This is a genomic window from Halorientalis persicus (assembly GCF_900110215.1).
In the GTDB taxonomy this organism is placed as follows: domain Archaea; phylum Halobacteriota; class Halobacteria; order Halobacteriales; family Haloarculaceae; genus Halorientalis; species Halorientalis persica.
In genome coordinates, this window is sequence record NZ_FOCX01000003.1 from 1 (window position 1) to 109,595 (window position 109,595).

Below are 109,595 nucleotides of genomic sequence, written 5' to 3' on the forward strand. Positions count from 1 at the left end.
TCTCAAACTGTTTCAGCAACGCCGAGCGAGAAACAGCCGACGACTGGCTCCAATCGTTCGCCTTCGCATGGAATCAGCTAATCTGAACACTACCCCCTAGACGTGCTGAATGGGCGAAAATTCGTATCGCGAGGCGATCTACGATGTCTTCGCCGATACGACACGTGCGACGGACGAGAAGGTCGACCGCGCGCTCGACCTCGGCACCGAGTACCTCGGGCTCTCCATCGGCTTTCTCACGCGGATCGACGACGGAGCCCAGGAGATCGTCCAGGCGACGGGCGACCACGAGTTGCTCCAGCCGGGCGAGACGTGTCCGCTCGACGAGGCCTACTGCCGCCGGACGATCGAAACCGACAGCCCGCTGGCCGTGGGTGACGCGGCAGCCTCGCCGGCGATCACGGACACCGCCGTCCGGACCTTCGGGCTCGGAACCTACCTCGGCGCGAAAGTCGTCGTCGACGACGCCGTCTACGGCACGATCTGTTTCGCCGACCGGGACGAACGCGACGTACCGTTTTCCGAGGCCGAGGAGTTGTTCATCGAACTGGTCGCGAAGCTGATCGGCCAGGCCATCGAACGCCGACGCCACGAGCGGGAACTGCGCGAGGAGAAACGCCGGTTCGAGGGCATCGCGGAGACGAGTTTCGACGTCCTCTTTCGGATCGACCGCGACGGCATCTTCACCTACGTCTCGGCCGCCGTCCAACGAGTGCTGGGGTACGAGCCGGCGACGCTGGTCGGCACCGCCTTCGCCGAGTTTCTCGCCCCGTCGGCGGTCGAACCGGCGATGGAGGCCTACTCGCAGGTGCTCGGCGGCGAGACGGTCGAGGCACTCGAAGTGGAGTTTCTGGACACCGACGACGCGGTCGTAGTCCTCGAGATCAACGGCACACCGATCACCGAGGACGGCGCGGTCGTCGGCGTGCAGGGCGTGGGCCGTGACGTGACCGCACGCCGGGAGCGCGAGCGGGAACTCCGGATCAAAAACCGGGCGATGGACGAGGCCGACATCGGCATCTCCATCGCCGACGCCCGCGAGGGCGACAACTCGCTGGTCTACGTCAACGACGGGTTCCAGCGGCTGACCGGCTACGACGAGGCCGAACTGCTGGGGCAGAACTGCCGCTTTCTCCAGGGCGAGGCGACCGATCCCGACACCGTCGCGACGCTGGCCGAGCGGATCGACGCCCGGGAGCCCGTGACCGTCGAGATCCTCAACTACCGGGCCGACGGCTCCCCCTTCTGGAACCGGGTCCGTGTCAGCCCCATCGAGAACGGCCGCGGCGAGGTGACGCACTACCTGGGATTTCAGGACGACGTGACCGAGCGCAAACGCACCGAGCGACTCATCGAGTTGCTCAACCGGGTCCTCCGGCACAACCTGCGCAACGACATGAACGCCCTCCTCCTGTTCGGTGATCAGCTGCAGGAGGGTACCGTCCCGGACACGGAAGCCATGGGCGGCCGCATCCGGGCGACCGCCGAGCGACTCACCGAGTTGAGCGAGCAGGCCCGCCGCCTCGAACAGTACGCCCGCCAGGAGCGTCTCCCGCGCCGGCTCGATCCATCGACGGTGCTGGACGACGTGGCCTCAGCCGTCCGCTCGGGGCATCCGGACGCGACCGTCGAGGAGTCCGTCCGGACCGACCGCGGGATCTGTGCCGGGGCGGAACTCGAACGGGCGATCACGGAACTCGTCGAGAACGCCCTGAAACACGATCCCGCACCCGAACCGCGGGTCGCGGTCGACGCCGTCGACGACGACGAGTGGATCGAAATCACCGTCACCGACGACGGCGCGGGCATCAGCGAACAGGAGACCGCCATGATCACACAGGGCGAGGAGACGGCCCTCGAACACGGGTCCGGGCTCGGACTCTGGCTCGTCAACTGGATCGTGACGCGCTACGGTGGGTCCTTTCAGGTCCGGCCCCGCGAGGCGGACGACGGCACCGTCGCGACCGTTCGCGTCCCCGCGATCGCGGACGACCAGTCGATCGAGGACGTGGCTCGCCCTCCGACCGTCCTGTTTCGGTGAGGGCCGGTCCTCCCGGTTCGCCGATACACCGTCGACCCACAGGTACAACCGGCTCAAGCCCCTAGCCGTACCGTGACTGACCCGCAGGCCTACCGCTGTCTGAACTGCCTCGACAACGACGTTACACGTCCGTTCAACGTGTCCCACCTCTCGCGGACCTGCGACGCCTGTGGCGAGTTCGGGCGGTTCGCCAACGCGGCCGTCCTCGACCAGTTCGACCGATTCGAGACTGACCCGCCCGCGGAGCTGGAGTGGGACCGCCTCGACCGCCCGAAGAAACTGTTCGTCGCCGAGCGCCTCGTCCGTCACGGGTACACGCTGGCCGATTTCGAGATCGAACCCACCGACGAGGCCGAGTGAACTGCTCGGCCGCCCGAACGCCTGTCCCGCCACGCGGCCGCTCACCTCGACTCGCGGCCCCGCTCGACCGCCGCGCCGAGTTCACGAGTCGCCGCCGCTGGATCGTCGGCCGCCGTGATCGCCGAGATGACCGCCACGCCGTCGGCTCCAGCCCCGATCACCGCCGCGGCGTTGTCCGGTTTCACGCCACCGATCCCGACGATCGGAATCTCGACCGCCTCGGCCACCGCCTCGATCCGGTCGAGACCGATCTCCGTCCCCTCTGGATTCGTGTCTTTCGAGTCCGTGGGATACACCGCACCGACGCCGAGGTAGTCCGCCCCCGCCCGCTCGGCCTCGCGGGCGGCCTCGGCCGTCGAGACCGACCGGCCGACGATGGCCGCCTCGCCCAACTGTTCGCGTGCGACCGCGATCGGCAGGTCCTCGTCGCCCAGGTGGACGCCGTCGGCGTCGATGGCCGCCGCGAGGCCGATCCGGTCGTTGACGATCAGCGGGACGCCCGCCGCCCGGGTCAGTTCGCGGAGTTCCTGCCCGAGGTCGTAGCGGTCCCGTGCAGGCATTTCTTTCTCGCGCAACTGCACCAGATCGATCCCCCCGTCGATGGCCGACTCGACGATCTCGACCGTGGAGCGGTCTTCCGAGAGCCGCTCGGCCGTCACGAGGTACGTGTCGAGGTTCATGGCTGTATCCTCGGTGCGCCGGTGCCATGTGGATTGGGTTCGGTGGCGGCCACACGCTGAAATACGGTGCCGGGACCAGCGCGGGACGGATGGTCACCGAAGACGACTGTATTCGAGCGCTCAAGGAGGCCGCCCAGTTGCTCGGTGACTCGCCGACGAAGGCACAGTACGAGGCACTCGACCTGACGCCGGCGGCGTCGACGATTCTCCGGCAGTGCGGCGGGTGGACCGACGCCAAGCGACTGGCCGGACTGGAGACGAACCACTCGCGAGGGTCGCGGGTCGCACCGAAACCCGACGGCGTCGACCTGCCCGAGGGGCTGGTGTGGGACGAGTTGAGCCAGGACCAGCGCTGGCACTACCGGAACCGGAAGTGGAACACCGAGCGGTCACTGGAGCGACGGCGGCGGTTACGTCTGTGGGTGAACGAACGGAAGGAAGAACGTGGCTGTAAGAACTGCGAGGAGAGCGACCCCGCGTGTCTGGACTACCACCATCGCGATGCCGAACAAAAGGTCATGAAGGTCTCCAAAGTGGTCACCTGGGGATACAGCCGGGAGAATCTCCAGGCGGAGATGAACAAGTGCGATGTACTCTGCGCGAATTGTCACCGATTAAAACACCATACCGTACCGGACGGTATTACGGCTGACACGGAAAGCTCGCCCGAAACATACTGCGAACCGGCAAGTCACCTTACGGCCCGCCAGCGAGCTACCGTTCATCGATTCAATTGATAGGAGGGATGTAGCCGCTGTTCCGAATCCAGGCCGGGCTGTCTCGATCTCCACCACGACGATGGGACAACCAAAGTCGAATCGATCTCTCACCTCATCTCGAACAGCTGCTCAGTCACCGAACTCCGGGGCGAACTTCGAAAATGTATCGTCCTCTGCGCGAACTGCCATCGGCGTGAACACTATCAGGGGCCGCTGCCCGAGTGAGCCCGCTGTGTTCTCGCCTCTCCCGCCCAAGCACCTGTCCGGAACCCGACTTTGCTCTGTCCGGTGTCTTTCGTCCCGCTCATTCCGGAATGTCGTGGTTTGGTAACAATGCTGTTTGTTGCCTCACTCCGCAACACATATTAGCAGCAGTGGCCAACCATCAGGTAGCCCGTTGACGTAACCCCCGTCTCGGGGGTTTGACGGGAGCAAAACAGTCCATTGGGGTAGTGGCCAATCCTGAAGCCTTCTGGGGGCTTCGACCCTGGTTCGAATCCAGGATGGACTATTCTCGTCGTGATCGCCTCGTGAGCGACGGCATCGTCACTGGCTCGAACCCTGGGAGATGAACGCAGCGAGTCTGGCTCCGGTTCGAATCCTGTGGGGACTACTTCTTCGCAACCAACCGCCGAGCAGCACAGCGTGGCGGCCATCCAGGAACGACCGGAGCCCGACTGTGCCCGTGCTGTGGCCTGTCGTCCCATCGCAATATCGGTGTGAACCGACGGGTTTTGAAGCGGGAATCGACTCGGGACAGACATGAGCGCGTTCGTCTGGGTCGCCGTGGCGACGCTCGCACTCGCCCCGTACTACCTCTACCGGGGGTGGAAACACGGCGACCCGCTGCTGTCGGAGACCAGCGCCTACGGGATCGCTCGCGCCGAGTCCCGTGCGGGATCACACCTCGACCTGGATTTCGGCGGGACCGACGACGAGGTGCAGTGTCTGAACTGCGGAACCGAAAACCGGCCGGCCTTCTCCTTCTGTCGGCAGTGCGAGACGCCGCTCTGTTGAGATCAGTCGTCGGCCGGCTGTTCGTTGGCCGGCGGGTCCTCGGCTGACGGGTCTCGCGCCGCTGGCCCGTCCTCGCCGGCCCGTCGCCAGGTCGTCGGGTCGTAGAGGCGCTGAACCTCGCCGCCCTGCTGGCGGATGGCGACGGCGGTGGTAAACAGGAACGCGCCGGCCAGGACGGTGCTGACGAGCCCGAGGCCGTCGCCGAGCGGTGCGCCGGGGAGCGAGAGCGCGACAGTGTGGTCGGCGACGGCGACGACGGCGAACGCGAGCAACGCCGGCGTGAACTGCCGGGTAAACGCGGCGATGCTGGTCCCCTCCTCGGCGCGGACGGTGCCGACGGCGTGGTAGAGAGTGTAGACGGTGGCCAGCAGGAGGCCGACGACTTCGAGGCCGGCGACGGCGGTGGCGCTGGCGAAGAGGTAGGTCAGCCACCAGGCGGCGACGAAACCGGCGACGAACGTCGGGCCGACCCACTGGAGGGTCTCGTCGCTGAGCAGTGCCGGGCCGCCGACCGAGCGGTGGATGGCCCGGACGCCGATGGCGGCAAAGAGGAACACGAACAGCGTCGCGCCGCGACGGAAGGAGTCGGCGGGGGCGACGCCGGCGGTTTCGGCGATGCCTGCGAGGCCGTAGACGGCGGCCGCGCCGATGCCGACGGCGAGGTAGCGCCACCGCTCGCGGTAGGGGCCAGCCAGAATCTGCCGCGCGTACTGCCTGAGATACCAGAGCAAACAGCCGGCGGCGGCCACGACGGTCAGATAGCCGAGATAGCGTGCGACCGAAAGCGTCGCCGCCGGATCGGTCTGTGCGGGGGGCATACCCTGACTGACGGGTCGGACGGGCATCAACGAGTCGTGTGTTCCCAGTTTCCGACAACCAGCCGCGAAAGAAAGGGGTCGGTGGGGAGCTGTGGGTGGCTGCCCGGACCGTTACAGCGAGACGGTCGCGAGGTCGGATTCGAGGTCGGCGACGTGCTCGTTGTAGGCCTCGACGAACCCGGAGAACTGTGGCGCGTACTCCCGGAGGTCGGGCGCGGCGGGTGGAGCGTACTGCGAGAGCAGGTAGATGCCGCCCTCGCCGCCGACGCGGAGATACGAGGTCCCGTCCTCGTCCCACTTGAGTTCCCAGCGGGTGCCGTCGACGCGGACGCTGAAGGTGCCGTAATCGCCGCCCTCGTACCGCTGCAGGGCGCGGGCGATGGCGTCGCAGGTGTCACGGATCGCGCTCACGATGCGGTCACGCTCGGCGACGACGCCGTCCACGGGTGCGGGGGCTGGGAACTCGGTGGGCGCGTCGTCGAGGATCCCTTCCAGACTCGTCACGTGCTCGTCGAACGCGGCGACGAAGGCGTCGTAGTCGGCCAGCGCGGTCGCCAGCGGTTCGGGTTCGGGCGGCTGTTTCGTCGAGACGACGTAGATTTCGCTCCCCGATTTCGGGTCGAACCGGAGGTACTGCAGGTCGCCGGCCTCGTACTTGACCGTCCACGCACCGCCGTCGGTGTCGAAGGTGCGCTGGCCGTAGTCGCCGCCCTGGAGGCGTGCGAGGGCGTAGGCGATCTGCCCCGCGTGGTCGCGAACCGCGGCCATCACGTCGTCGCGGCGGTCGGCCACTGCCTCGGCGTCCGTCGGGTCGATGTCGGGCCAGCCGGTCATCACCGACGGGAGGGGGCCGGCGGGCATAACGGCTGTGTTCGCGGCGGTCGGCGACGCGGGTCACAGGTCGCTTTTCTTGCGGTACCACACTCGTTCGCCCACGGGGGATGCGCCCGGGGAGATATCGAGGCGGGAGACGAACAGGTCCCGGACGGCGACCGTGACGAGCAGGTCGATGTCGGTGCCGTCGTCGTCGACGGTGACCACGCAGTGGCCGTCCCGCTCGTCGAGGGCGGTGATCCGGCCTGCTCGCGGGCCGCTGGCCCGCTCGCTCTTTCGGCGACGCTCCCGTCGGTCACGTCGCCCACCGGTCGCCCACCGGTCGTGGGTCGGCTCGCGGGCGTGGATCCGGTCGTGGTTCACACCGGTCCATTGGGGTCGCTGGCTCAAGAGTCTCTCTCAGTAGTCGCCCAGCACCCCGAGCCGTCGCGCCCGGCGGGTCGCGCGCTGGAAAATCAAATAACCCAGGCCGAGGTAGCCGACTGCGGTCCCGACCAGCACGGCGACGTCAACGAGCGGGAACTCCCAGAGGCGGGTGCCGTCGATCATGGCGCGCTGGAGGAGCGCGCTCCCCTGGGCCAGCGGCAGGAAGCGGGTCCAGCCGAGATCGAACGCGGGGGCCGAGATCAGGACGATGAAGCCGAACTGGAGCAGGTTGAGCCAGTTGCCGATGCGTTTGTACAGCACCGAGACGCCGCCGGCGGCGAAGCCCAGCCCCAGCACGGAGGTGATGCTCAGGACGGCGACGAGGACGGTCGTCAGGAGGTGCAACTGGAGAGTCGTCCCCGTGATCGCGAGCATGACCGCGAGGATCACCGTCGAGATCAGGAAGGTGCGGACGACCTTCGCGACGCCTTTCAGCAGGGCGACGGGGGCGAACCCGAAGGGGGTCATGATGTGTCGTTCGAGGGTGCCCCACTGGACCTCGCTGCCGATGTCGTTCGAGATCGAGGAGTACGCGCCGACCGACAGGGTCCACAGGAAGTAGCCGACGACGATGCCCTCGATGGAGTCGGTGAGCGCCTGCCCGGCGAGCATCCGCCCGCCGTAGAACAGCAAGGCGAAAAAGACGAGCGAGAAGACGAGGCCGCCGGCCGCGTTGGCGGGATAGCGGACGAAGATCAGATACTCGCGGTAGAGGACCGCCTTCGCCAGATCGAGGTAGCCGGCGGGGCGGCTCCCGGCGGGTGCGTCGCTCATCGGGAGCCACCGCCAGTGCGCCCGGTTTTGCCCTCGCCGGTCAACTCGACGAACACGTCCTCCAGGTCCGGTTCGACCGTCGCGACGCTGGTGAGGGTCACGCTCCGCTCCCGGAGCAGGGCGGCCAGTTCGTAGAACCCGTCGCTGTCGGTCGCGACTTCGACGGTGGTGGTTCCGTCCCGGGAGGTCACGTCGGTCACGTCGAAGCGGTCGCGGACGGCCGCCAGCGTGTCGGCGTCGAGGTCGGGACTCGTGAGTCGGAACGCGCTGGTCTCGAAGCCCTGCCGGAGGTTCGCCACGGTGTCGTCGGCGACGATTCGGCCGTCGTTCATGATGATTACGCGGTCACAGACGGCCTCGATCACGTCCATGTCGTGGCTGCTGATGACGGCTGTCAGCCCGCGTTCCTCGACGATCCGTCGGAGTTCCCGGCGCAGGGTCAGCGAACTCTCCACGTCTAGCCCTAGCGTGGGCTCGTCGAGAAAGACCACGTCGGCGTCGCTGGCGAGGACGCTGGCCAGCGACACCTTCTGTTTCATGCCCCGCGAGAGGTTCCGGACGGGCACGTCGGCCTTCTCTGCGAGGTCGAACTGGTCGAGCAGGCGGTCGTGGCGGTCGGCCACGGAGTCGGGGGCGACGCCGCCGATGGTGGCGAAGTAGCGCAGGTTCTCCCGGACGGTGAGCCGCCAGTAATCGTTGCGCGCGCCCTCCAGCATCGCGTCGACGTGGGCGTAGGCCTGCCGGGGGTCCTCGGCCACGTCGATCCCCTGGATCCGGACACGGCCCGCGTCGGGCACCACCATTCCCAGGATCGATTTGATCGTCGTCGTCTTCCCGGCCCCGTTCGGGCCGAGCAGGCCGACGACCGAGCCCGGTTCGATCCGGACCGACACGTCGTCGACCGCCGTGACGGCGTCGTCACCGCTTCCGAACCGCTTGGTGAGCCCCTCGACGGCGATGGCCGCGGGCGCGTCGCCGTCCCGTACTTCCTCGCCATCGCTCGCTGTCTCCGGCCGAGCGCTCACCCCGGCCGTTCCCTGTCGGCTGGTCACTGCGCGCCCGTACGTGTGGCACGGAGAAAAGAAGCCCGCTGTGTGGTAGGGATTCACTAACGTAATGAAAGACCATGAGGTTTATTATCCCGGATGTCTCACGTTGGTGTACGGACGGAAGTCCGTGAGTACCACAATGACAGATCGACAGCGGACAGACGCCGACGGTCGACCAGCCCCGATGGTTCCGGAGACGCCCACGCGACGCGTCCAGCCCGACGGCGGGCGCGCGGAGACGGCATCGAACGGCAAAGTGGTACTCGCGGAACGCGACGCACCCATCGTCCCGGAGCTCTCCTGAGGCGTCTCGCACCGACTTTCACTCCCGATCACCAAGTCCCGGCAGCGCCGCCAGCGGGTTCCCGACCCCGAGGAGAACACAGGCTAACAGGACGAGATAGGTCATCAGTCCCCACGTCAGCGCGCCGAGGAGCCACGGCACGCGCCACAGCGCCAGCACGCCGAGGCCGGCCACCGCACCGACGCCGACGAGCGCGACCGCCGGCCGCGCCCACAGTGCGAGCAGTCGGTCGGGATAGCGGAGGAAGGCCGCCTCGATGGCGAGCGCCCCGCCGACGCCGACGACGGGGGCTCGCGGATCGAGGAACGGGTCGCCGCCGATCAGCGTGCCGGCGGCGATGAGGGCCACCAGCGCACCGCCGGCCAGCACGCCGTCGCGCCGGAGCGTGGCACCCGCCGCGGCGGGCGGGTCGGTCACCGTTCGGCCATCGGCGTCGAACACCGCAGACAGAGGGTCTGGCCGGCGACCCAGTTCACGTCCGTCGCCGCACAGGCCGGACAGCGGTAAGTCGCGTTGCCGTACTCGGTGGTGCCCCGGGGTGCGGCCAGATGGCCGTCGGCGACGACGCGCTCGACGAGTTCGGGGAACCGCTGGCGCTTGTACCGCGCCCGGTGGGCGAGGAACCGGCCGGGATCGGACGGGTCCGGACCGTGGAGGTCTTCCCAGGCGATGGCGATCTCGCCGTCGGCCACGCTCCGGGCCGTCTGCTGGAGCGGCGCGGCGGCGGCCTCGAACAGCGGCGTCGTCCCCTAGCGCTGGGGACTGTCGACCGTCTCGGCGGCCGCCTCGTAGGCCTCGGCGGCCTCGTCGTAGGCCGTGGCGGCGTCGTCCAGCCCGCCGGCGACCCGACAGTCCGCGACGAGCTCGTCGAGACAGGCCCGCTGGACCGGGTGATCGAGCGCCCGGTCGAGATCGCGGGCGACTGCGACCCCCTCCACGCCGCGGTGGGTGGCTGGCGAGGGCCGGTCCGCGACGCGGTAGGCGACCGCGGCGATCACGAACGACGCGAGGCCGTTCCCGACCCAGCCGTTCTCGTCGGCCTCGAACGGGTCCTGTCCCTCCCGTGGCTCCGCCAGGCACGCCCACGCGGCTCGCGTGAACGCGTCACCGGCCCGTTCGTACTCCCGTTCGGCGAGCGCGGCGACGGCCCGTGCCCGGTGGTCGTCGGCAGTCGACATACCCCATCCAGGGGCCGGGCCGGCACAAACGTTGCGTGCCCGGCGAGCGGTCCCAGTCTTCAAGTCGGGACTCGCCGAAGGTTGGCCATGGCAACCGCGGCGCTGACGGAACCGCACGTCCTCGCGGGCGCGAAAGCGCGCCTGTTCCCCGAGGACGGCACCGATGCCTACGCCGTCGTCGACACCCAGTTCGCCCAGAATCGCTGGATCGACGACCAGCCGATCGACCCCGACGTGCAGGCCCTGCTCGCCCCGTTCAACCACGTACGGGTGGGGTCGGGCTACCCCGATCTGGTGGGGGTCCCCGCGGTCGAAAACGATCTGCTGGCGGTCGACCGCGTGGGCGACCGCCCGCCCCTGCTGGCCGTCGAGGCGAAGGGACGGACGACGACGGGGACCGCCGACGTGGAGCGGGGGATCGTCCAGGCGTACGACCGACTGCACGAGGCCAACGTCGCGATGGTCGCCGCGCCCGCGGGCTCGATCCCACAGTCGGCGCGGACGCTGGCCCGCGAGCTGAACGTCGGGATTCTGGCCGTCGCCGAGGACGGGGCGGTGACGCCGGAAGTCCGGCCCCGCGTCGTGGGCGCGCGGCCGACCGGTGAGGCCGACGCCATCCGCTTCCAGGCCAGCGCACAGGGCGTCGCCGACCGGAACTTCGGGCTGAACCACCCGAAGAACTACCTCGCCTACCCGCTGGCGCTGGTCCACGAGGGCGACACCGAGGCCCTGATCGAGGAGCGGGTCGTCGGCGCGACCGACGCGGCCCGGGCCGGCGCGACCTTCCTCGACCTGATCGAGGACCGACCCACCGACACGCGGCTGACCGCGCTGGGTGAGGAAGTCGTCCGGTTCGCCCTCCGGGAGTACGGGAGCGTCGACGCGGCGCTCGAACAGTTCCGCGAGTGGAAACGCTCGCGCACGCGGTTCTGTGACCTCGCGCCGCGCTGGGGCCAGCTCACTCGTCGCGTCGTCTACCAGTACCCCGCCACGCAGTTGCTGGTCGAGCGGCTCCAGCGGCTGGCCGACGACGGCCAGCCCGAGCCGTCGCTGGTGCAACTGGTCGAGTACTGCCACGGGACGCACCCGACGTTCACCGTCGAGTTGTTCCTCCGGGGGACCGACGACGTGCGCCAGCGGGTCCTCACCGCCGAGGGCGATCTCCGGCGGGACGCGCTGACCGAGGGCGGCGTGTACCACTCGCCGACCGTGTTCCAGTTGAAGACGATGCTGTACCACGCCGGGCTCGTCACGACGACGGGTGTGGAGCCCGCGACCCTCGATCCCGAGACCGACGAGTGGGCGCTCCGGGAGCCGCTCGCCCGGTTCCGATAACGGTCGGGCAACTAATGTGGCCACGAGCCGACTCGACCGTATGTCCAGTTCCTACTCGGGCGATCTCGACCCGGCCGTCTTCGAGGAGATGGTGGAGGCGGTCGGTGTCGGCGTCGCGATTTACGACGCTGAAGGGGTGTTTCGGTACGTCAACGCCGCGTACGCGGATCTGCTGGAGACCACTCGCGACGACCTCGTCGGCCGGCCCGTCTGGTCGGTCGCGACCGAACTCGAAGCCGACCGATTCGACGACTACTGGGACTCGTTCTCGGAGGGTGAGACCCGGGCCGCAGACACCGAACACGCGGTGGGGGAGCGGACGGTCCCGGTCTCGACGGTGACGACCCGCCGCCGGATCGACGGCACGCCGTACAACTTCGGGACGATCCGCGATCGGTCGGAGCTTCGGGCCCGCGAGCGCGAACTCGAAGCACAGAACGAGCGGCTCGACACCTTCGCCGGCATCGTCGCCCACGACCTCCGCAATCCGCTGAACGTCGCCCACTCCTACCTCGAACTCCTGCGTGCCGACGGCGACAGCGACGAACTGGAGATGATCGACAGCGCCCTCTCGCGAATGGAAATCCTCATCGATGACCTCCTGACGCTAGCCCGGGAGGGGGAGATGGTCGGTGAACCCGAACCCGCCTCGCTCGCCACCGTCGCTCACGACGCCTGGTCGACTGTCGAGACCGGCGACGCCGACCTCACCGTCGCGGCCGACGCGGCCGTCGTCGCCGATCCGCGTCGGCTCCGGCAACTCTTCGAGAACCTCTTTCGCAACGCTGTCGAACACGGGTCCACGAGTCCCCGGACGCAAGCTCCCGATGACGCGGTCGAACACGGCGACCGGTCGGTCTCGGTCCGGGTCGACACCATCGACCACGGCTTCGTCGTCGCGGACGACGGGCCTGGATTGCCGGAGGGTGACCGTGACTGGCTGTTCGAGCCGGGCGAGTCCGGTGACCCCGACGGCTCCGGGATCGGACTGGCCATCGTCGCCGAGATCGCGAAGGCACACGGCTGGTCTGTCACCGCGGCCGACCGCGAGGGGGACGACACGGGTGCGCGGTTCGTCTTCGAGGGCGTCGAGTTCGCGGACTGAGATCACCGCGGGAGCGTAATCGCGACCGTCGTGCCGCCCTCGTTCTCTTCGAGCGTCAGCTCGCCGCTGTGTTTGTCGACGACCCAGCGCACGAGCCACAGTCCCAGTCCCTGGGTGTGCTGGAGCTGGGTGATCTCCTGGTCGCCGGCCACCACGTCCCACTCGGACTCGGGGAGGCCGGGGCCGTCGTCGCTGACCCGGATGGTGACGGTGTCCGGGCTCGGCCCGTCCGCGAGCTCGACCTCGACGCTCGTCCGGTCGCCGTGCTCGACGGCGTTCTCGACGAGTTCCTCGATCCCGACCAGCAGGTGGTGGCTAAAGGCGACGGTGCCGTCGGTCGCGGTCGTGAGGCCGGCCTCGGGGTAGCCCGCAACGACCTCCTCTCGGATTTGCTCGCCGGCCTCCGTGACGGGGATCGAGGTCACTTCGTCACCGTCCATCCGGAGGACGCGCTGGATCGTCCGGGCGGTGTCGGAGGCGTCGACCAGCGACGAACTCGCCTCGAAGATCCGCTGGGCGAACTCGTCGATCCGGTCGCTGGTGTCGCTCTGCAGGAGCGTCTCGGCGTACCCCTGGATGACGGTCGTCTCGTTGCGGAGGTTGTGCCGGAGCAGGCGGTGGAGCACCTGCAGGTGGGTCTCGCGCTGGGCCAGATCGGTCACGTCGGTCAGGACGACGAACGCTCGCTGGCCGTCGGCACTCTCGTAGGGCACCGTCTTGAGGATGTACTGCTTGCGCTCGGTGCCGGTCTGGGTGGTCACTTCGCGCTCGATACTCGCGCCCGGCGTCGTGACGGGTGCCATGGCCTCGGCGACGCCGTCGGGCACGGCCGACCGCACGTCCGCGAGGGGCCGGTCGGTGAGGTAGCGGTCGGTCTCGTCACAGAGGGCGGCGAAGGCGGCGTTGGCCCGGCTGACGACCGCGCCGTCGTCGGTGTACTCCACGTCGGCGACCGGATCGGACAGCGTCTCGAACAGTTCGGTGAACCGCTGGCGGTTGCGCGAGGCGGCCTGCTGGGCCGACCGCAACGCCGAGAGATCCCGCACCGTGCCGACGACGCCGTCCCCGTAGGCACTGGAGAACGGGGCCGTCCGAATCCGACTGGGGACGCGGTCGCCGTCACGGCTCCGGAGGTCGGTCTCCACGTCGGTCGGGCGGTCCAGATCGGCGATTTCGGCGGCGATCGCCTCCGGGACGAACTTCCCGATGTCGTGGCCGGTTAGCGCCTCGCGGTCGTACCCGACGGCGGTCGCGAACTGGTCGGTCGCGAGCGTGATCGTCCCGTCGGCATCGAGCGTGAACAGCTTGTCCTCGGCGGCCTCGACGACGGCCTCGTAGCGGCGGAGTTCCTCCTCGCGGGTGACCATCTCGAAGGCCGCGGCGGCGGTCTCGGCGAGCAGTTCCACCAGCCGGAGTTCGTCGTCGGTGAACGCCTCGTCGTCGCGGGTGCCGAAGCTGAGCGTGCGTCGCTCGCCGAGCGGGCAGTAGCCGCCGATATCGATCCCGCCGCGGTCGTAGTCGTCGGTCTGCTCGCCGAGATCATCGCGGACGACGAGTCGCTGTTCGGTGTAGGCGGTCCCGACCGGTCCCTCGTCGGGGTCGTAGTCGGGGCGCTCGCCCATCACGCCCGCCACCGCCTCGGAGGTGGCGATGGGCACGAGCTGGTCGGTCTCGGAGTCGTGTTCGCGGACGGCGGCCAGATCGAACTCGAAGACCTCGCGGATGGTCTCGACGACGAGTTTGGCCACCTCGTCGGTCGTGGTCGCGGCCATCATGTCCTGCGTACTTTCGAGGATCCCGCTGAGGATGTTCTGGCGGCGGCGCTGGCGGCTGATATCCCGGAGGGTCCCGACGGTCCCGGTGAACTCGCCGTCCTCCGAGAGGGGGCGGAGGGTCATCCGATCGGTCGCCGGAAGGCGCTTGCCGTCCTTGGTGATCAGTTCCACGTCGAGTTTGGCGATGGGCATCCCCTCGTGGTCGGCCTGTTTCCGGAGCAGGTCACGGAGCGCGTCCTCGGCTTCGGCGACGGTCTGGTCGTCTTTGATGATGTGGACCGACGAGCCGAGCAGTTCCTCGCGGTCGTACCCCGTCATCTCACAGAGGGCGTCGTTGACGAAGGTGAACCGGCCCGCCGGGTCGAGGATGTAGACGGCGTCACCGACGGTCTCGACCAGGTGTTCGTAGCGGGCCTGCTGGGCCTCGCGCTCTTTGCGCTCGGTGACTTCCCGGCCGTACAGCGACAGCCCCTCGGCCGAGGGGTAGGCGGTCACCTCGAACCACTGTTCGGTCGCCGCCGTCTGGACCTCCGTCGTGACGGTCGCACCCTCCGCCATCGCCCCTTCGAGCGCCGGCCGGAGCTGCTCGGCCATGGTCGGCGAGAGGTGCTCCCAGAACGGATCGCCGCGAACGTCGCCGTCCACGTCCTGCAGGACCGACGCCATCGCGTTGTTCAGGTAGGTGATCCGGAACTCGTCGTCCAGTGCCAGCACCCCGTCACTGATCCGCTGGAGTGCCTGTTCGGGCACCGCTCGCTCGTCGGCCGACCGTGGGCGCTCGTCCAGCCGATGCTGGAGCTTCACCTCGAGCATCTCCCAGCCGTCCGCGGGTTCCCAGTTGAACACGTCCGTGACGCCGCGTTCGATCCCGGCCGTCACCACGTCCGCCGTCGTCGTCACCCAGATCGCGGGCCGATCGGTCAGCCCGCCGTGATCCGGCACGGTATCGGTGAACACGAGCGTCAACCGCCCGTCCTCGGGTGTGGGGCCCCGCTCGTCGAGTGGCCCGAACTGCTCGACCGACAGCGACGACAACGACCGGAGTCCGCGCCGCAACGCCTCGGCCGCCACCGGATACCGCTCGTCGTAGTAGACGACCGCTTCCGGGAGTATTTCGCGTGATACCGACTCCGGTACCGTCATTACTGGACACAGGACCCCGACGTACATCAGCGTTCGCCGCCGTTACCACAATTGATACCGAATCGGGGGGACGGCGCTGGACGCCGCCCCGGACCGTGGAAGATACCTTTTTGTATTCGCCCGGTAATCCTGTGGTATGACCGATACCGTCGCAGGGGAGCGACGCGACGCCGACGCTCTCACGGACGCGGGCGAGCGGACGCTACACGTCGGCCGGGATCGGCCGATTCGCATCAGTACGGGCCATCGAATCCGGCATCACGACGGGAAGTGTGCGCGGCCACACGGTCACAACTACGAGATCAGCGTGGCCGTGACCGGCGACCTGACCGAAGAAGGGTGGGTCGTCGACAAGGGCGATATTACTCAGATAATCTCCGAGTGGGATCACCGCTTCCTCGTCGAGCGGGACGATCCGCTGGTCGAGGCCTTCGAGGAAAGCGGCGACGGCGACGCACTGGTCGTCCTCGATCACCCGCCGACCGCCGAGGTGATGAGCGTCGTCCTCGAACGCCGACTCGCCGAACGCCTCCCCGACACGGTCTCGGACGTGGCCGTCGAGGTGGCCGAGACCGGCGAACTCTGTGCGGGGTACTGATGCCGGTCGACGCCGACCCCGCGGACCCGGCCAGCGAGGACGACGCCGGGTCCGACGGAGCCGACCCGTCCGCCGACGATGCCCTCCCGATCAACGAACTGTTCCACTCCCTGCAGGGCGAGGGCCGACTCGCGGGCGTCCCGAGCGTGTTCGTCCGTACCAGCGGCTGTAACCTCCGGTGCTGGTTCTGTGACTCCTATCACACCTCCTGGGAGCCGTCCCACGCCTGGCTCGGTCTGGACGAGATCGTCGCCGAGGTCGAGAACTACGGGGCCGACCACGTCGTCCTCACGGGCGGCGAACCCCTCATGCACGACGAATCGGTAACCCTGCTGGACCGCCTCGACGCCGCGGGCTATCACACCACCGTCGAGACCAACGGGACGATCTACCGGGACGCCCCCATCGACCTCGCCAGCGTCAGCCCGAAACTGGCGAGCAGTACGCCCTCGGCCGATCTGGTCGCAGAGGGGACGCCCCGCCCCGACGGCGAACCGGTCGACGCCGCGGCCGCAGAGCGCCACGAGGCCGACCGGCTCGATCTGGACGCGCTGGCCCGACTCGTCGAGACCTACGACACCCAGCTGAAGTTCGTCGTCACTGGTCCCGACGATATGGCCGAGATCGACCAGCTGGTCGACCGCGTCCGCGACGCCGCCAGCGCCACCGTCGCCGACACCGACGTGCTGTTGATGCCCGAGGGGACGACCCGGGACGCACTCGACGGGACCCGCGGGACCGTCGCCGAACTGGCCCTCGAACGGGGCTACCGCTACACCCCTCGGCTCCACGTCGACCTCTGGAACGACGCGCCCGGGACCTGACCGATCGCCACACCGACCCATGACCGAAGACACACCACCCGACGACTCGACCGCCGACGCATCGACCACCGACCGTGACCGCCGCGCCGTGATCCTCGTCTCCGGCGGGATGGACAGCGCGACCGCCGTCTACGAGGCCATCGACCGCGGCTACGACCCCTACCTCCTGCACACCTCCTACGGGCAGGAGACCGAAGACAGGGAACGCGAGTGCGCCGAGGCGCTGGCCGCCGAGATCGCGGCCCCGAACTTTCTCCACGTCGAGACGGGCCACCTCGCGGCCATCGGTGCCTCCAGCCTCACCGACGACGAGATCGAGGTCGACGACGCCGATCCCGACAGCGACGAGATCCCGAGTTCCTACGTCCCGTTCCGCAACGCGAACCTGCTCGCGATGGCCGTCTCCTACGCCGAAGCCAACGACTGCGAGGCCGTGTTCATCGGCGCGCACAGCGAGGACTTCTCGGGGTACCCCGACTGCCGGCCCGCCTTCTTCGACGCGTTCCAGACCGTGATCGACGCCGGGACGAAACCCGACACGGAGATCGCCCTCGTCGCGCCGTTCGTCGAGTGGTCGAAAACCGACATCGCCGAGCGCGGCCTGGAACTGGGCGTGCCCTACGACCTGACCTGGAGCTGTTACCGCGACGACGCGCCGGCCTGTGGCACCTGTGACGCCTGTGCCTTCCGGCTAGAGGCCTTCCAGAACTGCGGCGTCGAAGACCCGATCGACTACGCCGAGCGTCCCGACTACGCCGACTGAGCGGGCGACGCCACACGCCCTTCTCGCAAGCACTCGGTAACTACAACGCCTGTTTGTCAATCGAGGAGATTTATGAGACCATCCGTGGATAGTTCTGGTGATGCCGTCGACCCTCCGCCCCGCTCTGCGTGCCCTCCCCCTGTCCGCGGTCGATCTCATCGCGGCCGCCGCCCTCTACGAGTTCGTCAGTCCCGCGATCGGCGTTCTGCTCGCCGTCGTCGGCGCGCTCGTCCTCGGCGTCGTCCTCGTGCGGCTCTACCGCGTCGCCTCCCAGCGCGTCCCCGCGCGGCACTAGCCCGCGCCGGCCGTCGCGTTCCCACCCGGCCCGGTCTGTGAGACGACGTACCGCCGTCCGGCCATCGGCTCCAGCAGCGCGTCCACCGGCGCCCTGTCGTCGGTGAGGACCGGCACGTCGCCGGTCTCGACCTCGGCCTGGTAGTCGGCCAACTCCGTCGAGAGTCCGATCCCGATGTCCCGACGCTCGTCGCGGGCTTCCAGTTGGGCCTGACTGACCCGCTCGTCGGATTTCGTCGCGACCACCTCGATGTTCTGGACGACCGACCCGCCGGTCGTCGGGAAGCTGTACACCTGGGGGTACACCTGATTTATCGTCTTGTACTCCGCGCGGTAGAACTGCGAGGCCGGCCCCGTCGGCGCGGAGATCAGGTTCGCCAGCAGGATGCCGTCCTCGTCGAGTCGGTTGGCGGTCAACTGCATGAACTCCCGCGTGGTGAGCTGGAAGGGTACCTTGTCTTTCTTGTAGGCGTCCAGTACGATCAGGTCGTAGGTCTCGTCCGTGTTCCGGAGGAACTCCCGGCCCTCGGCGTTGTAGATGTTCGTGTTCGGCCCTTCCTCGACGCCGAAGTGCGCTTTCGCCACGCGGATCACCTCGGGGTCGATCTCCACCACGTCGACGGTCACGTCGTAGTCGTTCACGAACCGCTTGGGGCCGGTGAACCCGCCCCCGCCGATAAAGAGGACGCGGTCGATGTCGCCCGAGCGGTGGGGCGCGTTCGTGGTCGTCTCGTTGGGCCAGTCGGCCAGCAGGAAGGGGACGTGGAAGTAGCGAGTGTACTCGAAGACGTGGCGGTTCCGATACTCCAGGTCCATCGCGCTGTGGGGCTGGCCGTCCAGATACAGCGTCCGGGTGTCGCCCAGGTCCGCGACGACGAGTTCCTGATACGGCGTCTGGGTCTGGTAGACGGTCTCGCCGCGAACCGAATAGCCCGCCGAGGGCACCGCGACCGCGCCGACCAGCAACACGCCGACGAACGCCGTCGCCAGCACCGTCCGCCGCGGGAACGTCGGTGCGAGGATCACCAGCGACGTGCCCACGAGCAGGAGGCCGAACACCAGCCCGATCAGCGACACCGAAAGTGATGGAATCAACAGGAAGGTCGCGCCGAACGCGCCGACGATGCTCCCGATGGTCCCGACCGCGTAGACGTGCCCCGAGGCCGCGCCTTTGCTCTCCTTTCTGGACAGTTCCGCGCCGTAGGGACTGATGAACCCCAGCAGGTAGGTCGGCGGGCCGAAAAGCACCGTCACCGCGGGGAGAGAGGCAAACCGCGGCGGCAGGGGGAATCCCGAGAGGCCCGCCAGCAGGAGGTCGCCGGCCAGGATGAGGACGGCGACGAACGCACCCGTCGCCAGCAGGATCCGGACGAGTCGCTCCTCGGTGGCCCGCCGGCTCGCTCGCTTCCCACCCTGATAGTAGCCCAGGCTCAGCGCGGCCAGGAAGACGCCGATGATCGACCCCCAGGTGTAGATGCTGCTCCCGAACTGCGGGGCGACCATCCGGCCCGCCAGGATCTCGAGGCCCATGCTGACGACGCCGGAGACGAACACCGCCAGTTCCGGACTCGACACCCGCCCCGAGACCCGCTGGGACAGCGCACTCATTCTCAGTTGCTATGGCGAGCAGCGTCTAAAGTTCGGCGGACGGCTCGGTGGGTCGCCGGTACCACTCGCTCCGATCGTCACGCTCGGACCAGCCCACGAGCCAGCAATCCGGCGCTCGCCAGCAGGCAGACCGCGAGGCCGGTGAGGGCGACGGTGTAGTCGGCCACGGCCGCGACCGACCCCATGTAGACGGGACCGAACGCCCCGGCGCCCTGAAACAGCGCCCGGGCGGCGCCGAGGTCGCCGCCGGTGTTGTCGTCGGGTGCGGCGTCGAGCAACACGGCGTCGGTGACCGGGAACAGCGACTTGTAGCCCAGGGCGAACAGGACGATGGCACCGGTCACGGCCCACAGCGCCGACGCGAGGACGAGGCCGGAAAGCGCCACCACGGCCAGCGAGAGGCCGGCAACACCGACCGCCCGGCGGGGGAACCGGTCCGAGACGAGACCGGCCAGCGGCTTCGCACCGATGCCGACGACGAACATGACCGCGAACAGCCCCGCCGCCAGCGCCTCGCTCGTGCCCTTCCCCTGTGCGAGGTAGGTCGGCAGGAAGTTGACCCACGCGCCGACGACGAAGAAGAAAATCGAGAAGGCCACGAGCCCTTCCCGCTGGCCACGGGTCGCCCCGAGCCGCCGCACGGTCGCGCCGAGCCCGAGGTCCATCCGGCCGAGCCGGTAGGGATCGCGGTTCCAGCGGACGTAGACCACGCCGAGGACGAAGAGCGCCACGGCCACGGGGAGGAACGGGGCCCGCCAGCTGAGACCCGGAACGGTCGGAACGAGCGTGCCCACGGGGCCGAGCCCGGCCGCGCCGGCGCCCGTAACCACCAGCGCCGCGAGCGAGGCGAGGACACCGCCCACGTCGGTCCCGGCGGCGTACAGCCCGAGCGCCTGCCCGCGGCGCTCGACGAACAGGTCCGACAGCAGGGCCCGGGACGGGATGGCGTACAGCCCCTTCCCGAGTCCGAGCGCGAGCGCGCCGCCGGCGAACAGGAGCGGTGAGACGGCACTCGCGAGCAGCAGACAGGCGGCGGTCAGCGCCGCGAGACCGGGGACGATCAGCGCCGCCCGGGAGAATCGGTCCGAGAGCCGACCGCTGGGGTACTGGACGACCGCGTAGACCGCCTGAAACCCGCCGAGGACGAACCCGGCGGTCACGGTGGTGATGCCCAGGTCGTCGATGATGGCGGGTAAAAGCGGCGAGAGCAGGAAGCGGCCGAGCTGGAGGACCGCCCAGGCGAGGGCGAGACTGCCGAGCATCCGACCGCCGTAGCCGGCGAACAGCGACTCGTCGCGTGTCGTCACGACTCGGCTCAGCCTCCGGAAAAACTTGGGTGACTCGTTCTAGAGCCGGTCGGCGATGATGTTCTTCTGGATCTCGCTGGTGCCCTCGTAGATCTTGGTAATCCGGGCGTCGCGGTAGTAGCGCTCGACCGGGTGGTCGGTGACGTAGCCCGCACCGCCGTGGACCTGGATGGCCTCGTCGGCCACGTCGACGGCGTGTTCGGAGGCGAACAGCTTCGCCATACTGGCGAACTTCGCGGCGGTCTGGTCACGGCCGGCCTCGACCGTACTCGCGGCGCGGTAGGTCAGCGAGCGGGCGGCCTCGACGTTGGTCGCCATCTCGGCGAGCTTGTGCTGGATGGCCTGGAACCCGTCGATTGTCTGGCCGAACTGCTCGCGCTCGCTGGCGTACTCGATGGCGGCGTCGAGGGCTCCCTCTGCCGCACCGACGGCCTGGGCGGCCACGCTGGTCCGGCCGGAGGCGAAGAAGTCCATCAGCTGGTAGAAGCCCTTGTCGACCTCGCCGATCACGTTGTCCTCCGGGACGCGCACGTCGTCCAGCACGACCTCCGCCAGATCCGAGGCGCGGATGCCGAGCTTGTTGTCGATCTTCTCGGTCTGGACGCCGTCGGTGTCCATCGGCACGAGGAAGGCGGTGATGCCGCCGTGACCCTCGCCGGGTGTCGTCTTGGTCATGCAGACGCCCACGTCGGCGACGGTGCCGTTGGTGATCCACATCTTGTTGCCGTTGATGACCCACTCGTCACCGTCTTTCTCGGCTTTCGTCTCGATGCCGGCGACGTTGCTCCCGTGGGCCGGCTCGGAGATCATCGAACAGGACGCCGAATCACCGTTGGCGATCGGCGGCAGGTACTCCTCTTTCATCCACTCGTCGCCGTACTCGACGATCATGTCCGTCCCGAAGCCGGCCGAGCCGACGGCGCTCCCGATGCCGGGGTCGGCCCGCCAGAGTTCCTCCGTGACGATGGTCGAGGACAGCTTGTCCATCCCCGCACCGCCGTACTCCAGAGGGATGTTCGGCGCGACGAAGTCGGCCTCGGCGGCCTTCCGCCGGATCTCCTCGGGATACTCCTTGTTCTGGTCGTGCTCTTTGGCGACCGGCTGCATCTCCTCCTCGCCGAACTCGCGAACGGCCTTCCTGATCGCGCGGTGTTCGTCCGATAGCTGGAACGACATACGCCACCCTAATGCCTGTCCTGTAAAATATATTCCGGCATCAGGTTACGGTGTTAAGAATACACTCGGCTTCGAAGCTGTCTGTAAATAAACCTCTTTTCAGGCCATCGAAATTTCCGGGTAGGACTGGCGCTGTCCGGTCGAGTTGCGGGCCAGCACGCGGGCGGTCGCGCCCCGCCGGCCGTCGCGGCGTTCGGTGCGCTCGTCGTAGTGGACCACTGTGAGATCCAGACAGGCCCGCAGGAGTTCGTTGGCGGCGAAGCGGTAGCGGTCCGTGCTGGGGCCGAGCGCGACCGGATCCGCGGTTCGGAGGTGGTGCTGGACGAACAGGTAGCCGCCGGGCTCTAACGCAGATTTGATGTCCGAGAGGCGGTCGATGGCCCGGTAGAAGCTGATGGTGATCACGGCGTACGCCGATGCCGGGAACCCGTGGCTCGGTACGTCGGTCTGGATCGGTTCGATCCGGTCGGCGACACCTCGCTCGCGGGCGTTCTCGCGGGTAATCTCTAGCCCCGCCCGTGACTGGTCGAGGGCGTCGACGCGGTAGCCTTTCTCGGCGAGGAAGACGGCGTTGCGGCCGGTCCCCGTCGCCACGTCCAGCGCCCGGCCCTCGGGGAAGGCGTCGACGGCACGTTCGAGTAACGGATCGGGCTCGGGGTCCTGCGGGTACTCGCCCGCGCGGAACCGCTCGTCCCAGTTCGACATACCAGAACCGAGGGCCGCCGGCACCGTCAAGGCCGGGGTCGGCGGTTCCGGAACCGGCCCGTCTCGCCGCGAGCGTCGGCGCTTTCCCCGGCAGACACGTCCAGTTCGTGATGACCGACGACCTCTTTACGCCGCTGCCGCTCTCGGAAACGACACTCTCCAATCGCGTGATGGTCTCGCCGATGTGCCAGTACTCCTGTGACGCCCGCGACGGCCTCGCGACGGACTGGCACTTCCAGCATCTGGCCAGCCGTGCCGTCGGCGGCGCGGGCGTCGTGATGACCGAAGCCACCGCCGTCGAACTCCGGGGTCGCATCTCTCCCGAGGACCTGGGGATCTGGAGCGACGACCACGCCGACGCCCTCGCCGACATCACCGACTTCGTCCGCGAGCAGGGGAGCCGGCCCGGGATCCAGCTCGCCCACGCCGGCCGGAAGGCCGCCACGTCCCGCCCGTGGGAGGGCCACGACCCCCTCCAGCCCGAGGAGGGCGGCTGGGAGACCCTCGCGCCGACCGACGAGCCCTACCCCTACGACGACGACGCGCCGCCGACCCGTGCGATGACCGAGGCCGACCTCGCGGACGTGCGCGATGCCTTCGCCGACGCCGCCCGCCGCGCGCTCGACGCGGGCTTCGAGATCGCCGAGGTCCACGCCGCCCACGGCTACCTCCTCCACGAGTTCCTCTCGCCGGTGACGAACACCCGCGAGGACGCCTATGGCGGCGATTTCGAGTCCCGCATCCGGTTCCCCCTCGAAGTCATCGAGGCCGTCCGCGAGGTCTGGCCCGACGAGAAACCCGTCTTCGTCCGTATCTCCGCGACTGACTGGCTCCCCGACCGGGAGTCCTGGACTGTCGACGACTCGATCCGCTTCGCCGACCGGGCCAGCGAGGCCGGCGTCGACCTGATCGACGTTTCGGCGGGTGGCATCCACCCCGACCAGCAGATCCCGTCCGGTGGCCCCGGCTACCAGATCCGGTACGGTCGCCGGGTCCGGGAGGGCGTCGACACCGACCTGAAGGTCGGAGCCGTCGGCGGGATCACGACGCCCGAACAGGCCGATTCCCTCGTGCGAAACGGACGGGCCGACCTCGCTATCGTCGGCCGCGAACACCTGCGCGATCCGTACTTCACGCTCCACGCCGCACAGAAACTGGGGCGGGACGACGAGGTGGACGTGCCGCCGCAGTACCACCGGGCGTTCTGAATCGGTCGCTTATTTTGGGCGGGCACACGTTCCGCCATGATCGCATCCCCAAAACAGGGTGCTAATCCAAACGAATGACTATTTAAAAATATTATGGATTTTATAATAAAATAGAATTTATAAAATTGGCTTTCGGAGCTATAGTGTAGGATGTCTGCTACCGATATTGATGCACATGATGCGGTGAAGAGAGCGGTTGAACGTGCAGTAGACGAATACACGGAAGCAATCAGTGCAGTTGACACCGGGTTTTTGAACCCGAACACGATGGGCATTGGTGAATCAGAAATTGCAGAGTATTATTCAAAGAACCACAATGAGCGAACTCATCAAGCGAAAATTGAGTTAACAAAGACAGAAGATGCGAAGTTCCAGGCAGAAGTACTAGGTGTGAAGGAACTACAGTGAGACTGTCTTACGTGGATCGTTCGCCAAAGACACGCTCTAAGTCTCGCACGTCGTTCCTGGCGGGAGTCGGATAGATCCGTGATTCAGCGCGCCACGTCGCTCACATTTTCGACTGGGCGTCTCTGTCTTGCTTCAGAACTTCGACCCGCTCGGCGCGTCCGGCAGTTCCACCTTGTCGTACTCGATGCCGAGTTCGTTGAGGGCCGCTTCCACGTCCTCTTCGCGGGCGAAGTCAGCGCCGGCTTCCTCGCGGATGCGCTGGGCGGTCGCGAGCACCTCGCCCTTGCGCTCGTCGGGGATCGAGAACTTGTCGGTCGAGAGTTCCAGGAGGAAGCCGTTGTGGTCGCGGGTGTACAGCGAGTGGAAGATGCCCCGATCGAACTCGTTGTAGTGGCGGTCGGCGTCGTCGAGGGCCTCGCGAATCTCGACGAACCGCTCGGGGTCGATCGACAGGGCGAGGTGGTGGACGCCGCCGACGCCGCCCCGTGGCGGTTGCTGGTTCGAGGGCCGGTCGCCGACGAAGAAGGTGATGATACGACCGTCGCCGGTGTCGAAAAACAGGTGGGTCGAGGAGGGGTCGTCGAGGTTGGGCTGGCGCAGGACCAGCGGCATCCCCAGGAGATCGCGGTAGAATTCGATGGTGTCCTCCTCGTTGCTGCCGACCAGCGTGATGTGGTCGGTGCCGGTGGTGTGGATGGGGCTGTCCGGGAGGTCCGCGGTCACGTCGGGGGTGTCGTCTGCCATGGTCCCCTGTACGGGCGGGATTCGCTTGGGCCTGTCGGCGATCCGGCCCCTGTCGGCCCGGGGGTCACTCCGAGAGGACGCCTTGTATGTGACCCTCTGGCTGTGTGTCGTCGGTGACGGTGAACGCGTCGAGCAGGTCACGCAGGTCCCGGGCGCGCTCGGACAGGCCGGTCACGTCGTCACGCACACCGCTGACGGCGGTGGTCTGTTCGCGGGTCACGTCGGCGGCCTCGTCGGCCCGTGTCGCGGTTTCCTCGCTGATTCCCCCCACGTCGTCGACCATCGCGACGACCTCCTCGGCGGAGGCCGCCTGATCGTCGGTCGTCGTCGCGATCGACTGGACGCCGTCGTTGGTCTCCTCGACGTGGGTGACGATGTCGCCCAGCGTCTCGGCGGTCTCTTCGACGGCCTCGACGCCCTCGTCGATGCGGTCGTCGGCCCGGCGGATGTCCGTCACCGCCGTCTCCGTCGCGGTCTGGACGTCCGTGATGAGTCCCTCGATCTCCTCGGTCGCCTCGGCGGTCTCGGTCGCCAGTTGCTTGACTTCGTCGGCGACGACGGCGAACCCCTCCCCCGCTTCGCCGGCGCGGGCGGCCTCGATGGAGGCGTTCAGCGCGAGGATGTTCGTCTGCTCGGCGATGTCGTCGATCAGGTCCACGATCGACTCGATCTCGTCCATCTCGGCCCGGAGCGCTTCGATCTCCTCGACGGCCGTCCGGGCCGCCTCCCCGACGGCAGTGATCTTCTCGACGGCGTCTGTCGCACGCTCGCGGCCCTCCTCGCCGAGGGCGGCAGCCGCCTCGGACTGGTCGGCGATCTCGTCGGTCGAGGACGCCACCTCCTCGATGGTCGCCGACAGGTTCGTCAGCTCGTCGGCGGCCTGCTGGACGCTCTCGCGCTGTCGTTCGGCGTCCTCCGCGATCCGTTCGACCGTCTGGCTCACCGACTGGCTGGTGTCGGTCACGCGGTCGCTTTCCTCGGCGATGGTGCCGCTCTCCTCGTCGACAGTGACGGCGAACTCCCGGATTCGGACGACCGTCGATTCCAGTTCGTCGACCATCTCGTTGAACGCGGTCGCGATCTCGGCCATCGCCTCGCTGTCCTGGTCGGTGTCCAGTCGGCGGGTCAGGTCGCCGTCGGCGGCCGCCGCCATGACCTCGCCGAACTCGCGGGCCCGGGACTCCAGGTCGGCCGCGAGCGCCTGTGCCTCCTCGTGGGCCTGCTCGGCCTCCGCCTGTGCCTGTCGCGCCCTGGCGCTGGCGTCTTCTGCCTCCTCGCGTGCCCGTTCCGACTCGTCGATGGTCTCGCCCAGCGACTTGGCGGTCCGTTCGAGCGAGTCGAATACGCGCCCGATCTCGTCGTAGCGGTCCACGTCGAAGGTGATGTCGTAGGTTCCGTCGTCGACCTCGCCGACTTTCCGGTCGAGGACGACCAGCGAGTGGTACATCTCCGCGTAGGCGAGAAAGCCGGTGAGGATGGTCACTGCCGAGACGCCCAGCGCCGCGAGCAACGGGTCCTCGACTGTCAGCCCGAACACGAACGGACTGATCCCGAGCGACAGGACCGCCATCCCGAGCAACCGGGCCCCGAGGTTCCGCCGGACGACCGCCGGAAAGTACGGCTCGATCTGCACCGCGATCGACCCAAACCAGGTCATGATCCGCTCTGAAACGCTCGTCGAACGTGTGGCTGTCATAGATCGAGCAACTCCACTATACTATCCCCCTGTTCAGCCACAGTGGCTAAAACGCTCGGGCGTGGTTATCAGGGTTGATATCTTGGCACAGTAACACGTTCCCGGACAGGTGGTCACGGCGGACCCGAACACTCAACAGGGAGACGCCCGTCGCACTGGGACATGGCTGGCACCAACCGGCAGTGGATTCTCGAGAGCCGACCGACCGGCGAACCGACGATGGACAACTTCGAACTGCGCGAGAGTGAGGTTCCCGAACCGGACCACGGCGAGGTCCTCGTCGAGTCCCGCTATCTTTCGGTCGACCCGTATATGCGTGGCCGGATGCGCGACGCCGAGTCCTACGCGGAACCGTGGGACGTGGGCGACGTGATGCAGGCCGGGGTCGTCGGTGCGGTAGTCGAATCCAACCACCCGGACTTCGAGGAAGGCGACGTGGCAACGGGGAACCTCCGCTGGGCCGAGTACGCCGTCGCCGACGGCGACGAACTCCAGCCCGTCGACCCGGACCTCGCACCGGTTTCGACGGCGCTGGGCGTGCTGGGAATGCCCGGCCGGACGGCCTACTTCGGGACGCTGGAAGTCGCCGAACCCGAACCCGGCGACACCGTGCTGGTCTCGGGTGCGGCGGGTGCGGTCGGCTCGGTCGTCGGCCAGATCAGCAAGCTCGCGGGCGCTCGCGTCGTCGGCATCGCCGGGGCCGAGGAGAAGACCGACTGGCTCACCGAGGAGCTGGGCTTCGACGCGGCGATCAACTACAAGGAGGCAGACAACCTCTACGCCGCGGTCGGGGAGGCCTGCCCCGACGGCGTCGATGCTTACTTCGACAACGTGGGCGGCGAGATCACCGACGCCGCGTTCGCCCACCTGAACGTCCGGGCTCGCGTCGCCGTCTGTGGTCAGATCTCCCTCTATAACGCCACCGAACGCCCGATGGGCCCCCGGAAGCTGGCGGGGCTGATCGAGACCCGCGCCCGCGTGCAGGGCCTGCTCGTCCGGGACTGGGCGGGGCGGTTCGGCGAGGCGACCGAACAGCTGGCCGAGTGGGTCCAGAACGGCGACGTCCAGTACCGCGAGACCGTCACCGAGGGCTTCGAGAATATGCCCGAGGCCTTCTTGGGGCTGTTCGACGGCGTCAACATCGGCAAGCAACTCGTGAAAGTCGAAGACTGAGCCGGCGAAGGACCGGGCGTGACTACCCCGGTCGCTACCGGGCGAATTCGCCCGTTTGCAGGCGAACAGGTATTTAGTGCTCGCAGCCCTAGGCCCGCCGATGTCGACCCCTCCGTCGTCGAGGCCAGCGTCCCTGCCGTCGGAGCTTCCCGACCCCGAATCGCTGTCCGAAATCTTTCACGTCTACGATGTCGAGATGGCCGACGGGGACGCCCGGTACTACGGCGAACCGATGGCTGCGCAGGACGCCGTCGTGCAGAAACTCGCCCCGCGCTTCCGGGAACGGGGCTACCGCGTCCGACTGGCCCGCGAGACCGGCGAGCACGTCCTGGTGGTGACCGAGCGGTCTACGGGCGTCGAGGGGATCCCCTGGACCAACGTCGCGCTGTTCGGCCTCACCGTCGCGACGACGCTGTTCGCAGGTGCCCGATGGTACGGATTTTCCCTCGAAGGTAGCCCGGCCGCGTTGCTCGGGGCCTGGCCGTTCGCTCTCTCCGTCCTGTCTGTGCTGGCGGTCCACGAGTTCGGTCACTACGCCCTCTCGCGGTACCACGGCGTCGAGGTTTCCCTGCCGTACTTCATCCCGATTCCGAACGTCCTCGGGACGCTGGGCGCGGTGATCCGGATGCGCGATCACATCCCGAGTCGTCGCGCACTTTTCGACATCGGCGTCGCTGGCCCGCTGGCCGGGCTCGCCGCGACCGTCGTGGTCACCGCCGTCGGCGTCTCGCTTCCGCCGGTCGACGTCGGGGCCGCCGCCGGCACCTCCTTCGCCCAGCAGTACCAGCTGGGCTACCCGCCGCTGATCCAGGGGATCGCGCTGTTGCTGGGCGAACAGCTCTACTACAGCGATCCGTCGCTGATCGCCAACCCCGTCGTCATCGGCGGCTGGGTCGGCGCGTTCGTCACGTTCCTGAATCTGCTCCCGGTCGGGCAACTCGACGGCGCGCACGTCCTCCGGGCGCTGATCGGCGACCACCTCGACACCGCACAGTTGCTGGTGCCCGTCGGCCTGCTCGGGCTGGCGGCGTACGTCCACGTCGTCGAGGGTGCCACGATGGTCGCCGTCCTCTGGGGGTTCTGGGCGGTTCTGGCGTTGCTTTTCACCCGAATCGGCGGGGCCGAACCGCTCGACACGACGCCGGTCGACCCCCGTCGTCGAGCGGTCGCGGCCGTCACGCTCGCGCTGGCGGTCCTGACGTTCACGCCGATGCCTATCGTCTTCACCGGGCTCTGAGCGCTACTGGAGGTATCCCGAACCGATGGCGACGAGCGGCACCAGGATCGCGAGGTACGCCGCTGCGGAAAGTGCCCAGTCGAGACGGATTCGTTCGATCCGACTGCGTCCCAGGCCCCGCGCCTGGGGGAGGACGACGACGGTGAAAAAGCCGACCATGGCGAGGTACATGACTGCCGCCGTGAACAGGTACGTGCTCACGGAGACACCGAGCAACGCCTCGCCGAACAGCAAGAGAGTGACGTACAGCGGTCCGCTGGCTCCGCCGGCCAGGTAGTGAGCGACCGCGGCCAGTCGGGGGTGAGCGTCCCCGGGTCGACGGTCAGTGAGGACGCCGGCGGCGACCAGCGGTGGCGTCATCCCCTCCGGGAGACGCGTCATCACGCCGTCCATCGCGAACGTGGCGATCGTGCCGGCCACGACGCCGACCACGAGTCGAAGCGGTACCGCAAACGACGGTGTGGCGACCAGCGGCTCCATACCCATATTCGGGGGTGTGGCCACTTCGGCGTTCCCGTTCGGGTGGCAAAGTCCAAGCCGTCGCAGGCCCTGGCATGGGTATGCGTCTGTTCTGGCACCGCCGCGACCTGCGCACCCGTGACAACGTCGGCCTGGCCGCCGCCGCGACCGACACCGTCGTCCCCGTCTTCGTCGTCGACGAGGCCCTGTTCGATGCCGTCGGCGACCGCCAGCAGGCCTTCTTCCTGCGCGGCGTCGAGCGACTGCGCGAGCGCTACCGCGACCTGGGAAGCGACCTGGTCGTCCGGGCCGGCGACCCCGAGTCGGTCCTCCCGGCGCTCGCCGCCCAGTTCGACGCCGACGGCGTGACCTGGAACGAACACTATCGCCCCGAGCGCCGGGCCCGGACCCGACGGGTGCGCGAGGCGCTCGACATCGACACCGCCGAACACACGGACCACGTGCTGGTCGATCCCGGCCGTCTGGAACCGACCTATCCCAATCACAGTCAGTTCCACGACGACTGGCAGGCGGTGTCCAAACACGATCCCGTGGCGGAACCCGACCCGGCCGACCTGGCCGACGTGCGCGACGACGGCGAGATTCCGACGGCCGAGGCCGACATCGACCTGCCTGCGGCCGGCTACGACGCCGCCAGCGAGCGGTACGACGCGTTCCTCCAGGACGGCATCGACACGTACAGCGACACCCGCGACGACCTCGCCGCGGCCGTCGACCGGCCGACACAGGCGGTCTCGCGCGTATCGCCGTACCTCGCCGCCGGGATGATCGGGATCCGGGAGGTGTGGCGTGACGCGACCCGTATCTACGATGCCGTCGACGGCGACCGGCGTCGCAACGTCTCGAAGTACCGCTACGAACTCTCCTGGCGGGAGCAGAACTACCACCTGCTGTACTACAACCGAAACCTGGCGACGGAGAACTACGAGTCGATGCCCAACGGCATCGCGTGGCGCGACGACCCCGAGGCCGTCGCGGCCTGGAAAGCCGGCGAGACGGGCTATCCGCTGGTCGACGCCGGGATGCGCCAGCTGAACCGGGAGGGGTACGTCCACAACCGGCCCCGGCAGGTCGTGGCCTCGTTCCTGACGAAACACCTGCTGATCGACTGGCGCAAGGGGGCTCGCTACTTCACCGAACAACTGGTGGATCACGATCCAGCCTCGAACCACGGCAACTGGCAGTGGATCGCTGGCACCGGCACCGATTCCGTCGACGTGCGCATCTTCGATCCGGTGAGCCAGATGGCGAAGTACGACGACGGTGCCGACTTCGTGCAAGCCTACGTTCCCGAACTCCGGGACGTGCCCGCGGGAAAAATCGTCGACTGGCCGAATCTGTCGGCCGACGAGCGCGACGAACTGGCACCGGACTACCCCGACCCTATCGTCGGCCGCGACGAGGGGTACGAGCGCGCCCAGCGCACCTTCGAGCGGGCGCTTGGCAAGCGCTAGCGCATCGGGATCATCCTCGTGCGTGCTACCGCAGTGAAAAACGATCGTCAGTGCCGATGGTTCGGAGCCGAAATCGGCGGCTGGCGACGATGATCCCGCTCAGTCGTCGCCGGCGGGGACCGCCCGGTCGCTGGTGACCATGTCCGCGGCCTTCTCCGCGATGGCGATGGTCGGCGCGTTCGTGTTCCCGCTACTGATCGTCGGCATGACCGACGCGTCGACGACGCGGAGGCCGTCGACGCCGTGGACGCGCAGGCGCTCGTCGACGACGGCCATGTCGTCGTCGCCCATCTTGCAGGTGCCGACGGGGTGGTAGACGGTGTGGGCCGTCTCGCGGACGTGGGCCTCGATCTCGGCGTCGGTCTGGACGTCCTCGCCGGGCCAGACCTCCTCACCGCGGAACTCGTCGAGCGGGTCGGCCTGCGCGATCTCCCGCGACCGTTTGACGCCCTCGATCAGGACCTCCAGGTCACGGTCCTCGCTGAAGTACTGCGGGTCGATCACCGGGTCCTCGTGCGGGTCCGCCGAGGCCAGCTCGATCCGGCCGCGGCTCTCCGGGCGGACCTGTGTCGCACCGATGGAAAAGCCCATGCCTTCCTCGGGGTTGGCGAACCCGTGTTCCATGTAGTAGACGGGTGCGAAGTGGAACTGGAGGTTCGGCGCGTCCAGGTCCGGGTCCGTCCGGACGAAGCCGCCGCTCTCGGCGATGTTGGTCGTCGCCGCGGGCTCGGGCGGCCCATCGGTCCGCTCGTAGACGGTGAACGCGAACAGGTGATCCTGCAGGTTCCGACCGACGCCGGGCAGGTCGACCGCGACGTCGATGTCGTGGTCTGCCAGATGGTCGGCCGGCCCGATGCCCGAGCACATGAGCAACTGCGGGGAGTTGACCGCGCCGGCGCTCAGGATCACTTCGGCGTCGGCGGCGGCCTCGCGACGGTCGCCGTCCTGTTCGTAGACGACACCGGTCGCCCGGCCGTCCCCGACGGTGACCTCGGTGACCTGTGCACCCGTCTCGACGGTCAGGTTGTCACGCTCCATCGCCGGCTTGACGTAGGCTGCGGCCGCGCTACACCGGACGCCGTCTTTCTGCGTGACGTGGTAGTAGCCGACGCCCTCCTGCTCGGCCCCGTTGAAGTCGTCGTTGCGGGGGATGCCGACGGACTCGGCGGCCTCGATCATCGCCGCCGAGGTGGGGTGGGGATCGAGTTGGCCGGTCACGTTCAGCGGCCCACCCTCGCCGTGGAACTCGTCGGCGCCCGGCTCGAAGTTCTCGGCACGTTTGAAGTACTCCAGCATATCCTCGTATCCCCAGCCCTCGTTGCCCTGCTCGGCCCAGGTGTCGTAGTCGAGTTCGTTGCCCCGGATGTAGATCATCGCGTTGATCGAACTCGACCCGCCCAGTACCTTCCCGCGGGGCCAGTACAGCGCCCGGTCGTTCATCTCCGTCTGTGGCTCGGTGTAGTACTCCCAGTCCACGTCGCTCTTGAACAGCTCCCCGAACAGTGCAGGGACGTGAATCTCGTCTTTCTCGTCCGGTGTCCCCGCTTCCAGCAACAGGACATCGGCGTCGCCGTCGGCCGAGAGGCGGTGGGCCATCGCGCAACCGGCCGATCCGGCACCGACCACGATATAGTCGTGCGTGTGGGTGGTTCCCATGACACGCTACACGGGTGATTAACTATTAAAGATGAATGGTAACGAATCTCAACCCGGAAGCCGAGTGCTGGCATCGGTGTGAATACCGGCTGGGTCACGGCTGACCCCAAGGAGTAATGTGGCGACCCGCCGGTACTCCGGGTATGGCTGAGGCGAGACAGCGAGCGCTCGTGGTGGGTGCGTCTTCGGGGATCGGCGAGGCGCTGGCGCGCGAACTCGCGGACGCGGGCTACGACGTGGGCCTCACCGCCCGCCGACGGGAACTGCTGGAGGACCTGGGACGCGTCCTCCCGACGAAGGCGTACGTGACGCGGATGGACGTGACAGACCTCGACGCGGCCCGGGCGAGTTTCCACGAGGTCGTCGACGCGATGGGCGGGGTCGACGTGGTCGTGCTCAACGCCGGCGTCGCGTTCGAGAACCCCGACCTGGAATGGGAGCCCGAACGGGATACCATCGACACGAACGTCCGCGGGTTCACCGCGCTGGCGACCGCCGCGATGGACCGCTTCGAAGACCAGGGCCACGGCCACCTCGTGGGCCTCTCCTCGGTCGCGGCCCGCTTTGGCAACGGCGAAGCGCCGGCCTACGGGGCCTCCAAGGCCTTCGTCTCGAACTATCTGGAGGGTCTGCGCTACCGGGCGGGCCGGATCGACGCCGACGTGGACGTGACGACTATCGAACCCGGCTACGTCGACACCGACCTGGCCGGCGGCGACTTCTGGAAGGCCGACCGGGAGACGGCCGCCGAACAGATCCGCCGCGCCATCGAGAAGAACCGTCGGCACGCCTTCGTTACGCGCCGGTGGGTGCTGGTCGCGAAACTCATCGACTACCTGCCCGACGTGCTGAAACGCCGGCTGTTCCGCTGATCGGATTGCGCGCCGAGTTCGCTCAATCGAGTGCGTAGCCGATGTCCTCGGTCAACTCCACGTCGCTCTTCCGGAAGGTGCCCGTCCCGCGAGCCAGTTCGTTGCCCTCGTCGTCGGTGGCGACTGCACCCGCGATCAACTGGCTGGGGTTGTCGTTCAGTACCTGCCCCTCGGCGTGGATCGCGCCGGTCGAGACGGGGCGTTCGAGATAGAGGTTGAAGTCCGTCGTCAACACGAACACGTCCTCGACCAGCGAGTTGGCGGCGAAGAAGGCCGCGTCGTCGAGCGCCTTGAAGTACAGCGAGCCGTGGACCGCCCCGAGCGCGTGGTGGTACTCCTCGTCGACCGGGATTTCGAGGGTGGCCTCGCCCTCCCGGATGGACAGCTCGCCGGGGACGTGGTCGTTGACCTTCGCGCCGTGGTACATCGCCTCCAGTTTCCGGTAGTGGTCCGACATGGCCCGTCACAGACGCGGGTGGGGCAAAAACGGTCGGATCGGTCGCGCCGGCCGAACCGCGCTGGATCAGGGCAACGCCTCGCGCATCCGCGCTACGTCGTCGCTGTCGTGGCCACAGAAGACGGCGGCGTCGGTCCGCCGTTGCAGGTCGTTCAGGAACTGCAAACTGTCGAACCAGTCGCGTTTGCTCCACATGAGTGCCCCGCCCATCGGCTGCTCGTCGTCGAAGTTCGCGCGGGTGTAGGCCTCGTCCCCGATGAACAGGGCCGTGCCGAACCCGTCGAGGTCGAGTTTCGTCCCCAGCAGACCGGGCGTGTGCCCCGGGAGGTGGAGCAGTTCGAGGTCCGCAAACAGTTCCGTCCGGTCGCGGTGAACGACCGCCCAGTTCAGGTCGTGATCGAAGTCGCCGCGGACGTAGGCCGTCGAGCCCTCGTCGGTCTCGGTGCTGTAGTAGGCGTATTTCAACTCGTCCTCGTGGACGTAGATCGGCACGTCGGTGCCGGCGAAGTGCTGGAGGCCGCCGGCGTGGTCGAGGTGGAGGTGGGTCTGGACGACGGCGTCGATGTCGTCGAGGGCGTACCCGGCTTCCTCCAGCGCGTCCGGGAGGGCGTGCTCGGCGGCGTCGTAGTGCTCGAAGGCGTCGTACAGCGCCGACGGCCAGTGGCCGTCACCGGCCTCGGGGTGGGAGCCGGTGTCCCACAGCACGGTGGCCTCCGGGTGGTCGATCACCAGGTTGTACACCGGCCCCTCACCCATCATCGTGTCGGGGTTGGGCTCGGTGGCGGTGCCGACCGAGAAGTTCTCGACGATGTGGTTCACGTCCGTCCGGAGAGTCCCCCGGTCGACGACCGTCACGGTCGCGTCTACCATGGCCGAGAGTGCGAGCGGGAGGTGTTAAAATTTCGTCCAGTTCTCGTTCCGGTGTGGTACCGAGTTCCGGGGAAACGTGTATCACGGTGCCGTCTGAATCGAGACTGGTTACCAACCTATGTCACGTGGCAATCGTCTCGACGCCTACCACTTCTACGAGGACGACTGGGACAGCTACGAGCAGTTGCGCGAGGCCTTCGAGTGGGCGGTACCCGACCAGTTCAACATGGCGACCTACGTCTGTGACCGCTGGGCCACGGACAAGCGCCGGGTGGCCCTGTTCGGCGAACACGAGGCAGGCGACGGGTCGTCGACGCCGACCGACGCGACGGGCATCCCCGCGGGCCAGCGCGAGACCTACACCTTCTGGCAGTTTCAGACCATCACGAACCGGCTGGCGAACTACCTGCGCGACCAGGGGGTCGAGCGGGGCGACCGCGTCGGCGTGAACGCGCCCCAGCGCCCGGCGACGATGTTCGCCCACGTCGCGGCCTGGAAACTCGGGGCGGTCTCGGTGCCGCTGTCGACGCTGTTCGGCCCCGACGCCGTCGAGTACCGCCTCGACGACTGTGACGCCGTCGCCGCGGTGGTCGACGCGTCGAACCTCGACACCGTCCGGGAGGCCCGTGAGTCCCTGCCCGCGCTGGAGACGGTCGTGACCGTCGGCGACGCCGAGCCGCAGGCCGACGAAGTGGCCTTTCAGGACGCCGTGGCCGACCAGTCCCGGACCTTCGAGACCGTCGCCACCGACGCCGAGGACGACGCCATCATCATCTACACGTCGGGGACGACCGGCGATCCCAAGGGCGTCCGGCACGCCCACCGGATGTTGCTCGGTCACCTCCCCTTGTTCGTCACGACGATGCTGAACATGGACCTACAGGACGGCGACGTGTTCTGGACCCCGGCCGAGTGGGCCTGGATCGCCTCGCTGTTCGACGTGGTGGTCCCTGCGCTCTTCTACGGTCAGCCGGTCGTCGCCTACAACGGCGGGCAGTTCGACCCGGAGACGGCCTTCGAGATCGTCGAGCGCTACGGCGTCTCGAACTTCTTCGCGCCGCCGACGGCCCTGCGCATGATGATGCAGGTCGAAGACACCGACCGGTTCGACGTGGACACGCTCCGCACCATCGCCAGCGGTGGCGAGTCACTCGGCCAGAACATCGTCGACTGGGCGGCCGACACGTTCGGCGGGACGACCGTCCACGAGGGGTACGGCCAGACCGAGGCGAACCTGCTCGTCGGCGGCTGTACCGCCCTCACGGAGTTCCGGGAGGGATTCATGGGCCGGCCCGGCCCCGGGCACGAGGTGGCCATCGTCGACCCCGACACCGCCGAGCCGACCGTCGACCGCGGCGAGGTCGGCGAGATCGCCGTCCGGTACGAGGACGATCCGGTCTGTTTCGTGGAGTACTGGAACAAGCCCGAGAAGACCGCGGGCAAAGTCAAGAACGGCTGGCTGCTCACCGAGGACCTCGGGCTGATGGACGAGGACGGGTACGTCCAGTTCAAGAGCCGCAAAGACGACGTGATCATCTCGGCGGGCTATCGCATCGGGCCCGAAGAAGTCGAGGACAGCGTCGCCGGCCACCCGGCCGCCGCCGACGCCGCCGTCATCGGCGTCCCGGACGACGAGCGCGGGACGGTCCCGAAGGCCTTCGTCGTCCTCGCCGACGGGTACGACCCGACCGACGACACCCGCCAGGCCCTCCGCCAGCACGTCCGCGATCGACTGGCCAAGTACGAGTATCCCCGCGACATCGAGTTCGTCGACACCCTCCCAAAGACCGCGACGGGGAAGGTCAGGCGTGCGTCCCTGCGCGACCGGGAGGGGCTGGAGTGACGGTCAGCCGTCGTACCGCGTGAGCGCGTCGAGTTCCTCCGCGGGCACGTCCTCGAAGGCCTCGCGGGCGACGGTGCGCTTGTGGACCTCGTCGGCCCCGTCGACGATGCGGAACTGCCGGACGCTCTCGTAGAAGTCCGCGACGGGCAGATCCTTGGCGATGCCGTTGCCGCCGAGGAACTGGAGGGCGGTGTCGATGGCCTCCTGGGTGGCGTTGGCGGTGAACACCTTCGCCATCGAGACCTCGACGCGGGCCTCGTGGCCGGCGGAGATCCGGTCGGCGGCCTGGCGCACCAGCGACCGGGCGGCCGCCAGGTTGGTCTCCTGTTCGGCGATGACCATTCGGGGGTGCTGTTTCTCGGCCAACTTGGAGCCGAAAGCGTCGCGCTCGCTCATGTAGGCCTTGGTCACGTCCAGCGCTCGCTCGGCCATCCCCGAGTAGCGCATACAGTGGGTCAACCGGGCCGGACCGAGCCGCTCCTGAACGTGCTCGAAGCCCTTGCCTTCCTCACCGAGCAGGTGTTCCTCGGGGACGCGCACGTCGTTATATTTGATCTCGGCGTGGCCCATCCCGTGCACGTCGCTGCCGACGTGGGGGATGTTCCGGACGACCTCGACGCCGTCGGCGTCTTTGGGCACCAGAAAGACCGAACAGCCCTCGTAGGGGTGGGCCTCCTGGTCAGTCCGGGCGAACACGAGCAACACGTCGGCCTTGATGCCCTTGCTGGTCCACCACTTGTGCCCGTTGATGACCCACTCGTCGCCGTCTTTCTCCGCTGTCGTCTTGAGCATCTTCGGGTCCGAGCCGCCGCCCTGCATCGGTTCGGTCATCGAGAAGCCCGACGCGATCTCGCCCTCGACGAGCGGCTTCAGGTACTCCTCTTTCTGGAGCTCGGAGCCGTGCAGTTCCAGCAAGTGCATATTCCCCTCGTCGGGGGCGTCGACCCGCATCGCGATCTGGCCCAGCGTCGACCGTCCGGCCTCCTCGAAGGTCGGGAGTGTGTCACGGAAGTCGTAGCCCATTCCGCCGTACTCCTCGTCGATCTGGGGCGCGTAGACACCGTACTCGCGGGCCGCCTCGCGGAGTTCGTCGATCGTGCTGTCCGACACCGACATCCCGCCCGACAGTTCCCGCTCCTTGGGGAGGACGACTTCCTCCATCAGATCGTGTGCGCGGGACGCCAGTTCCTCGGCCGCCTCGGAGTCGTTGAACGTGAGCATATCCCGATGGTCCCGCGGAACCAACATAAATCCCGGGTCGGAATCTCACAATGTTAGAATATAGTCGGCAAGCGTCGCACGATGTTAGGTCTCCTGACCCCACGCGGGCGGAACCGCTTAGGGGATCGGCGTCGAGGCGTGGGGCGTGACCACGGCGGAGCCGACGACGCGCGAGGCCTTGCTGTCGCGGGCGGCCGACTACGCGGCGACCGTGCCGATCGACCTCGACGTGGCCGAACTGGCGTGGGCGATCTCCGAGCGGGCCCGCCGGCGGGCCGGCTGTTGCCGGTACGACCCCGAAACCGGCGAGATCACCGTCGTCCTCACCTGGGACGCCTACCGCGAGTTCGGCTGGGCGGAGTTCCGGGGGACGATCAGACACGAACTCGTCCACGCCTGGGAGTTCCAGCAGTTCGGCGAGTCGGGCCACGGCGAGCGGTTCTACCGGAAAGCCGACGAGATCGACGCGCCACGACACTGTCGGTCGTTCACCGACGGCCGGCTCGAACTGGTCTGTACTGACGAGCACTGCGACTGGCGGCCCGAGCGCCACCGCGCCTCGAAGCCCGTTCGCCAGCCCGACGCGGGCTACCAGTGTGGCGACTGTGGCAGCGAGTACGTCGTTCGCCACCGCGAGTCGGGCCGGACCTGGCGGACGACCGCCGGCTACGAGCGCGCCCGCGAGGCGCTGGGCGACGACTGGTAACCAGTACATAGCCCTCCCGAGTCTACGGGGGTCCGTTTCGCCTGCCGCTGGGGATGGTCTGGATGCGGTGTTGTCCGTCGGTTCTCGACCCGAAGCGAGCGGGTTCTGTCGGATGCGACCCCGGATCGCCCCGTTGTGCTTCCGGCGGCCGGCCGTCGCCGAAGGGGGACGACTTATCCGGCAGATACCCTTACACGCGACCATGGCAAGTGTTCGGATCGGTTCGGCGTTCGGTATCCCGATTCGCCTGGGCGGATCGTTTCTGCTCGTTCTCCCGGTCCTGGTCTTCCTGATCGGGTCGCAGGTCGGCACGACCGCGGAGGTCCTCGGCGAGGCGCTCGGCACGACGATCGACGCGGCGGCACTCAGTGCTGGCTCACTCCCGTGGGTGCTGGGGCTGGCGGCCGCGCTCGGGCTGTTCGGTGGTGTGTTGATCCACGAGTTCGGCCACGCGCTGGTCGCCCAGCGGTACGGCGTTCACGTCGACTCGATCACCCTCTGGTTTCTCGGCGGACTGGCCCAGCTGGAGGAGTTCCCCGAGGACTGGAAACAGGAGTTCACCATCGCCGTCGCCGGCCCCGTCGTCAGCGTCGGCGTCGGCGCGGTCTGTTACGCGGCCTTTCTGGCCTTCCCGGTCGGCCAGCCCGCGCCGCGGTTCGTCTTCGGCTATCTGGCCATCCTGAACGTCTTCCTGGCCGCGTTCAACCTCCTGCCAGGGTTCCCGATGGACGGCGGGCGCATCCTCCGGGCGATCCTCTCGCGCAACCGCTCGCGGCTGGACGCCACCCGCATCGCCGCCGGCGTCGGCAAAGGTTTCGCCGTCCTGCTCGGCCTCGGTGGCATCCTGCTCGGTCAGCTGTTCTGGATCGCCATCGCCTTCTTCATCTACATCGGGGCGACCGGCGAGACCCGCCAGCTGATCCTCGAAGCCGCCTTCGAGGGGCTGTCCGTCGCCGACGTGATGACGCCCGCGGGCGACCTCTCGACGGTCACGCCCGAAACCAGCGTCGCCGACCTCGTCGACCGGATGGTCAAAGAGCGCCACACCGGCTACCCCGTCGTCACCGAGTCCGGCGACCTTCGGGGCATCGTGACACTCTCGGACGTCCAGCAGGTCGATCCCGTCGAGCGCGACGCGATGCGTGTCGAGGACGTGATGTCGACCGATCTGCGGACGGTCACACCCGAGACGGAGGCCGAGGACGCCGTGTCGACGATTCTCGGCCAGAACGTCGGTCGCCTGCTGGTCGTCGACGAGACCGGCGATCTCGCGGGGCTGGTCTCCCGGACCGACCTGATGACCGTCTTCCAGATCCTCCAGGAGAGCCGGTCGGCGGCGCTTGGCAAGCCGACGGGCGAGCCGCCCCTCCAGCGGTAGGCGGCCACCTGTCCGTGAACGGACCGCGTTCGCCGCGTGCAACCGAACAGTGATGTGGCTCGCGGTGCCAGAGGGGACAACGGCGAATTTCGATGTCTCACCGCTACAACCCCTCGCAGGTCACGGAGTACTGGCAACACGTCTGGGAGGAGGAAGGGGTCTACGACTGTCCCGACGACGCCGAGGACCCCACCTACGTCCTCGGGATGTTTCCCTACACCTCCGGGGCGCTCCACATGGGTCACGTCCGCAACTACGCGATCACCGACGCCTACGCTCGCTACCGGCGGATGTGTGGCGACGACGTCCTCCACCCGATGGGCTGGGACGCGTTCGGCCTCCCCGCGGAGAACGCCGCCTTCGAGCGCGACACCGATCCCGAGTCCTGGACCCGCACCTGCATCGAGCGGATGCGCGACGAACTCGAACGGATGGGTTTCGGCTACGACTGGTCCCGGGAGATCACGACCTGTGACCCCGAGTACTACCGCTGGAACCAGTGGCTGTTCACCCAGTTCTACGACGAGGGACTGGTCGACTACCGCGGCGCGGCAGTCAACTGGTGTCCCGACTGCGAGACGGTGTTGGCCGACGCACAGGTGAACGAGGTCGAGACCGAGTCCGGAACGGCGGAGGTCTGCTGGCGCTGTGAGACGCCCGTCGGCCGCCGGGAACTCGACCAGTGGTTCTTCACGATCACCGACTACGCCGCGGAACTCCACGCCGGCCTCGACGATCTGGAGGGATGGCCCGAGGGCGTCCGGGACATCCAGCGCAACTGGATCGGCCGGCAGGAGGGCGCACGGGTCACGTTCGAGATCGACGCACCGGCGGTCGACGCCCTCGACGGAGGGACCGTCGACGTGTTCACCACCCGGCTCGACACGGTCTTCGGCGCGACGTATCTGGCCCTCTCGCCGGGCCACGACCTCGCCGACGCGATCGCCGCCGAGGACGAGGCCGTCGCCGAGTACGTCGATCAGGTACGGGCGGCAGACCCCGGCGAGGCCGGGATGTCCGGCGTCGACACCGGGCTGACTGCGACCCACCCGCTGACCGGCGAGGCGATTCCCGTCTACGTCGCCGCCTACGTGCTGGACGACGTGGGCACGGGCGCGGTCATGGGCGTGCCCGCACACAACGAGCGCGACCACGCGTTCGCCACCGAACAGGACCTCCCTGTAGAGCAGGTGATCGAACCCATCGGCGACGCGACGGCCGACCTGCCAGCCGAACCGTACACCGACGACGGGATGCTCACCGCGAGCGGCGAGTACGACGGGCTGGCCAGCGCCGCCGCCCACGAGCAGTTACAGGCTCACGAGGCCGTCGAGAGCGACGTGACCTACCGACTCCGGGACTGGCTCATCTCCCGCCAGCGCTACTGGGGGACGCCCATCCCTATCGTCCACTGCGACGAGTGTGGCCCCGTGCCGGTCCCCGAAGAGGACCTCCCCGTGGAACTGCCCGAGTACGTCCAGACGACGGGCAACCCCCTCGCCGAAAACGAGGCGTTCGTCGAGACGACCTGTCCGGAGTGTGGCGGTCCGGCCGAGCGCGAGACCGACACGATGGACACCTTCGTCGACTCCTCGTGGTACTTCCTGCGCTATCTCTCGCCCGATCTGGCGGATGCCCCCTTCGACACCGAGGTCGCCGACGAGTGGCTCCCGGTGGACGTGTACGTCGGCGGCGAGGAACACGCCATCCTCCACCTGCTGTACATCCGATTTTTCACGCGGGCGCTGGCCGATCTCGGCCTGCTCGACGCCCGCGAACCCGTCGAGCGGCTGGTCAACCAGGGGACGGTGTTGAAAGACGGCACGAAGATGTCCAAATCGAAGGGCAACGCCATCGCGCCCCACGAGTACGGCGCGGAGACGACCCGTCTGTTCGTCCTCTCGGCGGCCCACCCCCAGCAGGACTTCGAGTGGACCGTCAAGAATGTCAGGACCGCCTACGAGTTCCAGCAGGAGCTGTACGGGATGGTCGCCGAGTTCTCGAACGACGAGATCGAGACCCGGACCGAGAGCGAACCGCACGACGCCTACCTCGAACGCGAGATCGACCGGACGATCGCGGCGGTCTCCACCGAGTACGACCGCTTCCGGTTCCACCAGGTGGTGGGCGAACTCCGGCGGTTCGCTCGCCTGCTCCGGCGGTATCGGGACTACGAGTCGCCCTACAGATACGCCTACAGCCGAGCGCTTCGCACGCTCGCGGCGCTGGTCGCGCCCATCGCACCGTATCTGGGTGAGGAGCTGTGGCACCTGCTCGGCGAGGAGGGACTGGCCGCCAGCGCCGACTGGCCGACCGCGCTGCACGACGTGGATGACTTCCGGATCGAGCGGGAACTCGTCCGGAACACGCTCGACGACGTGCGCGATATCACGGACGTGGTCGACATCGCCGACCCCGAGCAAATCGAGATCGTCGTCGCCCAGGACTGGAAGTACCGGGCCTACCAGATCGCTCGCGAGGCCGACGATGACACCGCCGTCGTCGGGCAGATCATGGACGACGAGACCGTCCGCGACCACGGCGAGGCGGCCGCCGACTTCGCCGCCGCGCTGGGCGAGCGCAGCGCCGAGCTGGAGCCGACGATGGCCCCGGACCGCGAGCGGGAGATTCTGGAACAGGCGGCCTGGCTCTTCGAGGACGAGTTCGGAGCCGGGGTCACGGTTCGGCAGGCCGACGACGGCGACGACCTCGCGTCGAAGGCCGAACCCAATCGCCCGGCGATTCACATCAACTGAGCCGCCCGTCCCGCCGCCGGCCGTGTCTCGCGCGGCCGAGTCGACCGTTACGTATTTCTGACAGCTTCTCGACGCATCAGACAGGATGGCAGTTTCGGTCCGAAGTACGGTACGTGGCATGGGGACACGGGCGAATCCGGCGTTCGCGGTCGGGGCGGTGGCCGTCCCGCTCGCGCTACTGGTTTACGCGGTGACACTCGGGACACTCCAGCAACACACCTACGTTCACGTCATGGCGGGTGTGCTGTGGACGGGGACGGACCTGTTCATGGCGCTCGTGCTGGGGCCGGTACTGGGCGGGCTGGCGGTCGAGGAGCGGGCGAACGTCTTCCGGCGGCTCACGCCGAAGACTTCGTTCCTGCTGCCCTCGCTGGCGCTGGTGACCATCGTGGGCGGGATCACGCTCGTGCTTCGCAGTCCGGTCTGGCCGTTCCCGCACGCGCACGCCTGGCTGGCGCTGTTGACTGCCGCGACGCTGCTGCCCGCGCTCGCGCTGATCGGCTGGCAGTTCGACGCCTTCCGTGACTGGCGGTGGCTCGCGGCCTTCGGCGTCGCGCTCGTCGGCAGCGGGGCCTATCTCGCCGTCGCCCTGCCGAACTTCGGGATGACCCGGCCGGTGTTCGTGGTCATCCTGGCCATCGTCACCCTCCTCAGCGTGCTGGGATTCGGCGTGTTGATGCCCGGCGAGGTGCGGATGTACCTGGAGATGCAGTCGGCGAATCCGGACGCGGACCTCATCAGCGAGATCGGGATGCGAAACGCGAAACTCAGCGCGGTGCAGGGACTCGGCCAGCTCGCGATCATCGTCGCGATGGTCTACCTGCGCTGGGGCGGTTTCTAGGTTTTTTCACGTCTCGGCTCTTCTGCGGTGTCATGGATCGCGAACGAACCCGCCGCGCCGTCCTCGGGGCGGTGCTGGCGGGCGGCGTCGCCGGGGCCGTCGGGACGCCGATCCGGCGGTATCTCGACCGGTTCGCGCCGTTCAGCGGCGCCCTCTGGGACACCGTCGACGACGATCTCCCGGAGACCGTCGAGAGTCCCTACGGCGCGGCGACGCTGCGCTACGACGACCACGGCGTGCCCCACGTCTCGGCCGACGACGAGCGGGCGCTGTACTTCGCGGTCGGCTACGTGCAGGGGGCCGACCGCCTCTTCCAGATGGACCTCCAGCGCCGGCAGATGCGGGGCGAACTCTCGGCAGTCGTCGGCGAGGCGACCCTCGATTCCGACCGCTTTCACGTCGCCATGGACTTCGCCGGCGCGGCCGAGGCCACGTGGAACCGTCTGGAGGGGTCCGAGACCGGCGACCTCGTCGAGGCCTACACCGAGGGCGTCAACCGCCACGTCGGTGGCGACCACCCACTCCCCGCCGAGTACGACCTGCTCGGGTTCGAGCCCGAGCCCTGGGGGCCGGCCGACGCCATGCTCGCCGAGAAACAGATCGGCTGGACGCTGACGGGGAGTTTTCGAACACTTCGGCGCGAGACAGTCCGGGCCGCGGGCATCGAGGGGCTGTACCCGAGCCGGCTCGACCACGACGCGGCGATCCTGGGTCACGAGGCGGGCGACGGCGCGGAACCTGCAGTCCGGCAGACGACTGTCCCCTCCGGAACGGACAGCCAGCGTGAGACCCATCCCGACCTCGAGGGCTGGCTCTCGGGATTCGAGTCGCCACCCGGCGTCGGGTCGAACTCCTGGGTCGTGTCTGGCGAGCACACCGCCTCGGGCGCGCCCCTGCTGGCGAACGACCCGCACCTCTCGCTGATGGCCCCGCCCGTGTGGTACGAGATGGGACTGGACGGCCCGGAGACGACGGTTCGCGGGGTCACCTTCCCGGGCGTCCCCTTCGTCGTCATCGGCGAGAACGACGGCGGCGCGTGGGGGTTCACGAACGCCGGCGCGGACGTGATCGACTTCTACGAGTACGAGACCCGCGACGGGCAGTACCGCTACGGCGACGAGTGGCGCGAGTTCGAGACCGAGGAGCGGACGATCGCCGTCGCCGACGGCGAGGACCGAACCGTGACCGTCCGCAAGACCGTCCACGGCCCGATGCTCGGCGTCGAGGCCGACGGCGACGAATTTCGGACCGAGGTCGGCGTCGCCTGGACCGGGTTCTGCGCGACCCGGACGACCGAGGCTGTCCGCGACCTCAACCGGAGCGATGGGCTCGAGGACGCGCTCGCCGCCCTGGAGCGGTTCGACCTGCCGACCCAGAACTGCGTCTACGCCGACCGCGAGGGGAACACCCACTACCGGGTCGTCGGCAAGGTCCCGATCCGACGGACCGACGGCGAGCAGGTTCCCGGGGATCGGGTCTTCGACGGCTCGGCGAAGGAGGGCGAGTGGGCCGGCTACACCCCCTACGGCGAGACCGACTGGACGGGTGAGGGGTTCATCCCGTTCGCGGAGATGCCCCACGCCGACCAGCCCGGCTATCTCGGCACCGCCAACCAGCGCGTCGTCGACGACGCCGACTACCCCTACTACTTCGCGGAGGCCTACGGCGACCCCTACCGGGGCCTGCGGCTCTGGGACCGGCTGGACCGCCGGGTCGCGAGCGACGACCCCGCCGATCCCGCGTTCATACGAGACCTCCAGCGGGACACGTACGACGCCCGGGCCGCGCAGTTCGTCCCGGTTATGCAGGAAGCAGCGTCGGCCGTCGACGGCGACGCCGCGGCGTTGCTCGCCGACCTCGACGGCTGGGACTACCGGATGGACCGCGATTCCCGGGCGGCGCTGGTGTTCGCCCGCTTCGTCGATCACTACCGGGACGTGGTGTTCGAGCCACGCCTCGCCGACGCCCTGGGCGACCGCCGCGACGTGTCCGAGTACTACGGCGGCGACTGGGTGTTGTTCGGGCTCGACCCCGACGCTGCGTGGTTCCCCGACGGGCGGGCGGCGGCCATCGCCGAGGCCCTCGCCCGGACCGCGACGGAACTCGACGAGGAAGGCTGGGAGACCTACGGCGACTACAACACCACGGCGATCGACCACCCGTTCGACCGGTCGTGGCTGAACTACCCCCGCCATCCGACCGACGGCTCGGCGGCCTCGCTGAACAACTTCCGCCACGAGGAATCGGTTGGCAGTAGCTGGCGCATGATCTGCCCGATGGGCGAGTCGGCCCGGTCACAGGGTGCCTTCCCCGGCGGCAACGACGGCTCGGTCTTCTCCGAGCACTACCACGACCAGTTGCGCGCCTGGGCCGACGGCGAGTACAAGCCGATCCCGCTCGGAACGAACGGCGAGGTCGCCGTGCGGTTCGAGGAGGGCGAGCGATGAGCGAGCACCTAGCGACAGTCGGCGACCGCCTCGACGCGCTCCGGGCGGCCCCGCGTCACCGCCGACTGGCGGCCACGGGCGCGGTCGTCGTCGGGCTGGTTGTCGTCCCGTTCCACTGGTTCGGGTTCGTCCTCGGCGGGGCGCTGATCGCGCTCACCCAGCCCTCGCTCGGCCGGGGCCTGCTCGCCGGCCTCGCCTTCGGTGTCCTCTCGTGGCTCGTCTTCGCCCTCTGGCTCGCGGGCACTGGCAATCTCACGCTCTTTTTCGGGATGGGGCAGGTCTTCGCGGTCAGCACCGCCATCCCGCTGGCCGGGGGTCTGCTGGGTGCGCTGGCTCGCGGCATCCGCTAGCGGCCGGTTCCTCGACGGCGGTGCCGCGGCCGTGTCGGTGGGGCAGTGGAGCCACGGGCCACCCGCCGCCCGGTTCGTTTCACGGGTCAGTACGTTGCGAGTATTTTTATTCGCGGCTTCGCTATCCCGGACAGGTTCCCCGATGTCGGACGTGCGTTTCCGTCGAGCCAGGCCGGGCGACGCCGAGGAGATCCTCTCGATCAAGCGGGCCGCGATCGAGGATCTCGAACACTGGCAGTACAGTCCCGAACAGGTCGACGCCTGGAAACCGAAAGACAGCTACCTCGACACGTTCGAGGAGGCCATCGACGACGACCGGTTTATCGTCCACGTCGGGGAACGCGACGACCGGATCGTCGGGTACGGGGCGCTGAACGTCCCCGACGAGCGCATCGACGCCGTCTACGTCCACCCCGACCACCACGGCCACGGCGTCGCGACCGCGCTGGTCAAGCAACTCGAACTCTCCGCGCAGTTCCAGGGCATCGAGACGATCGACATCGTCGCGGCGCGCAACGCCGTCCCCTTCTACGAGTCGGTCGGCTACTGGCGACTCGACGACGAAGTGACCACCATCGAGGACGTGGACGTGGTGTTCGTCCGGATGCGGAAACACCTCGCCGACGACCCGGACCCGTTCGACGCCGACGATCACGAACTCGGCGACGCGGTGGCGTCCGACGCCGACCGCGACCCCGGTGACACGGCCAACGCTGGCGACGACACGCCCGCGGGATCGGCCGAGGGGCCGTCGACTCCGCGACTTGCCGACTCCGAAGCCCCCGAGTGGTTCCAGCTCGACGAGTGGCTCGACGACGACACCGGCGACGTGGACGAACTGTTCGAGTCAACCGAGGAATCCGACGGTTAACCTTCTTTTCGACTGGAACCGATCATCGCGTTCGTCCCACTCACAGTGACCGTTCGTGCAGTCGAAACGAAGGGGTGTTGTAGGACCGGTGACAGGTGCGTGGTTGGACAGTCTTCACCGCTGGGCGACCGGCGCGAACACGTCCTCGTGGAGGCGCTCGGCGACGGTGTCGGTGAGCGTCCGGAGGTTGACGGCGTCCTCACGGTTGTACGAGACGAGCGTTTCGAGTGCGCCGTCGCGGCCGCGCTGGTGTTCCGTCCAGAGGCGGACGGCGTCCTCCCCGGAGATGTCCGGGCGGTCGCGCTCGACGCCGATCTCCTGTTCGATCACTTTGAGTCCGCCCGTGAGCCCGAGTTGCTTGCAGGGGTACATCAGGTCGAGGTGGGGATGATCGAGCGAGAGGTCGAAGGACGTCTCGAGGAAGGGCACGTCGAAGCGTTTCCCGTTGAACGTCACGAGTATGGCGGCGTCCTCGAATTGCGCCCGCAGGGCGTCGGCGGTGAGGTCGTCGCCCCGGACGAGCGTGGTGGTCTCGCCACCCTGGTGGAAACTCACCGTCGTCACTTTGTCGCGTTCCTGGGAGAGCCCGGTGGTCTCGATGTCGAAAAAACAGGCCTCCTCGCGGAAGTTCTCGTACATCCGCCAGCGCTCGCCGCTGGGGAACTGCTCGCCGAAGTAGCGGGCGTCGCCGTTTTCCAGTCGGTCCCGTGCCGTGTCGATGAACGACTGGATGCGGTCGGCCGTGGTCTCCCCGACGACGGAGCCGTCGAACTCGTCCCAGTGGGTGACGCCGGCCTCCCAGAGCCGGCGCTCGGTCGTCTCGCCCACGCCCCGGACCGGGATGAAGCTGTTCTCGATTCGCACACCGACAGGGGTGGGCCGGGCGGACAAAACGCTGTCGCCTGCCGAGTCCCGTGACGATTTATGTCGCTCGCACCCGCAGTCGAACGCATGACCACCTTCCTCGTGGCCACCGCGTCGGTCCACACGACCGCGGCCGCCTGTGACTACCTCGGTGAGCGCGTCACCGCCGACGACACCGTGATCGCCGTCAGCGTCACCGAACCCGACGGCGACCCCCGTGATGCCGGTGATGCGACCAACGTCGCCCGCACGCGACTCGTGGACCCGACCGTCGAGACGATCACCGAGGACGGCCACCCGAGCGAGGTCGTCCAGTCGCTGGTCGCCGAGCGCGACATCGACGAGGTCCTGATCGGCGCACGCCGCGGCGACCCCGACGCCACGCCCGGACTGGGCGGGACCGCCGCCGACCTGCTGGTGAGTCTGGACGTGCCCGTCGTGGTCGTGCCGTTGCCGGAGCTGTCCTGAGACCCCCGCGCTTTTCACCGAGGCCGGCACAGGGGGGCGTATGTCCGGCTCCGAGCTCGCGGCACAGGTCAGGGAGGCGCTTACTGTCGACGCCGAGGCGTTCCAGGAGCGCGCCGAGGCCGAAGCCGAGGAACTGATCGAGGAGGTCTACGACGGGACCTTCGACAACTCCCAGGCCATCATCGGGCTGGAGCAGGAACTGTACGCCGTCGACGACCGCACTGACGCCCTCAGGCGGGTCCCCCGCCAGCTCCTGGACCGCATCGGCTTCGAGAAGGAACTCGGCCTGCACAACGCCGAACTCCAGACCTCGCCCGTCCCACTCTCCCGGTACGGCCTGGAACAACAGGAGGCGGAACTCCAGGCTCACATCGACGCCGCCGAGAAGGCCGTCGGCCGCGAGAACATCCAACTCGTCGCCGACGGGATGTGGACCGTCCCGCCCAACGGCGAGACCGCCACCGACTACCTCCGTGACAGCATCGAGGCCGACGGGGTCCTCGCGAGTGAGACGAGCGAGGGCTCGAAAGACGACCGGGGGGAGTCTTTCGGTGTGCGAGTGGCGACCAATATGTCCGACACCGTGCGGTACCACACGATGGCCAACACCGACTACCCCTCCGGCCTGCGGATCGACGCCCCCCACGTCACGCTGGAGGCCGACACGGTGATGCCCGAGAGCCTCATCACCTCCATCCAGCCCCACTACCAGGTCCCCCACGCCCCCGACCTGCCCGAACACTTCACCTACGCCCTGCGCGTGGCCGGCCCGCTCGCGGCCCTCGGTGCCAACTCCCCCTTTTTCCCGCCGGAGATGTACGACGACGTGCCCGCGGGACAGATCCTGGCCGACGCCTGGATGGAACACCGCATCACGGTCTTCGAGGACGTGCTCAACCCGCCGACCGGCGAGGGCGACCCCAAGGTCTGTTTCCCGCCCGACTTCGACACCGTCGAGGACGCTATCCACGACATCGCCCAGGACCGGACCATCGTCCCGATGGACGTGCCCGACGGCCAGCGGTTCGACGACCGGTTCCGGCACCTCCGGCACAAACACGGCTCCTACTGGCGGTGGGTCCGCCCCGTCTTCGACGGCGCCTCCCGCTCGGCGGCCAACGCCCGCATCGAGTTCCGCCCGCTCGCGGCCCAGCCGACCATCCGGGACGCCGTCGCCTTCCAGGCCCTCTTTGCCGGCCTCATGGAGAGCCTGCCCCGCCGGGAACACCCCGTCCGGAATCTCGACTGGCAGACCGCCAAGGCCAACTTCTACGCCGCCGTCTGTGACGGTCTCGACGCCGAGTTCACCTGGCTTACCGCCGACGCCGCCGAGACGGGTGCCGTCGACGAGATCTACGGTGAGATCTTCGAGTACGCCCGCGACGGCCTCGAACTGCGCGGCCTCTCCACCGAGGAAGCCCGCCGGTACATCCGCCCCCTGCGGGAACGGGTCGACCGCCGGACGACACCCGCCCGCTGGAAACACGGCCTCGTCGAACGGCAGGTCGAACGCGGCGTCCCACTGACCGAGGCCATCTGGGGGATGCAGGCCCGCTACGTCGAGCAACAGACCGAGACCCTTATCGAGGGCTCGTTCGCCGACTGGCTGGACGACTAAATTTTCACTTCGTCGGGTTGCGCGCCCCCGGCGCGCAACCACTCCTCGCAACAATTTAGTATAAAAACTATCTTCACGCTCGGCTCTCCGAGCCTCGCGTGAAGTGAACCGGCGCGCCGAGCGCGCCGGATGCTCGTGTCCTCCTACTGTCCGCCGGCCGCCGACTCGACGTGATCCACGGCGGCCACGGGCGTCTCGACCGCTTCGATACCCTCGATGTCGTGGGTTTCGATCCCCGCGACGGGGCGGCCGAAATCGAGGGCGTGGCCGATCTCCGACAGTGTCCCCGTCGACCCGTCGATGGCGATGGTCGCGTCGCCGTTGAGGACGACGAGGACGTTCCGGGCGTTGCCCAGGTCCGTCGCGATGGCGGTGTCGACGTACTCGTTGGCCGCTGCCCGGTCCGGACCGGGGACGATCCCGATGGTGTGGCCGCCCGTCTCCCGTGCGCCCTCACAGACGGCCTCCATCACGCCGCCGAGGCCGCCACAGACGACCGTGTGGCCCCGATTCGCGAGTTCACGGCCCACCGCTCGGGCGGTGTCGGCCGTCTCGCGGTCGATCACGCCGCCGCCGATCACGCTGACGCGCACCTCACCACTCCATACCGCCGTTGACGGCCAGCACCTGACCGGTCATGTAACTGGACTCCCGACTCGACAGGAAGCGCACGATCCCCGCGATGTCTTCGACCTCGGCGAACCGGTTGAGGGGAATCCGGTCGATGATCTTCTGCTGGACGCGCTCGGGCACGTCTTCGAGCATATCCGTCTTGACGAACCCGGGCGCGACGCAGTTGGCGGTCGACCCCGTCGAAGCGAGTTCGAGCGCGAGCGTCCGGGTGAAGCCAAAGAGCCCGGACTTGGTGGTCGCGTAGTTGGCCTGCCCGTAGTTGCCCTGCTGGCCGACGACCGAGGAGATGTTGATCAGTCGGCCCTGATCGGAGGCCTTGATGTCGTCGAACAGGCAGTGCGTGCAGTTGAACACGCCGCCGAGGTTCACGTCCATCACCGTCTCCCAGTCGTCTTTGGTCATGTTCTCGAACTTCTTGTCGATGGTGATCCCCGCGTTGTTGACCAGCACGTCTACCTGTCCGAACGCGTCGTGGATCCGATCACACATCGACTCCACGTCGTCGTAGTCGGCCACGTCGCCCTGGACGGCGATGGCCGTCCCGCCCTCGTCCTCGATGGCGTCGACGGCCTCGCCCGCCGCCGCCTCCGATGAGCGGTAGTTGACGACCACGTCGGCCCCGTGACGACCCAGTTCCTCCGCGATACCGCGGCCGATGCCGCGTGAACTCCCAGTGACCAGGCAGGTCTGTCCGTCGAGCATACGCGACGTTCGGCCCCGGGGACCAAAAAGGATGTTCGCCCGCCGTCGCAATAATTGCCGTCGTGTGAATCAGGCGACCTGGTCGATCCAGTCCTGGGCGCGTGACTCAGACACTTCGGCGGCCTCGGCGACCGTGGCGGCGTCGGCCGCGGCCAGATCGGCGACCGTCTCGATGCCGGCGGCCTGCAGGCGTTCGGCGTAGGTCGGGCCGATGCCGTTGACCGTGTCCACACCGTCGGCACCCTCCTCGCCGGTGAGGGTGGCCTGTTCGCCGTCCTCGTTCTCGGTCGTCTCGACCTCGATCTCGTCGTCCTCGGCCGGCGGTTCGTCTGCTTCGGGTTCTTCTTCGGTCTCGACGGCCTCGTCGGTTCCCTCGCCGATCTCGATCTCGGTGGCTTCCTCCTCGATTCCCACGTCTTCGCTTTGCTCGTGGAACCACTCGGCGGCGCGGGGCCAGACGTCCTCGTGGGAGGATCCCGAGACCGACAGGCCGATGTGGCCGGTCGGGTACTCGATGGTCTCGATATCGTCGGAGCCGACCACGTCGTTGAACGGCTTGCTCGCCGCCGCCGGGATGAGGTGGTCGTACTCGCCCATGAGCTGGAGGATGGGCATATCGATCTTGGAGACGTCGACGTGTTTCCCGTCCAGAGACAGCTCGTTCTTGTAGAGCTTGTTGTCCTGGTAGATGTCGCCCAGGAACTGCTCGTAGGCCGCGCCGGCGAGGTCGATCCCCTCGTCGAGCCAGCGCTCCATCCGGGCGAAGTTCTCGACGAAGGCCTCGTTCTCGAGGTTGTCGTACAGCCGGACGTACTTCGAGACGAAGTTGTCGACGGGGTCCATCAGGGCGAAGCCGACGTCCAACATCCCCGCGGGGACGTTCCCGAACGCGTCGGTCACGTCCTCGGGGTCGTAGTACTCGTCGCTGCCCCACTCTTCGAGGACGCCCCCGGTCTCGTCGAAGTAGAGACCGGCAGCCATCAGGGCCAGCGCGTTGACCTTCTCGGGGTGGAGTGCGGCGTACATCGCCGTCATGGTCCCGCCCATGCAGTAGCCCAGAATGTTGATCTGCTCCTGTCCGGACCGCTCGGCGACCTCCTCGACGCAGTTGTGGATGTACCGGTTGACGTAGTCGTCGAGCGTGAGGTACTGATCCATCCGGGACGGTTCGTTCCAGTCGATGAGGTACACGTCGTGGCCCGCCTCGAGCAGGCGGCGCACGACGGACCGCTCGGGCTGGAGGTCGAGGATGTACGGCTTGTTGATCAGCGCGTACACGATGAGGATCGGCACGTCACACTGCTCGTCCTCGGGCACCTCGATGCCGGCGTCCTCGGGCTTGTAGTGGAGCAGTTCCAGCTTGTTCTCGGTGTAGACGACCTCGCTGGGGGTCTCGCCGACCTCGATGTTCGCCAGCGGGCCGGCCCGTTCGGGGGCGACGCTGGCTTTCTCCAGACCGTCGGCCATCGCCTCGAACCCCTTGCGCTGGGCGTCCAGTGCGTTCGCGAACGGGTTGATCATAGTTCCTCGAGGATCTCGTCGAGCTTCTGCTCGACGGCGTGCTGGCGACGCTCCAGTTCGACGAGTCGCTCGCCGACCTCCATCACGTCGTCACGGGTGGGCAGGCCCAGCTGCTGGATCGTGTCCTGGGTGACCTCGTCGGCCTCTTCCTGCATATCCATCATCGCCTCGACCAGTTGGCCGTTGGCGGCGGCAAAGGCGGAGGTGCCCATGACTTCCTTGAAGGCCTCGTTGGCCGACTGGAGCCAGATGTCACGCATCTCGGAGGGCTCGACGTCCTCGCCCTGGGCCGCGTCGGTCGTGCGCTCGAACATCTTCTCGGAGGCGTCCATCCAGACCTCGTAGGCGCGGTTGTACCCCTCGAAGCCTTCGGCGACTTCGTCTTCCTCGGGCATCGAGCCCTCGACGGCCTCTGCCCAGGACTCCATGAAGGCCGCCTGGGCCTTCATGTTCTGCTCGACGGAGTCCGCGACCGCGTCGTTCATCTCCTCTACCATCTCGTTCCAGTCGTCCATCGGGTCGTTGGTTGTATCGCTCATGGTGTATCGTTTGTAGCCGACAACAAAAATCGGGTTGGTCGTTCGTGCCGGTCAGGCCTCGAGGGATTCCTGGGCCTGCTCCTGGACTTCCTGGACCTGGTCCTGGACCTGCTCGACCTGGTCCTGCATCTGCTCGAGCTGGTCTTCGACCTGCTCGGCGGCTTCGATGGACTGGCCTTCGAGGTCCTCGTGGGCCTCCAGGACCATCTCGATCTGCTCGTCCATCGCGTCGAGGTAGTCCGTGGTCAGGTCCTCGTAGGCGTCGAGCCCGTCACGGGTCTCGGCTTCGATGTTCTCGAACAGTTCGGCGTGGTTCTCGAGGAGGAACTCGAACTGCTCGTCGACGGCTTCGCGGATCTCCTCGACGGAGCCGGCCGCGCCGGGCATGGTGCTCTCGATCGCGTCGAGGTAGCTGTCGAAGGCGGTCTTGGACAGTTCGACGGTGCGGCGCTGGGCCGACTCCTGACTGTCGAGGCTGTCGACGAAGGCCTCGCTGACGGTCTGCTGGAACTCGACGCCCTGCTCGACCGCGTTCTGACTCTGCTTGATCGCCTGGCGCTGCATCTCGAACGTCGTCGTAATGGGGGTGGTGTACTCTGTCATAGTGGGTTCACTCCTGGGAACGCTTGCGCTTGACCGGAACCACGACAGTCTGGACGATGTCGCCCTCCTCGATGTCGAGCGCCTCGCGCTCGGCGTCGGGAATGCTGATGCGTCCGCCGCTCTGGACGCGGGTCTTGAACGTCGCCATCTGACTCATCGCGCCCAACTGGGGGACGCCAACGCCCGACGTGCTGGCACCGAGCAGCTGCTGGATAAATTCCTGTTGCTGCTCCATCGCCTGCTCGCTGGCCTGCTGGAATCCCTTCATCATCTGCGGGGGCCACATGACGCCGTCCTCGCTGTCGTGTTGCTCGGTCATCCCTTCACTACTCTCTACGCCACTCGACACCATAAGGGTTATGCTTCTGACCACTCATTACCATGTATTGGTAGCAAATGGTAGCAACTGAACCCGCGGGGGCCGATCGCCGACCCTCACCGGCCACGCCGAGCGCGCGCGATTCGTACAGAGCGGCCCGCAGATGCCGCTCTGGAGCCGACGGATCATGTGAACCACCACGCTTTAATACAGCCACTTCCAACAACTGGTGCCAATGAGCTCCAACCCGCACCGGAGCGCGTTGCTGGACACGTGGACGGAGACCTCGTCGCACGTTTTCAACAGCGTTCTCGCGGCGAACAGAGCGGCGTTCGCGGCCTTCGGTGTCAACTCCGACGACGACACCGACGAGGACCCGACGCTGCCGCCGCGAGAGCGGATCGAACCCGACGAAGACCTCCCCGAGTGGACCATCGAACGGACCGAAGACGACCGAACCGAACTCGGCGTCGGGGACCGCATCGAGTTCACCAAGACCATCTCCGAGGACGACGTTACCTCGTTCGCGGCTGCCAGCGGCGACACCAACCCGCTACACCTCGACGACGAGTACGCCTCCGAGACCCGGTTCCGGGGCCGGATCGCTCACGGGACGCTCGTCGGCGGCCTCATCAGCGCCGCCCTCGCCCGCGTGCCCGGACTGGTCGTCTATCTCTCGCAGGATCTGGAATTCCACAACCCGGTCCGTATCGGTGATCGCCTCACCGCCGAGATCGAGATCGTCGAGGACCTGGGCAACGACCAGTTCCGGCTGACCACGCAGGTCAAGCAGGACGAGGAAGTCGTCATCGACGGCGAAGCCGTCATCCTGGTCGACGAACAGCCCGAGTAAACTTCAGCACGCGCGCTCCGCTTTCTGCCTGCATCGCGGCAGGAACCTTCTCTCGCCATCACACTCGTCGGTTTAATGACATTTATCGCTGGCGGCCGACACGCTTCCAGTTGCTGGCGGCCATCGAATTTCGGTTACCAGTGTTCAGAATTCGCGCTTTTCGCTCCCGCTAGCTCGCCAGAAACTCCGCCAGCACGCGGTTGAACGTGGCTGGCCGTTCCCGGGGTGGCCAGTGGCCACAGTCTTCGAGGACGTGCAGGCGGCTGTCCGGCAGTCGGTCGTGGGCGCGCTCGGACCACGTCGTCGGCAGGAGGGTGTCGTCGTCGCCGTGGACGAGTAGCGTCGGGACGCCCAGCTCGGAGAGATCGTCGACGTAACAGGTCCGGAACCCGAAGGCACCGAACTCGCTGCGCTGCCAGCGCCGGAGGGTGCGACCGCAGGCGTCGTCCTGAAGAACCTCGTGGATCTCCGTGACGAACTCCTCGGAGGCCTGGGTCATGTACCCGCGGAGCGTGTCCCGGACGGTCCCTTCGTTGACGCCCATCGTGTTCCAGACGAACTGGTCGACGACGGGCATCCGCAGGGCGACCGACGCCATCGGTCGCCAACCGGCGTCGGCTCCCAGTCCGTAGCTGTCGACCAGCGCCAGCCGTTCGACCTCCGCTTCCAGCGCGTAGCCCAGCGCGATCGCGCCGCCCATCGAGATGCCGGCGACGCTGGGCCGGTCGAGATCCAGTTCCTCGACCAGCCCCGACAGCACGTCGACGTAGTAGTCGGTCGTGTACCGGATGTTCGGCTTGTCGCTGGCCCCGTGGCCCGGCAGGTCCGGCGCGATCACGCGGTGGTCCTCGGCCAGGTGTGGGATCGCGTGTTTCCAGGAGATGTGTTTCGCGTCGAGACCGACGCCGTGTAACAACACCAGCGGTCGCCCCTCGCCCGTGTTTCTGTACCGGACGGTCGTCGTCGTTTCCCGTCCCGACCCGTCTTCGGCCGTCACCTCGACCGCGCGTTGCCCGCCGGTTCCGGCGTCACTGCTCGAACTCGCCATTCACCATTACCTCGGGACGACAGACCTTGTGTCTTCGGAAACTCACGACGCGTCGACCCGCCGATCCCACGGCGACGAACCGGTGAGGTTCGTCTCCGCGAGGCCGACGACGAGCAGGCTCCCGCCGGCGAACGCCAGAGCCGCCACGTGCCCGGCCGGAGACAGGCCCAGCGTCCAAAGCCCGAGTGCGGTCACGCCCAGGCACCCGCCCAAGATAGAGACCGTGACGCCCGTCGCCCGTAGCCAGCCGTCGCCGCGCCCGACCGCCGCGTTGACCGTGACGTGTCCGGCCAGGACCGCCGCGCCGAGCAGGCCGACCAGCGATCCGGCGGCGTACCCGGCCGCCAGCGTCGCGCCGCCGACGCTCCGGCGTCCCAGCGCCGCCCGGTCGCTCCGGCCGGCGACACCGACGACGACCCACGCGAGGATCGTCCCGAACGCCGCCGCCACGCCCGCGACGCCAGGGTTCTCGCCGGCCGCCGTCAGCATCGCGACCGCCCCGAGACTCGACAGCAGGGGTCCGACCGCCACCGCCAGCCAGTCGGTTGCCACCCCCTCGTGGTCGTCCAGTCGCTGGGTCGCCGCGATCCAGGCGACGAGCAACCCCGCGCTGACGGCCATGCCTGCGATGATCGCGATGCCCAGCACCCCGTCGCCGGTCCCCGGCGTGGCCGCCGCGGCCCGGTCCACGGCCGCGTCGCTCCCGAGCACGGCGACACTCGACCCGACCGTCGCGACCCACCACGCGTCGCTCATGCGTGCGGTGTGTGTCCGGACGACTCGCGTTCACACCCGAGACCCCCCGTTCCGGCTCCGCCGAAACCCCTGTTATCGTATAGCATACCTGCTGGTAGTTACGCCGTGGTACCGGCACGAACCACCGACTCTCGGTCGGCGCTCGCCCCCGTCGTCCACTGCGCTCCCCCGAGCGGACCGAGCGAGGCCGGTCGTTTCAAGCTTCCGACCAGACAGCTCACTTCTCGACGGCGAGCAGGGCCACCCGCTCGCGGACTAGCGCCGGCAGGCCGGCGTCCGTGGCCGCGAGTTCCCGGTCGGCCACGTCGAAGAACTCCCGGACGCGCTCCTCGTCGAACGCGCCGAGCGTCTCGGCCGCGTCCAGCAGGTCCGCCACCGCCGCGGCCGCCTCGGCTTCGGCCGCTGTATCCGGCACACCGTGGACGACGACCGCGACCGGGCACTTCCCCTCGGTGACCCCCATCTCGAGTGCCCGCGAGATCTGCCGCCGACCGGCCGCGTACAGCAGGATCTCGACGGCGTGGTCGTCGGCGATGGCTTCGCCCCGTGCCCGGGCCCGGTCGGCACACGCGACCGCGCGTTCGAGGTGCTCGCGGTCGACGACGTACCGGGCGTCGAACGCCTGGACCGCACAGTCGTGTTCGTCACCGATCTCGCCCAGTTTCGCGACGAACGCGTCGACGTCCTCGACCGTCGCCGTGCCCTCGACCACCTGCATCAGAAATCACCCAGGCTGGACTGGTCTTCGGGGTCGTCGGCCGTTCCGTTCGTGCCGTCCCCGCCGCCCGTCGTGGTCGCGCCGACACCGTCGATGTCGGCCGGTTCGACGCCGTCCATCGACGGGTCCTCCCGGCCGGCGTTTTCCAGCACGTTCTCGGCGGTCTTCTCCCGGCCCCGGAGCGCCCCGAGGACGACTGCCTTCTCGGCCTCCCGCAAGTCCGCGCGGGTCCGGATGCCGGCGTCGTAGAGCCGGCGGGCACGTTTCCGTCCGACCCCGCGGACGCTCGCCAGATCGACGAGTTCGCTCTTCACGCCGTGTTCGACGCGGGTCCGTGCCTCCCGGATCGCCGGCACGCAGTCCATGCCGAGCTCGCCCGCCAGCGACTCCGCGGCTCCCAGCAACCACTGGGTAGTCTCGACCTTCCCGCGGATGTCACCCGGGCCGACGGCGTAGCGGTCGGTGATCTCGTTCTCGTCGATCTCGCTGGCCCAGTCTTCGAGCAGGCGGGCGGTCTTCAGCGCCGACAGCCAGTCCTCGAAGCGGTCCTCCTCGTACTCGCTGGGCATCGGGCCGAGAAACTCCGTCTCGCGCTCGTAGGCCAGTTGCGTGTACTCCTCTTCGTCGCCGCTCCGGAGGTAGAGTTCGTACATATCCGGCGTCCGCGCGACGAGATGGTAGAGCCCCAGCGCCGACGGCGGTTCTCGGGGCCCGTCGTCGCCGCCATCGTCGGCCGCGAGTTCGCTCGCCCGGGTGAAACCGGCGGATTCCGCGTCTTCGTCTGGCTCCCGCTCGCGCCCGGCGCTTTGCCCGCCCGCCCGCTCCCAGTCGCGCAGGCCGTCGATGATCTCGGCGGCACTCATCGGGTCGAGGTAGAGCCGCGAGACCGTGTGCCCGAGTCCGGTCGCCTGCAATTGATCTCCGTCCCGCTCCAGGAAGTCGTTGACGTCCAGATAGTCGAGCATCCGGTCGGTGACCCGCTCCAGTTCGTTCCGGTCGGCGTTCTGGGTGGCGTGGAGCGTCCGTTCGAGGAACTCCAGGATCCCCTCGCGGGAACTGGCGAAGCCGGACGCGACCGTCGCCAGCAGGTGGGTCCGGAGCGCGGGCTCGGCGGCGAGTTTCGACCGCACCGGCTCGGGGTCGGCCCAGACGTACCGCTCGAACAGTTCGTCGAGTTCGTCGTGGCTGTTGGCCAGCAGGACGGCCTCGCCGTAGGGATCGAGGCCGGGCCGCCCGGCCCGCCCCATCATCTGGTGGACCTCCAGTACCGAGAGCGGAGCCATCCCGCCGGTCGACCCGTCGTAGCGTCGCCAGTCCCGGACGACCACCCGCCGGGAGGGCGTGTTGACGCCCGCCGCCAGCGTCGGCGTCGCACAGACGACTTTCAGCAGGCGGTCGCGGAAGGCCTCCTCGATCAGCGATCGGTGGTCGTTGGCGAGGCCAGCGTGGTGGAAGGCCGCGCCCCCTTCGACGGCGTCGGCCAGATCGTCGCTGGTCTCGGTGTCGCTCACGTCCCGGATCTCGGCGGCGATCTCCGCCAGTGTCTCACGCTCGTCGGCGTCGAGGAAGTCACGCGTCGTCCCGGACAGGCGGCGGGCCGCGGCCTCGGCGTTCCGGCGGGAGTTGACGAACACCAGCGTCGAGCCGTCGTCGGCCAGCGTGTCCCGGACGATGGCGGCCGTCTCGCTCTCGCTGTTGCGGACTTCCAGCCGTTGCTGACTGCCGTCTTCGAGGTGGAGCGCCTGCCCGTAGTGGACCCCCTTCTGGAGTTCGATGGGCCGCCAGTTCGAGTCGACGAGTTCGGCGTCGAGCCAGTCGGCCAGCTCGTCGGCGTTGCCGATGGTGGCAGACAGCGCGACGGTCTGGAGACCGGCGTTCAACTGCCGGAGTTTCGCGAGGGTGACCTCCAGGGTGGGGCCGCGCTGGCCGTCGTCGACGAGGTGGACCTCGTCGGCGACGACGCAGGACAGCTCCGCGATCCAGTCGGCGTCGTTGCGGACCAGCGAGTCGACCTTCTCGCTGGTCGCGACGATGATGTCCTTGTCGGCGAGCCATCCGCCGTCGGAATCGTAGTTGCCCGTCGAGACGCCCACCTCGATTCCGTACTCCTCGAACTGTTCGAACTCCTCGGCCTTCTCGCTGGCCAGCGCCCGCAGGGGGACGATGTAGAGCGCCTTGCCACTCTCCTCGCCCGCCACCGCCGACAGCATCGCCAGCTCGGCGACCAGCGTCTTCCCGCTGGCGGTCGGCACGCTGGCGACGAGGTTCGCGCCCTCGGTGACGCCCGCCTCGACGGCCTCGGCCTGTGGCGGGTACAGCGCCTCGATACCCTCGTCCTGCAGGTGTCCGGACAGCCAGCCGGGAACCCCTGGAATCGCCGAAACGTCCATTACTGCCGTCTTTGCCCGTCACCGGGTTTAAATTGTCGTGTCCCGGGACCCGGCCGTTCGTCCGTTCGAAACCGGTGATACCTACAAGTGACAGTCAGCGAAAACGCCCCGTAACGCCCCCGCTTTCCCGACCCGTTCCCATGACTCGTCACGCTCGAAGCGACGACTGGCAACCCGGAGAGAACATCGTCGGGACGGTTGCTGCCCTCGACGACGAGGGTCGGGGCCGGATCGGTGGCCCCCGAAGCAGACTTCGGGTGACCGGCGCTGTCGACGAGGGTGATTACGTCACGGTACGGATCGCGTCGGTGACCGACGAGTACGTACTGGCCGAACGGGTCGACCGGGCCATGATCCAGGACGAACCCGTGTGGGTCCAGCAGACCGACGACGCGGACTCGGAGGTCTACTGGTCGCCGAAACATCCCCTCGGTACCTGGCCGCTCGTCTCCCACTACAACCTGTTCGAGGAGGTCCCGCCGGACTACATCTCGGCGGTGTCGACCGAGGAGGCGCCGCCGCTGTGGCGCTGGATCAACGGCACGGTGTCGGTCGTTCTCGCCGTGCTCGTGCTAGCTCTCGTCGCCTTGCCGCTGACGGGCGCGCTCGGCCCGAGTCCCCTCGCGGAATGGGGTGACGCGCTCCAGCGCTCGCCGATCGTACTCCCGCTTCTCGGCGTCGGCCTCGCCGTCACGTACGCTGGGTTCGCGACGTTCGAGTATCTGATCAAACTCGCCGGCGTCGTCCTCGGCGCTGTCATCGGGTTCGGCGTCGGTGGCTTTCTGGTCGCCACGCTCGGACTGGACGGACTCGCCAGCGTGTTCGTGTTCGTCACCGCCGTGAGCGTGTGCGCCAGTGTCGTCGGCGCACTCTTTCTCCTCTTGCACTGGCTCGGCATCGCAGTCGCTGGCTTCCTGTCGGTCGCCGGACCCACGTTCTACCTGCTGTCCGGCGGTGCGTTCCTCGCGGACGGCCTCCAGTCCCTGACGGTCTGGCTCGGCGTCGCGCTGGTGATCGCGACCGTGCTCGGCCTCGTCGCGGCCGTCGTCGCACTGCTCGCCTACCGGATCGCGGTCGTTCTGACGACGGCGTTTCTCGGGTCCGCCTTCCTCGTCTACCTCCCGATGATCGCGCGCTCGTCGACGACCGCCGCCGACGTGACGTTTCCGAGCGTCTCGTTGCTCATCGTGTTCGTCACGGGCGTGGTGGTGCAGTTCTTGCTCGGCGGGTGAGACACGCCAGTCCTTCGACTGGCTGATGTCTCCCGTGGTTTCATGCCGATGGACGCGAAGGATTCCCTATGGATTCCCTGAAGGTCGACGTGCGGAAGCTCCACCTGTTCAACGGGCTGGCCAAAGAGGGGGCCGAAACCGTCGCCGATCACCTCCAGCAGATGAGCGGTCTCGAGACCGCCGCCTCGGTCTCGAAGCTGAACTTCCTCGATTTCGACGACGTTGGCACCCACCTCCGCACCGAGACCCACACCGACTCCCACGTCGGTATCTACACCGAACTCGAAGATCCGCCCCACGGTTATCTGCTCTTTCTGGTCTCACGGACGGAGGCCAAGCGGCTGGCAAACGCCATGCTCGGCCAGGGGGCCGAGGCCGAAGCCGACGGCAGCGGCTTCTCGGATATGCAGAAGTCGGCCATCCAGGAGGTCGGCAACATCATGACCTCGGCGTTCATCGACGGCTGGGCCAACGTGCTGGGGACGACCATCGCCCACTCGCCGCCCCACTTCGCCTACGGCGACAGCCAGACGATGCTCGACGAGATCACCGAGTGGCCCGACACCGACATCGTGTTCGTCATCGACTCGCAGATCACCGCCGCCGACGTGGACTTCTCGCTGACCTGTTACACCTTCCCCGAACTCGAACCGCTCGTCGACCTCATCCACGACATCGACGTCGACTCCATCGCCGAGGCCGAGACCTCTCCCTCCGACTTCTCCGAACTCGTCTAGACTGTGGTCGCCGGTGGTTCCCGCGTCGTCCCGTCGCTGAGCCGCGCGACCCGCGCGTGCAGCGGCGGGTGTGCCGCGAAGGGCCCGGCGTGGGGCCCGGGCGTCGTCAGCAGAACCCGCTGGACCGCCAACTCCTCCAGCGCCGACGCCAGCGCCGGCCCGAGTCCCTGTCTGGCGGCGTAGGTGTCGGCCGCGTACTCCGTGTGCCGGACGACGGCGAACGCGCCGACCGCGCCCGCGGCGGCCAGTCCGACCCCCGCCAACAGCACCGCCGTCCCGCCGATCTCCAGCGCGACCAGCAGCGGGACGACCGCCGCCAGGAACGCCCCGAACCGGAGCGGGACGTGGCCCCCCTCGTGGTGCCCGACCTCGTGGGCGACGACGCCCGCCAGTTCCCGTTCGTCGAGGCTCGAAAACAGCGACTCGGCGACGAAGACGTACCGCTGGCCCGGCAGGACGCCCGCCGCCAGGGCCACCCCGAACCGCGTCCGGTCGTCGACGACCCGGAGCTGACAGTCCCCGGGCACCTGCGCGACCTCGCGCTCGCTGTCGGTCGCCGGCCGGTCCCGGACGGTGACACTGATCGCGTAGGGCGCGAGAACCGTCCCGAGCCCGCCGACGACGACGGCAACCGCGAACCGACCGACCGTCGACTCGGCGGCTGTGACGACCGTCGTCGCCGCCGCGAGCGCCAGCACCGTCGCGGCGTACCGGCTGGTGAACCACCCCGTCACGTCCCGGTAGGTCAGGTCGAGTCGACGGGACGCCCGGCGGTGCCGGAGCGTGCCGAGCCGCACCGCCAGCAATCCCAGCAGGACCGGGCCAAGCAGGAGCACGGCGGCGGCGAGGACACCGACGAGTCCGGCGGGCAGTCCCGGCGAGACTCGCTGGATCGCCGCCGCGGCCAGCGGCAGGGTCCCGACTCTCACCGCGAGCACGAGCGTGGCGAGGGTGGCGACGACGGAGCCGATTTCCCGGAGCGTGCGGAGCCGTTCGGCGGTCCGGGCGGGGCCGCCGGTGAGCCGGTGGACGTAGCCGGCCGCGGTCCGCACAGCCAGGAAGACGACCGCCGCCAGCCAGCAGTGGGCGACGACTGCGATGGACGGGGAGGGCATCGGTGTGGACTGCGATCCTGTCAGTGAAAAAAGTGTGGCTGGACCCGTCGTCACACTGAAGCCAGCGTCGGCCGAACGCTCGGCCATGCGAATCGAGTTCGACCGGGACACCTGTATCGGGATGTTCCAGTGTACCGCCGAGTGGGACGGGTTCGAGGAGGACAACGACGCCGGCAAGGCCATTCTCGTCGACGGCGAGGAAGTCGACGAGGACCTGTTCGCCCGCGAGATCCCCGAGGACGCCGAACTGGACGCGAAGTTCGCCGCCCGGTCCTGTCCCGTCGACGCCATCACGGTCTACGACGACGACGGGGAGCAGATCATCCCCTGAACTACCGTTCCGCGGTCGAAAACCACAGGGGGCTCCGGTCCGTGGTGGCCGTAGATGGGTGTCCGCGACGCCGTCCGTGCCGCGTTGTTGCGGTTCCCCGCGCTCCTGGCTCGGCTCGGACTGGTCGACCGCGAGAAGGGGACCGAGGCGTTCGACCTGGCCGTGCCGGTGATGGTCACCGGCGGGCTCCGGGTCCTGTTGCGAGTCGCGGACTTCCTGATGGTCGGGATCGCCGTCGGGGACACGGCCATCGCCGCCCTCGAACTGGGGTTTCAGTACTACTTTCTGGGATTCGGGCTGTCGCTGGCGCTGTCCTCGGGGACGATCAGCGTCGTCTCCCGGTTGCAGGGCAACGGCGAGTCCGGCCGGGCCGATCTGGCGGTCAAGCAGTCGCTGTGGCTCTCGCTGGCGATCTCGATCCCGCTCACGGTTCTAACGTGGGTGTACGCCGGCCCGATGCTGGACGTCCTGACCGACGACCCCCGGACGATCGAACTCGGGGCGGTCTACCTCCAGATCGTGATGCTGTCGCTCGCCTTCCGGTTCTGGAGCATGATCGCCGCACGGGCGCTGGCCGGCAGTGCCGACACGCGGACGCCGATGTACGTCCGGTTGCTGACCCTGCCGACGAACGTCGTCCTCAACGCCGTCCTCGTCTTCGGGTGGGGCCCGTTCCCGGAACTCGGCGTGGCGGGCGCGGCCTGGGGGACGGCCGCCGCCAACGCGCTCGCCGCGACGGTCTTTCTCGTCTTGCTGGCCTCGGGGCGGTACGTCGTCCGGCTCCCCCTCCGTGGTCCACAGATCGACCTCTCGCTGTGTCGGGAGATCGTCCGCGTCGGCCTGCCGCTGGCCGGGATGCGACTCCTCCAGACGTTCGGCCGGTTCCCCTTTCTGTTCGTGTTGGGTGTGCTTGGAACGCCCGTCGTGGCCGCGTACGCCATCGGGCGGCGGGTGATGTTGCTGGCGCTGATGCCGGCCTGGGGGTACGCGACGGCCGCCAGTACGCTCGTCGGCCAGGCCGTCGGCGCGGGCGAGGACGCCGACGCCACGGCCTACGGCTGGCAGACCATGCGGATCGCGCTGGTGACGCAACTGCTCTTCGGCGCGGTGCTGGTGGCCTTCGCTCGCCCGATCGCGCTGGCCTTCGGCACCGAGTACCCGGATCTGGCGGTGCAGTTCATCCGCGTGTTCGGCGTGATCGTCGCCGGGTTCTCGATCTCGCGGACGATGCGGGGGAGTCTCCGGGGCGCGGGCGACACGCGCTGGCCGCTCTACGGGACGTTCGCGGGCTCGTACCTCGTCCGGTTGCCCGTCGCGGCGCTGGCGCTGCCCGCGGGCTACGCGGTCACGGTCGCCGGGTTCTCGGTCGCGCCGGGGCTGGGCTGGGGCCTGCCCGCGATCTTCGTCGCGCTGATCGCCGACTTCTACGTGAAGGCGGCGGTCAACACCGCGCGCTTCTGGACGGGGAAGTGGCAGGGGGTCGCCCGGCGCGCCGGAGTTGGAACGACGGACGACTAGATACGTCGGATTTAAACCGTTGCTGGCGGTACTCGCGGGTATGAGTCAGGCAACCAAGATCGTCCTGCTGACGCTCGGCCTCACGGCCGTGCTCGCCGTCGCACAGATCCTCGGCGCCGCACTGGCGTAGATGTTCGAGACACGTGCGCTCTCCGGAGCCCTCGCGGCGGTCCGCGAGGCCCACGCCCCGGACGCGCTCGTATTGGATACCGAACGGGACTTCGAGACGCTCGACCCGGCCGTCGCCGAGGAACTCGGCCTGCTGGTCGACGGTCTCGATCCCGTCTCTTTCCCCGACGAGTGGCTCCCGACCGACGTGCCCGAGCAACTCGCCCAGTACGCCGGCAGTGACTTCACCGTCGGCCTGCCCGGCGACGGCGGCGTCACCTGGACCCGCCAGACCGAACCCCCGACAGTCTTCGTCAAACCGCGCCTGCGTACCTCGCCCGACCCCTTCGTGGACTTCCTGCTCGCGGAAGCGCTGGTCGAGGTCGGGCTCGATCTGCCCGAATCGTTTCTTCCGTTCTTCGGGGAGCGCTACAGCGAACTCGCGGCCGCGGTGCCGCTCGATCCCGCGGGTGTCTACCAGCTGGCCGCCGCCCTCTACACCGCCTACTGCGGCCTGCACACCCGCGCGGTTTTCGCCGACTGGGCGGGAACCCATCCCGACCTGTTCGACGCGTGGGTCGACGCCGGCGAGCGCCTCGAACCGCGACTGGGTGACCTCTCGACGGAGGTCGCGCGGGGTCAGACCGAGTTCCCGGCCGCCGCGGAACTGGCCTGTAGCGCGATCAAACACGCCGCGGACGACCGGATCGAGATTCCGACACCCTTCGCCGCGCTGGAGTCCAGCGCCTACGCACAGGCCGGCCCCGAGTACGCCGTCGAGTGGGCGCGGAAAACGTTCGAGAAGTTGGAAGACTGATTTTTGGGGGTGGCACGGACAGTGGCGGTATGGTCGCTGCTGTCCCTGCCCTCACGGGTCCACTCGAGCCCACACTAAGCCTGACGTTCACCCTCGCACTGGTGGTTCTGCTAGCTCTCGCTATCCTGGTCGCACTCCTATTCGACATTCGAAACAACACGCGCCGGACCGCCGAGGCGGTCGAACGGCTGGCCGACCAGCGCGAGACCGACGAGTCCGACCCCTGACCTAGAACTCGCTGGTCACGGTGCCGTCCGCCGAGAGTTCGACGACGCCGTCGAACAGGTCGCGATAGCCGTCGACGATGGCCTCGTCGTGGACCTCCGGTGAGAGATGGAAGAGGCCGACAGCGTCGTGCTCGGCGAGCAGGTCGAGTAAGTCCGCGACGGCCTCGCGGGTGCGGTCGTCGTCCGCGTAGTAGGCCATCTCGGTGATGGAGTCGACGGTGATGCGGAGTTTGCCGTCGTGGGACTCGATCCACTCGCGGGCGTCCTCGAGGATGCCGTCGAGGTCGTCCGGCGAGGAGACGTAGTGAACGTTCTCGGAGCGCCGGCGGGTGTACCCGCGTTCGATGGAGAGGGTGTCGAGGATGGTGGCGCGGGTCTCGTCGACCTCGTAGTACTCCAACTTCTGCTCGACCTCGCGGGCGGTGGTGCGGGTCGAGATGATGAGCATGTGGTCGGTGTCGGTCGCGAGAAAGTCGGTGTCGATTCGGTCGGTTTCGCCGGTACTCGGGTGCAAGAGGAGTACGCCCGTCCCCCCGGAGATGGTGTCCGGCGTGTTCTCGACGGCGAGTTCGTAGTCCATGCGGGCAACACGGAGAGGGCCGGCGTTAAATTTGCGGGTCGGGGAGCGTCAAAAGACGCTGTCGGCGGTGGCCGCGCCGACGACGCTGAAGATCGCGCCGACGGCGACGGCCCTGATCGTCGTCAGCACGACTGCGGTCCGTGTCGGGCCGGCAAGAATCCCGCCCTCGACGAGAAACGTCTGCGGTGCGGTCAGGGCCACGGCCAGCACCGCGACCGAACCGTAGGCCACGCCCATCAGCGAGACGAACCGGACGGGAATTCCGGCGACTTCGGCCTCGTGGTCGGGATCGCGGTCGTCGTCGGCCTTGTACAGCGCGCCGTAGCCGATGCCGAAGACGATGGCGACGACGGCGAGCGTGTGCCACCACGTCATCGCCGCGGCCAGCACCCACACCTCTTCGGTCACGACGAATGGCCCCGCCAGCAGGAATCCCCCCACCAGCTGCTGGGCGGTGTCCGCGACCTGATAGCGACGGCGTCCCATATTCCCGAGGGGACACCGAGCCCGAAAAGCGTCTCGACTCGTCGGGACCGAATCCGTTATGCCCGCGCCGCCGCTTCGCCCGGCAATGAGCGTCCGCGAGGAGTTCGACCAGTGGGCCGCCGAGGGCCGCGACAGGGGCATGGAGGAGCGCCACTGGCACACCGCAAAACACGCGCTGGCCCGGATGCCCGTAGCTGACGGCGACACGATCCTCGATCTGGGCTGTGGGAGCGGCTACGCCGGCCGCGCGCTCCGGGAGACCGCCGACGCCGGACGCGTGTACGGCCTCGACGCTTCGCCGGAGATGGCGCGCAACGCCCGTTCTTACACCGACGACCCCCGGGTGACCTACCTCGTCGGCGACTTCGAACACCTCCCGTTCGCCGACGATTCCATCGACCACTGTTTCTCCATGGAGGCGTTCTACTACGCGAGCGACCCCCACGCCGCACTCTCGGAACTGGCCCGCGTCCTCCGGCCCGGTGGCACGTTCTACTGCGCCGTGAACTTCTACGAGGAGAACGTTCACTCTCATCACTGGCCCGAGATGGTCGGCGTCGAGATGACCCGCTGGTCCGAACGCGAGTACCGGCGAGCGTTTCGTGATGCGGGCCTGTACGTCGCCGGCCAGGACCGTATTCCGGACCGGGAGATCACGATCCCATCGGCCGACGAATTTCCAACCGAAGACTGGGAGTCACGCGATGCCATGGTCGAGCGCTACCGCACCTACGGCACGCTCCTGACGGTCGGGGTCGCTCCCTAACCCACCCTCCAAACCCCCTCATTTCATCTGCAAGTGCCGACTATTGTTGTGTGATACCGTCTGCCGTATTCTGGTTCCGGCCGGTTGACGTGTTCGGTCACGAAACGTTTAGTCGGGGCGACCGGAAGTGAGTGCCATGGCGGTAGATCGGCGTCGGCGTCGCGTCTTGCTGGGGGCGTTCGTCGTCCTGGCGATCCTGGCGACGCTCGTCCTCTCGAAGGTCCTCGCGACGGTGTTTTTCGCGGTGACGGTGGCGTACGTCCTCTATCCCGTCCGCCAGTGGGTCCGTCACCGTGGGTGGGGGCGGCGGGTGTCGGCGGGCGTGGCGACGCTGGTGGGTTTTTTGGCGGTCGTGATTGCGGCGTTGCCGGTCATCGGTGCGCTGTACGCTCGTCGGCTCGAGTTCATCGCGTTCGTCAGCGAACTCCCTCCGGAGATTCCCGTCTCCGCGTTTGGCTTCGAGCTCGCCGTGGACGTGAGCGTGGTGCGCACGCGTGCCCAGTCGGTGCTGACGGAGGTGGCAGTCGATCTGGCCGCGGCCGCGCCCGTCCTCGCGCTGAAGGCGACGCTGTTCGTCCTGCTCGTGTACGCTCTGCTGTGGCGACCTCACGAGATCAGAGCGACGACTTTCGAACTCGTCCCCTCGGTCTACCACGACATCGTGGAGGGCTTTCACCGCCGGATCCGGGACACGCTGTACGCGATCTACGTCCTGCAGGCGGCGACGGCCTTTGGCACCTTCCTGATCGCCTACGGTGTCTTCGCGGTGCTTGGATACGAGTCGACGCTCGTCCTCTCCGTACTGGCCGGGATCCTCCAGTTTATCCCGATCATCGGCCCGAGTGTCCTGGTGATCGTGCTGGGGATCTACCAGGTGACGCTTGGCAACCCCAGCGGGGCGGTGCTGGTCGTCGCGTTCGGACTGGTGCTCGTCGGATTCCTCCCGGATGCGCTCATCCGTCCGCAGCTGGCGTCTTACACCGCCGGGATGCCCGGGAGCCTCTATTTCGTCGGGTTCGTCGGCGGCGTCCTCACCATCGGGATCGTCGGCTTCATCGCCGGGCCCCTGGCCGTCGCCGTCCTGCTGGAAGCCGGCCAGCAACTCTCGACGGAGATGGGCGTCGGACCCGCCAGACCGGACGATTAGCTACCGGTTTCGAGTGGCCGCCCCTCTCTCTCCCACTCGGTGAGGCTCCCCTCGTAGAACTGCAGGCTCGGGTAGCCGAGGTGCCGGAGGACGGTGTAGGTGTGGCTGATTCGCCGGGCGGTGTTGCAGTAGAGGACGATCCGCTTCTCGGGCGTGACGCCGCGCGATTCGAGGATCGTCTCCATCTCGTCGCGCGGTTTCAGCCCCCGGGTCTCGTCGTCGACGAGTTCCCGCCAGTCGAGCCGGACCGCGCCGGGGATGTGGCCCTCTTCGTACTCCCAGTCCTCGCGGGTGTCGACGACGACGGCGTCGGGGTCGTCGGCGGCGGCGGCCACCGCGTCGGCGTCGACCAGCGGCGTCTCGATCTCGGTGGGGTCTGCCACCTCGTAGGTCGTCGGTTCCACGTCGGTCGCGTCGCTCGTGGTCTCGCGCTCGCGCTGCCAGGCCGAGAAGTCCCCGTCGAGCAGGTGGAGCTTCGCGGGGTCGTGGCCGTACAGTTCGGCGGTCACGAGCAGGCGCGCGGCGAAGACGCCGTGGTGGTCGTCGTAGGCGACGATGCGGTCGTCCCGGCTGATCCCGGCCGCGCCCATCAGATCGGCGAAGGCCTCGCCGCCGGGGAGCATCCCGGTCTCGCCGTCGTCGCTGTCCCCGCCCTCGTCCGCCGCGGTGTGTTCGCCCGCCCGGAACGAGTCGAACGGAATGTTCACCGCGTTCGGGACGTGGCCGATGCCGTCGAACTCCCAGGCGTCGCGCACGTCGACCAGCGCGACCTCGTCGCGTCGGTCGGCCACCCACGCCGCTGGAACCACTACCTCGCTCATACCACCAGATACGCGAGCGGCCGTTTCAAGGCTTCTCTCTCGCTCTCTCTCAGATAGCGGCAACGCTGGCCGCAACTCGCACGCACCGACCGGTCGCCGACGCGGACGGTGGACTGTTGGCCGCGTCGCGCGTCCTGTGGCGTGTGGACAGTTCGCACTGTCTGTGGGGGGTCGAAGGGGAAAATACTGCCGGCAGGGGGGAGGAGGGGCCGAAAGTGCCGTGAGGTGCAGGACTATATGGGTCGTGGTCGTACAGGTGGACGCACATGAGCGATTACGCCAAGGACGTTCTCGTCTCTGCGGACTGGGTCGAGGACCATCTGGAGGAGTTCCAGAGCGACGATCCGGAGTATCGACTCGCGGAGGTCGACGTGGACACGGAACTGTACGAGGAGGAGGGTCACGCCCCCGGTGCCATCGGCTTCAACTGGGAGACGGACCTGCAGGACCAGCAGACCCGTGACATCCTCTCGAAGGAGGACTTCGAGAACCTGCTGGGCAGTCACGGCATCACCGAAGACTCGACGGTCGTCCTCTACGGTGACAACTCCAACTGGTTCGCGGCCTACACCTACTGGCAGTTCAAGTACTACGGCCACGACGACGTGCGCCTGATGGACGGCGGCCGCGACTACTGGGTCGAGAACGACTATCCCCTCTCCGAGGAGGAACCGGACTTCTCCGTGCAGGACTACGACGCGTCCGGCCCGCGCGAGTCCATCCGCGCCTACCGCGAGGACGTCGAGAACGCCATCGAGCGTGGCGTTCCTCTCGTCGACGTTCGCTCGCCCGAGGAGTTCTCCGGCGAGATCCTCGCGCCCCCGGGCCTGCAGGAGACCGCCCAGCGCGGCGGCCACATCCCCGGCGCGTCCAACATCTCGTGGGCTGCGGTGACCGACGACGACGGCACCTTCAAGGACGCAGACGAGATCGAGCAACTCTACGCCGAGGAAGGCATCGACGGTGAGGGGACGACCGTCGCCTACTGCCGGATCGGCGAACGTTCGTCCGTGGCGTGGTTCGCGCTCCACGAACTGCTCGGCTACGAGGACACCATCAACTACGACGGGTCCTGGACCGAGTGGGGCAACCTGGTCGGCGCGCCGATCGAGAAAGGCGACTGACGGGAGCGCTGCCGTCTCGTCCGACTGCAATCTCCGATTTTTGCGATCCGTCTCAGAGGACGACAGCGATGCCGAGGCCGACAGCGGCGACGACGCCGAGGACGGCGGTGACGAGCTTCCCGAGCTGTCGCGTCCCGATGACCCAGGCCAGGCCGGCCTTGACCAGCGTGTTCGCGGAGGCGGCGATGACGATGCCGGTCGTGGCGACGCCGGGTTCGACCGCCCCCTCGGCGGCGAGTTTGCTCAGCGTGAGCGTCATCGCGTCCACGTCGGCCAGCCCGGAGACGAACGCCGTCGCGTAGATGCCCGACGCGCCGAGCCAGGCGTTCGCGTAGTCAGAGAGGAGCAGGACGGCACCGAACAGCGCGCCGAAAAAGAGCGCGGTCCGCAACTGGAACGGGTTCTCGATCTCGGCGTCGACGGTCGTTTCGACGGCCGAGCGCCAGTAGACGACGACGGCGACGACCGCGCCGACGGCGGTCATCGCCCCCAGCGGGACGGCGACGTACGGCAGGAGCGCGGGGTTGACGACCGCGACCTCGACCAGCGCGCGCGGGAACATCACGACCGCGGCGACGACCGTCGAGAACGCACACAGCTGGTAGAGGCTGGGTGACTCCCGGGTCTGTTCGGCCATCGAGACCGTCGTCGCCGTCGAGGAGACGAACCCACCGAGGATGCCGGTGAGCGCGATGCCGCGCTCGGTCCCGACGATGCGGCTCAGCACGTACGCGACGAAGCTGAGGCCGGTGACGAACACGACCATCAGCCAGACGAAGCGCGGGTTGAGGCCGAACAGGGCGTCGAGTTCTCGATCCGGGAGGACCGGCAGGACGACGAACACGACGAGGACGAACTTCACCACGGCGCGCTGTTCGTCGTCGTCGATGCGGTCCGCGAACCGATGGAGCGACCCCTTCACCGAGAGCAAGGCGGTGACCGCCCCGCCGACGACGATAGTGACGACGGCACCCCGGCCGGAGTGGGTGGCCAGCGCGCCCAGCAGAACCGTCAGCAACGCTGCCGTCAGTGTAGTGAGGCCTGTATCCCGCTCGATCCACACCTTGGCCACGTAGGCGACGGTCAGCGGCACGACGATGGCGGCGATGGCGACCGGGAGTGCACCCGGATAGAACGCACCGACCAGTGCCCCGTAGAGCGCGAACAGGGGAAAGGTGCGACTCCCGGCGAAGATCCCACCGGACTCGCTTTGCTCGCGCTCCAGACCGATCAGCGCCCCGACACCGAATGCGATCCCCAGCCGGAGCACGAGCGTCGGCAGCGACTCGACGGGTGGCACGGCCATCTCACCGCCGACTATTCTCGACACCGAAGTGAAGCTTCTGGACGACGCATGACACGGACCCGGTCTGCCAGTGTCGATGCTTACAAGCGCCCGCCGGTCGAATCGAGGGCTATGAACGCGGCAGACTTCCTCGACGGCGTCCGCCAGGCACAGCAGACCGAACTCTCCAGACTCGGCTCCTCGAAGTCGCTGTACGCGGACACCGAGGGCGAGATGGAAGACGACGCAGTGCTCGCGGCCGTCGCCGACACCTTCCACCACGCGGCGGCCACCTTCGAGGACTGGGCCGACGAGGCGGACGGCCCCGCAGCCGACCGCTTGTCGGCCGCCGCCGACCTGGCCGGCGAGCAGTACGGCACCGTCGCCGGCGAACTGGGCGATCACGAGGCCGGCCCGCCGTCCCCGCTCGCCGAGTCCATGCAGGCCCTCGACACCACACCAGAGCGCGTCGCCGGCGTCCTCGGGTGGGCACTGGTCGTCGAGAACAAGATCTCCCAGGCCGTCGGCTTCTTCGTCGGGCAGGCCGCGCCACAGACTGCCAGCACCTTCCGCGACGTGCGCGACACCGTCGAATCGCTCGTCGACGACGCCGCCGACACCCTCGTCGACGTGTGTGACACCGACGCCGACAAAGACCTGGCCCACGAGGCCGCCGTCGACACCATCCAGGCCGCCTACGACGACTACTTCGACACCCTCGAAGAGTTGGGCGTGAACCCGAAACCCGTCTGCTAACCCATCTTCTTCCTTCGTCGGGTTGCGCGCCATCGGCGCGCAACCACTCACACCAGAAATCGAAGGTTTCTGGTTTGCTCACGGGACGCCCTGCGTCTCGTGAACCTCGCAAAAACGTGGGAAACAGGCCGAGCGCTCACTCCGCGCGCACTCGGCACAACCGCTTGCTCAAACCGCACTGCACCGCCTACAGGAAGGCGAGCGGCACCATCACGGCAAAGCCGACGACCAGCCCGGTCACCAGTTCGCGATGGCCGCGTCCCGGCAGTCCGCTCCCCTTCTCCAGCGCTTCGGGGACGAACTCCGAGAGGACCAGATAGATCATCGCGCCGGCCGCGAAGCCGAAACCGGCCGGCAGGAACTCCTTGGCGATCCGCACGAAATAGAAGGCCAGCACCGCCCCGATGGGCTGGGGAAGACTGGAGAACACCGCCCACCAGACCATCTTCCAGTTCGAGACGCCCATCGACCGCAGCGGGATCGAGATGGCCAGCCCCTCCGGAACGTTGTGGATCGAGATCGCGACGGTCATGAAGATCGCCAGCAGCGGCACGACGAAGGGACCGAAAGAGAGGCCACCCGCCAGGTTCAACTCGGCAAAGGAGACGCCGACGGCGACCCCCTCCGGAAAGCTGTGGACCGTCAGGATCCCCAGGATCAAGACGAGTTTCTGGAAGTCGGCCTCCTCGTACTCCCGGGGATCGAAGTGGTGATCGGAGATGATCCGGTTGGCGACGATCACGAGGACGACCCCTGCCGCGAGACCGGCGACCATCAGCAGGTAGTCGCCCCGCCCGTCGGCTTCGGCCATCCCCTCCAGGATCAACCCGAACGTCGACGCCGAGATCATGATCCCCGAGGCCAGCCCCCAGAGGCCAACCTGCAACCGGTCGCTCACCTCCGAAATGAAAAAGAACGGGAGCGCGCCGATCCCGGTCGCCAGGGCTGTAATAAATCCCGCGACGAACACCAGCGTCAGATTCGCGAGCGTTCCCATACCTGAACTTCGAACGTCGATGGCTTAAGAATTATCACTAACCTGATCGTTTTTTGGGCGGCCTAAAGGGGCGACGGAGTGTGTATCGGGTACTCCTTATATACTCGTAGGGGCTTTCGAGTGTTCGGGGGACATCCACGCACTTCTATCCCCTAGTACCAAACGTTTATCACTCAATTCCCCATTTTACTATTCGATGTCAACGACGAAGGCGACTGAGAGTGGAGAAACGGTCACTATCGTATCGGCGATGGACGAGCGCGGCATCTTGACGGTCACGAAGCCGACGACCGGCGAGACGGTCGAGGTGGTCGACTACGCGGACGAGTTGCTCCGGGAACGCGCGAAGACGCTCTCGCCGGGCGCGACGGCACGGCTGGAGCTGACGCCGGCCGAGGACGGGACGTACTCGCTCACCCGACTCCTGCCGGGTGGCCCAACCCTCGGGTTCGGCGCGGACTGATCGATACGCCGACACGGCGGCGTCACGGCGGCAGCCAGGGGTGGCACACTGGCGTTCCTGCACTGTCTCTCGTTCACAACTCGAACCGCTCGACCGTCTGGTACTCGGGCCCGGCATCGGTGAGGACGCTCTCGGTGAGCCGAATCTCTTCGACGCGGAGCCGGCCCGCCGTCGGCTCCTGCTCGCGGACGACCGCCTGTACCAGGTCTTTCCCGCCGGCGTGTTCCATCCGGGCGAGCGTGACGTGGGGCGTAAACTCGTGATCCGGCGGTTCGAAGCCCAGTTCGACCAGCCGCGGCGCGACCGCCTCGTGGAGCGCCGTCAACTGGTCGCCGCCGGCGTCGACGCCGAGCCAGACGACGCTGATGTACTCCAGTGAGGGGAACACGCCGAGACCACCGAACTCGGCGGTGAAGGGGTCGACGCCCGCCTCGGCGACAGCGGTGTCGAGCGCGGCCGTAATCTCGTCGATGCGATCGGGGTCGGTGTCGCCGAGAAAAAAGAGCGTGACGTGTGCCTGCGCCGGGTCGATGCGGTTCAGCCCAGATGCGTCCGCGAACAGGTCCTGGACGGCCGCGACGGCGTCGCCGAGACCGTCGAGATCGACGCTGACGAACAGTCGCTTGCCCATGTCGGATCCAGCGCCGCCGGCGAGTTGAACGTTCGGGCCGGGACTCGGCGTGTGACACGAACGAAATCGTCGTAAGTGATCCACACTAAATCGGTGCGAGGACGATCGCATGGGAGTACTCCTTCCCGTCGGGCGTGTGACAATTCCACGGCGAATCGTTCACGCCGTCGACGACAACATCGCGACCGAACATCCCCGGGAGGCCGGCGGCTTCCTGGCCTGTGAGCGGCGCGACGGACGACTCCACGCGACCGGCCACGTCCCCCTGCCGAACGAAGCGGCCGATCCCGAACGGCGGTTCGTCGCCACCGTCGACGAGCGCGCACCCTCGGAACCCCGGATCTGCTATCACTCCCACACCTCGGCGTCGACCCCCTCCGGCCTGACCGACATCGACCGCCGGATGATTCCCGAACGGTACGCCCTCGTCGTGTTCGCCCCCCGTGGCGACCCCCACAGCTACCGACTCTTCCGGCGTGGCTTGCTCCGCTGGCGGGAGCTCCCCGTCGGCCACACCAGGTCCGGCCCCGGCGAGTGGCATCCACTCCCGCGGCTATCCTAATATTCCTCATATTTACCCTGTCAGGACAGCGTTCACACTGTCTGTTCGTACGTCCAGCGATTCGCCATGGACGACGGGAGTCGTTGCATCAGTACGTGATTCGATATACAATCATATGGGAAGTCCTTTCAATAGTGATCGAAATCTGAATTTTGTGGCGAAAATGAGCCTGAACGTGGCGCATCTCGGCGATAGAACTGGAAAGATACGATTCCGAGCCCGGTTCGGTGACGAATCGGTCACCGGGAGGCGGGAGGTGGTCGTATGAGCGTCATCCTCTACGGGGTCGGCGGGGCCATCGTGGTGATGTTGGCGGTCGGGCTGTACGTCTCCCAAAAGATCGAGGGCGACAGCATCAACTACATCGTCGCGGGGCGGGGGTTGATCCTCCCGCTGGCGGCGGCGACGCTGATGGCCCAGTCGCTGGACGCGAACGCGACGCTTGGCAACACCGACCTGGTCGCCTCGGCCGGGTTCTGGGCCGGCGCGGCACTGCCGATCGGACTGGCGCTGTGTCTGTTCATCACCGGCCTCTTTTTCGCCAAGCCGATGAACCGGATGAACCTCACGACGTTACCGGACTTCTTCCGGCGCAAGTACGGCCGAACCGTCGAGATGATCGCGAGTTTCATCATGGTCATCAGTTACGCTTTCCTGCTGGCGGGGAACCTCGTGGCCGGTGGCTACCTGTTCCAGACGTTCGTCGGTACCAGCTACGCGGTCGGCGTCGTGTTGATCGCCGCCATCGTGTTCGCCTACACCATCGCGGGCGGCCTGTTCGCGGTCGCGTACACCGACGTGATCCAGGCGTTCGTGGCCTTTTTCGGCTCGATCGGTCTGATCGTCTTCGTGGCGACCCAGTACGGTATCACCATCCCCGACGGGATGGGGCCGATGGCGCTGGGCCAGCTCACCGACCCGAGCCAGGGCGCGTACATCAACCTCGCGACCATCGTCGCGCTGGGACTCGGTGACATCGTCGCCATCGACTTCATGGAGCGAGTGTTCGCCGCCGACAGCCCCGAGACGGCCCAGCGGGCCTGTTTCATCGGCGCGGCCGGCACGCTGATCATCGGTATCCCCTTCTCCATCGTCGCGCTGTCCTCGGGATCGATCCTGGCGAGTCTGGGGATCGAACCCGGGAGTCAGGCGGTGCTGTACGTGCTCCTGCAAAACGCCGTGCCGCCGTGGCTCGCGGCCGTCGTCATCGCAGGGATCGTCGCCGCCTCCTTCTCGACCAGTGACGGCGCGATCCTCGGAACGTCCTCGGTGATGGCCCGCAACATCGTCGGCATCCGGGTCGACGAGGAACACAGTTCCGGCGAGGCCGTGGCGGCCGACGGCGGTTCGAGCGGCTTCTTCAGCGGCGAGAGCGACAAACTGCTGAAGGTGACGCGGCTGATGGCCGTCCCGATCACGTTGCTGGGCATCTTCTTCGCGCTCCGGGTCTCGGCGACCGGGATGTTGCTCGTGCTGGCGTTCGACATCATGCTCGCCGGCGCGCTGGTGCCGCTCGTGTTCGGCCTCTACTGGCCGGACCTGGCGAACACGCCGGCCGCACTGACCTCGATGGTGGCGGGCTCGGTCACCAGGCTGGTCTTTTTCGTCCTGCTCCCGACGACCTACGCATACGAGAACACGCTGCTGTACATCCCCAACGACATCTTCACCGCGGCGTTCGACGGCCTGCCGACGTTCATCGCCGCCGCAGTGAGCCTCGTCGTGTTCGTCGTCGTCGGCTACGCCACCCGCGACAGCTACGGGAGCCGCCCGCTCGACGACGAGGGTCACCGGACCATCGTCGCCGGCGGTGACGACGGCGACGAATAAGACGTTCGTCGACTGATGTCCACTCTTGGTACTCTTTCCTGAATCAGTAAGCGCTTAAGCCGCCAACCAAAACCCAGGATAGAGAATAGATGGACGATCATCGAACGCGTGTTCGCAGCCGACGGAGTGAGTTGCCGTGAACCGGGACCCGATCCGGATGAAGCGGAAAGTCCAGCAGTTGGGCTCGTCGACGCTCGGTGTGACGGTGCCGGCGGACTGGGTCCGACACCACGGCATCGAGAAAGGCGACGAACTCATCATGCAACGCGACGAGAGCGGCGGGTCGCTGCTGCTCGTCCCCGAGGATCCGACGATCTCCGACGAGGAGGCGACCGTCGACGCGGACTCGTTGGACGCCGACGCCCTGGAGCGGGCGGTCGAGACACAGTACGTGCTGGGTCGACAGCTCATCCGTATCGCCGGAACGGAGCCGCTGACCGACGCCCAGCGTGACGCCGTCCTCAGCGCCGAGCGCCGGCTCATGGGTCTGGGTATCGTCGAGGAACGCGATACGGAGATCACGGTCCGGTGTTCGATCGCGCCGACGGACTTCGAACTCGGGACCCTGCTGGGCCGGCTCTACCGGACGGAGACCACGATGCGCCGGGACGCCCTGACCGCTCTCAAGGAGGGCGACGCCGACGCGGCCGAGCGCGCCATCGACCGGCAGTCACAGGTCCGGAAGCTGTTCTACCTGTTCCTCCGGATCGTCTTCGCGACCTACCGCAACCCCCGGCTGAACCGGGCGGTCGGCCTCGATACGGGCTTTCCCCTGATCGGCTATCGCTCTGCGGTCCAGGACATCGTGTTGATGGCCGACGCCGCCACCGAGATCGCCGCGCTGGTCCGCGACCACGACACGACGGCGCTGGACGAAGAGACCGCCGCCCACATCGACGCGCTCGCGGACACCCTCGATACGGCCGCGGAAGCCACTCGCACCGCGGTCGTCACCCCCGACTACGACACGACCTGTGAGTCCCGGACGGCGCTCGAACGCGTCGACGACCACGTGGCGGAGGTGAACGCCTACCTCCGTGACCGCCGACCGGAACCCCTCCTCGTCCTCCAGCGCGCCGTCGATATGCTCGAACGGAGCGCCCGCCACACTCGGGACACCCTCGCCGTCGCCACCCACCTCGCCTTCCGCGAGGACCCCGACCTGGTCACCGCCGAGTGACGGCAGCTTCCGTTCCCCCCACACCACCCCGTCGGCGACGGTTACCTCTAGGACCTTAATGACCCAGTGACAGTCACTGGACCCAGCCGTACATGGGGTACCGTATTACACATCTCAGGGAACGCTTTTGAATACTGATCGATCACACAGAAACGTCGACGAAAACGCGACGAACGATTCACGTTCGAGTTCGCAGATACACAAAACTATGACCGACGACAGATCAGGCCGCGACATCTACGGCGAGGCGTACGACGAGGCGAACGAACCCATCTTCTCGGGGATCCCCACCTTCCTGAAGCTTCCGGAGGTAGATCGCGGGGACCTCGACGAGGAGGACGTGGACGTAGGCATTCTGGGCGCACCGCTTGACACGGCGACGACGATCCGGCCGGGCACCCGGTACGGCCCCCGTGCGGTGCGGGCCGCCTCCACGGTTCCCTCGCCGCCGTACCGGCACTTCAACATCGAGACCGGCGTCGACCCATTCGATCACTTCAGCGTCGCCGACACGGGCGATGCGGCGGTTTCGCCCGGCGACACCCGCCAGAGCCAGCTCAACATCGAGGACGCCGTCGCCGAGATCAGCGAGCAGGCGACGCCCATCGTTATCGGCGGCGACCACTCGATCAGCTACCCGGACATCAAGGGCTGGGCCGAGGCCAACGGCTACGAAGACGTTGGCCTGATCCACTTCGACTGTCACGCCGACACCGGCGAGGACGGCCTCACCGGCTTCGAGTACGACCACGGCGCGTGGGTCGCACGCGTGTTCGACGACGACCTCGTGACCGGCGAGAACTACACGCTGATCGGCCCACGCGGGTTCTGGCCCGGCCCGGACATCTACGAGGAGATGCGCGAGGAGGGTATGAAGTGGTACACCGCGATGGAGGTCGGGAACATGGATCTCGACGACATCGTGACCGACGCCGTCCAGCGCGCCACCGAGGGGACCGACGCGGTGTGGGTCTCCTTCGACGTGGACGTGATGGAACCGGCCTTCGCGCCCGGTACCGGCGAACCCGAACCCGGCGGCCTGATGCCCCGCGAGGCCATCTACATGATCCGCGAGGTCGTCAAGGCCCTGGACCCCGAGGACTTCGGCTTCGACGTGGTCGAGGTTTCGCCGGCCTACGACACCAGCGACACCAACTCCTACAACGGCGGCGTCACCAGCGGCTTCGCCAACCGCCTCATCATCGAGGTGCTGGGGAGCATGGCGCTGGCCGACCAGGGTCTGGAGTCGGGCGACCCGATCAAGCCCAAGGAACCGCTGGGTCCGACCGGGGAGACGGAAGCGCCCGCGGACGACTAGACGAGACGAATGCCACGAGGGCGACCCAAGCGCCGTTTTTCCCGCCTGTCCCGTGGACGTAGCCCTTAACCGCCTGCCCGTCCAATCGGTCGGTATGACAGACAGAGAGCCCGACGACTACGAGTTCTCGGAGGGGCAGGGGTTCGAGGACCCCTACGACGAGTTCGATATGGACCCGCCGGAACTCGACGTGGACCCGGACAAGGTCGACCCCATCGACTCCCGGGCGCTCACGGATATGCTCGACGAGCGCAACCTCGCGAGCGAGGCGGTCGACGCCGAGGAGTTGCTCGACGTGGCGCTGTCGTATATGCAGATCAACCGCTTCGAGCAGGCCGCCGACGCCTTCGAGCGGGTCGCCCAGTTTTCCGAGGACGACCGGATCGAACAGGAGGCCTGGGTCAACAAGGGCGCGGCCCACGCCCAGCTCGAGGAGTACGACATGGCCATCGGCGCGTATCGGGAGGCCATCGACATCGACGACGCCAGCGAACACGCGGCCACCGCAGAGACCAACCTGGCGTACGCCCTCTGGGAGTTCGGCCGTACCGAGGAGGCCCTGGAGCACGCAGAACGCGCCGTCGAGATCGACGAACGGTTCGCCGAAGCCTGGTACAACCGCGGCTTCTTCCTGCTGGAACGGGGCCTCGCCGAGGACGCGCTGAACGCCTTCGACAACGCGATCCGACTGGGCGAGCGTAACACCCGCATCCTGGAGGAGAAAGCCCGTGCACTCGAAGAGATGGGCGAGTTCGACAGAGCCGAGGAGGTCGCCCAGGAGGCAGAAGAGATGCGCGAGGAAGCCGAAGCGGATCTGGTCGACGAGCAACAGCAACAGCAACTGGAATGATCCTCAACGAGCGCGACACGGACGAGGGACTGCTCGTCTCGGTCTGTGACCCCGACGTGCTCGGGGAGACCTTCGAGAACGGCCAGGTCTCGCTCACGGTCGACGCGGACTTCTACGACGGCGAGGAAGTCGACGAGGAGGCCGTCGTCGACAGCCTCGCCCGCTGTGCCGTCGCCAACATCGTCGGCACCCGCGCCGTCGAAGTCGCCATCGAACACGGCTTCGTCGAGGAGGGCAACGTCCTCGACATCGAGGACACGCGCCACGCCCAGCTGTTGCGGATGTGAGCACTACGCACGGCCATCCCGGATCGTAAGGGAAAGGGGTCGGGGTGGACTCGTGTCGACCGATGAGCGAATTCGCATTCACGACGTCGATCCCGATCCGCTATCGCGATCTGGACCCCTGGGATCACGTCAACAACGCCGTCTACGCGACGTATCTGGAGGAGGCCCGAACGGAGTACCTCGACACCGTCTTCGAGACGCCGATGGAGGCACGGGACTTCGTGCTGGCCAATCTGGAACTCGACTACCGCGCACCGATCACCTACGACAGCGGCGGGGTCGAGATCGCTGTCCGGGCCGCCGAGCTGGGATCGTCGAGTCTGACCCTCTCCTACGAGGTCCGTCGGAGCGATGGGGTCGTCTCGGCCACCGGCGAGACCACACAGGTCCACATGGGTGAAGACGGCACGCCGACGCCCCTGCCCGAGGAGTGGCGGACGGCCATCGCGGAGTTCGAGCCCGACCTCTCGTAACCGCTAACGGCTAGTTCTCGTCGGTCGGACCGAAGGAGTGTTGGGTCCGGAACCCCTCCATACTGACAATGGAGACCACCGAATCAGCGCCGCTTTCCGTCGAGGATATCCGGTCGGACTTCCCGATTCTGGAGCGGGAGTTCGACGGGACGCCCCTGGTTTATCTCGACAACGCGGCGACGAGTCAGACGCCCGAGCCGGTCGTCGACGCTATCGTGGAGTACTACCACACGTACAACTCGAACGTTCACCGCGGCCTCCACCAGCTCTCACAGGAGGCCTCGATCGCCTACGAGGACGCACACGACCGCGTTGCGGAGTTCATCGGTGCCTCCGGCGAGCGCGAGGAGATCGTCTTCACGAAAAACGCCACGGAGTCGATGAACACCGTCGCCTACGCGTGGGGGCTGGAAGAACTCGGGCCGGGCGACGAGATCGTCCTGACGGAGATGGAACACCACGCGGCGCTGGTCACCTGGCAACAGATCGCCAAGAAGACCGGTGCCACAGTCCGATTCATCGAGGTCGACGACGAAGGGTACCTCGACATGGACCACGCCCGCGAGCTGATCGGCCCCGACACCGCGATGGTCAGCGTCGTCCACGTCTCGAACACCCTCGGTACTGTGAACCCCGTCTCGGAACTGACCGATCTGGCCCACGAACAGGACGCGCTGATCTTCGTCGACGGGGCCCAGTCGGTCCCGCATATGCCCGTCGACGTGGAGGCGATCGACGCCGACTTCTTCGCCTTCTCCGGCCACAAGATGTGTGGCCCGACCGGCGTGGGCGTCCTCTACGGCAAAAAGCACCTGCTCGAGGAGATGCAGCCGTACCTCTACGGTGGCATGATGATCGAGAAGGTCACCTTCGAGGACTCGACGTGGCACGAACTCCCCTGGAAGTTCGAGGCCGGCACGCCAGTCATCGCGCAGGGCATCGCCCTCGCCGAGGCGTGTGACTACCTCGACGAGATCGGGATGGACAACGTGAAGCGCCACGGCGAGGCCCTGGCCGAGTACGCCCACGAGCGCCTCTCGGAGTTCGACGATATCGAGATCCTCGGCCCGCCGGCCGACGACCGCGGCGCGCTGGTCTCGTTCAACCTCGACACCGTCCACGCCCACGACGTGTCCGAGATTCTGAACGCTCACGGCGTGGCGGTCCGGGCTGGCGACCACTGCACCCAGCCCCTCCACGACAAACTCGGCGTCCCCGCCTCCGCCCGGGCATCCTTCTACATCTACAACACGCGGGAGGAAGTGGACAAACTGGTCGAGGGGCTCGAAGACGCGCGGGAGTTGTTCGCCTGAGCGTCCGCGCGAACGAAGTGAGCGCGGTTCCCGCGCCGCGGAGCGAGGGCGCGCCCTTTTTGCTCCAGCTTTTTGCGGCGAGTGGTGCGCTCCGTGCACCCGAGGCCGAAAAAGGTGGTCTCACAACCGCCGGAACTGGATCGCTGCGTGGGCGAACAACACGACGGCCACCGCGAAGTACGCGACGGCTGGCAGTTGCCAGTCGATAGCGCCGGTCGTGCGGCCGACACCGTAGGCCAACAGCCCGACACCGAGGACGAACACGACCGCCGCCATCGCCCAGCGAACGCCGGATTCGTCCGTGATGGCGGAGCGACCGAGCATCGTTCGGATAGATGACACCACCCCGAATAAATCGGTCGGTCAGAGTACTGGGAGGATCAGGAAACGAACGGCCCAGAGCGCACCCATCCCGGCGGCCATGGTGGCGAAGACGTTCTCCGTGCGCCAGGCGACGATCGCGGCGAGGCCGCCGGCGACGAGTTTGTCGACCGCGAGGCCGCTCGCGTCGAGCGTGACGAACGCCGGGAGGACCAGCGCCGCGAGAACGGCCGCTGGGACGTACCGGAGCGGGCGTTCGAGTCGCGGCGGAATCTCGTCGAGGTAGCCGAAGAGCCCGATAAACGAGAGGCGGATGGCGTAGGTCAGGACGCCGATAACGAGGATGACGCCCCACACCAGCGGGTCGGCGTAGCTAGTGGCCATCGGTCGCGTCCACCTCCAGGGGCCGCTCGGCGAGCAGTCCCGCGACGATGCCGACCGACGCGCCGACGAGCAGGCCGAGGTTGAGCGGGAGGCCGGCACCGACGACGGCGATGGTGCCGCCCGCGAGACCCGCGACCGTGGTCGGGCCGTCCTCCATCGCGGGAACGAGCAGGGCGAGGAAGACGAGCGGGACGGCGAACTCCAGGCCCCAGGCGTCGGGGACGCCGGTGCCCAGCAGGACGCCGGCGGCGGTCGTGAGTTGCCAGACGACCCACAGCGTGGCGGCGACGCCGAGGTAGTAGGCGACGCGGTCGACCGACTCTTCGGCCCGGTAGCTGGCGATGGACAGCGCGTAGGCCTGGTCGGTCAGCAGGTAGGCCAGGCCAGCCTTGACGCGGCCGGCGAACGTCCGGAAGTGGGGGGCAATCGAGGCCGAGTACATCAACATACGGAGGTTGATGACGACGGCGGTGAGGACGACGACCGAGAGCGGTGCGTCCCGGCCGACGAGGTCCAGCGCGGCCAGCTGGGAGGCACCGGCGAAGACGATCACCGACATCCCGACGGCCTGCGTGAGGTCGAGGCCGGCGTTCGCGGCCGCGATGCCCGCGACGAGACCGAAGGGGGCGACGCCGAGCAGGAGGGGAGCCACGTCGCGAACGCCGCGACGGAAGTCTGCGCGGTTCATGGCTGGGGATATATCTGGTCGTGTTTACGCGTGACTATCCTCGCTGGAACCCGAGCAGCGGGTCAGTCGTCCGCGTCGTCGCCGCGGCGTGAGAACACCCACAGGAGGATGAGGATGCCCTCGACGCGGGCGACGGTGTAGACCCAGGGACGGAGTTCGACCTCGCTGTCGTCGGTGACGGCGAGGTCCATCCAGAAGTCGACGACTTTGCGGGGGGCGAGCAGTTCGGCGATACCGAGCAGGGCCAGCGGGAGTTGGAGTGCCATGTGGTCGGCTACGAAGGGGACAATAAAAACAGTTGACCCAAAACCAGGTTTGGTGTGCGGTCGGCGGTGCGGTTCGCGGTGCGGAAGTTGTCGAGCATCCGCGCGAACGGAGTGAGTGCGGTTCTCCGCGAGCGGCTCCGCCGCTCGCGCCTTTTTCACCCACGTTTTTCAAGGGGCGGTTCGCGCCGCTGGCGCGAACCCGACGCAGAAAAAGGTGGCTCGGAAGCCTTTTGCGTCGCACTCGTCTATCAATCAGTAACAATGGTCGGCGGCTCCGATATGTACCGACAGCAGATCCTCGATCACTACAAGAGCCCGCGTAACTACGGGGAGATGGAGGATCCAACGTTCACACACGTCGGCGAGAACCCGATGTGTGGCGACACCATCGAGATGCAGGTCCGCCTCGACGACGACGAGGAAGAGATCGAGTACGTCGCCTTCCAGGGCGATGGCTGTGCGATCTCACAGGCCTCGGCGTCGATGCTTTCCGAGAAACTCCAGGGGATGACGATCGAGGAACTCCGGGAACTGGATCGGGACGACGTAGTCGAGATGCTCGGCGTCGATATCTCACCGATGCGAATCAAGTGCGCCGTGCTGGCCGAGAAGGTGGCACAGGACGGCGCGGACATCTACTTCGGCGAACTGGACGTGGACAAGACCACGACCGAAGACGACGAGTAGCGCGGCGAGCGCAGCATCTTCTCGCGAGGCGAGACTGCGAGCAAGCGAGCAGTCGAGCCGTTGCGAGAAGGGGTTTTATACTAAATTTTGCGACGAGCGGTTCCAGAGCGAGCGGAGCGAGCGACGGAACCCGAGGACGTAAAATTTAGGCGTGACATCTACTTCGGCGAACTGGACGTGGACAAGACCACGACCGAAGACGACGACTGAGCGGGTGAGGCTGCGAGCGACGGGACGGTTTTCACGGACCGGTCACTGTGACGGATAGCGGATCGTGACGGCGGTGCCGTCCTCGTCGTTCTCGACGACGGCGACGTGGCCGCCGACGCGTTCGACGGCCAGGCGGACCATCCACAGGCCCAGGCCGGTGCCGTGGACGAGCGGGGTGGTCTCGTCGTCGCGCAGCGCCAGCAGTTCGCTCTCGGGGATGGGCGGGCCGTCGTCGGTGACGGTGAGTTTGATCCAGGGTTCGTTCGGGGGGACGCCGACGGTGACGACGACCTCGGGGTCGTCGGCGTCGGCGTGCTGGATGGCGTTCTCACAGAGTTCCGTCAGGGCGAGTTCGACCTCCGGGCGGATCGTGGCCGCGCCCTCGGAGGGGCGCAACATATGCACGTGGGCGTCCGGGTAGCGGTCGTTGAGGTCGCCCTCGACGCGTTCGAGGACGGTCGCGAGGTCGGTGGGTCGCCAGTCGTCCTCGGGCGAGAGGACCTGCCGGATGCGCTGGACCTTCTCGACGAGGCGGTCCCAGCGCCGGGCGATGTCCCGGACCTTCCGTGCGGAATCCTGCTCGGTCTCGTCGAGCGCGTCAGCGAGCAGGCGGGCGTGACTCAACACGACGGTCATGTCGTTGCGCAGGTTGTGCCGGAGCAGGCGGTTGAGGACGGTCGCCTGCCGGCGGCGTTGCTCGCGCATCGTGATGTCGACGAACAGAAACCGGGTGCCGACGACGCCGTCGCCGTCCGTTCGCGGGACGGCTCGCACGAGTGTGTGGACGACGGTCCCGTCGGCACACACCAACTTGCGTCGCTCTGTGACCGGATCGTCGTCGGCCGCCGGTCGTGCGTCGTCGGCCTCCAGCGCCGCCGCCGACTCGGGCGTGAACAGGTCCGCGAGCGGGCGGTCCTCCAGTGACTCGCGGTCGTAACCCAGCGTCTCGACGAACCGCTCGTTGCACACGTCGATCACCGCCTGCCCGTCCTCGGTTCGTGTGTGGACGTACATCACCGGCAGGTCTTCCAGCAGACACTGCCACTCCCCCGCATCATCAGCCCCCTGAGACATCGTCACCGGTTGTTTTCGAGTACTATTATTTGAAACCACCGCGGATTACGAGCCGTGTGGCACCGGTTTCGGTTGCGCCGGGCCCCGCGAGTTCGGCGGTTCATGTCATCCTAACTGAAGCATCGTGAGTCGGTCTCTCCAAGCGCGGTAACGGGGCGTTTTTCCTCGATGGCGGGCTACTACGTCCATGATCGAACTGGACGGCGGGGACGCAGGCGGGGGATACCTCCGGACCGCCCTCGCGATGGCGGCCCTGACCGAGCGGCCCGTCCGCGTCGAGAACGTCCGCGGCGACCGGCCCGAGCCGGGGTTGAAGCCCCAGCACGCCGCGGCCGTCGAGGCGGTCGCGGCGCTCTGTGACGCGACCGTCACTGGTGTGGATCAGGGTTCCGAGACCGTCATCTTCGAGCCCGGCGGGCGGCCGAGTGGATCGGCGTCGGTCGCGGTCGGAACCGCCGGGAGCATCACGCTCGTGTTCGACACGGTGCTCCCGCTGGCGCTGGCGGCGGACGCGCCGATCCGACTGCGTGTGACCGGTGGCACGGACGTGGCGTGGTCGCCACCGCTCACGACGTACCGCCGCGTGAAGCTCCCGCTCTTGCGACGACTGGGCGTTCCGGTCGCCGTCGACGCCACCCGCCGTGGGTTCTACCCCGTCGGCGGTGGCGCGGCGACGCTCACGCTCGGCCCGGCCGAACCGGACCCGCTCGCACTCGACGAGCGGGGCGATCCCGAGAGGGTGCGGGTGTACTCGCTCGCGAGCGCGGGACTGGCCGACGCCGACGTGGCCAAGCGCCAGGCCGAGGCCGCAGTTGATCGGCTGGAAAGTACAGGGCGGACGATCCACGAACGGGTGGTCGGCTACGTCGAGAGCGACTCGCCGGGGTCGGTCTGTACCGTACGAGCCGACTACGAGAACGGTATCGCGGGGCTGGACGCGCTGGGCGAGAAGGGCAAGCCGGCCGAAAAAGTGGGACGGGAACCGGTCGACGCGCTCGGTACCTTCGAGGAAACCGGTGCCGCGGTGGACCGGTATCTGGCGGATCAGCTGTTGCCGTTCCTGGCGATGGTGGGCGGCGCGGTGACCGTGCCGGCGGTGACCGATCACGTCGCGTCGGGCGTCGACCTGCTCGCGCGGTTTGGCTGTGACGTGACGGTCGCGGACGAAGCGACGGCGGCGGGTGGTCGGGCCCGGTTGCGGGTGGACGAACTGGCCGAGAACTGAGTGCCCGCGGGCAGTGAGTCTCGGGTAACTCCCCGTTTTATTCGGCGGGCTACCAAACTCGGGAGTGATGCCAACGGTCGACCCGCAACCGGACCGGTTCCGCGATCTGATGCTCGACGACCAGCCGGGGTTCGAGGACGTGCTGACCTGTGTGTTCGACGTACAGCGCCACGAGGCACGGACGTATCTGGAACTCACCGAGCGCCCCGACAGCACCGTCGCCGAACTGGCTGACGTGCTGGACCGGGACCGCAGCAACGTCAACCGGTCGCTGTCGACCCTCCGGGAGAAGGGGCTGGCCAGTCGCAACCGGCGACTGCTAGACGACGGTGGCCACGTCTACCAGTACACTGCGACGCCCGTCCCGGAGGCCCGCGAGTTGATGCACGAGACCTTAGACGAGTGGTGTGCCTACGTCCACGAACGGATCGACGAGTTCGGCGGCGAGACCTAGCGGACGGAAACCACCCCACTTTTGCGCCGCCGCGCCGTCCTGTCAGGTAATGGCAACCCTCGATCTCGATCTCGACGGCCCGCAGACGGTGCCGGAAGACGCCGACGACGGCGTCTGGCTGACCTGCATCGAGTGCGGCGAGACCTTCGCCCCCTTCGACGACGTGCGTTACACCTGCGACGACTGCGACGGCCTGCTGGAGGCCCGCTACGCCGACGCCCCCACCTTCGACGACTTCGAGGGGCGGGGCGTCTGGCGCTACAGCGAGGCCCTGCCCTTCGAGGAGGGGGTCACACTGCCCGAGGGCGACACGCCCCTGCACTACGCCCCGGATCTGGAGGACGACATCGGCGTGCGCAACCTCCGGATCAAACACGAGGGGATGAACCCCACCGGCTCGTTCAAGGACCGGGGGATGACGGTCGGCGTCCGGGTCGCACAGGAAGTCGGCGTCGACCGCCTGGCCTGTGCCTCGACGGGCAACACCAGCGCCGCGCTGTCGGCCTACGGGGCCCGCGCCAACCTCGAAACCCTCGTCCTCCTCCCCGCCGGGAAGGTCGCCGCCGGGAAGGTCGCCCAGGCCAGTCTCCACGGCGCGCGCATCCTCGAAGTCGACGGCAACTTCGACTCCTGTCTCGACATCGTTCAAGACTTAGCGGGCCGCGGCGAGGCCTACCTGCTGAACTCGCTGAACCCCTTCCGGCTGGAGGGCCAGAAGACCATCGGCTTCGAGATCCTCGAACGGTTCTACGAGGACGAGGGTCGGTTCCCCGACCGGATCGTCCTCCCCGTCGGGAACGCGGGCAACACCGCGGCGCTGTACAAGGCCTTCCGCGAACTCGTCCGGTCGGGCGCGCTCGCACCCGGCGACGTACCCAAACTCACCGGCGTGCAGGCCGAGGGGGCCGCGCCGATGGTCGAGGCCATCGAGAACGACTGGGAGGACACCGAGCGCTGGGACGAGGTCGAGACCCGCGCGACCGCCATCCGCATCGGCAACCCGGTCAACGCGCCGAAGGCCCTGCCCGGCATCCGCAACACGGGCGGGACCGCCGTCGCCGTCTCCGACGAGCGCATCACCGAGGCCCAGCGCGATCTCGCCGAGCAGGGCATCGGCGTCGAACCCGCCTCGGCCGCTTCCGTCGCCGGCCTGCGGAAACTCCGGCTGGCCGGCGAGGTCGACCCCGGCGAGGACGTGGTCTGTCTGACCACCGGCCACCTGCTGAAGGACCCCGAGGCCGCCGCCGAGGCCGGCGCGGATCCCGAACCCGTCCCCAACGACACGGACAAAGTCCTCGACCACCTCGCGGGCAAGCGGGTCGACGGCAGCGGCGACGGTCTACTCGGGAAGATGCTCGGCAAACTCCGCTAACCAGTCGTCGCGACGACGGACGATCGACCGGCACGTGTGTGTCGGTCGGTACGGTTCTCGCTGGGCCGTGTCTCGACTGCTTGGGCGAGTGAGTCGCTCGGCGGATTCAAGTGGGTGAGACGCGGTGTGTGTGACTAGAGCTCACGGATGACAGATCCCGGAGAGACAGCGTCGCCGGAGCGAGACCGCGAGTGGTACCGGCGGCTCGTCGAGAGATCGGCGGCCGTCACCCTGGTCGTCGACACCGACGGGACGGTGACGTACGCGAGCCCTGCGGTCGACTCCGTTCTCGGTCACGAAGCCGATGGCGTACTCGGTGAAACCCTCGAAGACTTCGTTCACCCCGACGACCGGGAGACGCTCGCCGAGACACTCACGACGCTTGGGGACACCGCGGACTCCCGGACGATCGAGGCCAGGGTGGGGCGGGCCGACGAGTCCTGGGGCTGGCTCGAGATGACGGTACAGGACCACCGCGACGACGAGGTACTCGGCGGCGCCCTCGTCACCGGCCGGGACATCACCGACCGCAAGGAGCGGGAGGCGGACCTGCAGACCACGAAAGAGCGTATGCAGCTGGCGCTCGAGGGGGCGAATCTCGGGATCTGGGACTGGGACATGGAGACCGACGAGGTGCGGCGTGACGAGTTGTTGACCGACATGCTCGGGTACACGCAAGCGGAGATGGGAGATCACCTCCGTGACTGGGAGCGAGTCGTCCACCCGGAGGGCAAGACACGGCACGACGAGGCGTTGGCCGAACACGTCGAGAACCGGACGCCGTACTACCGGTGTGAGTACCGCCTGAAGACGAAGGCGGGTGACTGGAAGTGGGTCCGAACCATGGGCAAAGTCGTCGAGCGCGACGAAGACGGGGAGCCAGTCCGGGCGGTCGGCATCCATCAGGACATCGACGACCGCAAGCGGGCCGAACTGGCACTCCAGGAGGAGCGGGATATGTTCAGAGAGGGGCCGGCGGTCGTCTTCAAGTGGGAAGACGAGGAGGGATGGCCGGTCACGTACGCCTCGGAGAACGTCGAGGACGTGCTGGGGTACACGCCCGAGCAACTCCAGTCCGACACGATGGTCTTTGCCGACATCGTACACGAGGACGACCTGGATCGGGTCGTTCAGGCAGTCGCCGATGCCGCCGGAGAAGAGGGCCGCCATCTCGACATCGAACCCTACCGAGTCCGCACCGCGGACGGTGAGATCCGGTGGGTGAAAGAGTACACTAGGGACCTCCGGGAGGACGGCCAGAACAACCATCTCCTGGGGTATCTCGTCGACGTCACCGAGCAGAAACGACACGAGCGCGAACTCGCGGCCCGCGAGGAGAAGTACCGCAACCTGTTCGAGGACTCTCGCGACGCCCTCATGCTGATGGACCGTGAGGGCTACCGCGACTGCAACGAACAGGCGCTCGACCTGTTCGGCGTCGAGTCGGTCGCGGAGTTCGTCGAGTATACGCCCTGGGCGCTCTCCCCGCCGACACAGCCGGACGGGCGGGGCTCGAAGGACGCGGCACTGAACCGGATCGACGAGGCCTTCGCGGAGGGAGCGGCGTTCTTCGAGTGGACCCACCAGCGTGTCGACGGCAGCGAGTTCCCCGCCGAGGTGAAACTCAGCCGGTTCGAACACGACGGCGAGCCCGTCGTCCACGCGCTGGTACGTGACATCAGCGAGCGCAAAGCACAGAAACGTGCACTGACTGCCCGCGAGGAGAAGTACCGCAACCTGTTCGAGGACACCCGCGACGCTCTCATGTTGCTCGATCGGGACGGCTTTTTCGACTGCAACGAACAGGCACTCGACCTGTTCGGCGTCGAGTCGGTCGCGGAGTTCGTCGAGTATACGCCCTGGGATCTCTCCCCGTCGACACAACCTGACGGGGCCGACTCGAAAGAAGCGGCGCTGGCACACGTCGAGACGGCCTTCGCGGAGGGAGCGGCGTTCTTCGAGTGGACCCACCAGCGTGTCGACGGCAGCGAGTTCCCCGCCGAGGTGAAACTCAGCCGGTTCGAACACGACGGCGAGCCAGCGTTACACGCCCTGGTGCGGGACATCACCGAGCGCAAGGAGTACGAACGGCGACTCGAAGAGCAACGCGACAACCTCGACGTCCTCAATCAGGTCCTCCGGCACGACATCCGCAACGACTTGCAACTGGTGACGGCCTACGCCGAACTGCTCGCCGACGAGTGTGAGGAGCCGACGGAAGAGGAGTACATCGAGACGGTGATGGAGAACGCCGACCACGCGGTCGAACTCACGAAGTCGGCGCGCCAGATGGCCGACGTGATGCTGTCGGCCAAGGAGGACCTCCAGCAGGTCGGCCTCAGAGAGGTCCTCAAAAGCGAGATCGCGGAGGTGCAGTCGAGCTACTCGGAAGCGGTCGTCACGAACGAGGGCACGATTCCATCGGTGGGGGTCCAGGCGAACGATATGCTGGCGTCGGTGTTCCGGAACCTGTTGAAAAACGCCATCCAGCACAACGACAAGGAAGTCCCGAGAGTGAACGTGAGGGCGACCGAGCAACAGGCAGCCGCCGTCGTGCGCGTCGTGGACAACGGCCCGGGCATACCCGACGCCCAGAAAGCGGATATCTTCGGGAAAGGCGAGAAGGGACTCGACAGCGAGGGCACCGGCATCGGCCTGTACCTGGTCAAGACACTCGTCGAGAGTTACGGTGGCGACGTCCGGGTCGAGGACCGGACGGAGCGAGACGCCGCCGCCAGCCCGGCGGGAACCGAGGGTGCCACGTTCGTCGTGGAACTCCCGAAAGCCGAGTGAGCGACTCCGCTTCGATCGCTCTCGGAGAAGGCCTCACTTCTCGTGCCGTCGATCGGACGAGTGGTGTCTCGACGCGTCCGGGTCCCGACCGGCTCGCGACTCCGTCGCCTCCCGATAGGCCGCCGACCGGTGAACGGCGAGTTCGCGGGCCAGTCCGCGATAGATCGTGTACACCATCACCAGAATGACCACCGCGAACGGGAGCCCAGCCGTGACGACGGCAGTCTGGAGTGCATCCAGGCCGTTCCCGACGAGCAGGACGGTCGCGGTCAGGCCGATGATGATCGGCCACAGGACACGCTGGCGGGTCGCGGGGGTCTCGTCGCGGGTCCCGCCGGCGGTCAGGTAACTGACGACCAGCGATCCCGAATCGGCCGACGTGACGAAAAACGTGACCAGGGTCGCCGTGGCGATCAGTGCCGTGAGGAGGGTGAACGGATAGAACGAGAGCATCTGAAACAGCGCGACGCCGCGGCCCTGCTCCTGAAGCGGGCCGACGATGCCGCCACTCCGAACGTGCAGTTCGACGAACAGCGCGGCGCCGTTGAACGCCGCCATCCAGAGCAGGGAAAACAGCGTCGGCACCAGCAGGACACCGGCCACGAATTCGCGGACGGTCCGCCCCTTCGAGATGCGAGCGACGAACAGACCGACGAACGGCGCCCAGCTGATCCAGAACCCCCAGAAGAAGATCGTCCAAGCGTGTTGCCAGCCGGCCGCCGTACCGGCGAAGGCTTCCGTGTAGAAACTCAGTTCGAGGAAGTTCCCCAGGTAGACACCGATTGCGCTGTCGAAGGCGTCGAGGAGGAAGACGGTCGGGCCGGCGACGAAGACGAACAGGAGCAACAGCCCCATCAGGACGACGTTGGCCTTCGCGAGGCGTCTGATACCGTCTTCGAGACCCGCCAAGACCGAGAGGGTCGTACAGCCAACGAGTATCGCGATGACGAGGACCGATGTCCCGATCCCAGCGGGGACGCCCATCGCGACCGTGTTCCGGGCGAGGAAGTCGACGCCAGCGGTGATCTGTATCGCCCCGAGTCCCGTGGTCGTCGCCAGCCCGAATACCGTCGCCACGACGGCCGTGAGGTCGACGACGTGTCCCGGCCAGTCGTAGATCCGGGCACCGAGAACCGGGTAGAAAACCGATCGAAAAGCGAGTGGGAGGTTCCGGTTGTAGGCGAAGAAGGCGAGTCCGAGGCCGACCACGCCGTAGATGGCCCAGGGGTGAAACCCCCAGTGGAACATCGTGATGGCCATCGCTGCACGGCCGGCGGCGGGCGAGCGTGGCGCAGCGTCGAAAAACGACCCGCCGCCCGAGAGGAAGTGGTACATCGGTTCGGCGACGCCGAAGAACAGGAGCCCGATCCCCATCCCGGACGTGAACAGCATCGCCAGCCAGGCCGGCCGGGAGAACTCCGGTTCGGCGTCGGGCCCACCCAGCCTGACGGCACCGAACCGACCGAATCCGAAAACCAGCAACGCGAGCAGAAAGACGTTCACGGCGAGGACGTAGAGCCAGCCGAACCTCGCGTTGACGGCCGCCGAAACGGCCTGGTACGTGTCCGCTGCTTGCTCACCGAGTCCGAGCGTGAGTGCGACGAACGCCACGAGAACGGCCAGCGACAGGGGGAACACGATCCGATGCACGGCGATCCCGAACCGCCTGACGGTGACGTCACTCGGGTCCCGGTCGAAATCGGCGTGGAACAATCGTTCCCGGACCGTCCGTTCGCCCTCGTCCGCCGTGTGATCCGTGTCCCCTGACACGTCTTCCCTCCGTGGGTGGCCGCCGGCCCATTGGCGCACCGGACGAGTCACCCGATCGCTGAACCGGAGCGGACACACAAGTGTGTCCGCTGTGGGAGAAAGTCACATATCGAGAAGATAAAACCCCGGAGTGGTTCGGAGAGCGGAAGCGAGTGTATCGTCGGCCGCCCGTGTGCCGAGCGTCTGACTGATCTTTACGTGACTCGGTGACACAGTTACACGCCCGCGAGATGACTTCCGACACCACACACGCCGCCCCCGGGGGATCGGCCGAAAACCGGGCCGAGGACGGGAACGCGGCCGCGCCGCCGCCCGATCCAGCGGTGCGCCCCACCGCCGGTCGGTTCCCGCGCGCCGACACCGCTCGCCTGCGGGCGACCGAACGCGAGATTCTGCGGACGCGGGTCGCCCTGCTCGAACAGCGCGTCGCCCGGAAAGAACGCGAACTGGACGCGGTGATCGACCGCTACGAGGAGATTCTGACTGCGGAAAACCCCCGTACACACGTCGACGACGGGGCCGTCGAGATCGAGTTCGAGAGCGACGAGTCCGAGCCAGGAGTGGGCACGCGGCTCCGTGACGCGCTGTCCCGACTGTTCTGAAAAATCGAGTGCCGAGTTACTCGTCGTCTTCGGCCGCGCCGTTGAGGCTGATATAGCTCACGTCGATGACCCGCTCGTCGTCGAGGATGGCGTCGAACACCTCGTCGCTCGGCGGGTCGTCGAGGTTGTAGACCGAGAGGGCTTCGCCGCCGATGGTCTCGCGGGCGTTGAACATCGCCGCGATGTTGACGTCGTGGTCGCCGAGCGTCGAGCCGATGAAGCCGATGACGCCGGGCACGTCGTCGTTGCGCGCGACGAGCATGTGGCCGTGGGGAATGGCGTCGACGCGGTAGCCGTCGATCCGAACGATGCGGGGGTCCTCGCCGGCGAACTGGGTCCCACAGACGCTGACCTCGTTTTCGCCGTTGCGGACCGTCACCGTCACCAGGCTCTGGAAGTCCTCGGAGGTGCGGCTCTTGGTCTCGGTCACGTCGATGCCCCGCTCGTCGGCGATCCGGGATGCGTTGACGGCGTTGACCTGCCACTCCAGGGGCTCGAAACAACCCTTCAGGGCGCTTGCCGTCACGAGGTCGAGTTCTTCCTCGGCGATGTCACCCTCGTAGGAGATCTCGACTTCCTCAACACGGTCGTCGAACAGCTGGACGGCGATCTTGCCGGCGGTTTCGGCGAGGTCGATGTAGGGGCGAACGCGGGGGAACGCCGACTCGTCCATCGACGGGGCGTTCAGCGCGTTCATGACTGGCTCGCCGCGGAAGGCGGCCAGCACCTGATCGGCCGTCGCGGTCGCGACGTTTTCCTGTGCGGCCTCCGTGCTCGCGCCGAGGTGGGGCGTGACGATCACGTCGTCCACGTCCAGTAGCGGGTTGTCCTGGTCGACCGGTTCCTCGGCGAACACGTCGATCGCGGCTCCCTTCAGCCGGCCGTCTTCGACGGCCTCGGCGAGCGCGGGTTCGTCGATGATGCCGCCGCGGGCGCAGTTGACGACGTACCCATCGTCCAGTCTGGCGAGTTCCTCCTCGCCGATCATGTTCTCGGTCTCGGGCGTCAGCGGCGTGTGGATCGTGATGAGGTCGGCGCGGTCGAGACACTCCTCCAGGTCGTCCGCGAGGTCGGCCCCGAGCTGGTCGGCCCGCTCCTCGGAGATGTACGGGTCGAAGGCGACGAGGTTCATGCCCAGGCCACCCAGACGCTTGGCGACCTCCTGGCCGACGCGGCCGAGGCCGACGATACCGAGGGTCTTGCCGTTGAGTTCCGTCCCGAGGAACTCGCCTTTGGCCCACTCGCCGCCCCGGAGGCGAGCGTGGGCCTGCGGGATCGAGCGGGCGGTGGCGAAGGTCATCGCGACCGTGTGTTCGGCGGCCGCGCGGACGTTGCCCTCGGGGGCGTTGGCGACGATGACGCCGTGTTCGGTCGCGGCGTCGATGTCGATGTTGTCGACGCCGATGCCGGCGCGGCCGACGATGACGAGGTCGTTCCCGGCGGCGAGCACCTCGTCGGTGACCTCGGTGCCCGAGCGGACGATCAAGGCGTTCGCGTCGGCGACGGCGTCCAGCAGTGCCTCACCCTCCACGTCGTAAGCGGTCTCCACGTCGTGGCCCGCCGCGCGCAGGCGTTGCATCCCCGCGTCGGCGATCGGGTCCGTGACGAGTACCTTCATGATCGATCCATTCCAGCCTGCCGGCATAACCCTTTCTTCATCGGCTCGCGCCGTATCGGGAGCGAGCGCCCGCCACGCGTGGGATTCGTCCGCACGATCGCCCGAGTGCAGGCGGCCGGATCGACGGTCACGGCTCGACGTTTGGAGAGGGTTGATATACCGGGCGTCCCTGAGCGGTGGTGTGAGCGACGGGACCGACACGCCGCTCGACCCAGCGGCGCTCCCGACGGGGGAGAGTGTGCTGATCGCTGGACCGGCGATGACTGGCAAGCGCCGGCTGTTGTTCGACCTGGTGGGGGCCAGTCCGGACCGGGCCGCCCTGCTCGTCACGACCAAACGCGGGGCCGACCGCTTTCGGGGGAGCTTTCTGACGGGCCGTGATCCCGACGACTGGACCATCCGGTCGGTCGACTGCGTCTCCCGGAACCGGGGATTCACCCAGCACCGGGACAGCGACAGCGTGAAGTACGTCACCAGCGCCGGCGACCTCACGGGTGTCGGGATCGCCGCCACGGGCTTTCTGCGGGAGTTCTACCACGCCGACCGCGAGGCCCGTGTCGGCCTGCACTCGCTGTCGACGATGCTGATGTACGCGGACCTCCGGCGGGTCTACCAGTTCGCCCACGTCATGACCGGGCGCATCGAGTCGTCGGGCTTCGCCGGCGCGTTCACGCTCGATACGACCGCGCGCAACACCGAGTCACTGGACGTGTTGACCCAGGTGTTCGACGCGCTGGTCGAGGTGCGCGACGAGGGGGACGGTCCGGAACTCAAAGTCAGGGGCGGCGACTTCGGCCCCCGGACGTGGACGACGTTCTGATCGGCTACTCCAGGTGTTCGTGTACGAGATCGACCAGCGGCGCCTCCGTCCGGTCGAAAGTGAACACGATCCCCGACCACTCCCGGTAGGGGAAGTGTGACACCAGGACGTTGTCGTAGAACCGCATCGTCGCGTCGAGCGTCCCGAAATCGAACAGCGCGCCCTCCTGTGGTGGATCGCTCAACCCCTTCATGATGAGCGTCTCGGCCCGTTCCTCGCGTTCGGCGGTCGAGAGCGTCTCGGCCACGTCCTCGCGGAGAAAGAGGACGTCGTAGTCGTCGGCGGTGTACCGGATCGCGGAGCGAAGTGAGGCGTCGGACTCGGCTTGCAGATCGTCGATGAGGTCGCGAACGTCCTCGTCGACGCCGTCGAGTTCGCCCTCGTCGATCGCCGCCATCTCGTCCGAGGGGGCATCGAGGTCGTCCGGCGGGGTGTCGGCCATGCCGCGTACGTGGTCACGCGCGGACATAAAGCACAGGGGACGGTTCAGGGTCGACGGGCCCGGTCGGCCCGACGGGTCGGCGATCGACGGAAACCACCGCGTTTGAAGCCCCCGGCCGCGAACGGGGGAGTATGACACTCGTCGCCTTCGACTTCGACGGGACGCTCTCGGACTCCGAGATGACCGTGCTGCTGGGTGAGCAGTGTGGGGTTGCCGACCAGATGGAGGAGATCACCCAGCGGGCGATGAACGACGAGATCGGCTACGCCGAGAGCCTCCGCAGTCGGTGTGACCTGCTGGAGGGACTCGCCCAGGATAAGGCCGAAGCCGCCTTCGACCAGGTCGTCCTCCGGGAGGACGCCGCCATGGTCATCGAGAACCTCAACGAGGCCGGCATTCACACCGCCATCCTGACCGGCGGGTTCGAGCGCGGCGTCGAGCGCGCCCTCGAGAAGGCCGACGTGACCGTCGACTCCATCGTCGCGAACCGACTTCCCATCGAGGACGGCGAACTGACGGGTGAGGTCGAGGGCCCGCTCATCGAGGGGACCAAAGACGACGCCCTCGAGGACCTGGCCGGGACGGTCGGCGTCGACATGGCCGACACCATCGCCGTCGGCGACGGGGCCAACGATATGCCGATGCTGGAAGTCGCGGGCCTGTCGGTCGGGTTCGACCCGAAACCGGCCGTCGAACCCGCGTGTGACACGATCGTCCTCTCGATGGCCGAACTCCACGGCCTGCTCGAAGCCGAAGGCGTCCTCTAACGGTCGCGCTCGGCGACAAGCGCCAGGAGCGTCCCGATCTCCGACAAACATCCTTCCCCACCGAACCGCATTTCAATTTACGTCATATTAGCCGGTGGCCTTTTATGTAGGCGGCGTATACCGCTACTGTCTTGAGTGTGAGTCTGTTTCCCACGCGCCAGTGGCTCGACGCATACCGGCATGAGATCAACGAGAGCACCGCCCTGGACGACGTCGGTGTCGGCTGGGGAGTGGGATCGAACGGTGACGTGCTGATCGTCGTCGAGGACCTGCCGCTTTCGGCGACGCGGCTCGGGGACCTGCCCGACGTGGTGTTCGACGGCGTGCCGGAGGCCGTGGAGGAAGATCTCGTAGACGTGACACTCGACGACGCGCCGGAGCTGATGGATCGGACGGTCCGTCAGCACTTCCCGCCGGTGGCTCAGCGCCTCCTCGATCAACTCGAAACCTGCGTCGTCGACGGGAACATCTACTGTTACATCGGGCTGGAGAACGGCAACTGTCCCGCGGTCGAGATCCTGCAGGATCCCGGAGAGCGCGAGGTCGGCGCGGTACTCGAAGCGCCCTGGAACGTCTGGCAGGGAATCATCGATGGGCGGCCGGCGACCTCGGCGGTACTGAGCGGTGACCTGTCCGTCGAGACCGACGGGCCGCTGGGTCCACAGACCCTGACGATACTGCAGTTGCTCGGCGACGTGGCCGCCGACGTGGAGACGACGTTCCTGTTCGAGCAACCGCGCCGGTCGATGCCCGATCTGGTCCTCGACGAAGCAGTGCGGCAACCGGCCGCCGTCCAGAAGCTAGCTTACCGACAGGCCGCGTTGACCAGTCGGCTGTTCAGTCTCTTCTAGGTCGACTGGGCGATGGCCTGATCGAGGTCGGCTTTGATGTCCTCGACGCCCTCCAGACCCACGGAGAGCCGGATCAGGTCGTCGGTGACGCCTGCGGCTTCTTTCTCCTCGTCGGTGAGTTGCTGGTGGGTCGTGCTGGCGGGATGGATGATGAGCGTCTTGGCGTCGCCGACGTTGGCCAGCAGGCTGGCGACCTCGGTGGACTCGACGGTGCCGCGAGCGGCATCGTAGCCGTCTTCCAGTCCGAACGTGATCATGCCGCCGTACCCCCCGTCGAGGTACTCGCTGGCGTTGTCGTGGGTCTCGTGATCCTCGAGTCCGGGGTAGGTAACCCACGAGACCTCGGGGTGGTCCTGGAGGAACTCCGCGACGGCCATCGCGTTCTCACAGTGGGCGCTCATGCGCTGGGGGAGCGTCTCGACGCCCTGGAGGGTCTGCCAGGCGTCGAAGGGTGACTGCTGGTTGCCCAGGTCACGCAGCCCGCGGGCGATCGCGGTGTAAGTGAACGCCTGCTCGCCCATCGCCTCGGCGAAGTTGACGCCGTGGTAGGCGGGGTTGTCCTTGGCGATCTCGGGGTAGTCCTCGGCGTGGGCGCTCCAGTCGAAGTTCCCCCCGTCGACGACGACGCCGCCGACGGTCGTGCCGTGGCCGTGGATCCACTTGGTGGTGGAGTTCCAGACGAGGTTCGCGCCGTGCTCGATGGGATTGCACAGGTACGGTGTCGCGAAGGTGTTGTCCATGAACAGCGGGATGCCGTGATCGTCGGCGATGTCGGCCAGGCGATCGATGTCCGGCGTCACCAGCGCCGGGTTGCCGATGGTCTCGCAGTGGATGTACTTCGTGTTCTCGTCGATGGCTTCCTCGTAGGCCTCGTAGTCGAGGGTGTCGACGAAGCGAGCCTCGACGCCCTGCCGGGGGAGCGTGTGGGTGTAGTAGGTGTAGGTCCCCCCATAGAGCGAGGAGGCGGTGACGATGTTGTCGCCGGCGTCGGCCAGCACGAAGTCGGTGAGGTTCAGCGCCGCCATCCCCGAGGACGTGGCGACCGCGCCGACGCCGCCCTCCAGCGCCGCGATACGCTCCTGCAGGGTCTCGACGGTCGGGTTCATCAGCCGCGAGTAGATGTAGCCCGGTTTCGCCAGCGCGAACTGGTCGGCGGCGTCCTCGGCGTCCTCGAACACGTAACTCGTGGTCTGGTAGATCGGCGGTGCGCGCGCCCCCGTGGCCGGGTCGGGGTCTTCCTGGCCGACGTGGAGCGACTGCGTCTCGATCTGATCGTCGTCTTCTGTCATGGCTGAGGGAGGGGTTCTCACGCCCCGGAGAAATAGCTGTCCACTCGGGGGGACAGCGGCCGAATACGTTCGCAACAGGGCCCGGAGCCCTCGTGTGGACAGGTTCATATTCACCCACCGAGACGTGCGTGGTGATGAGTGGTCGCGTCGGTCGAACCGGAAGTGTCGTACTCGAACGACTCAGCGACAATCCACTCGCAGTCGCCGGGTTCGTCGCCGCTCTCGGAGCCGCCGTGATCGTCCTCGCGGCGGCCAGCGAACGGAGCGGCGCGGCGCTGACCGACCCCGCGCAGGCGGCGATGGTACTCGCTGCCGTGCCGGACGTGGCGATCGCGCAACCGGCCTACGTCGCGGCGTTTCTGGTTGGCGTGGCCGCGACCGTCTACGCGCGGTGAGTGGGGGCCGAGAGTATCCGGCCGAACAAGATTAAGTGCCGGGGCGCGCTATCTACGGACAGGATGCGGGAGCCGTCGAAACCGGTCACGGACGCCATCGAAACGGCACTCGAAGAGGCTCCCGTGACGCTCGGTGTCCTCTACGGTTCTCACGCCAGAGGGGAGGCCAGCGAGCGAAGCGACGTGGACCTCGCCGTCGCGTTCGCGGACGGACTCTCCTCGGCCGAGAGAACCCGCGCTCGACTCGAAGTGATCGAACGACTGAGCGCGGCGCTGGGCACCGACGACGTGGACGTGACACCGCTCGCTACGGCACCGCCGGAACTCCGACGGGAAATCTGTGCCGACGGCGTCGTCCTCGTCGGCCCCGCGGCGGATTTCGAGAGGTACTGTGACGACGCTTCGAGAGAGGATTCACACACGGACCGTCTCGCCGAATTCGAGGACCTCCTCACCGAAATCGAGCGGGTCGTCTGAGCATGGACGAGCGAACCGAGCGGCGGATTCTCGACAAGGCACGGTACGTCCGCGACGCCGTGACGGTCCTGGCCGAAAAACGGGACGGCCTCTCCTTCGAGGAGTACCGGGAGAGTCGTGAACAGCGTGACGTGGTCGAGCGGGAGTTCGAAACCGCAATCGAAGCCTGTATCGACATCGGTGAACTGTTGCTCAAAGCCACGGAGACAGGCGTGCCGGAGACGAACGCCGCGGTGTTCCGAGCCCTCGGACGCGAGGGCGTTCTCTCCGACGAACTGGCGACCCGGATGGCCCAGGCTGCCGGATTCCGGAACGTCCTCTCACACCAGTACGGCGACGAAATCGACGACAGAGACGTGTACAACTTCCTCCAGCACGACTTGCCGCTCTTCCGGTCGTATCTCCAGGCGGTCAGAGCGGTGCTCAAACGGTAGTGAACTGGATCAGGAGAACAGACTCGTGTGGACGGGCGCGAACTGACTCTCGTCCTCGTCGTCCTCGGCGGTGTCGGTGATCGCCGTCCCGTCGATGCCCTCGCCGAGGAAGTCCGACAGGGGCGGGCCGACCTTCTCCGGTTCGACCAGGAAGGCGTCGTGGCCGTGGTCGGACTCGATGACGTGGTGGGCGACCGGGGTGTCGAGGTCGCGGAAGGACTCGGCGACCTGTTCGGACTGTTCGGTCGTGAAGTGCCAGTCGCCGGTGAACGATATCAGCAGGGCCTCGCCCTCGAAGGCGCTGAGGGCGTCGGCGTCGTCCTCGAAGCCCGCGGCGAGGTCGTAGTTGTCCATCGACCGGGTGAGATAGAGGTAGGCGTTGGCGTCGAACCGCTCGACGAACTTCTCGGCCTGGTAGTCGAGGTACGACTCCACGTCCCGGTAGGGGAAGAACGTGCCCGCGGGGTCGACGGGGAAGGTCCGCATGGCGTCCCGCCCCGCCGCACGGCGGCCGAACTTCTGTTCCATGGAGGCCTTCGAGAGGTACATGATGTGCCCGATCTGGCGGGCCAGCGCCAGGCCCTCGGTCGGTTCGTCGTCGGTGCCGTAGTAGTCGCCGCCCTGCCAGGCGTCGTCGGTGGTGATCGCCCGGCGGGCGACGGCGTCCAGCGCGAGACACTGCGGGTCGAGGCGGGCGGCGGCGGCGATGGACACCACGCGCTCGACGTGGTCGGGGTGGCGTTTCGCCCAGTCCAGGGCGTTCATGCCGCCGACGCTGCCGCCGACGACCGCGTGGAGGTGTGGGATCCCGAGCTCGTCCAGCAGGCGGCGCTGGGCCTCGGTCCAGTCGCCGACCGTAACGGCGGGGAAGTCCGTGCCGTAGGGTTCGCCGGTCTCGGGGTTCTCGCTGGCCGGGCCGGTGGAGCCGTAGCAGGACCCGGGGACGTTGGCACAGACGACGTAGTACTCGGTGGTGTCGATGGCCTTCCCCGGGCCGACGATGTCGTCCCACCAGGCGCGGGCCTGGCCGCTGGTGTCTTTGCCCGTCCGGTGGCCGGCGACGTGTGAACTGCCGGTCAGGGCGTGACAGACCAGCACCGCGTTCTCGCCGGTGAACTCGCCGTAGGCCTCGTAGGCGATCTCCAGGTCGGGGATCGACTCCCCGCACTCGAACTCGAACTCGCCGACCGAGACCGTGTCGCGTTCGACCTCCATGTTATGTCGCCGTCCCGATAGCTTGGTCGAGGTCGGCCTTGATATCTTCGACGTCCTCGATACCGACCGACAGTCGCAGGAGGTCGGGCGTGACGCCGCTTTTGCGCTGTTCGTCCTCTGTCAACTGCGCGTGGGTGGTGCTGGCGGGGTGGACGACGAGCGTCTTGGCGTCCCCGACGTTGGCGAGGAACTGGCCGAGTTCGACGGCCTCGCACACGTCGCGACCGGCCTCGTAGCCGTCCTCCAGCCCGAAGGCGATCATGCCGCCGTAGCCGCCGTCGAGGTACTTCGAGGCGTTGTCGTGGGTCTCGTGGCTCTCCAGGCCCGGGTAGGTGACCCACGAGACCTCCGGGTGGTCGACGAGGTGCTCCGCGACGGCCATCGCGTTCTCGCAGTGGCGCTCCATCCGGACGGCGAGGGTCTCCGAGCCCTGGAGCGTCTGCCAGGCGTCGAAGGGCTTCTGCCCGTCGCCGAGCACGCGGAGGGCGCGATAGCGGGCGGCGGCGGCGAAGGCGCGGTCGCCGAAGTGCTCGCTAAACGTCGTCCCGTCGAACGCGGGGTTCGGTCCGCCGAGCTCGGGGTACTTCTCGGGGAACTCACCCCACGGGAACGAGCCACCGTCGACGAGGACGCCGCCGACGGTCGTGCCCGACCCGTGGATCCATTTCGTCGTCGACTCCCAGACGATGTCCGCGCCGTGGTCGAGCGGATTACAGAGCGCGGGCGTCCCGAAGGTGTTGTCGACGAACAGCGGCACGTCGTTGGCCTCACAGACCGCAGCCAGTTCGTCGAAATCCGGCGTGACGAGGGCGGGGTTGCCGATGGTCTCACAGTGGACGTAGGCGGTCGACTCGTCGATGGCGTCGTCGTAGGCCGCGTAGTTCAGCGTGTCGACGAAGCGGGCCTCGACGCCGCGCCGGCGGGCGTTGTGCGAGAGGTAGGTGTGGGTCCCGCCGTAGATAGAGGAGGCCGAGACCACGTTGTCGCCGGCCCCGGCCAGCACCGACGTGGCGGCGTCCAGCGCCGCCATCCCGGCACCGGTGGCGACGGCGTCGGCCCCGTTCTCCAGCGACGCGAGGCGCTCCTCCAGCATCTGGACCGTCGGATTGTGAAACCGCGAGTAGATGTTGCCCTCGCCCTCCAGCGCGAACAGGTCCGCCGCGTGGTCCGCGTCCTCGAAGACGTAGGACGTAGTCTGATAGATCGGCGGCGCGCGTGCCCCCGTCGCCGGATCGGGCTCCTCCTGCCCGGCGTGGACACAGCGCGTCCCGAACCGTCGCGTGTCGTTGGTCATGTACCACACTCATATATCCCAAGCCATCTATAACCGAGAGTTACGGCAATATTTCTGTGAGTGTTCGTGTCACACACACACACCAGTGTGCGGCCGTAAGCTCGGGAGCGGCGCGCGGAGAAGGATCGTCAGGCGTCCGCGTCGTTCGTCGGTGTGGTGGTCCCAGTCGGGGTGGCGGTCACGTTGTCGGTCGGCGTGGTCGGGGTCGCCGATCCGTTCGGTGCGGGCTCGTTCCCGCAGGGGTCTTCTTCGGCAATCTCGTCGATGGCCAGTTCGGCCAGTTTCCGGCCGGTGAGGACGAAGCCGTCGTCTTCGCTCACGTTCTTCCGGGACTCCTCGTAGTCCGAGGCGTTCGTCCGGTTCTGGAGACGCTCTTTCGAGATGTTCTCGGTCTTGTTCACGGACTCACACTGGCTCGAACCGACCGCACCGGACGCCACCGCGATTCCAGTACCGGCGACGATCGCGAGCACCACCATCAGGAGTGTACGTTTTCGGACCATCGGTGTCGGGGACCTCCGCGGGGGGAGTCGTCTAGTTTCTATTCCTGCATTTCCTATTTGGAATTTACGATCCCACAGAACGAGGGTCGCCGCGGTCGAAGGGTCGCGCGCGACACGAGAAGAGTGATTTCGGGCCAGGAGGTGTATCAGTGCAGTCGCGATGTCCGCCGAGTTACCTGTCGACACCGGTGACGATCCCCGCCTGCACACCGACCACGTCCGCCACCTGCCGCCTCGGCGCGGCGATCGCCGCTGCGACCGGCCTCCAACTGGGGGCCGACGACCCGGTGACCCACGGGACGACGCCGGCCGATCCTCCCGAGCGGCCGGTGAGCGCGCCGGTATCAAAACTACCATGGCCCCCGGCCGAGGAGTAGGGGGTATCAGGTGGTTTCGGTGACCAAGAAACAGGAATACACGGGCGACTATCCCGACAAGACGCTGTATCTCCCGGGTCCGACGGAGGTCCGCGACGACGTGATCGAGGCGATGGCGGAACCGATGTTCGGCCACCGCATGGATCGGATGACGGACCTCTACACGACCATCGTGGAGGACACCAAGGAGTTCCTCGGCACCGACAACGAAGTGATCGTCCTCACGGCCTCGGGGACCGAGTTCTGGGAGGCCACGACGCTCAACCTCGTCGAGGACCGGATGCTGGTGCCGACCTCCGGCAGTTTCAGCGAGCGCCAGGCCAACGTGGCCGAACGGCTGGGCAAAGAGGTCGACCGCATCGAGTACGACTGGGGGCAGGCGATCAAGCCCGAGGACATCCGCGACGCCCTCGAATCGAGCGACGAGGGCTACGACGCCGTCGGCGTCGTGATGAACGAGACCTCGACGGGCGTTCGCAACCCCGTCGAGGAGATCGGCGACCTGCTGGGTGACTACCCGGACACCTACTTCGTCGTCGACGCCATCTCCTGTCTCGGCGGGGATCGGATCGACGTCGAGGCCCACAACATCGACTGCATCTTCACCTCCACGCAGAAGGCCTTCGCCATGCCGCCCGGCCTGGCCGTCTGTACCGTCAGCGACGACGCGTACGAGCGCGAGGTCGAGAAGGGTGACTCCTCGTGGTACGGCGGCTTCCGGCGCTGTCTGGACTACTACGACCGGAAGGGCCAGACCCACTCGACCCCGGCGATCCCGATCATGCTCGCCTACCGCAAACAGATGAAACATATGCTGGAGGAAGGCCACGAGGCCCGCGACCAGCGCCACCGCGAGATGGCCGAGTACACCCGCGAGTGGGCCCGCGAGCACTTCGGTCTCTACCCCGAGGACGGCTACGAGTCCCAGACCGTCACCTGCGTCGAGAACACGCGGGGCATCGACGTGGCCGAGACCGTCGAGCAGGTGTCCGAGGAGTACGACATGGTCTTCTCCAGTGGCTACGGCGACATCTCCGAGGAGAGCTTCCGCATCGGGCACATGGGCGAACACACCGTCGAGAGCATCAAGGAACTCACCGACGCCATCGAGGACGTGGCCGGGCTCTGAGCGAGCGTCGAACAATCACACTACGTCAGTCGGCTGTTTTGCACCGTGGTCGAGTAGTTCGCTGTCGAACGAGACCAGCGTCGCGTCGACGGCCTCGGCTGCTGCGAGGACGAGCGCGTCCATCGGGTAGAGGAGTGTTTCCGACTGGAGTCGGTTCGCTTCGAGCATATCCGATGCGTCCGGAAACGTGACTGTCGTCCGAGTGGTAATACGGTTCTCGATCCGGTCGATCCGATCCCGTTCGAACTGTTTTTTCTTCGAGAGGACACTCCGGAGTTCCATCAAATTCAGCACCGAGACGTACGGTTCGTCGGCTTCGTTGAGGAGATCGATAGCCAGATCGGATCGTTCGGTATCGTTCGTCACTGCGGCCACGAGGACGTTCGTGTCGAGAAGTAACTTCATAGCCGCTCGCGAACGTCCCGAACCGCCTCGACGGAATCGACTTCGATGTCGACCGCCAGTTCCTCGAGCGCATCACCGAGCGGCACCGTCTCGTCGTCCGCCGGGTCCGTGGCGATGAAATCCTCGAAATCATCCGTCGTGAGGCCCATACAGGACAGTTGTGCTGCTGTTTGCAAAAACCTGCTGGTGGGTCCACGTGGCCCTCCAGAGCGGTTCCAAGAGTATCCGGGAACGCACCGACGCCATCGAGGACGTGGCCGGGCTCTGAGCGACGTACCGTCCGGGACCACCGGACTCTATACGCACCCGCTATAGGTCCCGATATGGACGCGGACGCACCGGCCGACAACCCCTACGTCACGGACCCGGACACCGACTTCACGCCGGTCGGTGATCTGAGCGAGAGTCGGGCCCGCGAGCAAGCCCGGCAGTTGCGCGAGGCGATCCGCTATCACGACTACCGCTACTACGTCGAGACCGACCCCGTGATCGGCGACCGCACCTACGACGCGCTCTTCTCGCGGTTGCAGGAACTGGAAGACGCCTTCGACCTCGACCGCGAGGACAGTCCGACCCGACGGGTCGGCGGCGAACCCGTCGACGAACTCGATTCGGTCGAGCACGTCGCGCCGATGCTGTCCATCGACCAGAGCGGCGAGGCCGAGGAAGTCCGGGCGTTCGACGAGCGGGTCCGGGACGGGTTGGCCGACGCCGACTGGGAAGGGGACCTGCAGTACGTCTGTGAGCCGAAATTCGACGGGCTCTCGGTCGAGATCGTCTACGAGGACGGACAGTACGAACGGGCGGCGACCCGCGGCGACGGCGTGGCGGGCGACGACGTGACCGAGAACGTCCGGACGATCCCGAGCGTGCCCCAGCGGCTCCGCGGGGACTACCCCGACTTCCTCGCGGTTCGGGGCGAGGTCTATATGCCCAAGGACGCCTTCCGGGAGTACAACAAAGAGCGTGTCGAGCGCGGCGAGGACGCGTTCGCCAACCCGCGCAACGCCGCCGCCGGGACCCTCCGGCAACTCGACCCCTCGATCACGGCCGAGCGCCCCCTCTCCGTGTTCTTCTTCGGCGTGCTGGACGCCAGCGAGCACAGGGACAGCCAGCAGGCCGACCTGCGGGCGTTCCGGGAGTGGGGTCTTCGGGTCGCCGACGAGGTCGAGGTGGTCGACGATATCTCGGCAGCCATCGACTACCGCGACGCGATGCTCGACGAACGCGACGACCTCCCCTACGAGATCGACGGCGTCGTGATCAAGGTCGACGACCGCGAGGCCCGTGACCTGCTGGGGGCGACCAGTCGCCACCCGCGGTGGGCCTTCGCCTACAAGTTCCCCGCCCGCAAGGAGGTGACCCGGGTCACCGACATCGTCGTCCAGGTCGGCCGGACGGGGCGGTTGACCCCCGTCGCTCTGCTGGAACCCGTCGAGGTTTCCGGCGTGACGGTCTCGCGAGCCAGCCTCCACAACCCCGAGGAGATCGAGCGGTTGGGCGTCGGCGTCGGTGACTCGGTGCGAGTCAAACGCGCCGGCGACGTGATCCCCGACGTGGAGGAAGTCGTCGCGGACCGGACCGAGAGCCACTTCGACTTCCCGGATCACTGCCCGGCCTGTGACAGCGCCGTCGAGCGCGACGGGCCGATGGCCTACTGTACCGGCGGGCTGGCCTGTCCCGCCCAGCTGGAGCGGGCCATCGAACACTACGCCAGCCGCACAGGGTTAGACATCGAGGGGCTGGGGCCCGAACGCATCGACCAGCTCATGGACGCCGGGCTGGTCGAGGAACTGCCGGACCTCTACGCCCTCGACCGCGAGACCGTGGCCGACCTGGAGGGGTGGGGCGAGACGAGTGCGGACAACCTGCTCGCGGAGATCGACGCCGCCCGCGAGCCGCCGCTCCCGGACTTCCTGGCGGCCATCGGCGTCCCAGAGGTCGGGACGAGCACCGCCAAGTCGCTGGCCGGCGAGTTCGGCGACCTCGATGCGGTGCTGGCCGCCGACACCGAGGAGCTACAGACTGTCGACGACGTGGGCCCGACCGTCGCCCGCGAGATCCGGGAGTTTTTCGACTCCGAACGCAACCGCGCGGTGATCGAGCAGTTACGCGAGCGCGGCGTCGACCCCCAGCCGGTCGAGCTCGATGGCGGCGACGAACTGGACGGGCTAACCTTCGTGTTCACCGGGTCGCTCGACGAGTACACCCGTTCGGCGGCCCAGGATCTCGTGGAACAGCACGGC

General features: G+C 67.5%; 114 protein-coding genes, 1 tRNA gene and 2 pseudogenes (1 of these 117 running past the window's edge). 65 read left to right on the forward strand and 52 right to left on the reverse strand.

Annotated elements, in window-relative coordinates:
• The 3 genes and pseudogenes from BMX17_RS25000 to BMX17_RS03745 all read left to right on the forward strand — a co-directional run.
• A pseudogene (locus BMX17_RS25000) lies at positions 1-86 on the forward strand (IS6 family transposase); the annotation flags it as partial.
• A gap of 23 nt (positions 87-109) precedes the next feature.
• Positions 110-2,041: a PAS domain S-box protein gene (locus BMX17_RS03740; protein ID WP_092657818.1), complete on the forward strand. Its 1,932-nt coding sequence runs from the start codon at positions 110-112 to the stop codon at positions 2,039-2,041.
• A gap of 72 nt (positions 2,042-2,113) precedes the next feature.
• Complete coding sequence (locus BMX17_RS03745) at positions 2,114-2,401, forward strand: hypothetical protein (protein WP_092657820.1); 288 nt, start codon at positions 2,114-2,116, stop codon at positions 2,399-2,401.
• 41 nt (positions 2,402-2,442) lie between these two features.
• Here BMX17_RS03745 and thiE read toward each other — a convergent pair whose 3' ends face one another.
• On the reverse strand, positions 2,443-3,081 hold the full coding sequence (gene thiE, locus BMX17_RS03750) for a thiamine phosphate synthase (RefSeq protein ID WP_092657822.1): 639 nt from the start codon (positions 3,079-3,081) through the stop codon (positions 2,443-2,445).
• Between the two features lie 26 nt (positions 3,082-3,107).
• Between thiE and BMX17_RS03755 the strand changes: the two genes are divergently transcribed.
• The 3 genes from BMX17_RS03755 to BMX17_RS03765 all read left to right on the forward strand — a co-directional run bounded on the left by BMX17_RS03755 (position 3,108) and on the right by BMX17_RS03765 (position 4,817).
• The gene (locus tag BMX17_RS03755; RefSeq protein WP_211611283.1) at positions 3,108-3,818 is read left to right on the forward strand and encodes a homing endonuclease associated repeat-containing protein; all 711 of its coding nucleotides are present in this window, start codon (positions 3,108-3,110) and stop codon (positions 3,816-3,818) included.
• 420 nt (positions 3,819-4,238) lie between these two features.
• A tRNA-Gln gene (locus BMX17_RS03760) sits at positions 4,239-4,311 on the forward strand.
• 251 nt (positions 4,312-4,562) lie between these two features.
• Positions 4,563-4,817 carry a DUF7577 domain-containing protein gene (locus BMX17_RS03765; protein WP_092657824.1) on the forward strand — a complete coding sequence of 85 codons (255 nt, stop codon included), beginning with the start codon at positions 4,563-4,565 and terminating at the stop codon, positions 4,815-4,817.
• Positions 4,818-4,819: 2 nt separating this feature from the next.
• Here BMX17_RS03765 and BMX17_RS03770 read toward each other — a convergent pair whose 3' ends face one another.
• From BMX17_RS03770 to BMX17_RS03790, 5 genes are all read right to left on the reverse strand, one after another.
• The gene (locus tag BMX17_RS03770; protein ID WP_092657826.1) at positions 4,820-5,635 is read right to left on the reverse strand and encodes a hypothetical protein; all 816 of its coding nucleotides are present in this window, start codon (positions 5,633-5,635) and stop codon (positions 4,820-4,822) included.
• 111 nt (positions 5,636-5,746) lie between these two features.
• A complete protein-coding gene (locus BMX17_RS03775; protein ID WP_092657828.1) occupies positions 5,747-6,469 on the reverse strand; it encodes a profilin-fold protein in 723 nt (240 codons plus the stop codon).
• Between the two features lie 60 nt (positions 6,470-6,529).
• On the reverse strand, positions 6,530-6,832 hold the full coding sequence (locus BMX17_RS03780) for a DUF7861 family protein (RefSeq protein ID WP_092657830.1): 303 nt from the start codon (positions 6,830-6,832) through the stop codon (positions 6,530-6,532).
• 36 nt (positions 6,833-6,868) lie between these two features.
• Positions 6,869-7,669, reverse strand: a complete 801-nt coding sequence (locus BMX17_RS03785) for an ABC transporter permease (RefSeq protein WP_092657832.1) — start codon at positions 7,667-7,669, stop codon at positions 6,869-6,871.
• Positions 7,666-8,694 carry an ABC transporter ATP-binding protein gene (locus tag BMX17_RS03790; RefSeq protein ID WP_092658451.1) on the reverse strand — a complete coding sequence of 343 codons (1,029 nt, stop codon included), beginning with the start codon at positions 8,692-8,694 and terminating at the stop codon, positions 7,666-7,668. The genes BMX17_RS03785 and BMX17_RS03790 overlap by 4 nt, the downstream gene beginning before the upstream one ends.
• Positions 8,695-8,857: 163 nt before the next feature.
• Between BMX17_RS03790 and BMX17_RS25870 the strand changes: the two genes are divergently transcribed.
• On the forward strand, positions 8,858-9,022 hold the full coding sequence (locus BMX17_RS25870; protein ID WP_170845319.1) for a hypothetical protein: 165 nt from the start codon (positions 8,858-8,860) through the stop codon (positions 9,020-9,022).
• A gap of 18 nt (positions 9,023-9,040) precedes the next feature.
• Here the strand turns inward: BMX17_RS25870 and BMX17_RS25875 are convergent, their stop codons facing one another.
• Positions 9,041-9,463, reverse strand: a complete 423-nt coding sequence (locus tag BMX17_RS25875; protein WP_092657834.1) for a hypothetical protein — start codon at positions 9,461-9,463, stop codon at positions 9,041-9,043.
• Positions 9,436-10,200 (reverse strand): annotated as a pseudogene (locus BMX17_RS03800) (hypothetical protein). The gene BMX17_RS25875 and the pseudogene BMX17_RS03800 overlap by 28 nt, the downstream one beginning before the upstream one ends.
• Before the next feature lie 87 nt (positions 10,201-10,287).
• On the opposite strand from BMX17_RS03800, the gene BMX17_RS03805 reads away from it, so the two are divergent.
• Together BMX17_RS03805 and BMX17_RS03810 are read left to right on the forward strand one after the other, a co-directional pair.
• Complete coding sequence (locus tag BMX17_RS03805) at positions 10,288-11,535, forward strand: hypothetical protein (protein ID WP_092657836.1); 1,248 nt, start codon at positions 10,288-10,290, stop codon at positions 11,533-11,535.
• Between the two features lie 40 nt (positions 11,536-11,575).
• Positions 11,576-12,640: a sensor histidine kinase gene (locus tag BMX17_RS03810; protein WP_092657838.1), complete on the forward strand. Its 1,065-nt coding sequence runs from the start codon at positions 11,576-11,578 to the stop codon at positions 12,638-12,640.
• A gap of 2 nt (positions 12,641-12,642) precedes the next feature.
• On the opposite strand, the gene BMX17_RS03815 is transcribed toward BMX17_RS03810, so the two are convergent.
• Positions 12,643-15,558, reverse strand: coding sequence for a PAS domain-containing protein (locus BMX17_RS03815; protein ID WP_170845321.1), 2,916 nt, complete (start codon positions 15,556-15,558; stop codon positions 12,643-12,645).
• Positions 15,559-15,694: 136 nt separating this feature from the next.
• Here BMX17_RS03815 and BMX17_RS03820 point away from each other — a divergent pair, with 136 nt between their 5' ends.
• The 4 genes from BMX17_RS03820 to BMX17_RS03835 all read left to right on the forward strand — a co-directional run bounded on the left by BMX17_RS03820 (position 15,695) and on the right by BMX17_RS03835 (position 18,038).
• Entirely contained in the window at positions 15,695-16,156 is a 462-nt protein-coding gene (locus BMX17_RS03820) for a 6-pyruvoyl trahydropterin synthase family protein (RefSeq protein WP_092657842.1), read from the forward strand.
• Positions 16,156-16,980 carry a 7-carboxy-7-deazaguanine synthase QueE gene (locus tag BMX17_RS03825; protein ID WP_092657844.1) on the forward strand — a complete coding sequence of 275 codons (825 nt, stop codon included), beginning with the start codon at positions 16,156-16,158 and terminating at the stop codon, positions 16,978-16,980. Before BMX17_RS03820 ends, BMX17_RS03825 begins: the two co-directional genes overlap by 1 nt.
• Before the next feature lie 19 nt (positions 16,981-16,999).
• Positions 17,000-17,743 carry a 7-cyano-7-deazaguanine synthase QueC gene (gene queC, locus BMX17_RS03830; protein WP_092657846.1) on the forward strand — a complete coding sequence of 248 codons (744 nt, stop codon included), beginning with the start codon at positions 17,000-17,002 and terminating at the stop codon, positions 17,741-17,743.
• 100 nt (positions 17,744-17,843) lie between these two features.
• Positions 17,844-18,038 carry a hypothetical protein gene (locus BMX17_RS03835; protein WP_092657848.1) on the forward strand — a complete coding sequence of 65 codons (195 nt, stop codon included), beginning with the start codon at positions 17,844-17,846 and terminating at the stop codon, positions 18,036-18,038.
• Here the strand turns inward: BMX17_RS03835 and BMX17_RS03840 are convergent.
• The 4 genes from BMX17_RS03840 to BMX17_RS03855 all read right to left on the reverse strand — a co-directional run bounded on the left by BMX17_RS03840 (position 18,035) and on the right by BMX17_RS03855 (position 22,833).
• Positions 18,035-19,645, reverse strand: coding sequence for a spermidine synthase (locus BMX17_RS03840; protein ID WP_092657850.1), 1,611 nt, complete (start codon positions 19,643-19,645; stop codon positions 18,035-18,037). The two genes, BMX17_RS03835 and BMX17_RS03840, sit on opposite strands and share 4 nt — an antisense overlap.
• Positions 19,646-19,722: 77 nt before the next feature.
• On the reverse strand, positions 19,723-20,907 hold the full coding sequence (locus tag BMX17_RS03845) for an MFS transporter (protein ID WP_092658452.1): 1,185 nt from the start codon (positions 20,905-20,907) through the stop codon (positions 19,723-19,725).
• Between the two features lie 84 nt (positions 20,908-20,991).
• Complete coding sequence (locus BMX17_RS03850; RefSeq protein ID WP_092657852.1) at positions 20,992-22,128, reverse strand: acyl-CoA dehydrogenase family protein; 1,137 nt, start codon at positions 22,126-22,128, stop codon at positions 20,992-20,994.
• 99 nt (positions 22,129-22,227) lie between these two features.
• Complete coding sequence (locus BMX17_RS03855) at positions 22,228-22,833, reverse strand: SAM-dependent methyltransferase (RefSeq protein WP_092657853.1); 606 nt, start codon at positions 22,831-22,833, stop codon at positions 22,228-22,230.
• 110 nt (positions 22,834-22,943) lie between these two features.
• Between BMX17_RS03855 and BMX17_RS03860 the strand changes: the two genes are divergently transcribed.
• Both BMX17_RS03860 and BMX17_RS03865 read left to right on the forward strand, forming a co-directional pair.
• Positions 22,944-24,041: an NADH:flavin oxidoreductase/NADH oxidase gene (locus tag BMX17_RS03860; RefSeq protein WP_092657855.1), complete on the forward strand. Its 1,098-nt coding sequence runs from the start codon at positions 22,944-22,946 to the stop codon at positions 24,039-24,041.
• Between the two features lie 150 nt (positions 24,042-24,191).
• Complete coding sequence (locus BMX17_RS03865) at positions 24,192-24,449, forward strand: hypothetical protein (RefSeq protein ID WP_092657857.1); 258 nt, start codon at positions 24,192-24,194, stop codon at positions 24,447-24,449.
• A 132-nt stretch (positions 24,450-24,581) separates the two neighbouring features.
• On the opposite strand, the gene BMX17_RS03870 is transcribed toward BMX17_RS03865, so the two are convergent.
• Positions 24,582-25,193 carry a VOC family protein gene (locus tag BMX17_RS03870; protein WP_092657859.1) on the reverse strand — a complete coding sequence of 204 codons (612 nt, stop codon included), beginning with the start codon at positions 25,191-25,193 and terminating at the stop codon, positions 24,582-24,584.
• Between the two features lie 64 nt (positions 25,194-25,257).
• Positions 25,258-26,889, reverse strand: coding sequence for a methyl-accepting chemotaxis protein (locus BMX17_RS03875; RefSeq protein WP_092657861.1), 1,632 nt, complete (start codon positions 26,887-26,889; stop codon positions 25,258-25,260).
• A gap of 162 nt (positions 26,890-27,051) precedes the next feature.
• Between BMX17_RS03875 and BMX17_RS03880 the strand changes: the two genes are divergently transcribed.
• The gene (locus tag BMX17_RS03880) at positions 27,052-28,062 is read left to right on the forward strand and encodes an NADP-dependent oxidoreductase (RefSeq protein ID WP_092657863.1); all 1,011 of its coding nucleotides are present in this window, start codon (positions 27,052-27,054) and stop codon (positions 28,060-28,062) included.
• A gap of 100 nt (positions 28,063-28,162) precedes the next feature.
• The gene (locus BMX17_RS03885) at positions 28,163-29,299 is read left to right on the forward strand and encodes a site-2 protease family protein (protein ID WP_092657865.1); all 1,137 of its coding nucleotides are present in this window, start codon (positions 28,163-28,165) and stop codon (positions 29,297-29,299) included.
• Between the two features lie 3 nt (positions 29,300-29,302).
• On the opposite strand, the gene BMX17_RS03890 is transcribed toward BMX17_RS03885, so the two are convergent.
• Positions 29,303-29,779 carry a hypothetical protein gene (locus BMX17_RS03890; protein WP_092657867.1) on the reverse strand — a complete coding sequence of 159 codons (477 nt, stop codon included), beginning with the start codon at positions 29,777-29,779 and terminating at the stop codon, positions 29,303-29,305.
• 80 nt (positions 29,780-29,859) lie between these two features.
• Between BMX17_RS03890 and BMX17_RS03895 the strand changes: the two genes are divergently transcribed.
• A complete protein-coding gene (locus BMX17_RS03895; protein WP_092657869.1) occupies positions 29,860-31,233 on the forward strand; it encodes a cryptochrome/photolyase family protein in 1,374 nt (457 codons plus the stop codon).
• Between the two features lie 99 nt (positions 31,234-31,332).
• Here the strand turns inward: BMX17_RS03895 and BMX17_RS03900 are convergent, their stop codons facing one another.
• Complete coding sequence (locus BMX17_RS03900) at positions 31,333-32,889, reverse strand: GMC family oxidoreductase (RefSeq protein ID WP_170845322.1); 1,557 nt, start codon at positions 32,887-32,889, stop codon at positions 31,333-31,335.
• Between the two features lie 143 nt (positions 32,890-33,032).
• On the opposite strand from BMX17_RS03900, the gene BMX17_RS03905 reads away from it, so the two are divergent.
• Positions 33,033-33,761, forward strand: a complete 729-nt coding sequence (locus BMX17_RS03905) for an SDR family NAD(P)-dependent oxidoreductase (protein ID WP_092657871.1) — start codon at positions 33,033-33,035, stop codon at positions 33,759-33,761.
• A gap of 22 nt (positions 33,762-33,783) precedes the next feature.
• On the opposite strand, the gene BMX17_RS03910 is transcribed toward BMX17_RS03905, so the two are convergent.
• Together BMX17_RS03910 and BMX17_RS03915 are read right to left on the reverse strand one after the other, a co-directional pair.
• Positions 33,784-34,218 carry a PaaI family thioesterase gene (locus BMX17_RS03910; RefSeq protein ID WP_092657874.1) on the reverse strand — a complete coding sequence of 145 codons (435 nt, stop codon included), beginning with the start codon at positions 34,216-34,218 and terminating at the stop codon, positions 33,784-33,786.
• A gap of 66 nt (positions 34,219-34,284) precedes the next feature.
• Complete coding sequence (locus tag BMX17_RS03915; protein ID WP_092657875.1) at positions 34,285-35,088, reverse strand: N-acyl homoserine lactonase family protein; 804 nt, start codon at positions 35,086-35,088, stop codon at positions 34,285-34,287.
• 118 nt (positions 35,089-35,206) lie between these two features.
• Here BMX17_RS03915 and BMX17_RS03920 point away from each other — a divergent pair, with 118 nt between their 5' ends.
• Positions 35,207-36,931, forward strand: coding sequence for an acetate--CoA ligase (locus tag BMX17_RS03920; RefSeq protein ID WP_092657877.1), 1,725 nt, complete (start codon positions 35,207-35,209; stop codon positions 36,929-36,931).
• A 3-nt stretch (positions 36,932-36,934) separates the two neighbouring features.
• Here BMX17_RS03920 and BMX17_RS03925 read toward each other — a convergent pair whose 3' ends face one another.
• Positions 36,935-38,152, reverse strand: coding sequence for an acyl-CoA dehydrogenase family protein (locus BMX17_RS03925; protein WP_092657879.1), 1,218 nt, complete (start codon positions 38,150-38,152; stop codon positions 36,935-36,937).
• 145 nt (positions 38,153-38,297) lie between these two features.
• Here BMX17_RS03925 and BMX17_RS03930 point away from each other — a divergent pair, with 145 nt between their 5' ends.
• From BMX17_RS03930 to BMX17_RS03960, 7 genes are all read left to right on the forward strand, one after another.
• Positions 38,298-38,858, forward strand: coding sequence for a SprT-like domain-containing protein (locus tag BMX17_RS03930; protein WP_092657881.1), 561 nt, complete (start codon positions 38,298-38,300; stop codon positions 38,856-38,858).
• A 202-nt stretch (positions 38,859-39,060) separates the two neighbouring features.
• A complete protein-coding gene (locus BMX17_RS03935; RefSeq protein WP_092657883.1) occupies positions 39,061-40,236 on the forward strand; it encodes a CBS domain-containing protein in 1,176 nt (391 codons plus the stop codon).
• A gap of 92 nt (positions 40,237-40,328) precedes the next feature.
• On the forward strand, positions 40,329-42,992 hold the full coding sequence (gene leuS / locus BMX17_RS03940) for a leucine--tRNA ligase (RefSeq protein WP_092657885.1): 2,664 nt from the start codon (positions 40,329-40,331) through the stop codon (positions 42,990-42,992).
• A 118-nt stretch (positions 42,993-43,110) separates the two neighbouring features.
• Positions 43,111-43,833: a hypothetical protein gene (locus tag BMX17_RS03945; protein WP_092657887.1), complete on the forward strand. Its 723-nt coding sequence runs from the start codon at positions 43,111-43,113 to the stop codon at positions 43,831-43,833.
• A gap of 32 nt (positions 43,834-43,865) precedes the next feature.
• Positions 43,866-46,280, forward strand: coding sequence for a penicillin acylase family protein (locus BMX17_RS03950; RefSeq protein ID WP_092657889.1), 2,415 nt, complete (start codon positions 43,866-43,868; stop codon positions 46,278-46,280).
• Positions 46,277-46,630, forward strand: coding sequence for a hypothetical protein (locus tag BMX17_RS03955; protein ID WP_092657891.1), 354 nt, complete (start codon positions 46,277-46,279; stop codon positions 46,628-46,630). The genes BMX17_RS03950 and BMX17_RS03955 overlap by 4 nt, the downstream gene beginning before the upstream one ends.
• A 142-nt stretch (positions 46,631-46,772) precedes the next feature.
• Complete coding sequence (locus BMX17_RS03960; RefSeq protein WP_092657893.1) at positions 46,773-47,501, forward strand: GNAT family N-acetyltransferase; 729 nt, start codon at positions 46,773-46,775, stop codon at positions 47,499-47,501.
• A gap of 114 nt (positions 47,502-47,615) precedes the next feature.
• Here BMX17_RS03960 and BMX17_RS03965 read toward each other — a convergent pair whose 3' ends face one another.
• The gene (locus BMX17_RS03965; RefSeq protein ID WP_092657895.1) at positions 47,616-48,365 is read right to left on the reverse strand and encodes a ribonuclease H-like domain-containing protein; all 750 of its coding nucleotides are present in this window, start codon (positions 48,363-48,365) and stop codon (positions 47,616-47,618) included.
• Positions 48,366-48,452: 87 nt separating this feature from the next.
• Between BMX17_RS03965 and BMX17_RS03970 the strand changes: the two genes are divergently transcribed.
• Both BMX17_RS03970 and BMX17_RS03975 read left to right on the forward strand, forming a co-directional pair.
• The gene (locus BMX17_RS03970; protein ID WP_092657897.1) at positions 48,453-48,833 is read left to right on the forward strand and encodes a universal stress protein; all 381 of its coding nucleotides are present in this window, start codon (positions 48,453-48,455) and stop codon (positions 48,831-48,833) included.
• Between the two features lie 40 nt (positions 48,834-48,873).
• Positions 48,874-50,451 (forward strand): glutamate-cysteine ligase family protein, encoded by a 1,578-nt coding sequence (locus BMX17_RS03975; protein WP_092657899.1) that lies wholly within the window; start codon positions 48,874-48,876, stop codon positions 50,449-50,451.
• A 143-nt stretch (positions 50,452-50,594) separates the two neighbouring features.
• Here BMX17_RS03975 and BMX17_RS03980 read toward each other — a convergent pair whose 3' ends face one another.
• The 6 genes from BMX17_RS03980 to BMX17_RS04005 form a co-directional block, all read right to left on the reverse strand.
• Positions 50,595-51,044 (reverse strand): TIGR00725 family protein, encoded by a 450-nt coding sequence (locus BMX17_RS03980; protein WP_092657901.1) that lies wholly within the window; start codon positions 51,042-51,044, stop codon positions 50,595-50,597.
• 1 nt (position 51,045) lies between these two features.
• Positions 51,046-51,786 carry a beta-ketoacyl-ACP reductase gene (locus BMX17_RS03985; RefSeq protein ID WP_092657903.1) on the reverse strand — a complete coding sequence of 247 codons (741 nt, stop codon included), beginning with the start codon at positions 51,784-51,786 and terminating at the stop codon, positions 51,046-51,048.
• 69 nt (positions 51,787-51,855) lie between these two features.
• Positions 51,856-53,307, reverse strand: coding sequence for a PHA/PHB synthase family protein (locus BMX17_RS03990; RefSeq protein WP_092657905.1), 1,452 nt, complete (start codon positions 53,305-53,307; stop codon positions 51,856-51,858).
• Positions 53,304-53,846 (reverse strand): poly(R)-hydroxyalkanoic acid synthase subunit PhaE, encoded by a 543-nt coding sequence (locus BMX17_RS03995; RefSeq protein ID WP_092657907.1) that lies wholly within the window; start codon positions 53,844-53,846, stop codon positions 53,304-53,306. The genes BMX17_RS03990 and BMX17_RS03995 overlap by 4 nt, the downstream gene beginning before the upstream one ends.
• 51 nt (positions 53,847-53,897) lie before the next feature.
• A complete protein-coding gene (locus tag BMX17_RS04000; protein WP_092657909.1) occupies positions 53,898-54,449 on the reverse strand; it encodes a hypothetical protein in 552 nt (183 codons plus the stop codon).
• A gap of 7 nt (positions 54,450-54,456) precedes the next feature.
• The gene (locus tag BMX17_RS04005) at positions 54,457-54,768 is read right to left on the reverse strand and encodes an AbrB/MazE/SpoVT family DNA-binding domain-containing protein (protein ID WP_092657911.1); all 312 of its coding nucleotides are present in this window, start codon (positions 54,766-54,768) and stop codon (positions 54,457-54,459) included.
• A 235-nt stretch (positions 54,769-55,003) separates the two neighbouring features.
• On the opposite strand from BMX17_RS04005, the gene BMX17_RS04010 reads away from it, so the two are divergent.
• The gene (locus tag BMX17_RS04010) at positions 55,004-55,621 is read left to right on the forward strand and encodes a MaoC family dehydratase (RefSeq protein WP_092657913.1); all 618 of its coding nucleotides are present in this window, start codon (positions 55,004-55,006) and stop codon (positions 55,619-55,621) included.
• A 169-nt stretch (positions 55,622-55,790) separates the two neighbouring features.
• Here the strand turns inward: BMX17_RS04010 and BMX17_RS04015 are convergent, their stop codons facing one another.
• From BMX17_RS04015 to BMX17_RS04030, 4 genes are all read right to left on the reverse strand, one after another.
• Positions 55,791-56,669 carry an alpha/beta fold hydrolase gene (locus BMX17_RS04015; protein ID WP_092657915.1) on the reverse strand — a complete coding sequence of 293 codons (879 nt, stop codon included), beginning with the start codon at positions 56,667-56,669 and terminating at the stop codon, positions 55,791-55,793.
• 42 nt (positions 56,670-56,711) lie between these two features.
• A complete protein-coding gene (locus BMX17_RS04020) occupies positions 56,712-57,425 on the reverse strand; it encodes a hypothetical protein (RefSeq protein WP_092657917.1) in 714 nt (237 codons plus the stop codon).
• Positions 57,426-57,642: 217 nt separating this feature from the next.
• Positions 57,643-58,143, reverse strand: a complete 501-nt coding sequence (gene cgi121 / locus BMX17_RS04025) for a KEOPS complex subunit Cgi121 (RefSeq protein WP_092657919.1) — start codon at positions 58,141-58,143, stop codon at positions 57,643-57,645.
• Complete coding sequence (locus BMX17_RS04030; RefSeq protein ID WP_092657921.1) at positions 58,143-60,533, reverse strand: ATP-dependent DNA helicase; 2,391 nt, start codon at positions 60,531-60,533, stop codon at positions 58,143-58,145. Before BMX17_RS04030 ends, cgi121 begins: the two co-directional genes overlap by 1 nt.
• Positions 60,534-60,673: 140 nt before the next feature.
• Between BMX17_RS04030 and BMX17_RS04035 the strand changes: the two genes are divergently transcribed.
• Positions 60,674-61,765 carry a hypothetical protein gene (locus BMX17_RS04035; protein WP_092657924.1) on the forward strand — a complete coding sequence of 364 codons (1,092 nt, stop codon included), beginning with the start codon at positions 60,674-60,676 and terminating at the stop codon, positions 61,763-61,765.
• Between the two features lie 68 nt (positions 61,766-61,833).
• Positions 61,834-62,502 carry a chemotaxis protein CheC gene (locus BMX17_RS04040; protein WP_092657926.1) on the forward strand — a complete coding sequence of 223 codons (669 nt, stop codon included), beginning with the start codon at positions 61,834-61,836 and terminating at the stop codon, positions 62,500-62,502.
• Here BMX17_RS04040 and BMX17_RS04045 read toward each other — a convergent pair.
• Positions 62,499-63,617 (reverse strand): M48 family metalloprotease, encoded by a 1,119-nt coding sequence (locus BMX17_RS04045; RefSeq protein WP_139203420.1) that lies wholly within the window; start codon positions 63,615-63,617, stop codon positions 62,499-62,501. The genes BMX17_RS04040 and BMX17_RS04045 overlap by 4 nt on opposite strands.
• 85 nt (positions 63,618-63,702) lie before the next feature.
• On the opposite strand from BMX17_RS04045, the gene BMX17_RS04050 reads away from it, so the two are divergent.
• The 4 genes from BMX17_RS04050 to BMX17_RS04065 all read left to right on the forward strand — a co-directional run bounded on the left by BMX17_RS04050 (position 63,703) and on the right by BMX17_RS04065 (position 66,618).
• Positions 63,703-63,948, forward strand: coding sequence for a ferredoxin (locus tag BMX17_RS04050; RefSeq protein ID WP_092657930.1), 246 nt, complete (start codon positions 63,703-63,705; stop codon positions 63,946-63,948).
• A 54-nt stretch (positions 63,949-64,002) separates the two neighbouring features.
• Entirely contained in the window at positions 64,003-65,466 is a 1,464-nt protein-coding gene (locus BMX17_RS04055; protein ID WP_092657932.1) for an MATE family efflux transporter, read from the forward strand.
• Between the two features lie 130 nt (positions 65,467-65,596).
• Positions 65,597-66,391, forward strand: a complete 795-nt coding sequence (locus BMX17_RS04060) for a DUF7089 family protein (RefSeq protein ID WP_092657934.1) — start codon at positions 65,597-65,599, stop codon at positions 66,389-66,391.
• A gap of 29 nt (positions 66,392-66,420) precedes the next feature.
• A complete protein-coding gene (locus tag BMX17_RS04065; RefSeq protein ID WP_092657936.1) occupies positions 66,421-66,618 on the forward strand; it encodes a hypothetical protein in 198 nt (65 codons plus the stop codon).
• A gap of 1 nt (position 66,619) precedes the next feature.
• Here BMX17_RS04065 and BMX17_RS04070 read toward each other — a convergent pair whose 3' ends face one another.
• A complete protein-coding gene (locus tag BMX17_RS04070) occupies positions 66,620-67,198 on the reverse strand; it encodes a DUF7090 family protein (protein WP_092657938.1) in 579 nt (192 codons plus the stop codon).
• A 48-nt stretch (positions 67,199-67,246) separates the two neighbouring features.
• Positions 67,247-67,684, reverse strand: coding sequence for a DUF2391 family protein (locus tag BMX17_RS04075; protein WP_092657940.1), 438 nt, complete (start codon positions 67,682-67,684; stop codon positions 67,247-67,249).
• An 85-nt stretch (positions 67,685-67,769) separates the two neighbouring features.
• On the opposite strand from BMX17_RS04075, the gene BMX17_RS04080 reads away from it, so the two are divergent.
• Positions 67,770-68,450 carry a class I SAM-dependent methyltransferase gene (locus BMX17_RS04080; protein WP_092657942.1) on the forward strand — a complete coding sequence of 227 codons (681 nt, stop codon included), beginning with the start codon at positions 67,770-67,772 and terminating at the stop codon, positions 68,448-68,450.
• Positions 68,451-68,586: 136 nt separating this feature from the next.
• Positions 68,587-69,597, forward strand: a complete 1,011-nt coding sequence (locus BMX17_RS04085; protein WP_092657944.1) for an AI-2E family transporter — start codon at positions 68,587-68,589, stop codon at positions 69,595-69,597.
• Here the strand turns inward: BMX17_RS04085 and BMX17_RS04090 are convergent.
• Complete coding sequence (locus BMX17_RS04090; RefSeq protein ID WP_092657946.1) at positions 69,594-70,418, reverse strand: sulfurtransferase; 825 nt, start codon at positions 70,416-70,418, stop codon at positions 69,594-69,596. The two genes, BMX17_RS04085 and BMX17_RS04090, sit on opposite strands and share 4 nt — an antisense overlap.
• A 266-nt stretch (positions 70,419-70,684) precedes the next feature.
• On the opposite strand from BMX17_RS04090, the gene BMX17_RS04095 reads away from it, so the two are divergent.
• Complete coding sequence (locus tag BMX17_RS04095) at positions 70,685-71,542, forward strand: sulfurtransferase (RefSeq protein WP_092657948.1); 858 nt, start codon at positions 70,685-70,687, stop codon at positions 71,540-71,542.
• A 52-nt stretch (positions 71,543-71,594) separates the two neighbouring features.
• Here BMX17_RS04095 and BMX17_RS04100 read toward each other — a convergent pair whose 3' ends face one another.
• The gene (locus BMX17_RS04100; RefSeq protein WP_092657950.1) at positions 71,595-72,848 is read right to left on the reverse strand and encodes an MgtC/SapB family protein; all 1,254 of its coding nucleotides are present in this window, start codon (positions 72,846-72,848) and stop codon (positions 71,595-71,597) included.
• A 111-nt stretch (positions 72,849-72,959) separates the two neighbouring features.
• Here BMX17_RS04100 and BMX17_RS04105 point away from each other — a divergent pair, with 111 nt between their 5' ends.
• Positions 72,960-73,583 carry a hypothetical protein gene (locus BMX17_RS04105; RefSeq protein WP_092657952.1) on the forward strand — a complete coding sequence of 208 codons (624 nt, stop codon included), beginning with the start codon at positions 72,960-72,962 and terminating at the stop codon, positions 73,581-73,583.
• A 187-nt stretch (positions 73,584-73,770) separates the two neighbouring features.
• Here the strand turns inward: BMX17_RS04105 and BMX17_RS04110 are convergent, their stop codons facing one another.
• Positions 73,771-74,580: a ZIP family metal transporter gene (locus tag BMX17_RS04110; protein ID WP_092657954.1), complete on the reverse strand. Its 810-nt coding sequence runs from the start codon at positions 74,578-74,580 to the stop codon at positions 73,771-73,773.
• Between the two features lie 196 nt (positions 74,581-74,776).
• On the opposite strand from BMX17_RS04110, the gene BMX17_RS04115 reads away from it, so the two are divergent.
• Entirely contained in the window at positions 74,777-75,043 is a 267-nt protein-coding gene (locus BMX17_RS04115) for a DUF7999 family protein (RefSeq protein WP_092657956.1), read from the forward strand.
• Positions 75,044-75,116: 73 nt separating this feature from the next.
• Here BMX17_RS04115 and thpR read toward each other — a convergent pair whose 3' ends face one another.
• Entirely contained in the window at positions 75,117-75,674 is a 558-nt protein-coding gene (gene thpR / locus BMX17_RS04120) for an RNA 2',3'-cyclic phosphodiesterase (RefSeq protein ID WP_092657957.1), read from the reverse strand.
• A gap of 109 nt (positions 75,675-75,783) precedes the next feature.
• Here thpR and BMX17_RS04125 point away from each other — a divergent pair, with 109 nt between their 5' ends.
• From BMX17_RS04125 to BMX17_RS04160, 8 genes are all read left to right on the forward strand, one after another.
• The gene (locus BMX17_RS04125; protein WP_092657959.1) at positions 75,784-76,236 is read left to right on the forward strand and encodes a M67 family metallopeptidase; all 453 of its coding nucleotides are present in this window, start codon (positions 75,784-75,786) and stop codon (positions 76,234-76,236) included.
• Between the two features lie 264 nt (positions 76,237-76,500).
• On the forward strand, positions 76,501-78,066 hold the full coding sequence (locus BMX17_RS04130; protein ID WP_092657961.1) for a high affinity choline transporter 1: 1,566 nt from the start codon (positions 76,501-76,503) through the stop codon (positions 78,064-78,066).
• Positions 78,067-78,223: 157 nt separating this feature from the next.
• The gene (locus BMX17_RS04135) at positions 78,224-79,246 is read left to right on the forward strand and encodes a phosphate signaling complex PhoU family protein (protein ID WP_092658455.1); all 1,023 of its coding nucleotides are present in this window, start codon (positions 78,224-78,226) and stop codon (positions 79,244-79,246) included.
• A 208-nt stretch (positions 79,247-79,454) separates the two neighbouring features.
• Entirely contained in the window at positions 79,455-80,564 is a 1,110-nt protein-coding gene (locus BMX17_RS04140) for an agmatinase family protein (protein ID WP_092657963.1), read from the forward strand.
• 94 nt (positions 80,565-80,658) lie between these two features.
• Complete coding sequence (locus BMX17_RS04145; RefSeq protein WP_092657965.1) at positions 80,659-81,414, forward strand: tetratricopeptide repeat protein; 756 nt, start codon at positions 80,659-80,661, stop codon at positions 81,412-81,414.
• Positions 81,411-81,701 (forward strand): DUF424 domain-containing protein, encoded by a 291-nt coding sequence (locus BMX17_RS04150; RefSeq protein WP_092657967.1) that lies wholly within the window; start codon positions 81,411-81,413, stop codon positions 81,699-81,701. The genes BMX17_RS04145 and BMX17_RS04150 overlap by 4 nt, the downstream gene beginning before the upstream one ends.
• A gap of 62 nt (positions 81,702-81,763) precedes the next feature.
• Complete coding sequence (locus tag BMX17_RS04155) at positions 81,764-82,174, forward strand: acyl-CoA thioesterase (RefSeq protein WP_092657969.1); 411 nt, start codon at positions 81,764-81,766, stop codon at positions 82,172-82,174.
• Between the two features lie 68 nt (positions 82,175-82,242).
• A complete protein-coding gene (locus BMX17_RS04160) occupies positions 82,243-83,487 on the forward strand; it encodes an aminotransferase class V-fold PLP-dependent enzyme (RefSeq protein WP_092657971.1) in 1,245 nt (414 codons plus the stop codon).
• Between the two features lie 120 nt (positions 83,488-83,607).
• Here the strand turns inward: BMX17_RS04160 and BMX17_RS04165 are convergent, their stop codons facing one another.
• From BMX17_RS04165 to BMX17_RS04180, 4 genes are all read right to left on the reverse strand, one after another.
• A complete protein-coding gene (locus BMX17_RS04165; RefSeq protein ID WP_092657973.1) occupies positions 83,608-83,811 on the reverse strand; it encodes a hypothetical protein in 204 nt (67 codons plus the stop codon).
• A 39-nt stretch (positions 83,812-83,850) separates the two neighbouring features.
• The gene (locus BMX17_RS04170; RefSeq protein WP_092657975.1) at positions 83,851-84,192 is read right to left on the reverse strand and encodes an AzlD domain-containing protein; all 342 of its coding nucleotides are present in this window, start codon (positions 84,190-84,192) and stop codon (positions 83,851-83,853) included.
• Complete coding sequence (locus BMX17_RS04175) at positions 84,182-84,880, reverse strand: AzlC family ABC transporter permease (protein ID WP_092657977.1); 699 nt, start codon at positions 84,878-84,880, stop codon at positions 84,182-84,184. The genes BMX17_RS04170 and BMX17_RS04175 overlap by 11 nt, the downstream gene beginning before the upstream one ends.
• Before the next feature lie 62 nt (positions 84,881-84,942).
• A complete protein-coding gene (locus BMX17_RS04180; protein ID WP_092657979.1) occupies positions 84,943-85,146 on the reverse strand; it encodes a hypothetical protein in 204 nt (67 codons plus the stop codon).
• A 261-nt stretch (positions 85,147-85,407) separates the two neighbouring features.
• Here BMX17_RS04180 and sufU point away from each other — a divergent pair, with 261 nt between their 5' ends.
• Both sufU and BMX17_RS27235 read left to right on the forward strand, forming a co-directional pair.
• Positions 85,408-85,833 (forward strand): Fe-S cluster assembly sulfur transfer protein SufU, encoded by a 426-nt coding sequence (gene sufU / locus BMX17_RS04185; RefSeq protein ID WP_092657981.1) that lies wholly within the window; start codon positions 85,408-85,410, stop codon positions 85,831-85,833.
• Between the two features lie 87 nt (positions 85,834-85,920).
• Entirely contained in the window at positions 85,921-86,043 is a 123-nt protein-coding gene (locus BMX17_RS27235; RefSeq protein WP_280141355.1) for a hypothetical protein, read from the forward strand.
• Positions 86,044-86,085: 42 nt separating this feature from the next.
• Here BMX17_RS27235 and BMX17_RS04190 read toward each other — a convergent pair whose 3' ends face one another.
• Complete coding sequence (locus BMX17_RS04190) at positions 86,086-87,117, reverse strand: PAS domain-containing sensor histidine kinase (protein WP_139203421.1); 1,032 nt, start codon at positions 87,115-87,117, stop codon at positions 86,086-86,088.
• 187 nt (positions 87,118-87,304) lie between these two features.
• Here BMX17_RS04190 and rtcA point away from each other — a divergent pair, with 187 nt between their 5' ends.
• From rtcA to BMX17_RS04210, 4 genes are all read left to right on the forward strand, one after another.
• Positions 87,305-88,342: an RNA 3'-terminal phosphate cyclase gene (gene rtcA, locus BMX17_RS04195; protein ID WP_092657985.1), complete on the forward strand. Its 1,038-nt coding sequence runs from the start codon at positions 87,305-87,307 to the stop codon at positions 88,340-88,342.
• Between the two features lie 67 nt (positions 88,343-88,409).
• On the forward strand, positions 88,410-88,796 hold the full coding sequence (locus BMX17_RS04200) for a helix-turn-helix domain-containing protein (RefSeq protein WP_092657987.1): 387 nt from the start codon (positions 88,410-88,412) through the stop codon (positions 88,794-88,796).
• 49 nt (positions 88,797-88,845) lie between these two features.
• Positions 88,846-90,168 (forward strand): threonine synthase, encoded by a 1,323-nt coding sequence (gene thrC, locus BMX17_RS04205; protein WP_092657989.1) that lies wholly within the window; start codon positions 88,846-88,848, stop codon positions 90,166-90,168.
• A gap of 147 nt (positions 90,169-90,315) precedes the next feature.
• Positions 90,316-92,961 (forward strand): PAS domain S-box protein, encoded by a 2,646-nt coding sequence (locus tag BMX17_RS04210; RefSeq protein WP_092657991.1) that lies wholly within the window; start codon positions 90,316-90,318, stop codon positions 92,959-92,961.
• Positions 92,962-92,994: 33 nt separating this feature from the next.
• Here the strand turns inward: BMX17_RS04210 and BMX17_RS04215 are convergent, their stop codons facing one another.
• A complete protein-coding gene (locus tag BMX17_RS04215) occupies positions 92,995-94,731 on the reverse strand; it encodes a BCCT family transporter (protein ID WP_244514931.1) in 1,737 nt (578 codons plus the stop codon).
• Between the two features lie 206 nt (positions 94,732-94,937).
• Between BMX17_RS04215 and BMX17_RS04220 the strand changes: the two genes are divergently transcribed.
• Positions 94,938-95,333 carry a hypothetical protein gene (locus BMX17_RS04220; protein WP_139203422.1) on the forward strand — a complete coding sequence of 132 codons (396 nt, stop codon included), beginning with the start codon at positions 94,938-94,940 and terminating at the stop codon, positions 95,331-95,333.
• Positions 95,334-95,349: 16 nt separating this feature from the next.
• Here BMX17_RS04220 and serA read toward each other — a convergent pair whose 3' ends face one another.
• Positions 95,350-96,951, reverse strand: coding sequence for a phosphoglycerate dehydrogenase (gene serA, locus BMX17_RS04225; RefSeq protein ID WP_092657995.1), 1,602 nt, complete (start codon positions 96,949-96,951; stop codon positions 95,350-95,352).
• Positions 96,952-97,132: 181 nt separating this feature from the next.
• Here serA and BMX17_RS04230 point away from each other — a divergent pair, with 181 nt between their 5' ends.
• Positions 97,133-97,771, forward strand: coding sequence for a DUF7504 family protein (locus BMX17_RS04230; protein ID WP_092657997.1), 639 nt, complete (start codon positions 97,133-97,135; stop codon positions 97,769-97,771).
• A gap of 4 nt (positions 97,772-97,775) precedes the next feature.
• Here BMX17_RS04230 and BMX17_RS04235 read toward each other — a convergent pair whose 3' ends face one another.
• Entirely contained in the window at positions 97,776-98,213 is a 438-nt protein-coding gene (locus BMX17_RS04235; RefSeq protein WP_092657999.1) for a DUF7522 family protein, read from the reverse strand.
• A 131-nt stretch (positions 98,214-98,344) separates the two neighbouring features.
• On the opposite strand from BMX17_RS04235, the gene serB reads away from it, so the two are divergent.
• Positions 98,345-98,980 carry a phosphoserine phosphatase SerB gene (serB, locus tag BMX17_RS04240; protein ID WP_092658001.1) on the forward strand — a complete coding sequence of 212 codons (636 nt, stop codon included), beginning with the start codon at positions 98,345-98,347 and terminating at the stop codon, positions 98,978-98,980.
• 137 nt (positions 98,981-99,117) lie between these two features.
• Complete coding sequence (locus BMX17_RS04245) at positions 99,118-99,831, forward strand: hypothetical protein (protein WP_092658003.1); 714 nt, start codon at positions 99,118-99,120, stop codon at positions 99,829-99,831.
• Here BMX17_RS04245 and BMX17_RS04250 read toward each other — a convergent pair.
• Positions 99,828-101,120 (reverse strand): O-acetylhomoserine aminocarboxypropyltransferase/cysteine synthase family protein, encoded by a 1,293-nt coding sequence (locus BMX17_RS04250; RefSeq protein WP_092658005.1) that lies wholly within the window; start codon positions 101,118-101,120, stop codon positions 99,828-99,830. The genes BMX17_RS04245 and BMX17_RS04250 overlap by 4 nt on opposite strands.
• 134 nt (positions 101,121-101,254) lie before the next feature.
• Between BMX17_RS04250 and BMX17_RS04255 the strand changes: the two genes are divergently transcribed.
• From BMX17_RS04255 to hepT, 3 genes are all read left to right on the forward strand, one after another.
• Entirely contained in the window at positions 101,255-101,515 is a 261-nt protein-coding gene (locus tag BMX17_RS04255; RefSeq protein ID WP_092658007.1) for a hypothetical protein, read from the forward strand.
• Between the two features lie 63 nt (positions 101,516-101,578).
• Positions 101,579-101,992, forward strand: coding sequence for a type VII toxin-antitoxin system MntA family adenylyltransferase antitoxin (gene mntA / locus BMX17_RS04260; RefSeq protein WP_092658009.1), 414 nt, complete (start codon positions 101,579-101,581; stop codon positions 101,990-101,992).
• 2 nt (positions 101,993-101,994) lie between these two features.
• Positions 101,995-102,426, forward strand: a complete 432-nt coding sequence (gene hepT, locus BMX17_RS04265) for a type VII toxin-antitoxin system HepT family RNase toxin (protein WP_092658011.1) — start codon at positions 101,995-101,997, stop codon at positions 102,424-102,426.
• Between the two features lie 9 nt (positions 102,427-102,435).
• On the opposite strand, the gene metX is transcribed toward hepT, so the two are convergent.
• From metX to BMX17_RS04280, 3 genes are all read right to left on the reverse strand, one after another.
• Positions 102,436-103,641, reverse strand: a complete 1,206-nt coding sequence (gene metX / locus BMX17_RS04270) for a homoserine O-acetyltransferase MetX (protein ID WP_092658013.1) — start codon at positions 103,639-103,641, stop codon at positions 102,436-102,438.
• Position 103,642: 1 nt separating this feature from the next.
• The gene (locus BMX17_RS04275) at positions 103,643-104,935 is read right to left on the reverse strand and encodes an O-acetylhomoserine aminocarboxypropyltransferase/cysteine synthase family protein (RefSeq protein ID WP_092658015.1); all 1,293 of its coding nucleotides are present in this window, start codon (positions 104,933-104,935) and stop codon (positions 103,643-103,645) included.
• A 128-nt stretch (positions 104,936-105,063) separates the two neighbouring features.
• Positions 105,064-105,438 carry a hypothetical protein gene (locus BMX17_RS04280; protein WP_139203423.1) on the reverse strand — a complete coding sequence of 125 codons (375 nt, stop codon included), beginning with the start codon at positions 105,436-105,438 and terminating at the stop codon, positions 105,064-105,066.
• Positions 105,439-105,587: 149 nt separating this feature from the next.
• Here BMX17_RS04280 and BMX17_RS25005 point away from each other — a divergent pair, with 149 nt between their 5' ends.
• Together BMX17_RS25005 and BMX17_RS04285 are read left to right on the forward strand one after the other, a co-directional pair.
• Positions 105,588-105,815 carry a hypothetical protein gene (locus BMX17_RS25005; RefSeq protein WP_139203424.1) on the forward strand — a complete coding sequence of 76 codons (228 nt, stop codon included), beginning with the start codon at positions 105,588-105,590 and terminating at the stop codon, positions 105,813-105,815.
• A 19-nt stretch (positions 105,816-105,834) separates the two neighbouring features.
• On the forward strand, positions 105,835-106,944 hold the full coding sequence (locus tag BMX17_RS04285; protein ID WP_092658459.1) for a pyridoxal-phosphate-dependent aminotransferase family protein: 1,110 nt from the start codon (positions 105,835-105,837) through the stop codon (positions 106,942-106,944).
• Between the two features lie 15 nt (positions 106,945-106,959).
• Here the strand turns inward: BMX17_RS04285 and BMX17_RS04290 are convergent, their stop codons facing one another.
• Positions 106,960-107,349: a type II toxin-antitoxin system VapC family toxin gene (locus BMX17_RS04290; RefSeq protein WP_092658019.1), complete on the reverse strand. Its 390-nt coding sequence runs from the start codon at positions 107,347-107,349 to the stop codon at positions 106,960-106,962.
• Positions 107,346-107,498, reverse strand: coding sequence for a hypothetical protein (locus BMX17_RS25880; protein ID WP_170845323.1), 153 nt, complete (start codon positions 107,496-107,498; stop codon positions 107,346-107,348). The genes BMX17_RS04290 and BMX17_RS25880 overlap by 4 nt, the downstream gene beginning before the upstream one ends.
• A gap of 174 nt (positions 107,499-107,672) precedes the next feature.
• Between BMX17_RS25880 and ligA the strand changes: the two genes are divergently transcribed.
• Positions 107,673-109,595, forward strand: partial view of an NAD-dependent DNA ligase LigA gene (ligA, locus tag BMX17_RS04295; RefSeq protein WP_092658021.1) — the 5' portion only. 156 nt of this gene lie beyond the right edge of the window; the window shows 1,923 of its 2,079 coding nt (coding positions 1-1,923); it begins with the start codon at positions 107,673-107,675; its stop codon lies beyond the right edge, outside the window.

Coding starts and splice junctions, on each gene's coding strand:
- BMX17_RS04090 (WP_092657946.1), bottom strand. CDS start 70,418: ATGAGCGAGGTAGTGGTTCCAGCGGCGTGGGTGGCCGACCGACGCGAC.
- serB (WP_092658001.1), top strand. CDS start 98,345: ATGACACTCGTCGCCTTCGACTTCGACGGGACGCTCTCGGACTCCGAG.
- BMX17_RS04020 (WP_092657917.1), bottom strand. CDS start 57,425: ATGAGCGACGCGTGGTGGGTCGCGACGGTCGGGTCGAGTGTCGCCGTG.
- BMX17_RS03835 (WP_092657848.1), top strand. CDS start 17,844: ATGCCGTCGACCCTCCGCCCCGCTCTGCGTGCCCTCCCCCTGTCCGCG.
- BMX17_RS04180 (WP_092657979.1), bottom strand. CDS start 85,146: ATGGCACTCCAACTCCCGCTGGCCCTGCTCGGTATCGCCGAACTGCTC.
- BMX17_RS04175 (WP_092657977.1), bottom strand. CDS start 84,880: ATGAACCGCGCAGACTTCCGTCGCGGCGTTCGCGACGTGGCTCCCCTC.
- BMX17_RS03955 (WP_092657891.1), top strand. CDS start 46,277: ATGAGCGAGCACCTAGCGACAGTCGGCGACCGCCTCGACGCGCTCCGG.
- BMX17_RS03870 (WP_092657859.1), bottom strand. CDS start 25,193: ATGGCAGACGACACCCCCGACGTGACCGCGGACCTCCCGGACAGCCCC.
- BMX17_RS04085 (WP_092657944.1), top strand. CDS start 68,587: ATGGCGGTAGATCGGCGTCGGCGTCGCGTCTTGCTGGGGGCGTTCGTC.
- BMX17_RS03925 (WP_092657879.1), bottom strand. CDS start 38,152: ATGCTCACGTTCAACGACTCCGAGGCGGCCGAGGAACTGGCGTCCCGC.
- BMX17_RS25880 (WP_170845323.1), bottom strand. CDS start 107,498: ATGGGCCTCACGACGGATGATTTCGAGGATTTCATCGCCACGGACCCG.
- BMX17_RS04105 (WP_092657952.1), top strand. CDS start 72,960: ATGAACGCGGCAGACTTCCTCGACGGCGTCCGCCAGGCACAGCAGACC.
- BMX17_RS04210 (WP_092657991.1), top strand. CDS start 90,316: ATGACAGATCCCGGAGAGACAGCGTCGCCGGAGCGAGACCGCGAGTGG.
- BMX17_RS03975 (WP_092657899.1), top strand. CDS start 48,874: ATGTCCGGCTCCGAGCTCGCGGCACAGGTCAGGGAGGCGCTTACTGTC.
- BMX17_RS04280 (WP_139203423.1), bottom strand. CDS start 105,438: ATGGTCCGAAAACGTACACTCCTGATGGTGGTGCTCGCGATCGTCGCC.
- BMX17_RS03880 (WP_092657863.1), top strand. CDS start 27,052: ATGGCTGGCACCAACCGGCAGTGGATTCTCGAGAGCCGACCGACCGGC.
- BMX17_RS25870 (WP_170845319.1), top strand. CDS start 8,858: ATGACAGATCGACAGCGGACAGACGCCGACGGTCGACCAGCCCCGATG.
- BMX17_RS04160 (WP_092657971.1), top strand. CDS start 82,243: ATGGAGACCACCGAATCAGCGCCGCTTTCCGTCGAGGATATCCGGTCG.
- mntA (WP_092658009.1), top strand. CDS start 101,579: ATGCGGGAGCCGTCGAAACCGGTCACGGACGCCATCGAAACGGCACTC.
- BMX17_RS03960 (WP_092657893.1), top strand. CDS start 46,773: ATGTCGGACGTGCGTTTCCGTCGAGCCAGGCCGGGCGACGCCGAGGAG.
- BMX17_RS04015 (WP_092657915.1), bottom strand. CDS start 56,669: ATGGCGAGTTCGAGCAGTGACGCCGGAACCGGCGGGCAACGCGCGGTC.
- thpR (WP_092657957.1), bottom strand. CDS start 75,674: ATGGGCAAGCGACTGTTCGTCAGCGTCGATCTCGACGGTCTCGGCGAC.
- cgi121 (WP_092657919.1), bottom strand. CDS start 58,143: ATGCAGGTGGTCGAGGGCACGGCGACGGTCGAGGACGTCGACGCGTTC.
- BMX17_RS03865 (WP_092657857.1), top strand. CDS start 24,192: ATGTCTGCTACCGATATTGATGCACATGATGCGGTGAAGAGAGCGGTT.
- BMX17_RS04255 (WP_092658007.1), top strand. CDS start 101,255: ATGAGTGGTCGCGTCGGTCGAACCGGAAGTGTCGTACTCGAACGACTC.
- BMX17_RS03990 (WP_092657905.1), bottom strand. CDS start 53,307: ATGATCAACCCGTTCGCGAACGCACTGGACGCCCAGCGCAAGGGGTTC.
- BMX17_RS03840 (WP_092657850.1), bottom strand. CDS start 19,645: ATGAGTGCGCTGTCCCAGCGGGTCTCGGGGCGGGTGTCGAGTCCGGAA.
- BMX17_RS03765 (WP_092657824.1), top strand. CDS start 4,563: ATGAGCGCGTTCGTCTGGGTCGCCGTGGCGACGCTCGCACTCGCCCCG.
- BMX17_RS04075 (WP_092657940.1), bottom strand. CDS start 67,684: ATGGGACGCCGTCGCTATCAGGTCGCGGACACCGCCCAGCAGCTGGTG.
- rtcA (WP_092657985.1), top strand. CDS start 87,305: ATGATCGAACTGGACGGCGGGGACGCAGGCGGGGGATACCTCCGGACC.
- BMX17_RS04115 (WP_092657956.1), top strand. CDS start 74,777: ATGTCAACGACGAAGGCGACTGAGAGTGGAGAAACGGTCACTATCGTA.
- BMX17_RS04055 (WP_092657932.1), top strand. CDS start 64,003: ATGGGTGTCCGCGACGCCGTCCGTGCCGCGTTGTTGCGGTTCCCCGCG.
- BMX17_RS04040 (WP_092657926.1), top strand. CDS start 61,834: ATGGATTCCCTGAAGGTCGACGTGCGGAAGCTCCACCTGTTCAACGGG.
- BMX17_RS04145 (WP_092657965.1), top strand. CDS start 80,659: ATGACAGACAGAGAGCCCGACGACTACGAGTTCTCGGAGGGGCAGGGG.
- BMX17_RS04170 (WP_092657975.1), bottom strand. CDS start 84,192: ATGGCCACTAGCTACGCCGACCCGCTGGTGTGGGGCGTCATCCTCGTT.
- BMX17_RS04135 (WP_092658455.1), top strand. CDS start 78,224: ATGAAGCGGAAAGTCCAGCAGTTGGGCTCGTCGACGCTCGGTGTGACG.
- leuS (WP_092657885.1), top strand. CDS start 40,329: ATGTCTCACCGCTACAACCCCTCGCAGGTCACGGAGTACTGGCAACAC.
- BMX17_RS04200 (WP_092657987.1), top strand. CDS start 88,410: ATGCCAACGGTCGACCCGCAACCGGACCGGTTCCGCGATCTGATGCTC.
- BMX17_RS04070 (WP_092657938.1), bottom strand. CDS start 67,198: ATGGACTACGAACTCGCCGTCGAGAACACGCCGGACACCATCTCCGGG.
- BMX17_RS04050 (WP_092657930.1), top strand. CDS start 63,703: ATGCGAATCGAGTTCGACCGGGACACCTGTATCGGGATGTTCCAGTGT.
- BMX17_RS04165 (WP_092657973.1), bottom strand. CDS start 83,811: ATGCTCGGTCGCTCCGCCATCACGGACGAATCCGGCGTTCGCTGGGCG.
- BMX17_RS03805 (WP_092657836.1), top strand. CDS start 10,288: ATGGCAACCGCGGCGCTGACGGAACCGCACGTCCTCGCGGGCGCGAAA.
- BMX17_RS03775 (WP_092657828.1), bottom strand. CDS start 6,469: ATGACCGGCTGGCCCGACATCGACCCGACGGACGCCGAGGCAGTGGCC.
- BMX17_RS03770 (WP_092657826.1), bottom strand. CDS start 5,635: ATGCCCCCCGCACAGACCGATCCGGCGGCGACGCTTTCGGTCGCACGC.
- BMX17_RS03815 (WP_170845321.1), bottom strand. CDS start 15,558: ATGACGGTACCGGAGTCGGTATCACGCGAAATACTCCCGGAAGCGGTC.
- BMX17_RS04005 (WP_092657911.1), bottom strand. CDS start 54,768: ATGACCGAGCAACACGACAGCGAGGACGGCGTCATGTGGCCCCCGCAG.
- thiE (WP_092657822.1), bottom strand. CDS start 3,081: ATGAACCTCGACACGTACCTCGTGACGGCCGAGCGGCTCTCGGAAGAC.
- BMX17_RS04275 (WP_092658015.1), bottom strand. CDS start 104,935: ATGACCAACGACACGCGACGGTTCGGGACGCGCTGTGTCCACGCCGGG.
- BMX17_RS04130 (WP_092657961.1), top strand. CDS start 76,501: ATGAGCGTCATCCTCTACGGGGTCGGCGGGGCCATCGTGGTGATGTTG.
- BMX17_RS03985 (WP_092657903.1), bottom strand. CDS start 51,786: ATGCTCGACGGACAGACCTGCCTGGTCACTGGGAGTTCACGCGGCATC.
- serA (WP_092657995.1), bottom strand. CDS start 96,951: ATGAAGGTACTCGTCACGGACCCGATCGCCGACGCGGGGATGCAACGC.
- BMX17_RS03845 (WP_092658452.1), bottom strand. CDS start 20,907: ATGCTCGGCAGTCTCGCCCTCGCCTGGGCGGTCCTCCAGCTCGGCCGC.
- BMX17_RS03890 (WP_092657867.1), bottom strand. CDS start 29,779: ATGGAGCCGCTGGTCGCCACACCGTCGTTTGCGGTACCGCTTCGACTC.
- BMX17_RS04155 (WP_092657969.1), top strand. CDS start 81,764: ATGAGCGAATTCGCATTCACGACGTCGATCCCGATCCGCTATCGCGAT.
- BMX17_RS04065 (WP_092657936.1), top strand. CDS start 66,421: ATGGTCGCTGCTGTCCCTGCCCTCACGGGTCCACTCGAGCCCACACTA.
- BMX17_RS04110 (WP_092657954.1), bottom strand. CDS start 74,580: ATGGGAACGCTCGCGAATCTGACGCTGGTGTTCGTCGCGGGATTTATT.
- BMX17_RS03820 (WP_092657842.1), top strand. CDS start 15,695: ATGACCGATACCGTCGCAGGGGAGCGACGCGACGCCGACGCTCTCACG.
- BMX17_RS03915 (WP_092657875.1), bottom strand. CDS start 35,088: ATGGTAGACGCGACCGTGACGGTCGTCGACCGGGGGACTCTCCGGACG.
- BMX17_RS03935 (WP_092657883.1), top strand. CDS start 39,061: ATGGCAAGTGTTCGGATCGGTTCGGCGTTCGGTATCCCGATTCGCCTG.
- BMX17_RS04030 (WP_092657921.1), bottom strand. CDS start 60,533: ATGGACGTTTCGGCGATTCCAGGGGTTCCCGGCTGGCTGTCCGGACAC.
- sufU (WP_092657981.1), top strand. CDS start 85,408: ATGGTCGGCGGCTCCGATATGTACCGACAGCAGATCCTCGATCACTAC.
- BMX17_RS04100 (WP_092657950.1), bottom strand. CDS start 72,848: ATGGCCGTGCCACCCGTCGAGTCGCTGCCGACGCTCGTGCTCCGGCTG.
- BMX17_RS03825 (WP_092657844.1), top strand. CDS start 16,156: ATGCCGGTCGACGCCGACCCCGCGGACCCGGCCAGCGAGGACGACGCC.
- BMX17_RS03785 (WP_092657832.1), bottom strand. CDS start 7,669: ATGAGCGACGCACCCGCCGGGAGCCGCCCCGCCGGCTACCTCGATCTG.
- BMX17_RS03895 (WP_092657869.1), top strand. CDS start 29,860: ATGCGTCTGTTCTGGCACCGCCGCGACCTGCGCACCCGTGACAACGTC.
- BMX17_RS04095 (WP_092657948.1), top strand. CDS start 70,685: ATGAGCGATTACGCCAAGGACGTTCTCGTCTCTGCGGACTGGGTCGAG.
- BMX17_RS03910 (WP_092657874.1), bottom strand. CDS start 34,218: ATGTCGGACCACTACCGGAAACTGGAGGCGATGTACCACGGCGCGAAG.
- BMX17_RS03755 (WP_211611283.1), top strand. CDS start 3,108: ATGTGGATTGGGTTCGGTGGCGGCCACACGCTGAAATACGGTGCCGGG.
- BMX17_RS04035 (WP_092657924.1), top strand. CDS start 60,674: ATGACTCGTCACGCTCGAAGCGACGACTGGCAACCCGGAGAGAACATC.
- BMX17_RS04045 (WP_139203420.1), bottom strand. CDS start 63,617: ATGCCCTCCCCGTCCATCGCAGTCGTCGCCCACTGCTGGCTGGCGGCG.
- BMX17_RS04140 (WP_092657963.1), top strand. CDS start 79,455: ATGACCGACGACAGATCAGGCCGCGACATCTACGGCGAGGCGTACGAC.
- BMX17_RS04010 (WP_092657913.1), top strand. CDS start 55,004: ATGAGCTCCAACCCGCACCGGAGCGCGTTGCTGGACACGTGGACGGAG.
- thrC (WP_092657989.1), top strand. CDS start 88,846: ATGGCAACCCTCGATCTCGATCTCGACGGCCCGCAGACGGTGCCGGAA.
- BMX17_RS03945 (WP_092657887.1), top strand. CDS start 43,111: ATGGGGACACGGGCGAATCCGGCGTTCGCGGTCGGGGCGGTGGCCGTC.
- BMX17_RS03875 (WP_092657861.1), bottom strand. CDS start 26,889: ATGACAGCCACACGTTCGACGAGCGTTTCAGAGCGGATCATGACCTGG.
- BMX17_RS04150 (WP_092657967.1), top strand. CDS start 81,411: ATGATCCTCAACGAGCGCGACACGGACGAGGGACTGCTCGTCTCGGTC.
- BMX17_RS03950 (WP_092657889.1), top strand. CDS start 43,866: ATGGATCGCGAACGAACCCGCCGCGCCGTCCTCGGGGCGGTGCTGGCG.
- BMX17_RS03995 (WP_092657907.1), bottom strand. CDS start 53,846: ATGAGCGATACAACCAACGACCCGATGGACGACTGGAACGAGATGGTA.
- BMX17_RS04235 (WP_092657999.1), bottom strand. CDS start 98,213: ATGGCCGACACCCCGCCGGACGACCTCGATGCCCCCTCGGACGAGATG.
- BMX17_RS03810 (WP_092657838.1), top strand. CDS start 11,576: ATGTCCAGTTCCTACTCGGGCGATCTCGACCCGGCCGTCTTCGAGGAG.
- BMX17_RS04060 (WP_092657934.1), top strand. CDS start 65,597: ATGTTCGAGACACGTGCGCTCTCCGGAGCCCTCGCGGCGGTCCGCGAG.
- BMX17_RS03855 (WP_092657853.1), bottom strand. CDS start 22,833: ATGTCGAACTGGGACGAGCGGTTCCGCGCGGGCGAGTACCCGCAGGAC.
- BMX17_RS03970 (WP_092657897.1), top strand. CDS start 48,453: ATGACCACCTTCCTCGTGGCCACCGCGTCGGTCCACACGACCGCGGCC.
- BMX17_RS04290 (WP_092658019.1), bottom strand. CDS start 107,349: ATGAAGTTACTTCTCGACACGAACGTCCTCGTGGCCGCAGTGACGAAC.
- hepT (WP_092658011.1), top strand. CDS start 101,995: ATGGACGAGCGAACCGAGCGGCGGATTCTCGACAAGGCACGGTACGTC.
- BMX17_RS03740 (WP_092657818.1), top strand. CDS start 110: ATGGGCGAAAATTCGTATCGCGAGGCGATCTACGATGTCTTCGCCGAT.
- BMX17_RS03860 (WP_092657855.1), top strand. CDS start 22,944: ATGACCGACGACCTCTTTACGCCGCTGCCGCTCTCGGAAACGACACTC.
- BMX17_RS04125 (WP_092657959.1), top strand. CDS start 75,784: ATGGGAGTACTCCTTCCCGTCGGGCGTGTGACAATTCCACGGCGAATC.
- BMX17_RS04080 (WP_092657942.1), top strand. CDS start 67,770: ATGAGCGTCCGCGAGGAGTTCGACCAGTGGGCCGCCGAGGGCCGCGAC.
- BMX17_RS03905 (WP_092657871.1), top strand. CDS start 33,033: ATGGCTGAGGCGAGACAGCGAGCGCTCGTGGTGGGTGCGTCTTCGGGG.
- metX (WP_092658013.1), bottom strand. CDS start 103,641: ATGGAGGTCGAACGCGACACGGTCTCGGTCGGCGAGTTCGAGTTCGAG.
- BMX17_RS03920 (WP_092657877.1), top strand. CDS start 35,207: ATGTCACGTGGCAATCGTCTCGACGCCTACCACTTCTACGAGGACGAC.
- queC (WP_092657846.1), top strand. CDS start 17,000: ATGACCGAAGACACACCACCCGACGACTCGACCGCCGACGCATCGACC.
- BMX17_RS04190 (WP_139203421.1), bottom strand. CDS start 87,117: ATGTCTCAGGGGGCTGATGATGCGGGGGAGTGGCAGTGTCTGCTGGAA.
- BMX17_RS04000 (WP_092657909.1), bottom strand. CDS start 54,449: ATGACAGAGTACACCACCCCCATTACGACGACGTTCGAGATGCAGCGC.
- BMX17_RS03885 (WP_092657865.1), top strand. CDS start 28,163: ATGTCGACCCCTCCGTCGTCGAGGCCAGCGTCCCTGCCGTCGGAGCTT.
- BMX17_RS03900 (WP_170845322.1), bottom strand. CDS start 32,889: ATGGGAACCACCCACACGCACGACTATATCGTGGTCGGTGCCGGATCG.
- BMX17_RS04250 (WP_092658005.1), bottom strand. CDS start 101,120: ATGACAGAAGACGACGATCAGATCGAGACGCAGTCGCTCCACGTCGGC.
- BMX17_RS03850 (WP_092657852.1), bottom strand. CDS start 22,128: ATGTCGTTCCAGCTATCGGACGAACACCGCGCGATCAGGAAGGCCGTT.